This is a genomic window from Sphingomonas naasensis (assembly GCF_004792695.1).
In the GTDB taxonomy this organism is placed as follows: domain Bacteria; phylum Pseudomonadota; class Alphaproteobacteria; order Sphingomonadales; family Sphingomonadaceae; genus Sphingomonas; species Sphingomonas naasensis.
The window spans coordinates 1-112,908 of the sequence record NZ_SRXU01000003.1 but is presented as its reverse complement, the minus strand read 5'-3'; the positions used below and the strand labels follow the sequence as shown (position 1 = coordinate 112,908).

The 112,908-nt window shown below is 68.1% G+C and carries 106 protein-coding genes, 1 tRNA gene and 1 pseudogene (1 of these 108 only partly in view); 51 read left to right on the top strand and 57 right to left on the bottom strand.

The features are described from left to right. The 3 genes from E5A74_RS08585 to E5A74_RS08575 form a co-directional block, all read left to right on the top strand. Positions 1-1,737 carry the 3' portion of an NHL repeat-containing protein gene (locus E5A74_RS08585; protein ID WP_135983870.1) on the top strand. Its footprint begins 1,077 nt before the window's first position, so 1,737 of the gene's 2,814 nt are visible here — the last part of the coding sequence; its start codon lies off the left edge, out of view; the stop codon is at positions 1,735-1,737. A 5-nt stretch (positions 1,738-1,742) separates the two neighbouring features. Beyond that, on the top strand, positions 1,743-2,147 hold the full coding sequence (locus E5A74_RS08580; RefSeq protein ID WP_135983869.1) for a flagellar basal body protein: 405 nt from the start codon (positions 1,743-1,745) through the stop codon (positions 2,145-2,147). Between the two features lie 116 nt (positions 2,148-2,263). Then, positions 2,264-3,184, top strand: coding sequence for a hypothetical protein (locus tag E5A74_RS08575; RefSeq protein WP_135983868.1), 921 nt, complete (start codon positions 2,264-2,266; stop codon positions 3,182-3,184). A gap of 166 nt (positions 3,185-3,350) precedes the next feature. Here the strand turns inward: E5A74_RS08575 and E5A74_RS20885 are convergent, their stop codons facing one another. The 4 genes from E5A74_RS20885 to E5A74_RS08560 all read right to left on the bottom strand — a co-directional run bounded on the left by E5A74_RS20885 (position 3,351) and on the right by E5A74_RS08560 (position 5,459). Continuing rightward, the gene (locus E5A74_RS20885) at positions 3,351-3,524 is read right to left on the bottom strand and encodes a hypothetical protein (RefSeq protein WP_166745700.1); all 174 of its coding nucleotides are present in this window, start codon (positions 3,522-3,524) and stop codon (positions 3,351-3,353) included. A 119-nt stretch (positions 3,525-3,643) separates the two neighbouring features. Further along, positions 3,644-4,066 (bottom strand): flagellar protein FlgN, encoded by a 423-nt coding sequence (locus E5A74_RS08570; RefSeq protein WP_135983867.1) that lies wholly within the window; start codon positions 4,064-4,066, stop codon positions 3,644-3,646. Then, positions 4,066-4,356 carry a rod-binding protein gene (locus E5A74_RS08565; RefSeq protein WP_135983866.1) on the bottom strand — a complete coding sequence of 97 codons (291 nt, stop codon included), beginning with the start codon at positions 4,354-4,356 and terminating at the stop codon, positions 4,066-4,068. Before E5A74_RS08565 ends, E5A74_RS08570 begins: the two co-directional genes overlap by 1 nt. Continuing rightward, entirely contained in the window at positions 4,356-5,459 is a 1,104-nt protein-coding gene (locus E5A74_RS08560; protein ID WP_135983865.1) for a flagellar basal body P-ring protein FlgI, read from the bottom strand. The genes E5A74_RS08565 and E5A74_RS08560 overlap by 1 nt, the downstream gene beginning before the upstream one ends. An 83-nt stretch (positions 5,460-5,542) precedes the next feature. On the opposite strand from E5A74_RS08560, the gene E5A74_RS08555 reads away from it, so the two are divergent. Beyond that, positions 5,543-5,965, top strand: coding sequence for a flagellar assembly protein FliX (locus E5A74_RS08555; RefSeq protein ID WP_240699737.1), 423 nt, complete (start codon positions 5,543-5,545; stop codon positions 5,963-5,965). 110 nt (positions 5,966-6,075) lie between these two features. Here the strand turns inward: E5A74_RS08555 and katG are convergent, their stop codons facing one another. From katG to flgC, 7 genes are all read right to left on the bottom strand, one after another. Then, on the bottom strand, positions 6,076-8,283 hold the full coding sequence (katG, locus tag E5A74_RS08550) for a catalase/peroxidase HPI (RefSeq protein WP_135983864.1): 2,208 nt from the start codon (positions 8,281-8,283) through the stop codon (positions 6,076-6,078). A gap of 143 nt (positions 8,284-8,426) precedes the next feature. Then, on the bottom strand, positions 8,427-8,957 hold the full coding sequence (locus E5A74_RS08545) for a DUF6714 family protein (RefSeq protein ID WP_135983863.1): 531 nt from the start codon (positions 8,955-8,957) through the stop codon (positions 8,427-8,429). A 56-nt stretch (positions 8,958-9,013) separates the two neighbouring features. After that, positions 9,014-10,084, bottom strand: coding sequence for a flagellar biosynthesis protein FlhB (gene flhB, locus E5A74_RS08540; RefSeq protein WP_135983862.1), 1,071 nt, complete (start codon positions 10,082-10,084; stop codon positions 9,014-9,016). Continuing rightward, on the bottom strand, positions 10,084-10,842 hold the full coding sequence (fliR, locus tag E5A74_RS08535; protein WP_135983861.1) for a flagellar biosynthetic protein FliR: 759 nt from the start codon (positions 10,840-10,842) through the stop codon (positions 10,084-10,086). The genes flhB and fliR overlap by 1 nt, the downstream gene beginning before the upstream one ends. Next, complete coding sequence (locus tag E5A74_RS08530; protein ID WP_135983860.1) at positions 10,839-11,102, bottom strand: flagellar biosynthetic protein FliQ; 264 nt, start codon at positions 11,100-11,102, stop codon at positions 10,839-10,841. The genes fliR and E5A74_RS08530 overlap by 4 nt, the downstream gene beginning before the upstream one ends. Positions 11,103-11,105: 3 nt before the next feature. After that, positions 11,106-11,420, bottom strand: a complete 315-nt coding sequence (gene fliE, locus E5A74_RS08525) for a flagellar hook-basal body complex protein FliE (protein WP_135983859.1) — start codon at positions 11,418-11,420, stop codon at positions 11,106-11,108. Between the two features lie 12 nt (positions 11,421-11,432). Next, positions 11,433-11,840: a flagellar basal body rod protein FlgC gene (flgC, locus tag E5A74_RS08520; RefSeq protein WP_135983858.1), complete on the bottom strand. Its 408-nt coding sequence runs from the start codon at positions 11,838-11,840 to the stop codon at positions 11,433-11,435. Between the two features lie 172 nt (positions 11,841-12,012). On the opposite strand from flgC, the gene E5A74_RS08515 reads away from it, so the two are divergent. The 4 genes from E5A74_RS08515 to E5A74_RS08500 all read left to right on the top strand — a co-directional run bounded on the left by E5A74_RS08515 (position 12,013) and on the right by E5A74_RS08500 (position 14,232). After that, positions 12,013-12,249 (top strand): FliM/FliN family flagellar motor switch protein, encoded by a 237-nt coding sequence (locus tag E5A74_RS08515; RefSeq protein WP_135983857.1) that lies wholly within the window; start codon positions 12,013-12,015, stop codon positions 12,247-12,249. Next, the gene (locus tag E5A74_RS08510) at positions 12,249-12,815 is read left to right on the top strand and encodes a FliO/MopB family protein (RefSeq protein ID WP_135983856.1); all 567 of its coding nucleotides are present in this window, start codon (positions 12,249-12,251) and stop codon (positions 12,813-12,815) included. The genes E5A74_RS08515 and E5A74_RS08510 overlap by 1 nt, the downstream gene beginning before the upstream one ends. After that, a complete protein-coding gene (gene fliP, locus E5A74_RS08505; RefSeq protein ID WP_135983855.1) occupies positions 12,808-13,557 on the top strand; it encodes a flagellar type III secretion system pore protein FliP in 750 nt (249 codons plus the stop codon). Before E5A74_RS08510 ends, fliP begins: the two co-directional genes overlap by 8 nt. A gap of 300 nt (positions 13,558-13,857) precedes the next feature. Continuing rightward, entirely contained in the window at positions 13,858-14,232 is a 375-nt protein-coding gene (locus tag E5A74_RS08500; protein WP_135983854.1) for an endonuclease domain-containing protein, read from the top strand. Positions 14,233-14,314: 82 nt separating this feature from the next. Here the strand turns inward: E5A74_RS08500 and E5A74_RS08495 are convergent, their stop codons facing one another. From E5A74_RS08495 to E5A74_RS08425, 15 genes are all read right to left on the bottom strand, one after another. Continuing rightward, positions 14,315-14,938: a PilZ domain-containing protein gene (locus E5A74_RS08495; protein ID WP_135983853.1), complete on the bottom strand. Its 624-nt coding sequence runs from the start codon at positions 14,936-14,938 to the stop codon at positions 14,315-14,317. A 49-nt stretch (positions 14,939-14,987) separates the two neighbouring features. Next, complete coding sequence (locus E5A74_RS08490) at positions 14,988-15,425, bottom strand: hypothetical protein (RefSeq protein ID WP_135983852.1); 438 nt, start codon at positions 15,423-15,425, stop codon at positions 14,988-14,990. 8 nt (positions 15,426-15,433) lie between these two features. Beyond that, a complete protein-coding gene (locus tag E5A74_RS08485) occupies positions 15,434-16,279 on the bottom strand; it encodes a flagellar motor protein MotB (RefSeq protein ID WP_135983851.1) in 846 nt (281 codons plus the stop codon). Continuing rightward, positions 16,269-16,628 carry a hypothetical protein gene (locus E5A74_RS08480; protein ID WP_135983850.1) on the bottom strand — a complete coding sequence of 120 codons (360 nt, stop codon included), beginning with the start codon at positions 16,626-16,628 and terminating at the stop codon, positions 16,269-16,271. Before E5A74_RS08480 ends, E5A74_RS08485 begins: the two co-directional genes overlap by 11 nt. Further along, entirely contained in the window at positions 16,628-17,152 is a 525-nt protein-coding gene (locus E5A74_RS08475; RefSeq protein WP_135983849.1) for a chemotaxis protein CheD, read from the bottom strand. The genes E5A74_RS08480 and E5A74_RS08475 overlap by 1 nt, the downstream gene beginning before the upstream one ends. A gap of 1 nt (position 17,153) precedes the next feature. Next, the gene (locus tag E5A74_RS08470) at positions 17,154-17,543 is read right to left on the bottom strand and encodes a response regulator (RefSeq protein WP_206365812.1); all 390 of its coding nucleotides are present in this window, start codon (positions 17,541-17,543) and stop codon (positions 17,154-17,156) included. Beyond that, positions 17,543-18,577 carry a protein-glutamate methylesterase/protein-glutamine glutaminase gene (locus tag E5A74_RS08465; protein ID WP_135983848.1) on the bottom strand — a complete coding sequence of 345 codons (1,035 nt, stop codon included), beginning with the start codon at positions 18,575-18,577 and terminating at the stop codon, positions 17,543-17,545. Before E5A74_RS08465 ends, E5A74_RS08470 begins: the two co-directional genes overlap by 1 nt. Beyond that, positions 18,574-19,452, bottom strand: coding sequence for a CheR family methyltransferase (locus E5A74_RS08460; RefSeq protein WP_240699736.1), 879 nt, complete (start codon positions 19,450-19,452; stop codon positions 18,574-18,576). Before E5A74_RS08460 ends, E5A74_RS08465 begins: the two co-directional genes overlap by 4 nt. Beyond that, positions 19,449-19,943 (bottom strand): chemotaxis protein CheW, encoded by a 495-nt coding sequence (locus E5A74_RS08455; protein ID WP_135983847.1) that lies wholly within the window; start codon positions 19,941-19,943, stop codon positions 19,449-19,451. Before E5A74_RS08455 ends, E5A74_RS08460 begins: the two co-directional genes overlap by 4 nt. Further along, complete coding sequence (locus E5A74_RS08450) at positions 19,940-22,162, bottom strand: chemotaxis protein CheA (protein WP_135983846.1); 2,223 nt, start codon at positions 22,160-22,162, stop codon at positions 19,940-19,942. The genes E5A74_RS08455 and E5A74_RS08450 overlap by 4 nt, the downstream gene beginning before the upstream one ends. Next, on the bottom strand, positions 22,159-22,524 hold the full coding sequence (locus tag E5A74_RS08445; RefSeq protein ID WP_135983845.1) for a response regulator: 366 nt from the start codon (positions 22,522-22,524) through the stop codon (positions 22,159-22,161). Before E5A74_RS08445 ends, E5A74_RS08450 begins: the two co-directional genes overlap by 4 nt. Then, positions 22,521-22,838: an STAS domain-containing protein gene (locus E5A74_RS08440; RefSeq protein WP_135983844.1), complete on the bottom strand. Its 318-nt coding sequence runs from the start codon at positions 22,836-22,838 to the stop codon at positions 22,521-22,523. The genes E5A74_RS08445 and E5A74_RS08440 overlap by 4 nt, the downstream gene beginning before the upstream one ends. Continuing rightward, positions 22,813-23,697, bottom strand: a complete 885-nt coding sequence (gene motA, locus E5A74_RS08435) for a flagellar motor stator protein MotA (protein WP_135983843.1) — start codon at positions 23,695-23,697, stop codon at positions 22,813-22,815. Before motA ends, E5A74_RS08440 begins: the two co-directional genes overlap by 26 nt. Positions 23,698-23,776: 79 nt before the next feature. Next, on the bottom strand, positions 23,777-24,589 hold the full coding sequence (locus E5A74_RS08430) for a class I SAM-dependent methyltransferase (protein ID WP_135983842.1): 813 nt from the start codon (positions 24,587-24,589) through the stop codon (positions 23,777-23,779). After that, positions 24,586-27,000 (bottom strand): HAD family hydrolase, encoded by a 2,415-nt coding sequence (locus tag E5A74_RS08425; RefSeq protein ID WP_135983841.1) that lies wholly within the window; start codon positions 26,998-27,000, stop codon positions 24,586-24,588. Before E5A74_RS08425 ends, E5A74_RS08430 begins: the two co-directional genes overlap by 4 nt. Before the next feature lie 115 nt (positions 27,001-27,115). On the opposite strand from E5A74_RS08425, the gene flaF reads away from it, so the two are divergent. After that, complete coding sequence (flaF, locus tag E5A74_RS08420; RefSeq protein ID WP_135983840.1) at positions 27,116-27,475, top strand: flagellar biosynthesis regulator FlaF; 360 nt, start codon at positions 27,116-27,118, stop codon at positions 27,473-27,475. A 75-nt stretch (positions 27,476-27,550) separates the two neighbouring features. Here the strand turns inward: flaF and E5A74_RS08415 are convergent, their stop codons facing one another. Continuing rightward, the gene (locus E5A74_RS08415) at positions 27,551-28,234 is read right to left on the bottom strand and encodes a hypothetical protein (protein WP_135983839.1); all 684 of its coding nucleotides are present in this window, start codon (positions 28,232-28,234) and stop codon (positions 27,551-27,553) included. Positions 28,235-28,353: 119 nt separating this feature from the next. After that, entirely contained in the window at positions 28,354-30,225 is a 1,872-nt protein-coding gene (locus E5A74_RS08410; RefSeq protein WP_135983838.1) for a methyl-accepting chemotaxis protein, read from the bottom strand. Positions 30,226-30,493: 268 nt separating this feature from the next. Between E5A74_RS08410 and E5A74_RS08405 the strand changes: the two genes are divergently transcribed. Further along, a complete protein-coding gene (locus tag E5A74_RS08405) occupies positions 30,494-31,876 on the top strand; it encodes an alginate export family protein (RefSeq protein ID WP_166745699.1) in 1,383 nt (460 codons plus the stop codon). Positions 31,877-31,885: 9 nt separating this feature from the next. Here E5A74_RS08405 and E5A74_RS08400 read toward each other — a convergent pair whose 3' ends face one another. Both E5A74_RS08400 and E5A74_RS08395 read right to left on the bottom strand, forming a co-directional pair. Beyond that, positions 31,886-32,500 (bottom strand): response regulator transcription factor, encoded by a 615-nt coding sequence (locus E5A74_RS08400; protein WP_135983836.1) that lies wholly within the window; start codon positions 32,498-32,500, stop codon positions 31,886-31,888. A gap of 1 nt (position 32,501) precedes the next feature. After that, the gene (locus E5A74_RS08395; RefSeq protein WP_240699735.1) at positions 32,502-35,093 is read right to left on the bottom strand and encodes a PAS domain S-box protein; all 2,592 of its coding nucleotides are present in this window, start codon (positions 35,091-35,093) and stop codon (positions 32,502-32,504) included. 334 nt (positions 35,094-35,427) lie between these two features. Here E5A74_RS08395 and E5A74_RS08390 point away from each other — a divergent pair, with 334 nt between their 5' ends. From E5A74_RS08390 to E5A74_RS08380, 3 genes are all read left to right on the top strand, one after another. Continuing rightward, the gene (locus E5A74_RS08390) at positions 35,428-36,843 is read left to right on the top strand and encodes an amidohydrolase (RefSeq protein WP_135983835.1); all 1,416 of its coding nucleotides are present in this window, start codon (positions 35,428-35,430) and stop codon (positions 36,841-36,843) included. Then, entirely contained in the window at positions 36,843-38,150 is a 1,308-nt protein-coding gene (locus E5A74_RS08385; protein WP_135984346.1) for an amidohydrolase family protein, read from the top strand. The genes E5A74_RS08390 and E5A74_RS08385 overlap by 1 nt, the downstream gene beginning before the upstream one ends. A 79-nt stretch (positions 38,151-38,229) precedes the next feature. After that, positions 38,230-38,601 carry a hypothetical protein gene (locus E5A74_RS08380; RefSeq protein ID WP_135983834.1) on the top strand — a complete coding sequence of 124 codons (372 nt, stop codon included), beginning with the start codon at positions 38,230-38,232 and terminating at the stop codon, positions 38,599-38,601. Positions 38,602-38,663: 62 nt separating this feature from the next. Here the strand turns inward: E5A74_RS08380 and E5A74_RS08375 are convergent, their stop codons facing one another. Further along, positions 38,664-41,138: a PhoX family protein gene (locus E5A74_RS08375; protein WP_135983833.1), complete on the bottom strand. Its 2,475-nt coding sequence runs from the start codon at positions 41,136-41,138 to the stop codon at positions 38,664-38,666. 164 nt (positions 41,139-41,302) lie between these two features. Between E5A74_RS08375 and E5A74_RS08370 the strand changes: the two genes are divergently transcribed. Genes E5A74_RS08370 through E5A74_RS08360 form a run of 3 tightly spaced genes read left to right on the top strand, consistent with a single transcriptional unit; the run spans position 41,303 to position 42,725 of the window. Next, positions 41,303-41,857, top strand: a complete 555-nt coding sequence (locus tag E5A74_RS08370; protein ID WP_135983832.1) for a hypothetical protein — start codon at positions 41,303-41,305, stop codon at positions 41,855-41,857. Then, the gene (locus tag E5A74_RS08365; RefSeq protein WP_135983831.1) at positions 41,854-42,312 is read left to right on the top strand and encodes a hypothetical protein; all 459 of its coding nucleotides are present in this window, start codon (positions 41,854-41,856) and stop codon (positions 42,310-42,312) included. The genes E5A74_RS08370 and E5A74_RS08365 overlap by 4 nt, the downstream gene beginning before the upstream one ends. After that, positions 42,309-42,725, top strand: coding sequence for a hypothetical protein (locus E5A74_RS08360; protein ID WP_135983830.1), 417 nt, complete (start codon positions 42,309-42,311; stop codon positions 42,723-42,725). Before E5A74_RS08365 ends, E5A74_RS08360 begins: the two co-directional genes overlap by 4 nt. A gap of 73 nt (positions 42,726-42,798) precedes the next feature. Here E5A74_RS08360 and E5A74_RS08355 read toward each other — a convergent pair whose 3' ends face one another. From E5A74_RS08355 to gspG, 6 genes are all read right to left on the bottom strand, one after another. Further along, positions 42,799-43,134 carry a DUF2185 domain-containing protein gene (locus E5A74_RS08355; protein ID WP_206365783.1) on the bottom strand — a complete coding sequence of 112 codons (336 nt, stop codon included), beginning with the start codon at positions 43,132-43,134 and terminating at the stop codon, positions 42,799-42,801. A 96-nt stretch (positions 43,135-43,230) separates the two neighbouring features. Then, entirely contained in the window at positions 43,231-45,312 is a 2,082-nt protein-coding gene (gspD, locus tag E5A74_RS08350) for a type II secretion system secretin GspD (RefSeq protein ID WP_240699734.1), read from the bottom strand. Between the two features lie 10 nt (positions 45,313-45,322). Beyond that, positions 45,323-46,135: a type II secretion system protein N gene (locus E5A74_RS08345; RefSeq protein WP_135984341.1), complete on the bottom strand. Its 813-nt coding sequence runs from the start codon at positions 46,133-46,135 to the stop codon at positions 45,323-45,325. Continuing rightward, entirely contained in the window at positions 46,135-46,578 is a 444-nt protein-coding gene (gspI, locus tag E5A74_RS08340; RefSeq protein WP_135983829.1) for a type II secretion system minor pseudopilin GspI, read from the bottom strand. Before gspI ends, E5A74_RS08345 begins: the two co-directional genes overlap by 1 nt. A 5-nt stretch (positions 46,579-46,583) precedes the next feature. After that, a complete protein-coding gene (locus E5A74_RS08335) occupies positions 46,584-47,060 on the bottom strand; it encodes a prepilin-type N-terminal cleavage/methylation domain-containing protein (RefSeq protein WP_135983828.1) in 477 nt (158 codons plus the stop codon). Between the two features lie 4 nt (positions 47,061-47,064). After that, entirely contained in the window at positions 47,065-47,535 is a 471-nt protein-coding gene (gene gspG, locus E5A74_RS08330; RefSeq protein ID WP_240699733.1) for a type II secretion system major pseudopilin GspG, read from the bottom strand. 67 nt (positions 47,536-47,602) lie between these two features. Between gspG and gspL the strand changes: the two genes are divergently transcribed. The 4 genes from gspL (at position 47,603) to E5A74_RS08310 (ending at position 52,077) form a co-directional block, all read left to right on the top strand. Then, positions 47,603-48,691, top strand: a complete 1,089-nt coding sequence (gene gspL, locus E5A74_RS08325; protein WP_135983826.1) for a type II secretion system protein GspL — start codon at positions 47,603-47,605, stop codon at positions 48,689-48,691. Then, positions 48,688-49,185 (top strand): type II secretion system protein GspM, encoded by a 498-nt coding sequence (gspM, locus tag E5A74_RS08320; RefSeq protein WP_135983825.1) that lies wholly within the window; start codon positions 48,688-48,690, stop codon positions 49,183-49,185. Before gspL ends, gspM begins: the two co-directional genes overlap by 4 nt. Then, positions 49,182-50,669 (top strand): type II secretion system ATPase GspE, encoded by a 1,488-nt coding sequence (gene gspE, locus E5A74_RS08315; protein ID WP_240699732.1) that lies wholly within the window; start codon positions 49,182-49,184, stop codon positions 50,667-50,669. Before gspM ends, gspE begins: the two co-directional genes overlap by 4 nt. 181 nt (positions 50,670-50,850) lie before the next feature. Further along, complete coding sequence (locus E5A74_RS08310) at positions 50,851-52,077, top strand: type II secretion system F family protein (RefSeq protein WP_135983824.1); 1,227 nt, start codon at positions 50,851-50,853, stop codon at positions 52,075-52,077. A gap of 138 nt (positions 52,078-52,215) precedes the next feature. On the opposite strand, the gene E5A74_RS08305 is transcribed toward E5A74_RS08310, so the two are convergent. After that, entirely contained in the window at positions 52,216-52,908 is a 693-nt protein-coding gene (locus tag E5A74_RS08305) for a type II secretion system protein N (protein WP_240699731.1), read from the bottom strand. A gap of 23 nt (positions 52,909-52,931) precedes the next feature. Here E5A74_RS08305 and E5A74_RS08300 point away from each other — a divergent pair, with 23 nt between their 5' ends. From E5A74_RS08300 to E5A74_RS08290, 3 genes are read left to right on the top strand one after another with little or no spacing between them, the layout of a single operon-like run. After that, complete coding sequence (locus E5A74_RS08300; RefSeq protein WP_135983823.1) at positions 52,932-53,975, top strand: ABC transporter substrate-binding protein; 1,044 nt, start codon at positions 52,932-52,934, stop codon at positions 53,973-53,975. Continuing rightward, the gene (locus E5A74_RS08295) at positions 53,972-54,520 is read left to right on the top strand and encodes a PulJ/GspJ family protein (RefSeq protein ID WP_135983822.1); all 549 of its coding nucleotides are present in this window, start codon (positions 53,972-53,974) and stop codon (positions 54,518-54,520) included. Before E5A74_RS08300 ends, E5A74_RS08295 begins: the two co-directional genes overlap by 4 nt. Then, the gene (locus tag E5A74_RS08290; protein ID WP_240699730.1) at positions 54,517-55,395 is read left to right on the top strand and encodes a type II secretion system minor pseudopilin; all 879 of its coding nucleotides are present in this window, start codon (positions 54,517-54,519) and stop codon (positions 55,393-55,395) included. The genes E5A74_RS08295 and E5A74_RS08290 overlap by 4 nt, the downstream gene beginning before the upstream one ends. A gap of 30 nt (positions 55,396-55,425) precedes the next feature. On the opposite strand, the gene E5A74_RS08285 is transcribed toward E5A74_RS08290, so the two are convergent. The 3 genes from E5A74_RS08285 to E5A74_RS08275 form a co-directional block, all read right to left on the bottom strand. Then, positions 55,426-55,881 (bottom strand): hypothetical protein, encoded by a 456-nt coding sequence (locus E5A74_RS08285; protein ID WP_166745698.1) that lies wholly within the window; start codon positions 55,879-55,881, stop codon positions 55,426-55,428. A gap of 129 nt (positions 55,882-56,010) precedes the next feature. Further along, entirely contained in the window at positions 56,011-57,333 is a 1,323-nt protein-coding gene (locus tag E5A74_RS08280) for a sensor histidine kinase (protein ID WP_135983820.1), read from the bottom strand. Next, the gene (locus tag E5A74_RS08275; protein ID WP_135983819.1) at positions 57,323-58,714 is read right to left on the bottom strand and encodes a sigma-54-dependent transcriptional regulator; all 1,392 of its coding nucleotides are present in this window, start codon (positions 58,712-58,714) and stop codon (positions 57,323-57,325) included. Before E5A74_RS08275 ends, E5A74_RS08280 begins: the two co-directional genes overlap by 11 nt. Positions 58,715-58,895: 181 nt before the next feature. Between E5A74_RS08275 and E5A74_RS08270 the strand changes: the two genes are divergently transcribed. The 7 genes from E5A74_RS08270 to E5A74_RS08240 all read left to right on the top strand — a co-directional run bounded on the left by E5A74_RS08270 (position 58,896) and on the right by E5A74_RS08240 (position 69,170). Next, positions 58,896-59,192, top strand: coding sequence for a hypothetical protein (locus E5A74_RS08270; RefSeq protein ID WP_135983818.1), 297 nt, complete (start codon positions 58,896-58,898; stop codon positions 59,190-59,192). Positions 59,193-59,251: 59 nt separating this feature from the next. Beyond that, the gene (locus E5A74_RS08265) at positions 59,252-60,559 is read left to right on the top strand and encodes an efflux RND transporter periplasmic adaptor subunit (RefSeq protein WP_135983817.1); all 1,308 of its coding nucleotides are present in this window, start codon (positions 59,252-59,254) and stop codon (positions 60,557-60,559) included. Positions 60,560-60,580: 21 nt separating this feature from the next. Beyond that, positions 60,581-61,261, top strand: coding sequence for an ABC transporter ATP-binding protein (locus E5A74_RS08260; protein WP_135983816.1), 681 nt, complete (start codon positions 60,581-60,583; stop codon positions 61,259-61,261). Between the two features lie 114 nt (positions 61,262-61,375). After that, the gene (locus tag E5A74_RS08255; RefSeq protein WP_135983815.1) at positions 61,376-63,835 is read left to right on the top strand and encodes an ABC transporter permease; all 2,460 of its coding nucleotides are present in this window, start codon (positions 61,376-61,378) and stop codon (positions 63,833-63,835) included. A gap of 10 nt (positions 63,836-63,845) precedes the next feature. After that, positions 63,846-66,356, top strand: a complete 2,511-nt coding sequence (locus tag E5A74_RS08250) for an ABC transporter permease (RefSeq protein WP_135983814.1) — start codon at positions 63,846-63,848, stop codon at positions 66,354-66,356. A gap of 10 nt (positions 66,357-66,366) precedes the next feature. After that, entirely contained in the window at positions 66,367-68,868 is a 2,502-nt protein-coding gene (locus E5A74_RS08245; RefSeq protein ID WP_135983813.1) for an ABC transporter permease, read from the top strand. Between the two features lie 225 nt (positions 68,869-69,093). After that, a tRNA-Pro gene (locus E5A74_RS08240) sits at positions 69,094-69,170 on the top strand. Between the two features lie 70 nt (positions 69,171-69,240). On the opposite strand, the gene E5A74_RS08235 is transcribed toward E5A74_RS08240, so the two are convergent. Next, positions 69,241-70,539 (bottom strand): FAD-dependent oxidoreductase, encoded by a 1,299-nt coding sequence (locus tag E5A74_RS08235; RefSeq protein WP_135984333.1) that lies wholly within the window; start codon positions 70,537-70,539, stop codon positions 69,241-69,243. A gap of 94 nt (positions 70,540-70,633) precedes the next feature. Between E5A74_RS08235 and pnuC the strand changes: the two genes are divergently transcribed. Both pnuC and E5A74_RS08225 read left to right on the top strand, forming a co-directional pair. Then, positions 70,634-71,188: a nicotinamide riboside transporter PnuC gene (pnuC, locus tag E5A74_RS08230; protein WP_135983812.1), complete on the top strand. Its 555-nt coding sequence runs from the start codon at positions 70,634-70,636 to the stop codon at positions 71,186-71,188. Continuing rightward, positions 71,185-71,703, top strand: a complete 519-nt coding sequence (locus E5A74_RS08225; RefSeq protein WP_135983811.1) for an AAA family ATPase — start codon at positions 71,185-71,187, stop codon at positions 71,701-71,703. Before pnuC ends, E5A74_RS08225 begins: the two co-directional genes overlap by 4 nt. Here the strand turns inward: E5A74_RS08225 and E5A74_RS08220 are convergent. Together E5A74_RS08220 and E5A74_RS08215 are read right to left on the bottom strand one after the other, a co-directional pair. Next, complete coding sequence (locus tag E5A74_RS08220; RefSeq protein ID WP_135983810.1) at positions 71,700-73,232, bottom strand: methyl-accepting chemotaxis protein; 1,533 nt, start codon at positions 73,230-73,232, stop codon at positions 71,700-71,702. The genes E5A74_RS08225 and E5A74_RS08220 overlap by 4 nt on opposite strands. Beyond that, entirely contained in the window at positions 73,229-73,525 is a 297-nt protein-coding gene (locus tag E5A74_RS08215; protein WP_135983809.1) for a hypothetical protein, read from the bottom strand. Before E5A74_RS08215 ends, E5A74_RS08220 begins: the two co-directional genes overlap by 4 nt. Positions 73,526-73,635: 110 nt before the next feature. Between E5A74_RS08215 and lepA the strand changes: the two genes are divergently transcribed. Then, positions 73,636-75,429 (top strand): translation elongation factor 4, encoded by a 1,794-nt coding sequence (gene lepA, locus E5A74_RS08210; RefSeq protein WP_135983808.1) that lies wholly within the window; start codon positions 73,636-73,638, stop codon positions 75,427-75,429. 54 nt (positions 75,430-75,483) lie between these two features. Here lepA and E5A74_RS08205 read toward each other — a convergent pair whose 3' ends face one another. Continuing rightward, positions 75,484-75,648: a Flp family type IVb pilin gene (locus E5A74_RS08205; protein WP_135983807.1), complete on the bottom strand. Its 165-nt coding sequence runs from the start codon at positions 75,646-75,648 to the stop codon at positions 75,484-75,486. A gap of 412 nt (positions 75,649-76,060) precedes the next feature. Here E5A74_RS08205 and E5A74_RS08200 point away from each other — a divergent pair, with 412 nt between their 5' ends. After that, a complete protein-coding gene (locus E5A74_RS08200; protein WP_135983806.1) occupies positions 76,061-76,522 on the top strand; it encodes a hypothetical protein in 462 nt (153 codons plus the stop codon). Between the two features lie 43 nt (positions 76,523-76,565). Here the strand turns inward: E5A74_RS08200 and E5A74_RS08195 are convergent, their stop codons facing one another. The 3 genes from E5A74_RS08195 to dcm are packed head-to-tail and all read right to left on the bottom strand — an operon-like array spanning position 76,566 to position 79,502. Continuing rightward, positions 76,566-77,816 (bottom strand): type II restriction endonuclease, encoded by a 1,251-nt coding sequence (locus tag E5A74_RS08195; RefSeq protein ID WP_135983805.1) that lies wholly within the window; start codon positions 77,814-77,816, stop codon positions 76,566-76,568. Further along, entirely contained in the window at positions 77,816-78,268 is a 453-nt protein-coding gene (locus tag E5A74_RS08190; RefSeq protein ID WP_135983804.1) for a very short patch repair endonuclease, read from the bottom strand. The genes E5A74_RS08195 and E5A74_RS08190 overlap by 1 nt, the downstream gene beginning before the upstream one ends. Then, a complete protein-coding gene (dcm, locus tag E5A74_RS08185) occupies positions 78,261-79,502 on the bottom strand; it encodes a DNA (cytosine-5-)-methyltransferase (protein ID WP_135983803.1) in 1,242 nt (413 codons plus the stop codon). The genes E5A74_RS08190 and dcm overlap by 8 nt, the downstream gene beginning before the upstream one ends. A 229-nt stretch (positions 79,503-79,731) precedes the next feature. Between dcm and E5A74_RS08180 the strand changes: the two genes are divergently transcribed. Beyond that, a complete protein-coding gene (locus tag E5A74_RS08180) occupies positions 79,732-80,499 on the top strand; it encodes a DoxX family protein (RefSeq protein ID WP_166745697.1) in 768 nt (255 codons plus the stop codon). 6 nt (positions 80,500-80,505) lie between these two features. Here E5A74_RS08180 and E5A74_RS08175 read toward each other — a convergent pair whose 3' ends face one another. Next, positions 80,506-81,042: a hypothetical protein gene (locus E5A74_RS08175; protein ID WP_135983801.1), complete on the bottom strand. Its 537-nt coding sequence runs from the start codon at positions 81,040-81,042 to the stop codon at positions 80,506-80,508. A gap of 103 nt (positions 81,043-81,145) precedes the next feature. On the opposite strand from E5A74_RS08175, the gene E5A74_RS08170 reads away from it, so the two are divergent. The 5 genes from E5A74_RS08170 (at position 81,146) to E5A74_RS08150 (ending at position 86,833) form a co-directional block, all read left to right on the top strand. After that, on the top strand, positions 81,146-83,656 hold the full coding sequence (locus E5A74_RS08170; protein ID WP_135983800.1) for a DegT/DnrJ/EryC1/StrS family aminotransferase: 2,511 nt from the start codon (positions 81,146-81,148) through the stop codon (positions 83,654-83,656). Further along, positions 83,653-84,699: a glycosyltransferase family 2 protein gene (locus E5A74_RS08165; RefSeq protein WP_135983799.1), complete on the top strand. Its 1,047-nt coding sequence runs from the start codon at positions 83,653-83,655 to the stop codon at positions 84,697-84,699. The genes E5A74_RS08170 and E5A74_RS08165 overlap by 4 nt, the downstream gene beginning before the upstream one ends. Before the next feature lie 89 nt (positions 84,700-84,788). After that, positions 84,789-85,544 carry a molybdate ABC transporter substrate-binding protein gene (modA, locus tag E5A74_RS08160; RefSeq protein ID WP_240699752.1) on the top strand — a complete coding sequence of 252 codons (756 nt, stop codon included), beginning with the start codon at positions 84,789-84,791 and terminating at the stop codon, positions 85,542-85,544. Position 85,545: 1 nt separating this feature from the next. Next, complete coding sequence (gene modB / locus E5A74_RS08155) at positions 85,546-86,235, top strand: molybdate ABC transporter permease subunit (protein ID WP_135983797.1); 690 nt, start codon at positions 85,546-85,548, stop codon at positions 86,233-86,235. Next, positions 86,225-86,833, top strand: coding sequence for an ATP-binding cassette domain-containing protein (locus E5A74_RS08150; RefSeq protein ID WP_135983796.1), 609 nt, complete (start codon positions 86,225-86,227; stop codon positions 86,831-86,833). Before modB ends, E5A74_RS08150 begins: the two co-directional genes overlap by 11 nt. A gap of 92 nt (positions 86,834-86,925) precedes the next feature. Here the strand turns inward: E5A74_RS08150 and E5A74_RS08145 are convergent, their stop codons facing one another. Next, positions 86,926-87,789, bottom strand: coding sequence for a 2-dehydropantoate 2-reductase (locus tag E5A74_RS08145; RefSeq protein ID WP_135983795.1), 864 nt, complete (start codon positions 87,787-87,789; stop codon positions 86,926-86,928). Then, the gene (locus tag E5A74_RS08140) at positions 87,789-88,295 is read right to left on the bottom strand and encodes a DUF1993 domain-containing protein (RefSeq protein ID WP_135983794.1); all 507 of its coding nucleotides are present in this window, start codon (positions 88,293-88,295) and stop codon (positions 87,789-87,791) included. Before E5A74_RS08140 ends, E5A74_RS08145 begins: the two co-directional genes overlap by 1 nt. 149 nt (positions 88,296-88,444) lie before the next feature. On the opposite strand from E5A74_RS08140, the gene E5A74_RS08135 reads away from it, so the two are divergent. Next, a complete protein-coding gene (locus tag E5A74_RS08135; RefSeq protein ID WP_135983793.1) occupies positions 88,445-89,119 on the top strand; it encodes a hypothetical protein in 675 nt (224 codons plus the stop codon). A 204-nt stretch (positions 89,120-89,323) separates the two neighbouring features. On the opposite strand, the gene E5A74_RS08130 is transcribed toward E5A74_RS08135, so the two are convergent. Continuing rightward, positions 89,324-91,090 (bottom strand): methyl-accepting chemotaxis protein, encoded by a 1,767-nt coding sequence (locus E5A74_RS08130; RefSeq protein ID WP_135983792.1) that lies wholly within the window; start codon positions 91,088-91,090, stop codon positions 89,324-89,326. Between the two features lie 149 nt (positions 91,091-91,239). Here E5A74_RS08130 and E5A74_RS08125 point away from each other — a divergent pair, with 149 nt between their 5' ends. Then, on the top strand, positions 91,240-92,397 hold the full coding sequence (locus E5A74_RS08125; RefSeq protein WP_166745696.1) for a carbohydrate porin: 1,158 nt from the start codon (positions 91,240-91,242) through the stop codon (positions 92,395-92,397). A 13-nt stretch (positions 92,398-92,410) separates the two neighbouring features. Here the strand turns inward: E5A74_RS08125 and E5A74_RS08120 are convergent, their stop codons facing one another. Further along, positions 92,411-92,821, bottom strand: a complete 411-nt coding sequence (locus tag E5A74_RS08120; protein WP_135983791.1) for a hypothetical protein — start codon at positions 92,819-92,821, stop codon at positions 92,411-92,413. 180 nt (positions 92,822-93,001) lie between these two features. On the opposite strand from E5A74_RS08120, the gene E5A74_RS08115 reads away from it, so the two are divergent. Next, on the top strand, positions 93,002-93,499 hold the full coding sequence (locus E5A74_RS08115) for a hypothetical protein (protein ID WP_135983790.1): 498 nt from the start codon (positions 93,002-93,004) through the stop codon (positions 93,497-93,499). Between the two features lie 16 nt (positions 93,500-93,515). Here E5A74_RS08115 and E5A74_RS08110 read toward each other — a convergent pair whose 3' ends face one another. The 4 genes from E5A74_RS08110 to rpoB form a co-directional block, all read right to left on the bottom strand. Next, complete coding sequence (locus tag E5A74_RS08110; protein WP_135983789.1) at positions 93,516-94,205, bottom strand: hypothetical protein; 690 nt, start codon at positions 94,203-94,205, stop codon at positions 93,516-93,518. A gap of 84 nt (positions 94,206-94,289) precedes the next feature. Beyond that, complete coding sequence (locus E5A74_RS08105; protein ID WP_135983788.1) at positions 94,290-94,601, bottom strand: hypothetical protein; 312 nt, start codon at positions 94,599-94,601, stop codon at positions 94,290-94,292. A 285-nt stretch (positions 94,602-94,886) separates the two neighbouring features. Then, complete coding sequence (gene rpoC, locus E5A74_RS08100; protein WP_135983787.1) at positions 94,887-99,173, bottom strand: DNA-directed RNA polymerase subunit beta'; 4,287 nt, start codon at positions 99,171-99,173, stop codon at positions 94,887-94,889. An 84-nt stretch (positions 99,174-99,257) separates the two neighbouring features. Next, positions 99,258-103,412, bottom strand: a complete 4,155-nt coding sequence (gene rpoB, locus E5A74_RS08095; RefSeq protein ID WP_135983786.1) for a DNA-directed RNA polymerase subunit beta — start codon at positions 103,410-103,412, stop codon at positions 99,258-99,260. 392 nt (positions 103,413-103,804) lie between these two features. Between rpoB and E5A74_RS08090 the strand changes: the two genes are divergently transcribed. The 8 genes and pseudogenes from E5A74_RS08090 to E5A74_RS08055 all read left to right on the top strand — a co-directional run. Further along, positions 103,805-105,124, top strand: a complete 1,320-nt coding sequence (locus E5A74_RS08090) for a hypothetical protein (RefSeq protein WP_135983785.1) — start codon at positions 103,805-103,807, stop codon at positions 105,122-105,124. A 114-nt stretch (positions 105,125-105,238) separates the two neighbouring features. Continuing rightward, positions 105,239-107,164, top strand: a complete 1,926-nt coding sequence (locus E5A74_RS08085) for a CocE/NonD family hydrolase (protein WP_135983784.1) — start codon at positions 105,239-105,241, stop codon at positions 107,162-107,164. 56 nt (positions 107,165-107,220) lie between these two features. Next, positions 107,221-108,081 carry an energy transducer TonB gene (locus tag E5A74_RS08080; RefSeq protein ID WP_135983783.1) on the top strand — a complete coding sequence of 287 codons (861 nt, stop codon included), beginning with the start codon at positions 107,221-107,223 and terminating at the stop codon, positions 108,079-108,081. A 59-nt stretch (positions 108,082-108,140) separates the two neighbouring features. Next, the gene (locus E5A74_RS08075; RefSeq protein WP_168355590.1) at positions 108,141-109,328 is read left to right on the top strand and encodes a S41 family peptidase; all 1,188 of its coding nucleotides are present in this window, start codon (positions 108,141-108,143) and stop codon (positions 109,326-109,328) included. A gap of 62 nt (positions 109,329-109,390) precedes the next feature. Continuing rightward, positions 109,391-110,791 carry a M16 family metallopeptidase gene (locus E5A74_RS08070; RefSeq protein ID WP_135983781.1) on the top strand — a complete coding sequence of 467 codons (1,401 nt, stop codon included), beginning with the start codon at positions 109,391-109,393 and terminating at the stop codon, positions 110,789-110,791. Next, complete coding sequence (locus E5A74_RS08065) at positions 110,791-112,200, top strand: M16 family metallopeptidase (protein WP_135983780.1); 1,410 nt, start codon at positions 110,791-110,793, stop codon at positions 112,198-112,200. Before E5A74_RS08070 ends, E5A74_RS08065 begins: the two co-directional genes overlap by 1 nt. Positions 112,201-112,213: 13 nt before the next feature. Further along, the gene (locus tag E5A74_RS08060; protein WP_135983779.1) at positions 112,214-112,549 is read left to right on the top strand and encodes a hypothetical protein; all 336 of its coding nucleotides are present in this window, start codon (positions 112,214-112,216) and stop codon (positions 112,547-112,549) included. Positions 112,550-112,631: 82 nt separating this feature from the next. Next, positions 112,632-112,908, top strand: a pseudogene (locus E5A74_RS08055) (hypothetical protein); the annotation flags it as partial.

The following is a 112,908-nucleotide window of genomic DNA, read 5'->3' as shown; positions in this document are numbered from 1 at the left end:
ACCACCGACATGGACGGCAAGGTCAAGACCAACACGACCAAGACGAGCAATGTCTACGCCAATACCGACGCCGCCGCGGTCGCCACCGATGCGCAGGGCTATAGCTATGTCGTCGGCACCACCGCGGGCAATCTCGGCGCCAACCAGTCCGACGGCGACAACAACCTGTTCCTCACCAAGATGGACGGGGCAGGCAATGTCGTGTGGCAGCGCAGCCTCGGCGCCAGCGGCTCGTCGACCGGCGCTGCGGTGTCGATCGGTTCCGACGGCAGCATCGTCGTCGCGGGCACCGTCAACGGCAGCTTCAACGGCGCGACTTCGGTCGATGGCGACATGGTGGTCGCGAAATATGCCGCCAATGGCGACGAGAAATTCTCGACCGTGGTCCGTTCCGGCGGCACCGACGTCGCCAAGGCCGTGGCGGTCGGCGCCGATGGCTCGGTCTATGTCGGCGGGCGTGCCGCCACCGGGATCGGCGATGCCTTCGTCGCGCGGATCGATGCCAACGGCAAGATCGCCGAGCGGCGCACGATCGACAGCGGGGGCACCGATCAGATCAACGCGCTCGCCGTCGACGGCGACGGCAATCTGCTCGCGGTGGTCAGCCAGGACGGCAATGCCTCGGTTCGCAAGCTGAGCGGCACCTCGCTGGCGACCGATCTCGGCAGCATCAACCTCGGCGCGGCCGATGCCCGCGCGATCGCCGTGGCGGCGGACGGCACGATCGCCATCGGTGGCGCGACCAGCGCGGCACTGAGCGGCAGCCAGGTCAATGCCCGGAGCGGCGAGCGTGATGGGTTCGTCGCTCGCATCGATTCGAACCTGTCCGGATCGAGCGTAACCTATCTCGCCACTGCGGCGGACGATCAGGTCGACAGTGTCGCGTTCCTCGGCGGCGAGCTCTATGCCGGCGGCCGCACCACGGGCGACCTCGCCGCGCCCCGGCGCGGGCCGACTGACGGCTTCGTTGCGCGGATCGATGCCGGCACCGGCGCGATCGAGAACACCACCCAGTTCGGCCAGGCGCTGCTGCGCACCGAGCCGGTGCGCATCGCCGGCGATACCGGCGGTGCCAACGCGATCTCGGCACTCGGCTTCGGTCGCGGCACGATCAACGCGTCGGCGTCGGACAAGGTCACTACCCAGACCACGTTGCGCGCGGGCGACTATTTCTCGATCAAGGCCGATGACGGCGCGGTGCGCAAGGTGACGATCGCGGCGGGCGACACGCTCAAGACGATCGCGACCCGCATCCAGGGCATGATCGGTGCATCGAAGGGCACGGTCACCGCCACCGCGGTCGACGGCACGCAGAAATTGAGCATCACGATGAAGCCCGGGCACGAGCTCGAGCTGATCCCCGGCAACGCCGACACCGACGCGCTGGCCAAGCTGGGCATCGAGCCGCAGCGCATCGCGACGCAGGCGACGCTGTCGAGCAGCGCGCCCAAGGTCCGCCCGGGCGGCAATTTCGGCATGGACCTCAGCGAAGCGCTCAACCTCTCGACGCTCGACAACGCGAAGCTCGCGATGAAGAAGATCGAGGACGCGATCTCGATGACCCAGACCGCCTATCGCTCGCTCTTTTGGGACGACGCCAAGGCCCAGATGGTCGACGGCGTCAAGAACGCCGTGACCGGCACGCAATCAACCGCGCGCGAGAGCGCGCAGCTCGCCAATTATCAGGCGGCGCTGGACCGACTCAACTCGGGCGCCTCCACCAGCTACGGATTCTGATCGCCATGAACACGCCTCCGATCCTCGCCGGCATCCGCGACCGGATGCAGAACCTGTCCGAGCGCCAGCGCGTCGTCTCGCAGAACATCGCGAACAGCGAGACGCCGGGCTACAAGGCGCGCGACGTCGCCGAGCCCAATTTCGCCGCGCTGGTCGGCGGCAGCGGGATGATCGCGGCGCCGCAGGTGCAGCTCACCGACCGGATGAAGAGCCTCGGCGCGATCCAGCCGATCGGCGCCGGCGTGATCCTCGACAAGGACATCAGCGAGACCAAGCCCGACGGCAACAACGTCACGCTCGAAGACCAGCTGCTCAAGATGGGCGAGATCCAGGCCGATTTCACTGCGATGACCAGCCTGTATCGCAAGCAGATGTCGATGCTGAAGACCGCGGTGGGCGGCCGCGGCTGATAGCCCGGCTGCGGGCGTGGCCGGCGGTCGCCAGCGGGGCGCCAACGGTCCGCCGACATTGCGTGCGGCGTAAGACTCGCATAGAAACTGGACCTCACATAGGGGATCCATGTTGAATGCGACGGATTGCAAGCAATGCGTCGTTCATTCTCCTCGCGCTCGCGTCGTCGCAAGTCCTTGTCCGGGGCCGCGATGTATCGGCACAAGCCGGGCCTTCTATTCAGGCCGAAATAGTCACCGTTCCTGCCGAGTTCGTCCCGGCATCCGACAATCCAATGGACGCATATACAGCGTTTTTCGGGCAACTTCGGAAGCGCGCCGCGCGGGAGGTTGCCGATGGCAAATCGATTCCGCTCGCGGCGACGCTGCCATGGGGATCCAGATCCGAGAAGCTGTTGGTGGGCGCCATCACTCCCGGGCAGGCGGTTTTCTATATCGTTCCCGCCGGCCCTTATCGATCCGGGACACCCGTTCTCGCCCTGCTACCCAGGAATGTCGAAACGTGCAGGTTCGAAATAGTCTGGAGTGACCGTCCTTTCGACGGCGATCCCCGGAGCATGGATTGGGCGAGATCGTCCTTCCCCGGCCCGGACTGCGCGCCCTCCACCAAAGCCGCACAGGCACGAATAGCGGCCTGGAAAGCGGACAGTTCCCAATCGACATTTTCGGTGGTTGGCCGCGCGACGGCGCAGAAGCTGACGGCAACATTGGTGAAAGAGGTGCCGTCGATCGAGGCGCGGCCGGCGGGTTCCTTCGCGCGCCCGTTCGACTCTTATGGCGCGATGTCCACAATTGCTGGTCCGAGCGACGCGGTGATCAAAACGGTCCCGCTGCCTGATAGCGCAGGCATGTCGACCTTCGCGCTTTCAAGGCGCGGCCGCACATGGGTCAGTTTCAAGGACCGCGATCATCATTTTCAACAGTGTATCGTTGAAGGTCTCACCTGGAACGAACTCGCCACCCCGGGCGATCGAGGCCGGGTCGCGCAGGCGGCCCGTCTTTGTAGTGAAATGGAGGCCGCCGCCAAGCTTCGTTAGCCTGGCCGGCCTGCATGTCCAGCGCGTCGCGGTGTCGGCATGTCGCGAAAATCGTTGAGCCCATGGGCCCGCGCGATACGCATTCCGCACATCGGCAATGGCTGCGATCGGGCCGCCAAGGGATGCCGGGGTGTCGTCCGCCGCCGGCGCTACGGCGGCAAGAGGTTCAGACAGCGGCTTCGGGCGGGCCGGGGTCGAGATGCCAGCCGTGGAAATCCTTGACCATCGCCTTGCCGCAGCCGGTGCAATGGCTGCGCACGATCGGCCCGTCATACCAGGCGCGCCGCCTGTCCCGATGATGCAGTCCCAAGGCGCAGCGCGGCAGTTGCAGCAGGTTCATCGCCGGTCTCCGGAACCCGCAACGGGCCCCGGCGCCTAGCATAACCCACCTACGTGTTTTCACCTAACCGCAAAAAGATACCGTTTCACCGGCACCTGCACGGCAGGTTGCGGAGCGATCTACAGCCTGGCGTTGATCGAGATCGGGGCAGGGGCGTCCATGCCGCCGAGCCCGCCGCAGGCGCCATAGGTGCTGCTGCGGGTGCCGGTGAGGCGCTGCGCCTCGGCGGCGATCGCGCCCATCATCTCGACCGAAAGCTCGATCTGGCGCGACAGGATCTGCTGGTTGACCGCCGAGGCGTCGCGCAGATTGCGGCTGGCGTCGGAGAGCAGCGTGCGCGCTTCCTCGTCGAGCTTCTCGGCCCAATCGGGCGCTTCGCGCTTGAGCCGGGCGAAATCGGCCTCGATCCGGCCGGTGAGGCGTAGCTTGGCCGCGGCGATCTCGCCGAGCTCGGGGACATAGGCCTTGCGGGCGAGCTTCTCGCTCTCCTCTTCCATCAGGGCCGTGAGCGAAACCATCGCGTCGATGAGCTGAGCGGTCATTATTGTCCCTGCTGGAGCTTGAGGATCGAATCGAGCACCGACGGCGCGAGGCCGATGCCGCCGCGATTGGCGATCTCGGTGCCGAGCTTCTCGGCGAGCACGCCCTGGAACATCTCCTCGCCGGCGCCGCCGTTGAAATTGTCGCCCTTCTGGACGCTCTCGAGCATCATCTTGGTCATCTGGCCGAGGAACATCGCCTCGAATTCCTTCGCGGTCTCGGTGTTCTTCGGATTGACCGCGCGGACCGGGGTGCCGGCCGTGGTGGCGGAAAGGGGCGTGAGCTCGTTCATTACTGGACCTCGATCTCGGCCTGGAGCGCGCCGGCGCTCTTCACGGCCTGAAGGATGGTGATCAGGTCGCGCGGGGACACGCCGAGCGTGTTCAATCCGCTGACCAGCGATTGGAGCGAGGCGCCGCTGACCATCGCGAGATGCGCGCCATTGCCGTCGTCGACCTGCACCTGGGTGCGCGGGACGACGGTGGTCTGGCCGTTCGACAGCGGCTCGGGCTGCGAGACCTGCGGACGCTCGGAGACGGTGATCGTCAGGCCGCCCTGCGCGATCGCGACGGGGGTGATGCGGACATCGTTGTTCATCACCACGGTGCCCGAGGCTTCGTTGATCACCACGCGCGCGGGCTGATCGACGGTGATCTGGAGATCGCCGATGCGCGTGACGAGATCGATGACGTTGCCGACGAAATTGGCGGCGGGCGCGACCTGCACGGTGCCCGGATCGAGCACGGTGGCGCTGCCCGGATATTTGCCGTTGATCGCGCCGGCGATGCGATCGGCGGTGGCGAAATCGGGGTTCTTGAGCGCGAGCTTGAGGCTGTTCGCCGACTGGAGCGAATAGGGCACCTCGCGCTCGACGATCGCGCCGCCGGCGATCCGCGCCGACGTGGTGACGCCGCGGCTGACGCTCGCAGCCGCGCCCTGGCCCTTGAAGCCCGAGACCGCGACCGGGCCCTGCGCGACGGCGTAGATCTCGCCGTCGAGCGCGCGCAGCGACGAGGCGATCAGCGTGCCGCCCTGGAGGCTGGACGCATCGCCCAGCGCCGAGACCTGCACATCGATCCGCGAGCCCGAACGCGAGAAGGGCGGCATCGTCGCGGTGATCGAGACCGCCGCGACATTCTGGGTGCGCATATTGGTGCCGCGGATGTTGACGCCCATGCGCTCGAGCATCGCCTGCATCGATTCCTCGGTGAACGGCGCGTTGCGCATGCGATCGCCCGTGCCGGCGAGGCCGACGACGAGGCCGTACCCGACCAGCTGGTTCTCGCGAACATTCTCGACGTCGACGATGTCCTTGATCCGCGTCTGGGCCAGCGCATGGGGGCTGGCGATCAGCGCGAGGAGCATCAGCAGGAGCGGGGCGGCGAACCGGTGCATAAACCCTCGGGAAAAGTGGAAAATCCGCGGTAACTTTCTTATAGAGGGGTTAAGCCCAATGCGGGCCGCGAGGACCTGATTTCGTGCGTATCGACAACCTGACGCCGCTGATGGCACGCAGCCTGCTGGCCGCGTTGCCCAAGGCTGCGCCCGGCTTTCCGGTCGCCGAGGAAGAGGCCGTCGCCCGGCAGATGCCGGTGCCGATGCAGGGCACGGGGACGCATCAGCCGGTGCCGACGGTGGCGATGCTGGTGACGCTCGCCGCCGCCGATCCCGCGATCGAACGCCGCCGCAAGGAGGCGAAGGACGCCGAGCGCGGGCTCGATGCGCTCGACAAGCTCCACAAGGAGCTGGCGGCAGGCACGCCGAGCGTCGAGCGGCTGCAGGAAATCGTCGAATGGTCCGAGAATTTCGAGACGTCGGACGATCCGGTGCTCCAGTCGATCCTCTCCGACATCGAGCTGCGCGTCCGCGTCGAGCTCGCCAAGGTCGACGTTCAGGCTTGAGGTAAAGGAAAGCTGCCGCGACGCGCGTGCGCAGCGGCAGCCTTCGTCGTGGACGAAAAGCCTTTTCTCAAGCCGTCACCCCCGCGAAAGCGGGGGCGACGACATAGGGCTTACTTCACCAGATCGAAGCGATCGGCGTCCATCACCTTGGTCCACGCGGCGACGAAGTCGCGCACGAACTTCTTGCCGGCATCGTCCGAGGCATAGACTTCGGAGATCGCGCGGAGCTGCGAGTTGGAGCCGAACACCAGATCGGTGCGCGACGCGGTCCATTTCTTCTCGCCCGAGGCGCGATCGGTGCCGACGAACTCCTCGTCGCTGGACTCGGAGATCTGCTTCCACGCCGTATCCATGTCGAGGATGTTGACGAAGAAGTCGTTGGTCAGCTGGCCGAGCCGGTCGGTGAACTGGCCGTGCTTGCCCGCCTTGGCATGGCTCGCACCGAGCACGCGCAGCCCGCCGACGAGCACCGTCATCTCGGGCGCCGAGAGGTTGAGCAGCTGGGCGCGATCGACCAGCAGTTCCTCCGTCGGCACGTTGAACCGGACCCCGAGATAGTTGCGGAAGCCCTCGGCCCGCGGCTCGAGCGGGGCGAAGCTGTCGGCATCGGTCGCGTCCTGGCTGGCGTCGCCGCGGCCCGAGCTGAACGGCACGGTGAGGTCGTGGCCCGCGGCCTTCGCCGCCTGCTCGACGCCGAGATTGCCGCCGAGCACGATCAGATCGGCGATGCTGACCTTGCCGAAGCCGGCCTTGATGTCCTCGTACACGGCGAGGACCCTGGCCAGCTCGGCCGGCTCATTGGCCTCCCAGTCCTTTTGCGGAGCGAGGCGGATGCGCGCGCCGTTGGCGCCGCCGCGCTTGTCCGAATTGCGGAAGGTCGAGGCCGAGGCCCAGGCCGTCTTGACCAGCTGCTGGATGCTGAGCCCCGACGCGGCGATCTTGCCCTTGAGCGCGGCGACGTCCGCATCGCTCAGCTGCGTGCCGGCGGGGATCGGATCCTGCCAGATCAGATCTTCGGCGGGGACTTCCGGACCGAGATAGCGGGCCTTGGGCCCCATGTCGCGGTGCGTCAGCTTGAACCAGGCACGCGCGAAGGCGTCGGCGAAATAGGCCGGATCGGCGCGGAACTTCTCGAGGATCTTGCGATAGTCGGCATCGTCCTTGAACGCCTTGTCGGCGGTGGTCATCATCGTCGGGACCTTCTTGCCCGGCGTATGCGCGGCCGGGGCGAGGGTCTCCTCGGGATTGCCGACCGGCTGCCACTGCTTGGCGCCCGCGGGGCTCTTCACCAGCTCGTAGTCATGGTCGAGCAGCATGTCGAAATAGCTCATGTCCCACTTGGTCGGGGTCGGGGTCCAGGCGCCTTCGATGCCCGAAGTGATCGTGTGATCGCCCATGCCGCTCTCGTGCGTCGAGGCCCAGCCAAGGCCCATCTGGGCGATGTCGGCGGCCTCGGGCTCGCGGCCGACATGCTTGGCGTCACCGGCGCCATGCGCCTTGCCGAAGGTGTGGCCGCCGGCGGTGAGCGCGGCGGTCTCCTCGTCGTTCATCGCCATATTGGCGAAGGTCCGGCGCAGGTCGCGCGCCGAGCCCTTGGTGTCGGGCTTGCCGCCCGGGCCTTCGGGATTGACGTAGATCAGACCCATCTGGATCGCGGCGAGCGGCTCCTCGAGCGCCATGCCGGCTTCCTCGTCGATGCGGGTCTTGTTGTCGGCATGGCCGACCCATTGCTCCTCGGTGCCCCAATAGATGTCGCGCTCGGGCTCGAAGATATCCTCGCGGCCGCCGCCGAAGCCGAAGGTCGGGCCGCCCATCGATTCGATCGCGACATTGCCGGTGAGGATGAACAGATCGGCCCAACTGATTGCCGCGCCGTACTTCTTCTTGATCGGCCAGAGCAGGCGGCGGGCCTTGTCGAGATTGCCGTTGTCCGGCCACGAATTGAGCGGGGCGAAACGCTGCGAGCCCGAGGACGAGCCGCCGCGGCCGTCGCCGGTGCGATAGGTGCCCGCCGAATGCCACGCCATGCGGATGAAGAAGGGGCCGTAATGCCCGTAATCGGCCGGCCACCAAGGCTGGCTGTCGGTCATCAGCGCGGTCAGATCGGCCTTGAGCGCGGCGTAGTCGAGCGTCTTGAACGCCGCGCGATAGTCGAACGCGGGATCGTGCGGGTCGCACGAGACCCCGCCCTGGGTGAGGATCTCGAGGCTGAGCTGCTCGGGCCACCAATCGCGATTGGTGCGCCCCAGCAGGGTGCGAAGCGCGGCGGGCTCTTTCTGCGGGTCGCTGAGCGGGCTGCCGGTGGTCGGTGCGTCCATGGCTCGATTCCTTCCTGCGGTGGAGATTTGCCTGCAGGGTAGGTCCGGACGACGGATGGCAAAAACGATTAAAACCGCTCACCGCAAGCGCGAAAATAAATGACGCAGTGCAGCAAGGCGCGACGTTCGGGAGTGTTGGAGGTCTATTGTCCGATCGCCGCGCGCCCGTACCAATAGCACGTCAGCGCCTCTGAAATGCCCCGATCGACGCCAAGCGTATCGCGCCCGGCGCGCCACTCAAGATAATGGACGATTGCCATGGCCTGTAGCTGCGTCAGACCGCCCCATCTGGCATGCGCCGACTCCGTCCAGGTTGCGTCCTTGCGGGGCCAGATCTTCTGGTCATGCGACGTGCTTTCCAGACCGTGCACCAGCGTGTCCACGGGATCAACGCATCGAAGCGAACCGATCAGGTCGGCGACCAGATATGCGGGGATGTAGAAGCGGATCGCTTCGTCCGACAGGAAGCATAGCGCGGTGCCGAGGCCGTTGGGCGATGTGTCCAGCCATTCGGACCGGAGCTTCGTCCAGTCATCCTTGTCGGCGAAGTCAGTCTGCACAGCGCGCGGCTCGTCACCCGAGACGCTGTTCACGAGAAGCGGGAACCGGGCGGGTCGTATCGCCGGGAAGGCGTTTACGAGTTCGGCAATGATGGTATCGGTGATCGCAGTCACGCAGGCACCATGTCATATTCACTGGCGGGCTGCGATCCCTGTGACAGGCTCGTCGGTTACCGCTTCGCCTTGGCGATCTTCATGACATAGCTGATCACTTCGGCCACCGCGGCATAATGCTCGACGGGGATCGGGTGGTCGATCTCGGCCGAGGCGTAGAGCGCGCGGGCGAGCGGGCGGTTCTCGACCAGTGGGATGCCGTGCTCGCCGGCGATCTCGCGGATCTTGAGCGCGACATTGTCGACGCCCTTGGCGACCACCACCGGCGCGTTCATCGCGCCGTGATCATATTGCAGTGCGATCGCATAGTGGGTCGGGTTGGTGATGATCACGCTCGCCTTGGGGACGTTGGCCATCATCCGGCCCTTGGCGCGCTGCATCTGCAGTTGGCGGATCTTGCCCTTGATCTTGGGATCGCCCTCGCTCTGCTTATACTCGTCCTTGATCTCCTGCTTCGTCATCCGCATTTTTTTGAGGAAGGCGAAGCGCTGCCAGACGAAGTCGAACATCGCGAGCGCGCCGACGAGCAGCGCGATCGGCACGAGCATCGCCCAGACGATGTCGTTCGCGGCGGCGCCCATCGAGACCATGTCGGCGCCGACCAGCCGGTCGAGCGTTGCGGCGTGGGGCCACGCGACGTACGCGCCGATCCCGACGACGAGGCAGAGCTTGGCGAGCGTCTTGGCGAACTCGATCAGCGACTGCTTGCTGAACATGCGCGTGAAGCCGCTGACCGGATTGAGCTTGGACCATTTAGGCTTGATCCGGCTCGCCGAGAGCATCGGCCGGCCCTGGAGGAAGCCGCCGAGCAGGGCGAAGGCGAACAGCGCGCCGAGGATCGGGATCATCGCGGTGAAGATCGCGCCGAACAGCCCGGTGGCGAAATCCTGCGCGCCGGCGGGCTCCATGCGGAAATCGTCGGCGCTGCCCCACAGACGGACGAAGAGCGAGCCCATCAGCTGCAGGGTATAGGTGCCGAGCCCGCCCATCACGACGAGCGCCGCGACGAACATCGCGGCGTGCTTCATCTCGGGCGCCATCGGCACTTCGCCGCGTTCGCGAGCGTCCTCGAGCTTCTTGTCTGTTGGGGATTCTGTCTTGTCTTCCTGGTCCGTATCGCCCGACATCACCAGCCTCCCTGCATGGCGTCACCCATCTGGGTGGCGAACACGGTGAGCATGGTGCCGAGCGTGGCGGCGAACAGGCTGAGCCCGAGCAGCAGGTTGAGCGGCTGGGCGATGAAGAAGACCTGGATCGCCGGGGCGACGCGCGCCGACAGGCCGAGCGCGACGTTGAAGACGATGCCGTAAACGATCAGCGGCGCGGCGAGGCTGATGCCGAGCGTCATCGAGCGGCCGATCGCCGCGATCGCGAGCTGGGCGAAATCCTGCATCGGCGGGAGGCCGCCGATCGGGAAGCTCTGATAGCTGTGGATGATCGCGCCGAGCCACAGGTGATGGACCTGCATCCCCATGCACACGAGCGCGGCGGCGATGCCGACGAACTTGGAGAGAAGCGGAGCCTGGCCCGACTGGGCGGGATCGAAGATCACCGCCGAGGACAGGCCGATCTGGAGGCTGACGATCGAGCCGGCCATCGAGATCGCGAAGAACAGGATCTTGACGATCATCCCCATCGCGAGCCCGGTCATCAGCTCGGTGACGATCACCGCGGGAAGCACCGCGCCGTGCTGGAGCGCGACGCGCGCGGGCTCGCCGAGCGCGCCGTAGAGCGCCGCCGACAGTGCGAAGGCGATCATCAGCCGAATGCGGCCGGGGATCGAATCCTCGCCGAACACCGGCAGCAGCATCAGCACCGCGCCCACCCGGGCGAACACGATGAAGAATGCCGATACGGTCAGCTCGAGATCGGGCGGCAGAATCATCCGGTGATGATCAGATCGCTGATCTTGGCCATGAAGCCCGACAGCGCCTGCCCCATGGTGGGGAGCATCAGCAGGAACACCACGCCCATCGCGAGCAGCTTGGGAACGAAGGTGAGCGTGGTCTCCTGGATCTGCGTCAGCGCCTGCAACAGGCCGATGACGGTGCCGACGATGAGCGACGTAAGCAGCAGCGGGCCCACCACGGTGAGCACGAGCAGCAGCGCCGCCTCGGCAAGCTGGATGACCTCGCTCGGCGTCATGCGTCAGATCTGCATCCGCATGATGTCGGTATACGCGCTGACCACGCGATCGCGGACGGCGACCATCGTGTCGAGCGCGGTCTCGGCGGCGCCGATCGCAGTGACGACATCGATCAGATCGCCCTTGCCGGCAACCTGCATCGCCGAAGCGTGCTCGGCGGCGCGCATCTGGCCCGCGGTACCGGTGACGAGATCCTCGACCATCGAGCCGAAGCCGCCCGCGCCATCGGTCTTGCCGACCGAAGGCTTGCCGAGGGCGCTGCCGATCCCTGCGACCTTGCCATAGGCAGAGGCCGCATCAAGTGCTCCAATGGACATGGAATTTCCCTCTTACTTGAGAAGATCAATGGTGCGCATCGTCAGGCTCTTGGCGGCCTCGATGGCATTGAGATTGGCTTCGTAGCTGCGCTGCGCGGCCTTCATGTCTGCGGTCTCGACGAGGCCGTTGACGTTGGGCTTGAGCACATAGCCGTCCTTGTCGGCGGCCGGATGGCCCGGCTGATAGACGCGGGTGAAATCGGACTTGTCGTTCTCGATCCCCTGCACCTTGACGCCGGTGGCGCCGGTGGCGCGATCGACCTCGGCCTTGAAGCTCGCGACGCGGCGGCGATACGGATCGCCGCCCGGGGTCTGCGCGACCGAATCCTGGTTGGCCAGGTTTTCCGCGATCACGCGCATCCGCAGCGACTGGGCGCGAAGCCCCGAAGCCGAGACGCCGAGCGATGCCTTCAAGTCCATGTGGTCGAGCTCCAGTGCAGGCCGGACGGCCGTTTCCTCCATTGTAGGCAATTCTTGCCGGGGGCGGGTTCGGGAGGCGGAAAAAATGGTCCTAGGCAAAAATTGCCGGGTGATCCGCCGGGTGCCGCGAAAGCCTTCCTATAAGACAAGCAGAATAGTGAAGGCGCATCGCATGTCCGTACTCGACGAAATCATGATCGACATGTCGATCGTCCTCGGCTCGGCCGAGGTTCCGATCCGGCAGATGCTCAAGATGAGCCGCGGGGCGATGATCCCGCTCGATTGCGGCCAGGACGATCCCAGCCTGGTCTATGTGAACGGCGAGCTGGTGGCCAAGGGCCGCATCCTCGTCGACGGCGACCAGATGTCGCTCGAAGTCTCCGAACTCGTGAAGAAGCCGCGCAACTGATGGACATTCTCTCGATGATCCGCACGCTCGGTGCGCTGGGCGTCGTGCTGGGCATGCTCGCCGGCACGCTCTGGGCGGTGAAGCGCTACGACATCAAGCTGCCGGGCCGCGTCTCGGGCGGCGGGCGCAAGCGCGTCGAGCTGGTCGAGCGCCTCGCGGTCGACGCCAAGCGCTCGGTCGCGCTGATCCGTCGCGACGGCTGCGAGCATCTGATCCTGATCGGGCCCGAGGGCCATGTCACGCTCGAGACCGGGATCGCCGCGCCGCAGCCGGTCGCCGCTCCGGCGCCCGAGCAGGCCGCCCCGGCCGCCAATTTCCAGAACGACCTCGCCGCCTTCACCAGCAATTTCGGCAAGCTCGTCGATCTCTCGCGCGCGAAGATCGCCGCGGTGCGCGGCGCCAATGACGACGATGCCGAGAACGGCGACGACGAACCGACCGATCCGGCGGATGTCGACAGGACCGTGATCGATCTGCCCGCTTCCGCGCCGCGCAAGCGCACCCGCCGTCCGCGCGACACCAAGCGCTGGAACCGCGCCGCGGTGCGCGAGGCGCTCAATGCGTAAGTTCCTGATCGCGGCCGTGGCCGCGCTGGTGCTGCTGCCGGTGGCGGCGCATGCGCAGGCGGCCGGCGGCACCACCATCAACCTCGGCGGCGCCGGCGGCGCGGCGGGCGGGCAGCTCTCGGCCAAGGCGATCCAGCTGGTGCTGATGCTGACCGTGCTCAGCCTCGCGCCGGGCCTGCTGATGACGATCACCAGCTTCACCCGCATGGTCGTCGCGCTGTCGCTGCTGCGCACCGGCATCGGCGCGCCCGGCGTGCCGCCCAACCCGGTGATCATCAGCCTCGCGCTGTTCCTGAGCTTCTTCGTGATGGCGCCGACCTTCGAGAAGGCGTGGAGCCAGGGCGTCGACCCCTATACCAAGGGCCAGATCACCGAGGTTCAGGCGTTCGAGCGCACCGCCGAGCCGTTCCGCGTGTTCATGCTCAGCCAGGTGCGCGAAAGCGACCTCAAGCTGTTCGCCGATCTGTCGCAGAAGCAGATCCCGAGCCGCGCCGAGACGCCGCTGACCACGCTGGCGCCGGCGTTCATGATCTCCGAGCTGCGCCGCGCGTTCGAGATCGGCTTCCTGCTGCTGCTGCCGTTCCTCGTCATCGATCTCGCGGTCTCCGCGGTGCTGATGGCGATGGGCATGATGATGCTGCCGCCGCCGACGATATCCTTGCCGATGAAGATCATCTTCTTCGTGCTGGTCGACGGCTGGGCGCTGGTGGCGGGGTCGCTGGTGAAAAGCTTCGCGACCTAGCGGGGGTATCGAGATGCGATGCGAAAGGGCTCCGGGTGACCGGGGCCCTTTTCGTATGCTGCGGCGCGGAAGGCTAGGCGAAGGTGAGGCCAAGACGCGGTTTCCCGGGCGCGTGCTTCCGGCGATGTCAAGGAGCGGTGGCAAGGCCGACCGCCCGAGGCAAGCAGAGGAAATCCTACATTGCAAGGAGGCTTAGCCCTCTCCCGCCTGCGGGATAGGTGGTAGCGAGAGGGGCAATCCTCCATCCTCCCCCGCAAGGGGGAGGTGGCAGCCGAAGGCTGACGGAGGGGGAGGACGGCGATGCGCCTCGAAGGTACCCAGAGCGGCCGGCGCAACGCGAAGCGCCTACGTCGGGAAATGACGCCGCCGGAAGTAAAGCTGTGGCTTGCGCTTCGCAAGAACCCTTGCGGTCTGCGCTTTCGCAAGCAGCATCCTGCGGGTAGCTATATTCTCGATTTCTATTGCGCGCCAGCAAAGCTCGCGATCGAGGTGGATGGCGAAGCGCACGCACGCGGGGATCGTCCGGCCCGCGACGCGGGTCGCGATGCGTGGCTCGTTTCGCGAGGCGTGCGAGTGCTGCGTTATCCTGCCGGCGAAGTGATGACCAATCTCGAAGGCGTGACGATCGAAGTCGTGACGATTGCGGCGCGCCGACGGGAGATGTTCGCGAGCTGATCGCCGTCCTCCCCCTCCGTCACGCTGCGCGTGCCACCTCCCCCTTGCGGGGGAGGATCATTACTCCGCCCGCGCGATCCCGTCAGCTGTCGAGCTGGCAGTGTTCGAGCCAGGGGGCGAGGTCGTGGTAGGAGATCGGCTCGAGGAAGATCAGGCCGGCCTTGTCCTCGCGCGCCCAGCGGGTGGTGCAGCGGCGGGTGGGGAGGCCGGGGACCGAGAGGATGACCTCGGTGTCCTCGCGCGGGGGCTTGGGCAGGACGATGCGCGCACCGCTCTGCGAGATGTTCTCGAGCGTCACGTCGATATAGCGGCCGAAGCAGCTGATCCGCGCGGCGCATTCGACGTCGAAGCGCGGCGCGCGCGGGGCGGGGCCGCAGAAACGGTCGAGCCCGGCCTTGGCCTGGGCGAGGATATAGTCGACGTCGATTGGCTGGGCGAACTCGACGCCGGCGCGGCCCTCGCTGCTCCACACGACGCTGCCCTGCAGGCGATCGCCGCTGCGCAGCTCGACTGCGACCCAGCTGCCATAGCCGAGCGTGTGATGCGTCTCGAGCATCATGCCCGTCATCGAGATGTTGCGCACACGGCACAGCGTCTCGACCGCGCCGCGGCTGCGCAGCTTGCCGACGAGCAACGTGGTCACGGTGCGCGGGGCGCGATCGGCGATCACGCCGGGCGCGTCGGGATGGAGCGGCGTCAGGTGCATTGCTGTCCCTCCTGATCGAAGATGCGCACGGGCAGGGGTGTGAACCGGGTCATGCCGGATTGGCCTGGGTGACCGCGACCTTGCGCAGCACGCCGGCGCCGAACGCCTCGGGCGCGGCGGTCATCACGACCTTGCGGAAGGTCTCGAGATCGGGGATCAGCCCGTCGGGGCCCGCCGCCATCGGCGTGCGATAGGTGCGCATGTTGATCGCGTGGAGCAGCAGCGGCAGCCGCGCCTTGACGAACTCGGCCTTGTCGGCGGGAACTTCGAGCTGGATCGAGAACTGGGCATAGCCCGAGAGGCGGCCATCGGCGAAGACCAGCGGCGCGAGCACCTTGCCGCCATCGACGAAGCTCGGCTCCACCTCTTCGGCGTGTGCGGCCCCGGGCGCCTGCGGCCCGAGCAGCAGCACCGTCGCATAGGCCGCACCGCCGCCGAGCCCGAGGCCGGCGAGGAGAACGACAAGCAGGAACAGGATCTTCTTCATCGGGCGGCTCAGAACTTGAAGCTGGAATCGCTGGGGAGCGCCGAGGCTTCGGCCTTGACGACGATCGTGATGCGGCGGTTCTCGGGGCGATCGGGCTGGTCGGGATAGACCGGCTTGGTCGCGCCCATCGCGACGATCTCGGAGAAACGATCGGGCGTCATGCCCGAGGCGATCAGCACCGAGCGCGCGGCGAGCGCGCGTTCGCCCGAAAGGCGCCAATTGGCGTCGCTCTGGACGCCACCTGCGCCGTCGGTATGCCCTTCGATCGCGATCTGCGCGCCCGAGACGCCGAGCTTCGACGCGACCTTGGCGAGCATCGCGCGCGCATAGGGGTTGAGCTCGGCGGTGTTGGCGCGGAACATCGACTGCTGATCGGTGTCCATCAGCGTGATCCGCATGCCGTCGCGGCTCGGATCGATCTGGACGTTCTTCTTCTGCCCCGAATCCTGCGGCGAGGGATCGAGCGCGATCTGCAGCTCGGAGGCGAGCACGCGCATCGAGGCATCGGGGATGTTGGCGGTGCCGCCGCGCGACGCGCCGGCGACCGCCGCCTCGCTCGTCGGGGTGCCGTTGGCGTCGCTATTGTCCATCGCGTTCTTGCGCGAACGGCCGCCGGCGCCTTCGGTGGTGCCCTGCAGCGGCGTCTGCGGCGCGGCGTCGCCGAAGGTCGGCGAGAAATATTGGGCGAGCCCCTTGAGCCGCTCCTTGTCGGGATTGGAGATCAGCCAGAGCAGCATGAAGAAGGCCATCATCGCGGTCACGAAATCGGCGTACGCGACTTTCCACGCGCCGCCATGGTGACCCCCGGCGACCTTCTTGACCTTCTTGATGATGATCGGGCGTTCATTCGTCATCGGTGAAGCCTATCCATTTGCCCGACAGCGCGTCGCGCAGGCGCTCCTGGACCTCGGCGAGGCGGACATGGCTGATCGCGTTCAGCGAATCCTCGCCGCTGGCGACCCGCTCGAGCAGGTTGGCGCACTCGTCGGTGTGCTGGATGAGATAATCGAACGACTGCAGCTGCTCGATATGCGCCTGGGCGAACTGCTCGTCGGCGACGAGCGCTTCGGCCAGCTTCTCGAGCATGTCGCGCATCTCGCGCAGCTCGCCCGCGATCACGCTGTGCAGCGCGACTGCATAGGGGTCGTAGCCGGGAAGCGGCTCGATCGACAGCGGCTGGGCAGGCACAGGCAGGCACGACATCAGAACAGCTCCAGCTCTCCGCCGACGGGCGGCAGGGCGACGGGGACGGGCGGGCGCTCGGGGACATGATCCGCCACGCGGGTGCAGCGGCTCTTGCCTTCGTGCGGAAGGAATTCGACCTTGCGCGCCGAGGTGCCGCCGAGATCGCTGTGCGCGATCTCGATGCCTTCGTCCGCCATGAAGCGGCGCGCGAAGGTGGCGTTCGCGGTCCCGATACCGCCGAGCCCCGAGACGATGTTGCCGCCGCCATAGACGTGCGCGCGCAGCCGGTGGCGCATCGCGCCGCGGGCCATCATCCCGTTGATCAGCAATTCCATGGCGTGGACGCCGTAACGCTGCATGTCCCCCGCCGAGACGCGGTGATCCGCGCCGGGCTCGCCGAGGAGGAAGTGGTTCATCCCACCCACCTTGGCGACGGGGTCGTAGAGACATGCGGCGACGCAGCTGCCGAGCAGCGTCGACACGACGACGCCCGGCTCCACCACGATGGCGTTCTCGCCCTGGACGATCGAGACCCGGCGCATCCTAGGTCAGCTCGCCGAAGACGCGCTCGATCTTTTCCTTGAGCGCCGCGGGCGCGAAAGGCTTGACGACATAATTGTTGACGCCGAGCGCGGCGGCCTTCTGGACGATCTCCTTGTCGGCCGAGCCCGTCAACATGATGAAGACGGTCTTGCCGATCACGGGATCGCTGCGCACGGCCTCGAGGAACTGGAGGCCATCCATCTCGGGCATGTTGAAATCCGAGATCACCAGATGGACGCGATCGGTCTTGATCGACGACAGCGCCTCGGGCGCGCTCGCCTTGTCGCGGACATCCTTGAAGCCCAGATCCTGCAATGCGCGGCGGATCATCGCGCGCATAGAGGTCTGGTCGTCCACGACCATCACCTTGATTGCTGCAGCAGCAGGCATCAGACGCTCCCAACCTTCTCACGGCATGCCTTGAGGATCGCCTCAGGCATGGCAGACAAACCAACTTCCTTTTCGACCGCGCCGAGTTCCTTCGCCGCGCGGGGCATGCCCCACACCACGCAGGTCTCCTTGCTCTGGCCGAGGGTGCGGGCACCCGCGCGGCGCATTGCCAGCAGGCCTTCCGCACCGTCCTGACCCATGCCGGTCAGGATCGCACCGACCGCCGCGGCGCCGAGCGGCGCCACCGAGCGGAACAGCACGTCGACCGAGGGTCGATGACCGGTGACGAGATCTCCGGGACGCAGACGGATCCGTCCGGCGACGCCGCCGACCAGCTCCATGTGCATCTCCCCCCCAGGAGCAATATAGACGGTTCCCGGCTGGACCGTCGCACCTTCCGTAGCTTCCACGACCCGAACCTGCGATTCGGCGTCGAGACGCTGGGCGAAGCTGCGCGTGAAGCTCGCCGGCATGTGCTGGACGATCAGCACCGGCGGGCAATCCGCGGGCAATGCGGGGAGCAGCGAGAACAATGCCTCGACGCCACCGGTCGACGAGCCGATCGCGATCAGCTTGCCCGTGGCGCCGCCGGCGATGCTCGGCTGCTGGGGCAGGCGGGTCGGCCCGGCGCGGGCGATCGACCGCGCGGCGGTCTTGACCTTCTCGCAGAGCAGGGTCGCGTCGCGCTCGATGTCCTCCGGGGTGCCCGAGGGCTTGGTGACATAGTCGACCGCGCCGAGGCGCAGCGCCTCGATCGTGACCTCCGCGCCGCGCGCGGTGAGCGTCGAGCACATCACCACCGGCATCGGCCGGAGGCGCATGATGCGCTCGAGGAACGACAATCCGTCCATCCCCGGCATCTCGACGTCGAGCGTCAGCACGTCGGGGTTGAGCGTCTTGATCATGTCGCGCGCCGCGAAGGGCTCGGGCGCCATGCCGACGACCTCGATCTCGGGATCCGCCGAGAGCATGCGCTTGAGCGTGGCCCGCATCGATGCGCTGTCGTCGACGATAAGCGTACGTACCGGTCTCATCCCCGGGTCTCCGGCTTGGCGTAAATGGTGTGGCCGCACGACGTCATCCGGCTCGCCGCCGGGCCGATCAGGCGTTCGCTGTGGCCGATGTAGAGATGACCGCCGGGCGCCAGCTGGTTGACGAAGCGCTCCTCGAGCTCCTCCTTCGCGGGGTCCCCGAAATAGATCATCACGTTGCGGCAGAAGATCACGTCATACTGGGCCTTGAGCGGCCAGCGGTCGAACAGGTTGAGCACCCGCGCGGTGACGAGCTGGCGCGCCTCCTCGGCCATCACGAGACCGCCGGACGCCGGCCGCATCCACGTGCTGCGATAGGGCTCGGGCACTCCCGAGACGATATTGTCCGCGTAGAAGCCGCGCGCGACGGATTCGACCACGTGCGGCGCGATGTCGGTCGCCAGCAGGCGGACATCGGCGTTGCGCAGCCAGGTCGCCGATGTGCGATCGGGACCCAGCAGGCACATCGCGATCGTGTAGACCTCCTCGCCCGACGAGCAGCCCGCCGACCAGATCCGGATCGGACCCTGCTTGCGCTTGAGCACCGGCAGGACGTGCTGGCGGAAATGATCGAAGTGATGCGGCTCGCGGAAGAAATGCGTGTGGTTGGTGGTCAGCGCCACCACCATCGCGTGCCGCTCGCCGGCATCGGACTGAACCAGCGCGACATATTCCGAGAAGCGGCTGAGGCCATGCTCGCGCAGCCGACGCGCGAGGCGCGACTGGACCAGCGTGGTCTTGGCCGCGCTCAGCTCGATGCGCGCGTCGCTGTGCATGATCGCGGCGATCGCGGCGAAGTCGCGGGGCGAGAGCTCCGCATTCGCCGCCGCCATCGCGCTGCCGCCGGCGAGCGCCGCGGCGCCCCCGGCGGGGCTCACGCTGCCATGTCCAGATGCTTGGTCAGGCTCAGCGCCTCGAGATCGAGCAGCAGCACCATCGTGCCGTTCTCGTCGCGGGTGCCGTCCTTGGCGCGGGTGCTGATGCGCACCAGCCCGTCGATCACGCTCGACTCGATCGTCTCGACCTCGGGGGCCGGCTGGATCTCGCCGCGGGTGATGCCGACGATGTCGTTGACTTCGTCGACGAGGAAGCCCGCCTGCTTGCCCGAGATGCTGACGACGAGGATGCACGAGCGGGCATGCAGCACGCTCGGCTCCCAGCCCAGCCGCTCGGCGAGGCCGACGACGGGGATGACGTTGCCGCGCAGGTTGCTCACGCCCTTGATGAAGGTCGGAACGTTGGGCAGCGGGGTGGGCTCGTCCCATTCGCGGATCTCGATGAGCGCACCCATGTCGATCCCGAAGGTCTGCTTGCCGAGCGTGAAGGTGACGATCTTGCAGTCGCTCGCGGTTTCAGTCTTGGTGGTCATGCGGCCAGTCCTTTGGGGGTGTAGCGGTTGGTGGAGGCGACGAGCGCCTCGATGTCGAGGATGAGCGCGATCGAGCCGTCACCGAGGATGGTGGCGCCGCCGAGGCCGCGGATCGGGTGGAGATTCTGGTCGAGGCTCTTGATCACGACTTCGCGGCGGTCATCGATGGTATCGACGACGAGGCCGACCTTGCCGTGCTCGCTCTCGACGATCACGACCAGCGAATCCTCGACCTTGCGATCGTCGTTGAGGCCGAAGATCTCGGTCGCGCGCTTCACCGGGACATATTCGCCGCGCATGTCGATCACTTCGCTGTCGGGCGAGGTGCGCTTGACCTGGCCGGCCTCGGGCTGGACGGTCTCGAGCACATGCGCGAGCGGCAGCACGAAGCGTTGGTTGGCGAGGCGCACGATCATGCCGTCGAGGATCGCCAGCGTGAGCGGCAGGATCATCGTGAAGGTCGTGCCTTCGCCGGGGACCGAATGGATCTCGACGCGGCCGCCAAGGGCTTCCACGTTCGAGCGCACCACGTCCATGCCGACGCCGCGACCCGAGATGTTCGAGATCGTCTCGGCGGTCGAGAAGCCGGGAGCGCAGATCAGCTGATCGATTTCCTCGTTGGAGAGGACCGCATCGGCCGAGATGATGCCCTTTTCGATCGCCTTGGCCTTGACGCGCTCGCGATTGATGCCGCGGCCATTGTCCTGGACGCGAACGAAGATGCGGGCGCCCTTCTGCTCGGCCGAGAGCTTGATCGTGCCGGCGGGCGACTTGCCCGCGGCGATGCGCTCTTCGGTGCTTTCGAGGCCATGGTCTGCGGCGTTGCGGATCATGTGAGTCAGCGGATCGCCGATCTTCTCGATCACGCCCTTGTCGACTTCGGTCGTCTCGCCGACGGTCTCGAGCTCGATCGTCTTGCCGGTCTCGACCGAGAGGTCGCGCAGCATGCGCGGCACCCGACTGAAGGCCTGCTTGATCGGCTGCGCGCGCAGCGACATGACATTGTCCTGGATCTGGCGCGTCAGGCGCGCGAGTTCCGGGAGCTCGACGCGCTGGCGGTCGGCGGGCGACAGCCGGTCGGCGAGGATCGAGTTGCGGATCACCAGCTCGCCGACGAGGTTGAGCAGCAGATCGAGCTTCGACAGGTCGACGCGGATCGTCTGGGAGGCTTCGCTGGCGGGCTTCGGCGCCGCGGTCTCGGTCGGTGCAGGAGCCGGGGTCGGCGTCATCGGCGCGGCGGCGAGATCGGCGACGACCTGCTGGACCTGCGCGGTGAGGTCCTCGATCGTGGCGGTGACCGGCACGAACGGGATCAGGTCGATCTCGGGCGCCGCCGCGGCTTCGGGAGCCGGAGTGACTTCGATGACCGGCACCGGAATGAACGCCGGGGCAGGGGCCTCGACTTCGTTGCGGGTCACTTCGATGAGCGAATCCGGGGCGACGAAATCGAAACAGTCGTTGATGTCGCTCTGCGGGACGTCACCCGGCATGCTGAGCGTCCAGGTGAAATAGGCGTCCTCGGGATCGAGATCGCGCAGGCCCGGTACGTCCGACACGTCGACCGCCTCGATCGTCGCGCCGAGCGTCTCGAGCTCGCGGATGATCAGCAGCGGCTCGCCGGCATTGGCGAGCGCCGCGCGCGACGGCTTGAAGCGGATCGTCCAGCTCGCGGTCGAGGCCGCGGGCGCCGCGGGCGTGTCGAAATCGTCGAGCGAGAAGGCGACCGGCGTGAAGCCGAATTCGTCCTCGGCCGGCGCGGCGGGTGCCGCGGCGACGGGGGCGGGCGCCGGAGCCGGAGCCGGAGCAGCCGGCACCGCGGCGCCGTCGTCCGCGCCCTTGTCGGCGAGCACCTTTTCGAGCGCGGCGAGCGCGGCGGCGTCGTTCGGACGCGGCGCGAGGCCCTTGGCGGTCTCGACATGGTCCGAGAGCACGTCGAACGAGCTCAGCATGACCTTCACGACGCCCGGGGTCGGCGCGATCTTGCCGGCGCGCACTTCGTCGAGCACATTCTCGAACTTGTGCGCAAACGCGGTCAGATCGGCATGGCCGAACGCGCCGGCGCCGCCCTTGATCGAGTGGACCGCACGGAAAACGCCGGCGATCGTCTCGGCGGAGACGTCACCGGCCTGCATGGCCGAAAGGCCCTGCTCGGCGGTCGTGAGACCCTCAGTGCATTCTTCGAAGAAGATTGCCTGGATTTCGTCGAGTTCGTCGCTCACGGGCACACGCGGCGGATCGCCGCCCCCAGCTTGGTGGCTTCGAAGGGCTTGGTGATCCAGCCGGTGGCACCGGCCGAGCGGGCGCGCTGCTTCTTCTCGTCCGAGAATTCGGTCGAGAGGACGAGGATCGGGGTACCCTTGAACTGCGGCACGCCGCGGACCGCCTCGATCAGCTCGAAGCCGTCCATCTTGGGCATGTTGATGTCGGTGATCAGCAGGTCGGGCTTGACCTCGTGCATGCGCTCGAGACCATGCTCGCCGTCATTGGCGCTCTCGATGCGATAGCCCTGCGCGGTCAGCGACGTCTTGAGCAGCATGCGCATGCTCGCCGAGTCATCGACGGTAAGGATCAACTTGCTCACAGAACGTCTCCGGTTTCGAGTCCGATCGCGTCCGCCAGGCGGCAGCTGTTCACGCGATTGACAAAAGCTTGGCTGGGATTGGCGATGCGGAAGCCCTGGCCGTTTGCCCCAGCCTCGTTGCGCGCGGCGACGAGGAGCTGAAGCACGGCCTGGCCGACGCTCTCGACCTCCGACGCATCGACTTCGATGACATCATCGAGATCGGCGGCGAGGACGAGGCGGACGCGCAGGTCTTCCGCGGTGACGGTGGTGCCGTGCGCGGGCAGGCGCAGCGAGCGATCCTCCGCCTCAGGCAGTGGCAGGGTTGAGTCCATTTTTCGCCTCGTCGAGAGCAGTTTCGAGTTGCTGGAAGGTCGGCGCATAGGCCGACGGCGTCATGCGGCGCGCGATCTCGATCGCGACCTGAACCGGCTGGTTCTGGGCGTAGGCGACGATCGCGGTCTTCACGATGAAGAAGGGCTTCGCATCCTCCTCGATCGTCTCGAGCAGCTTCGCGGCGAGCGGGCCGACGAGGCAGTAGCTGAGCAGAATGCCGAGGAAGGTGCCGACGAGCGCGCCGCCGATCATCGCGCCGAGAATCTCGGTCGGCTGGTCGATCGAGCCCATCGTCTTGATGACGCCGAGAACCGCGGCGACGATCCCGACGGCGGGAAGGCCGTCGGCCATGATCTGCAGCGCGTGCTGCGGATGCGCCTCTTCGTGGTGATGCTTCTCGATATCCGCTTCCATCGCGGCCTCGAGCTGGTGCGGATCCTCGAAATTGACCGTCATCATGCGCAGATAGTCGCAGGTGAATTCGATCAGATGGTGGTCCTTGAGCAGCCGCGGATAGGGCTGGAAGAGCGAACTCTCCTCGGGATTGTCGAGATGCGGCTCGAGCGCGGTGGCGCCGCCCTTCTTGAAGGTCGACAGCACGCCGAACATCAGGGTGAGCAGGTCCTTATAGTCCTGCGCCTTCCACTTCCCGCCCTTGAACGAGCGCATCAGGCCCTTGCCGGCCTTCTTCACCGTCGACATCGAGTTCGACACGACGAATGCGCCGACCGACGCCCCGCCGATCGCCATGAGCTCGTGCGGCAACGCGTGCATGATGATCTCGAACTTGCCGCCCGAGATCATGAAGCTACCGAAGACGCAGCCGAGGATGATCAGGAAACCAACGCCGTTCAGCATGGTGCCGCTATTCTTTCTCTGGTGTTTCCAGAATTATAGGAAGGATTTGACGGGGCGCGTGCGCCGCGCCCCGAATTGTTCAGGCGGCCTGGCGATCCTGCCATTCGATCACCGCGAGATAGTTGCGCAGGCGGTTGAGCTCGAGCGACGCGATCAGCTTGTTGTCGTGATACGGGTGCACCAGCTGCGCCACATCGGCCGCCCAGGGCGCCGACGCGTCGAAGATGATGCCGAGGCCGAACACCGCCGGAACCATCGCCCAGGCGAGCGGACGCTCGTCGGTGCGCGCTTCCTCGAGGAAATCCTCGACCGCGGTGAGCACGCCGTTCTTCGGGCCGCCTTCGTGCAGCGCGACGGCGAACTGGCCGGCGCCGCGGAAGCCGCGATTGTTGATCACCCCGGCATGGCCGAGGGTGACGCCGGCCTCGAAGCTGTATTCGTGGCGATGCTCGACGGGAATGCGCTCGGGCGCATAGTAGAAGTCGCGTCGGCCGCAGGGCCAGCTGACATCGTGCATCAGTGCGAGCAACGGCTTGCCGTCGCGCTTTGCATTGGCGTCGGCGATGCGCAGCTCGTTGATCACGGTGTAATAATTGTGATCGCCGTCGATCACCCACGCGTCGATATCCTTGCACCCGGGCATCGCGTCGAGGCTGGCGGCGGCGACGTGGTTGACGCTCGGGCACTGGGCGACCCAGTCGAGAAACTCCTGCTTGGGGCAGGGATCGATGCTGGTCAGGCTGCCGCCGGTGACCTGCGCATAGGCGGCGAGCTGCTGCGACATGCCGCCGAACTCGGCGCCGACCTCGGCGAGATTCTTCGCGCCGGCGGCGTGCAGCGTGCCGAGCATGATGTCGGAGAATTCGGTCATCGAATGGATCAGGAGGGTCATGCGTTTGCTCCAAGAAGAAGGTTGGCGGCAGTCGGCGCGGGCTTGGCCTCGCGCTTCGCGATCGGACGGAAGACGACGGCGAGCATCATCTGGCGGTCGCCCTGCCGCGGTGGCGGGGGAACCATCATGAAGCTGTACTCGTCGGCGCAGTGGAACAGGTGCGGCGCGGCCTGGGTCATGCCTTCGAGCGAGGGCAGGCCCTCGATCTCGCGATTGTCGGCGACGACCTTGTCGCTGAGGAAGCGATCGACCGGCATGAACATCACGCTGTCGACCTGGACGAAGTCGAACAGCTGGCCGAACTGGATGCCGACCGAGAAGCGGCAATCGCCCACCGGGATCGGCGCGATGTAATAGCCGTCATGCGTCGGCGTCGCGGTGACGTTGCCGGTCGTGACGTCGCGCCCGTCCGCCAAGATCAGCGGCAGCGAGATCGTCTGGTCGATGAAGTCGACATATTTCAGCGAGAGCCCGAAGCGCTTGTGCGCGAGCAGGCTGAGCTTGAGCGCGAGGCCCTCGCCCTGCAGCTCGGCAGGGAGATACATGCGGTCGGCGCCCTTCATGTAGAACAGGCCGCGCTGGCGCAGACCCTTGCGCGCGATCTCGCTGTCGAACAGCGCGACGGTGTTGTCGACGCCGAGGTTCACGTCGTGCTCGAACTGGCCGAGCACCGCGAGCTCCTCCGCGAGCGGCATGTACATCAGCCGGCCCATCACCGCGGCGGCGCCGCGGCGCCACAGCGCGGCGTCGTTCACCGAGGCGGCGCGGATGGTGACGTCGGCCTGCGTCCGGGCGAAGCGGATCGCGCCGGCCTGGATCCGCTCGCGGACCTCGGACTGGCGCGACTTGATGCTGTTGCCCTTGCGGATCGACGCGCCATCGGCGGCATAATCGACCACCGAGCCCTGCGCGGCGGTGCAGAGCTGCTCGAGCACGGCGACGTTGGTGCACAGCGCCTCGAGCGTGTAGCCGTCATAATGGTCGTGGCCGATAAAGCCCTGCTTGTCGTAGCCGGCGCGGAACTGCTCGCGGAGCAGCAGGTAGCGGCCGGCGACGTGGACGCCGAAGCTGCGGACGAGCAGCGCCTCGATCTCGTTCTGGACCGAGCCGTTATAGCCGAGGTCGACCAGCATCAGCGTGTCGCCCGGCTGCGGATCGACGGTGCGGCGGACATGCGCGACCAGCCGATCGGCGAACGCAGTCGAGGTCTTGACGATGCGACGCAGGCGCGAGGGCGTGGTGATCGCTTTGGCGAACGCCGCGAAGCGGGTCTCGACATCGGCATGTGGCAGCTGCCGGATGATCGTCTCAATCTCGTCCTTCGGCAGCTGGAACTGCCTGGCGAGGACGGCGGGATCGGTTTCGGTTTCGAGCTCGAGATAGCGGCGCACCGCCTCGTCATCGAGGAACGATGCCGCGGTGGCGGTGAAGCGGCTGATTTCGAGCGCATGCCCGGGCTCGCCGCTGCGCGCCTGATACATCAGCTGCGGCAGATAGCCGTCGCGCATCAGGAAGACGTGATGGACCTTGCCGCCATGCTTCACTGCGAGCGCGGCGGACTCGTCGGCGAGCCAGCGGTCGAAGCCGTGGAGCACCGGGCCCAGTGTGGCGAAGCCGAACGCTTCGGCGGCATCGCCGATCACCGGCTCTTCGAGCGACAGCGCGGCGCGGTGCGGCTGGTGGGTGAGGGCGGTCTCTGCGGATAGCGGGTGCAGCATCGCGCCGACCGAGGCTTCGAGGCGCAGGCGCTGCTCGGTGCTTTCGATGAACTGCCGGAGATGCAGCGTGTGCACGCCGAACGGCGCGACGCCGCCGCAATCGGCGCGCTTATTGTCGCCGATGTGGAGGATCTCGTGCGGCGCGACCGCGAGCTCCTTGAGGACGTGCTCGTACAGGCCCTGGCTCTTGGCCATGCCGTAGCTGGCCGAGCAGAAGACGCGGTCGATCAGCCCGGCGACCTCCTCGCCCGCGGCGGCGGCGATCAGGCCGCGCAGCTGCGCAGGGTCCAGATAGGTGTCCGAGACGATGATGACCTCGAGCCCGCGCGCCTTCGCGGTGCGCATCAGCTCGACGGTGGGACGGAAGGCGAAGCAATGCGCCGCCTCGGCGTCGATCTCGTTGCGGACGCCCTGATCGTGCGTGTCGCTACTGCCATTGGGCAGCAGCTCGCGATAGATTTCCTCGATCGTGACCTCGCCGCGCTTCTCGCGCAGATCGGCGGCGGTGCGTGCGCGCGCCTCGGCCCATTGCCGCTGGGTCACCGTGGTCGCCGGCAGCGCACCGAACAGGTCCTTGGGCGCATGGGTATCACGCCACAGCAGCGTGTCGAAGCAGTCGAGCGAGAGCAGCTTGATGCCCGGACGGCCATCGAGTGCGCCCGGCAGCGCGTGCGGAAGAATGAAGTCGGCCAATGCAGTTTCCCTGGAAAATGCGCCCGCATCGGGTGGACGCATGATTCTTATAGGAAGAGCGAAGACCAGCTCGGCAAAATCTTCCTAGAATAGAGGTGTCTGCAAAGGAGCCCGCATGACTCTCACTGCCTACCAGACCGCCCGGAGCCGGGCGGAAACGCCGCGCGCCGCCGAATTCCGGCTGATGAGCGAGATTACCGGCGAGATGATGGATGCCGAAACCGCCGGCCTGAAGGGGGCGATGCTGATGCCGCCGCTTCACCGCAACCGCGAGATGTGGTCGACCTTCGCCACCGATTGCGGCGCGACCGGCAACGGCCTGCCCAACGAACTGCGCGCGCAGATCATCTCGCTCGGCCTGTGGGTCGAACGCTTCACCAGCGACGTCGTCGCCGGGCGCGAGTCGATCGGCGAGCTGATCTCGGTCAACCGCACGATCATGGAAGGACTGCGCGGCCAGCGTCTCGCGGCCTGAGCAGCTTCTTTCGGAAATCAAAAAGGGCGTCGCGGCCAGGCCGCGGCGCCCTTTTTCCTTGCGCGCCCGGCGGCGTTATTTCAGCCGCGCTGCCCGCACCCGCCGCAGCAGGGCGGCGGCATGTTCTGCCGACAGCCCGAGCAAATGGGCGATCTCCTCCACCGTGATATCGGGCCGCTCGCCGAGGAGATCCTCCACCGTCCATTGCAGGCTGCCCGCCATCGGATCCAGAAATCGCGGCGGGTTGCTCAGCGCCCGGCCGGTGGCGAGCACGTCTTCGTAGGTGAAGAAGCGCCGCGGCCATCTGCCGGCCCGCGCCTCGCTCGCCACCGTCTCGTCGATGCGATGGAGAAAGAATTCGTCATAGATCCGCTCGTCCTGCGCGATCAGCCAGAAGGTGGCGCAGCGGCTGCATCGCGAGAGGTGGAGCCACCATTTCTCCGGGCCGAAATCGACGATGCGCTCGAAGGATTCGAAGATCTTCTCGAAATGAAAATCGCCGCCCATCGGCGTTGCGGCGAGGTCGCGTAGCGTCGGGCATTCGCATTGCCGGAGCGGCGTCAGCAACGGGTCGAGCGACCGGCGCAATCGCCACAGCGCCTCGCGGTCCGCGTAATTTCCGCAGAGGAGGTCGAGATACAAATCCGCGCCGAGCTGCGCTTCGAGCCCGGGCTGGCTCGAAAACCACCGATCGAATTCGGGCCCGGCGAGATCGCACCGGGAAAATGCCCAAAACATGGCCAGCCCGGCGTCGTTCATTCGGCCAGTAGAGACGATCACGCGCGTCGGCGCCAGCCGCGGCCGCGGCCGGCGGAGCGCGAGATGAAAAAAGGGCGCCGCGGACTGGCCGCGACGCCCCTTCGGGTCGGTGAGGGTCGTTAGAACGACGCCCAGTCGTCCCCGCCGCTCGCCATCGCGGCGACGGGCAGCGCCTTGACCGGCGACACATAGCCGCCCGAGGCCTTGGCTGCGGGCTTGGCCGGCGTCGTGGCGCGGATCGGCACGGCGCGGGTGCCGCCGACGTTGAACTTCGACGCCTGCTCGCTGAGCGCAGCGACTTCGCTGGTCAGGTTGCGCGCGGCGGCCGAGGTCTCCTCGACCATCGCGGCGTTCTGCTGGGTCGACTGGTCCATCGTCCCGATCGCGACGCTGATCTGGGTGATCGCGGTCGACTGGGCATGGTTGTCGGTCGCCATCTGGGCGAGCAGGGTATGAACCTCGCCCACATCGCCCGAGATGTCGGCGAGCGCCGTATCGACCTTCTGGACCATCTCCACTGCCGAAACGATGTCGGTCTGGGTGGCGGTCAGCTGGTCGCGGGCGCGCGCGGCTTCCTCTTCGGAACGCATCGCCAGCGCCGAGACGAGGTCGGCGACGACCGCGAAGCCACGGCCGGCTTCACCGGCGCGACCGGCCTCGACCGCGGCATTCATCGCGAGAACGCGGGTCTGGAAGGCGATCTTGTCGAGGCCCTCGATGACCGAGTCGATGCCCTTGGCGCCGTCGGCGACGCGGCTCATCGCCTGCACCGCTTCGTCGGCGATGGTGCGGCCGCCCGAGACGGTCGCGATCGCACCGTCGGCGCGCTCGACCGTGCGGCCGGCAGCCTGGGCGGTCGCCTTGAGGCGGCCGTCCATCTGGGTGACCGCCGCCGAAGTCTCTTCGAGGCTGGCGGCATTGGCTTCGGTGCGGCGCGCGAGGTCCTCCGAGGCCTGGGCGATCTCGCCCGAGCCGGTGCGGATCGTCGCGGCGCTTTCCATCACCGTGCCGATCAGGCTGCGCAGCTCGGCGACGGCGGCGTTGAAGTTGACCTTGACCGACTCATAGGCGGGGGAGAAGGCTTCGTTGATCTCGCTGGTCAGATCGCCATGGGCGAGCTTGTCGAGATTGGCCTCGAGCGTCTGGACGACGCGCTGCTGCTCGGCATCGGCGATCTTCTTCGCCGCATCGGCCTTTTCCTTCTCGACCGCGGCTTCGCGGAAGACGAGGACGGCCTTGGCCATCGCGCCGATCTCGTCGCCGCGATCGGTGCCGGGAACCTCGGCGGCATTGTTGCCCTCGGCGAGGGTCTTCATCCGTGCCTGCAGATCGGCGATCGGCGTGGTGATGCCGAGCCGCGAGACGAGCAAGCCGATGCCGATCGCGATCGCGATTGCGATCGCGCTGATGATCAGCATCGTGGTCGAGGTGGCGTGCGCAGCGTCGGTGAGCGCGTTCGAGGTGTTCTGCGCGTTCGCCACGTCCTCGTTATTGGCCTTGGTCAGCTGCTCTGCGAGCGCGTCGAGCCTGGTGTCGAGTTCGGCAAGGACCTGGCGCGCTTCTTCGTTCTGGTCGCGCGAGCCATAGGCGATCGCCTGCTGGGCGCCCTTGTGGATCTCGTCGAACTTGCCGCGATAGGCTTCGACCTCGGCGGCCATGTCCGGGTTCATCTCCTTGATCTCGTCGAGCGTCTTGCCGACATTGGCATAGGAGGTGGCTTCGAGCTCGGCCGAGGCGCGACCCGCCGCCGAGCCGCCCGGATAGGCCATCACGCGATAGCTCGCGTACAGCATCTGGGTGCCGAAGCGGTTGACGCGGGCGAGCTTGGTGGTGCCCGGCAGCTGATGGTCGACCAGCTGCTCATAGGCCGAGTCCGCGCCGACGAGCGCGCGCGCGCCGTAAAAGGCGATGCTGAGCGTGATCAGGCCGAGCATGAGCAGCAGCCCGAGGATCTTCACGGGAATTTTGATGCGGGCGAGGAGGTCCGCCATGGAAAGCCTTTCTGTAGGACGCGCAGCAGCCTTCGCCGCCGCGATCTGGATTCCCGTATCTTATAGACGCGGCGACGCTGCGCCGTTCGTTGTGGCGCGACTGTGTGGCTAGGGATTTTTCCTTATGCGCGAGGCGCTTGTCCTGAGCGATGCCCCGGTTTTGGCCCGTCGCGGGCGGATTTGTTGCTGCTTGATTGCGGCTTTGCGACGAAGGGCGCGGCGCGCGCCTATAAAGAGGGATCAGTTCCTTCTTTTCCCGGAGCATGCCGTGATTTCGACCTTCCCCTCGCCCGCCCTGCGCGGTGCGCTCATCGGCCTGTGCGCGACAGCGGCGCTGCCCGCCCATGCGCAGTCCAGCGGGAAGGACGACAAGGGCGTCGTGTTCAGCATCGACGCCACCACGCGCGCCCGGGGCGAAGTGATCGACGGCCAGTTCCGCCCCGGCGTGCCCGCCGACGACGCCTTCGTCTCGTTCCGCACCACTGTTGCCGCCAAGGCCGAGCTCGGACCGATCGCGGTCGGCGGCGAGATCGTCGACGCGCGCGGCTATGGCCAGCGCGCCGGCTCCTCGGTGCGCACCAGCGAAGTCAATGCGCTCGAGCCGGTGCAGGCCTATGTCGCGTATCGCGCGTCGGACGCCTTCGCCAAGGGTGCTACCGCGACCGTCACCGGCGGCCGCTTCGCGCTCGACATCGGATCGAGCCGCCTCGTCAGCCGCACCGACTTTCCCAACACCGTCCAGTCCTATCTCGGCGGGATGATCGACTGGCGCAGCAAGGGCAAGGACCGGGTCGTGGCGTTCTGGTCGAAGCCCTTCTCGACGCTGCCCGATACCGTCGCCGATATCGAGGACAACAAGATCCAGCTCGATCGCGCCGGCGGCAATTTGACCTTCTTCGGCGCGAGCGCGATGGCGGCCAAGGCGTTCGGCAACATCAGCGCCGAAGCCTATGGCTATCGCCTTGCCGAGGACGACCGGACGACCCGCCTGACGCGCAACCGCCATCTCGTCACCGCGGGCCTGCGCCTGCGCCGTGCGCCGGCCAAGGGCGCGTTCGATTTCGAGGGCGAGGGCGCCTGGCAATGGGGGACGGCGCGCGCCACGACCGCGGCGAGCGACGTGCGCGATCTCGACGTTCGCGCCGGCTTCACCCATGTCGAGGCCGGCTGGACCGCGCCCAGGGGCTGGACGCCGCGTGTCTCGGCGATGTTCGACTATGGCTCGGGCGACGGCCGCGATGCCGGCAGCTATGGCCGGTTCGATTCGCTGTTCGGCGCGCGCCGCGCCGATTTCGGCCCGAACGGCCTTTATGGACCGGTCGGGCGCTCGAACCTGATCTCGCCCGGCGTGCGGCTCGAGGCCAAGCCTTCGAAGCGGCTCGATCTGATGGCGGCGGTGCGCGGCCTGTGGCTCGCCCAGGCGACCGACAGCTTCGCTTCGACCAGCGTGCGCGATCGCAACGGCGCGTCGGGCCGCCATGCCGGCACCCAGTTCGAGGCGCGGGCGCGCCGCTGGCTGGTGCCCGAGCGGCTGCGGCTCGAGGTCGGCGGCGCGTGGCTCGCCAAGGGGCGTTTCCTCGAAACCGCTCCGAATGCGCCCGCCACCGGCGACACGCATTATGGCTATGTGGACCTCGCCGCCAGCTTCTGAACCGGCGGCTCAGTTCTTGGGGAAGAGCCCTGCCGCGAAGGCGATGCGCAGGGCTTCCGACAGGCTGCGCACCTCGAGCTTTTCCATCAGATTGGCGCGGTAGATCTCTACCGTGCGCGGACTGATGTCGAGTTCATAAGCGATGATCTTGTTCGAGCGGCCCTCGATCAGGCCCTTGAGCACATCGGTCTCGCGCGGCGACAGCTTGGCGATCTTCGCCTCGGCGGCCTCGATCCGGCTGGCGGCCTCGTTATCCTCCTCGAGCCGGGCAAAGGCATTGTCGATCAGCTGGAGCAGCGTTTCGGCCTCGTAGGGCTTCTCGATGAAATCGAGCGCGCCGGCCTTCATCGCCTGCACCGCGAGCCCGACATTGCCCTGCCCGGTGAGCACGATGGGGACGAAGCGGCTGCCGCCGTCGAGCGCCTGCAGAACGTCGAGGCCGGTGGCCCCGGGCATATGGACGTCGAGCAGCAGCACACCTGGATCGAGTTCGCTGACGTCCTGGAGGAAGGCATCGCCCGACCGGAAACCGCGGACGATCAGATCTTGGCGTATCGACAGCAGGCTGTGGAGCGACGCGCGGACAGCATCGTCGTCATCCACGATATAGATTGTTCTGCTCATTCTATTCTGCACCCTCCTCTATGGCGGGCAGGGTGAAGCGGAAGCTTGCTCCTCCCTCGGGCCGGTTTTCCGCGCTCAACGTCCCACCATGCGCTTCGATGATACGCTTGCTGATCGAAAGTCCAATACCCATTCCGCCTCCGTTACCTTTCGTCGTGGTGAAGCGCGAGAATAGTTGCTCCAACACATGGGGAGGAATTCCGGGTCCAGAGTCGCTCACGACAATTTCGATCATCTGATCGCTCAATTTGTGTGAGGAAATGGTGATGTGGCGATCCTGCCGGCCGGACGTTCGCAAAGCCTCCATCGAGTTTCGAAGAAGATTAACCAAAACTTGCTGAACCTGTATGCGATCGGCAAACATATAGGGCGCTTCGGGATCGAGCTCGTAGCTCACCCGAATGTGGAACTGCCCCGTGCCGACGAGGATAAGTTCCGCAGCGTCCCGGATCGTCTGGTCTACTGACTCGGTACGCATCTCGACTTCGCCGCGTGCCATGAATGCTCGCATGCGGCGGATGATTTCGCCGGCGCGCTGGGTTTGTTCGGAGCCCATCCGCAGCAGTTCGACGATGCGCTCGGTGCCCTCTCCCTTCTCGATCAGCATGCGCGCGGCGGCGAGGAAGTTGGAGGTGGCGCTCAGCGGCTGGTTGAGCTCGTGCGCGAGATCGGCAGCGAGCTCGCTCATCGCGCTCTGGCGCGAGACGTGCGCGATCTCCGCGCTGAGCTCGCTCAGCCGCTCCTCGGTGGCGAGCTGCTCGGAAAGATTGCGGACGAAGATCGTCAGCAGCACCTGGCCATCGCTGCGGGCGGCGCCGGTGCGCACCTCGATCGGAAAACGGCGACCATCGGCCGCTTCGGCGGTCCCGGTGATGACCTCGCCGACGAGACCGCGTCCGGTCTTGAGGAAGTGATCGAGCGTCGACAAATGCAGCGCGCGCCGGTCCGCGGGGACGAGCATCGTCGCCGGGCGGCCGAGCACGTCGGCGGCGCGATAGCCCCACAAGGCCTCCGCGGCCGCGCTGAACTGCAGGATCGTGCTGTGCTGATCGATCACCACCATGGCGTCGGGCACGGTCTCGAGCACCGAGCGGAGCTGCGCCTCGCGCCGGCGCAGCGCCGCCTCGCGCTCCTCGCGCTCGGTGACGTCGAGGATCACGCCGACGGTGCGCAGCAAATTGCCTTCGCCGTCATAGAAAGCGCGCGCCGAGCCTTCGACCGTGCGCACCCCGCCTTGCGACTGGCGGAAGCGATAGCGATAGCTGAACTTGTCGGCACGATCGCGCACCGTTCGGGCGATCGTGTCGAGCACGCGCTGGACGTCCTCGGGCTCGACCTGATCGCGCCAGCCGTCGAAATCGGAGAGCGAGCCGGGGCGGACGCCGAGGCGCTGCTCGGTGCCGGGAGACCATTCGAGGGTGCCGCTCGGCACGTCCCATTCGAAGATGCCGAGCTCGTGCGCCGAGGTCGCCAGCGCGAGCCGTTCCTCGCTCACCTTCAGCGCCTCGATCGCCGCGACGCGCTGGGTGATGTCGGTGACATTGTGCAGGACGCTCGGCGCGCGGCCGAGGCTCTCGACCGTGCGGCTCTGCTCGAGCACCGAGATCTCGCGGCCGTCGCGGCAGATCTCGATCAGCTCGCGGCCATCCTCGAACCGGACGCCGTTGGCCGAATCGTCGATCGGGCAGCGGGCGCGGAGCAGCGCATATTTGTTCCGCCCGACCGCCTCGTCGACGCTCCAGCCGTAAAGCTGCTCGCAGCCGCGCGACCAATGGGTGATCTCGCCATCTGTGGTGGTGACGACGAGCGTGGTCTGGTCGAGCGCCTCGCTGAGCTCGGTCATCTCGGCCTGGCCGCGCGCGACGCGGACGACCGCCCACCACGCGATCAGCGCGACGATCAGGATGTTGAGCAACGTGACCAGCGCTTCGGTCTGGAGAGGCGGCAGCAACGCATTCGCGACGATGATCTGCTCGAGGACCGAGGGCAGGATCGGCAGGATCAGCGCCGCGGGCAGGAGCACGCGGATGATCCGCCATTCGCCGCTGGGGCCGGTCAACAGGCGGACCCAGAGCAGTTTGCTGTAGAGCATGAGGAAGGCGCCGGCGAGCAGCAGCGTCGATATCGCGGCGGGGATCGAGACCGAGAAGGTCCGCGTCGAGGCGCGGCCGGTGCCCGACAGAAGGATGAGGATCGCGGCCGCGCCGACCAGCGCCAGCGTGATCGTGGCGATCAGGCTGCCCGCGCCGCCCGAGAGCCATTTGCGCACCCCGGCGCCATAGCCGGCGAAGGTGAGCAGAAGGAAAGCGGTGCTCGAAATGGCGCCCGGCCTGCCCGGGTGCGGCCCTTGCTGGGTGGAGAGGAGATCCGCGAAAAGAATGCGGTCGATGCCGAGATCGTGGCCGGTCACCGTCTGGTAGAGCGCCGAAATCGCGACGAACAGCGGCACGAGCCAGAGCAGCGACGCGGCGATGTCACGATTCGCGATCGAGGCGAGAAAGCCGAGCGCGAGGCAGACATAGCCGATCGCGGTGATCGGCCAGATCGGCAAATCGTCGAGGCCGAACCCGCGCAGCGCAGGCACGTCGAGCACCCACCCCGAAAAAGCGAGGAGGCTGCACAATCCCGCCAGCGCGGCCAGCACTGTTGCGATGCTCTTCGCCGACGGCGGCTGCCGCCCAGCGAGCGCGCCTGAACTTTCACTCACTCGCAAATACCTGCCCCTGTACAGGGTTAAGCGAAGCAGACCTGCCTTAACACCGATCAAATCTTTGTGGAAAGCTCCGAACATCCACAGTGGGCCAGTATCGTTTCCTTAGAATTTTTCCATGGTATTTCAAATACCAAGCGGCCGCTTGCTAAATTTTCCGTTTGCCACGATCAAGGCTTTCGCGCCGCGAGCGCAACGAACAGGGAAGGAGTCGCGCTTGTTTCGACCGGTCTTGATCCTCGGCGCCGTGATCGCGCTGGCTGGGTGCACAGAGAGTGCCGGCAGGGCGCAGAGCAGTTCCTCCGAGCCCGCCAGCGCGGCGCCGGGCAGGGGCAAGGGCTATGCGCACGACCCGTTCCCGTCGACCTATCGCGCCTATCCGGGCACGCCGACGCTGCTCACCAACGTGACCATCTTCGATGGCGAGGGCGGGCGGATCGACAAGGGCTCGGTGCTGTTCCGCGACGGCAAGATCGTCGCGATCGGGCAGAATCTCGACGCTGGCGGCGCGACGGTGATCGACGGGCAGGGCAAATACGTCACGCCGGGGGTCATCGATATCCATAGCCATCTCGGCGACTATCCTTCGCCCGGCGTCGAGGCGCTGTCCGACGGCAACGAGATGACCGGACCGGTCACTGCCGAGGTCTGGGCCGAGCACAGCGTCTGGCCGCAGGATCCCGGCTTCTCGCGTGCGCTCACCAATGGCGGGGTGACGACGCTGCAGATCCTGCCCGGCTCGGCCAATCTGATGGGCGGCCGCTCGGTGACGGTGAAGAACGTCTATGCCCGCACGATGCAGGGGATGAAATTCCCCGGCGCGCCCTATGGGCTCAAAATGGCATGCGGCGAGAACCCCAAGCGCGTCTATGGCGCCAAGGGCCGCATGCCCTCGACCCGGATGGGCAATATCGCAGTCGACCGCGCGACCTGGGCCAAGGCAGTCGAATATAAGCGCCGGTGGGACAAATATGAGGACAAGGGCGGCGAGCCGCCCACGCGCGACCTTGCGATGGACACGCTGCGCGGCGTGCTCGAGGGCGAGATCCTCGTCCAGAACCATTGCTATCGCGCCGACGAGATGGCCGTGGTGATGGATATGGCCAAGGAGTTCGGTTATCACGTGACCGCGTTCCATCACGCCGTCGAGGCGTACAAGATCGCCGACCTGCTCAAGGCCAACAATGTCTGCGCCGCGGTCTGGGCCGATTGGTACGGCTTCAAGATGGAAGCCTATGACGCGGTCAACGAGAACCTCGCCATCCTCGAGAAGGAAGGCGCGTGCGCGATGATCCATTCGGACGACCAGAACGGCATCCAGCGCCTGAACCAGGAAGTCGCCAAGGCGCGCGCTTCGGGCATCAAGGCGGGCTTTGACATCTCCGAGGCGCAGGCGTGGCGCTGGCTCGCGATCAATCCGGCGCGGGCGCTGGGCATCGCCGACAAGACCGGCAGCCTCAAGCCGGGCAAGATGGCCGATGTCGTGCTGTGGAACGGCAATCCATTCAGCGTCTACACCCGCCCGCAAATGGTGTGGGTCGACGGCGCGCTGCTCTACGATGCGAACAATCCGAAGCTCAGGCCGGTATCGGACTTCGAGCTGGGCCAGCCGGGCGAGGGGGACGTGAAGTGATCAGGACGCTGCTTCTTGCCGCGAGCGCGACGCTCGCACTTGCCGTCCCCGCCGCGGCGCAGACCGTGGCGATCACCAACGCCAAAGTGGTGATCGGCGACGGCGCCGGACCGGTCGAAGGCGGCACCGTCGTGATCCGCGACGGCCGCGTGGTCGCCGCGGGTGCCGGCGTCGCCGCACCGGCGGGCGCGCGCGTCGTCGATGCCGGTGGACGCTGGGTCACCCCGGGCATCTTCGCGGGGTTCACCCGAATGGGGATCGTCGAGGTCGACGCGGTCGAAGGGACCAACGACACCTCGGCGGGAAGCTCGCCGTTCAACGCCGCGCTCGACGTCACGCCCGCGGTCAATCCGCGGAGCAGCCCGCTCGCGATCAACCGGCTCGAGGGAGTCACGCGCGCGGTGGTCGCTCCGGACAACAGCAAGGGCTCGCTCTTCGCCGGGCAGGGCGCGGTGATCGACCTCGGCGCCGATACCGGCGCGGTCGCGAGGCCGCGCGCCTTCCAGTTCATGGAATATGGCGAAGCGGGCGCCCGCGCGGCGGGCGGCAGCCGTGCCGCCGCCTATGCGATGCTCAAGAACGCGCTGTTCGAAGTGCGCGACTATATCCGCAGCCCGGCGAGCTTCGCCGATCGCGGCAAGGACGCGCTGCTCACCCGCGCCGACGCCGAGGCGTTGGTGCCGGTGGTGCAGGGGCGGATGCCGCTGCTCGTCCATGTCGAGCGGGCGTCGGACATCCAGACCGTGCTCGGGCTCAAGCGCGAGGTGCCGGGGCTGCGGATCGTGCTGGTCGGCGCCACCGAGGGCTGGACGGTGGCCCGCGAGATCGCCGCGGCGGGCGTGCCGGTGATCGCATCGGCGCTGGCCGATCTGCCCGAGAGCTTCGAGCAGCTCGCGGCGACGCAGTCGAACATCGGGCGGATGAAGGCCGCGGGCGTGCTCGTCGGGATCGGCACGATCAACCAGGACGAGGCGCGGCAGGCGCGCTGGGAGAAGCAGTTCGCCGGCAATCTGGTGGCGCTGCGCCGCGTGCCCGGTGCCGCCGGGCTCGAATGGGGCGAGGCCTTCGCGACGATCACCGCGCGCCCGGCCGAGGCGCTCGGGCTGGGTGACGAATATGGCTCGCTCAAACCGGGGCGGCGCGGCGACGTGGTCATCTGGGACGGCGATCCGCTCGAGATCGGCACTTCGGCGGTGACCGTGTTCATCGACGGCGTCGAGCAGCCGATGACCAGCCGCCAGACCCGGCTGCGCGAGCGCTATTGGGACCCTAAGGAAGGGCCGTTGCCCAAGGCCTATCAGCACTGATCCCGGTTGCGGAACCCGCATCGGGGATGCAGCATTGCGGTATCGCCGCAGGGTGCGGCCACGAACGGGAGAGACGCAGATGAGGATGCGCATTGTCCTGCCGGCGCTCGCGGCGCTGGCGCTCGCCGGCTGCGGCGAAGCCGGCCGCGGCGCCAACGAGGCGACCGCAGCCGACGCCGCCAATGCGGAAGCGAACGCGCTCGGCAACGCGGCGGCGGGCGACAACGCGCTGGCGGCGGTGCTCGCGATGAACGATCGTCAGCGCAACGTGGTCTTCATCCGCGCATTGCTCGATGCCGGGATCGACTGCCAGGCGGTGACCGGGTCCGAGCGGATGCCCGATCAGGACGGCAAGCCGATGTGGCGCGCCAGCTGCTCGGATCACAACATGCACATGATCAGCATCACCCCCGACGGCACCGCCAACATCGTCACGCGCACCGACCGCTGAAAAGAAAAGGGGAGGCGCCTCGCGGCGCCTCCCCAGTCGGGCCGAAGGGTAAGCCGGCGCTTCTAGAGGCCGACGACGCCGCCATCATCCTTGGTGATCACCACCACCGCCGAGCGCGGGCGCACGGTGGCGCCGGGCGTCGCAACGGTCTGGCTGTCGGGCCAGTGGCTGGTCGGCGCGGCGGGGGTGCCGCCTTCGCCGGGATGCTGGATGCCGACGAAGACCGTGCGGCCGTCCGGCGTGGTGTCGATGCCGGTGATCTCGCACTCGACTGGGCCGACGAGGAAGCGCTTGAGCGTCGCCGCGGTCGGCGCCGCGCCGACGCGCGTGGCCTGGGTGGCGGTGGCGCCGCCGGTGCCGGCGTTGGTGATCGTCCGCGCGCCGCCGTCGCCGACGGTGCCGGGCTGGGCGGCGAGCAGCATGCAGTTGGTGACGTCGGTATAGGCGCCGTCGTCGGTCTCGATCCACAGCAGCGGCTTGACCTGGCCGGCGGCATTGGTCGCGCGGCTGAAATAGAGGCCGTCAGGGCTCGAAAAGTCCTGATCGGCGGTCAGGCCGGAGACGTTGATGTTGGCCGCATCGAGATCCGCGCCCGCGCCGAACAGATAGATGTCCCAGTTGAAGGTCAGCGCCTCGGTGCTGTTGCCGGTCTCCTTCAGGCGGATGATGTGGCCGTTCGGATTGCCGAACGAGGCGGTCTGCGCCGCGCCGAACGGATCGTTGTAATGGCGCGGATTGGCGGCGTCGGTGCCGTTCAGCGGGCGGCCGGCAGCGTTGTTGTTGGTGAGGGTGAGGTAGACCTCGCCGGTCACCGGATTGACCGCGGTCCATTCGGGGCGATCCATCGGCGTGGCGCCGACCACGTCGGCGGCGAGGCGGGCATTGACCAGCACATCGGCCTGATCGGTGAAGGGATAGGGCGCCGCGGTGCTGGTGATGCCGTTCTGGCCGAATACCAGCGGCAGCCAGCTGCCGGTGCCGTCGGCGTTGAACTTCGCGACATAGAGCGTGCCGGTGTCGAGATATTTGTCGCCGGTCGCGAGGCGGTTGGTCGCGGTCGCATCGGCTGCCGCCCACGCCGTCGCCGAGACGAACTTGTAGAGATACTCGCGGCGCGAATCGTCGCCCATGTACCAGGCCGGCTTCTTGCCGACGACGAACGCGCCCGGCCAGCAGCCCTCATGACCGAGGCGGCCGAGCGCGGTACGCTTCTTCGGAGTCGAGGTCGGCGCATAGGGATCGATCTCGACGATCCAGCCGAACTGGTTGGGCTCGTTGCGCCAATCGGTGGTCGCGCTGCCGCCGGCGGTGGCGCGTGCGTCCCAGCGACGGAAGGTGGTGTTGGTGCCGGTTGCCGGAGTGACGGTCGACCAGCCGAAATTGCCGGTGCCGCTGGTCACGCCATAGCGGCCGAGCGCGGTGACTTCCTTGGCGGTGCGTTCGGCATTGTCGCCGCTGCGGCGGAAATAGCCCGCCCAATTCTCTTCGCAGGTCAGCGCGCTGCCCCACGGCGTGGTGCCGTTGGCGCAGTTGTTGATCGTGCCGCGGCCGTCGGTGCCGGCGGTCGAGAAGGGAGTCTTGAGCAGATCCGAACCGCGCGCCGGGCCGCTGAAGGTGGTCGGCGTGTTCGGGGTGATGCGGCGGTTGAGGCTGGAATTCTGCACCACGCTCCACGCGCGGTTGGCGTCCTCGACGGCTTCGGTGACGCTGACGCCGTGATTCTCGATCTCCTTGAGCGCCTCGGCTTCGGGCCGGACGCCGCCGACGTTCGTCGCGCCGGCCGGGTGGAGATATTGCTGGTTGATGTTCTCGTGGTTCTGGACGAGCAGGCCGCGGGTCGAACTGGTCTCGTCGCGCGCAGTGCCGGTCGCGGCGAGGCCGTACCAGTAGAGCGCGTCGCCATGATCGCCGATGCGCTGGGCGAAATTGGTGTCGGTGCCGTCATTCTTGTACGCGGCGACGCCCGCGGCGATCGGATCGCCGGTCCGGTTGATCACCTGCACCTTGTAGCCCGCGGGCACGGTGACGATGTCGAGCTTGTTCTTGGCGACCGCGGTGAAGCCCAGCGCCGCGGGATTGACGGTGACTGTGGTGGTAGCGGTGGCGGTCGAGGTGCCGGTCGCGGCGGCGAACTGGAAGGTCAGCACCGTCGCGGCGGTGACGCTGGGCGCGAGGAAGCTGGCGGTGTTGCCGCCGGCGCCGGTGAGGGTGACGGCGGGGCCGCCGGTCTGGGTCCAGGAGACTGCGGTTGCGCCGGTGGCGGTGCCATTGAGCGTGACCACGCGCCCGGCATTGGTCGTCGCGGCGCCGCCGGCGTTGACCGTGGGGGCGGGATCGGTTGCGACGCCGGCGCTCGAATCGCACGCGGCGAGCATCGAGCCGCCGAGCGTCGCGGCGACGATCGCGGAGCCGCCGCGCAGCGTCTGGCGGCGCGAGAGACGCTGGTCCGCCAGTTCGTTGAGCGAGACGGCGTCGGTGCGATTGGTATCGGTATCGCCATCGGTATAGCCGAAGGCCGTGGGCGTCAGGTCGGTCATGGAAATCCCCCAGGCATCCAGGGTCGGTGCGACCCGGTCACACATTGCCTTTGAAAGGGCGGCTTTACGGTGTGATGGAACGGTGGTTGCGGGACGATGACTCTTTGCGGACGCGATTGTGACGCTTTGCCCTGCGCGGCGGTAGCGGCTAATCGGCGAGCAGGATGCATGTCGGCAAACCCGATCCCGAACTCCCGGCCGATGCCGAGCCGAGCCTCGTGCAGCGCCTTGTCGCGCTGGGCCGGCGGCGGCGCGTCGCGAGCGATGTCGCCGACGCCGGTGCGGGCTGGCCGCGACACCGCGTCGCGACTGCGGTTGCGCTGCTGATCGCCGCGGGACCGCTGCTGACGATCGGCGGGGCGCGGCTGATCGCGGGGCGCGAGCGCGCCGCTGCCGAGCGGCTCGAGACCGAGCTGGCGCCGCGCATCGCCGCGGCGCAGGCCGCACGCGACGCGCGGGCGCAAATGGCCGGGGTGCTGCAACGCGCGACGCTGGGCGCGACGATCGAGGCGCTCGCGCAGGCGCTGCCCGCGGACGCGACGCTGGTCCGTGCGGAAAGAGACGCGCAGGGGCAGCTCACGCTCGAGATCGCCGCGCCCGATCCCGACAAGCTCCGCGCGGCTTTGCGCCGCATCCCGGCCTTCGCCCGGCTTCGCGATACGCGCCAGCGCCAGGCGGACGGGCAGATGGTCGTCCTGCTCGAGGGAGAGGCGGGATGAGGCCGTCGCCACTCGTGCCGGGGATCGGGGCCGGGCTGGTAATGCTGCTCGTGACCGCGCCCTTGACCGGCGATGCGCTCGGCGATCTCGCCGGCGCGCGCGAACGGCGGGCGCAGATCGCGCGCGAGGCGACGGCACCCGCGCAGGCGATCCCCATCGTCGAAAAGGCGAGCCGGCTCGACGCGCCCGATGCGGCGGCGGCGCGCGCGATGATGATGGCGCGCATCCAGCGGCTCGCCAGGGCCGGCGGCGTGCTCGTCGAGGAGACCAGCGCGGCGGAGGCGCCGGACGGGCTGGCGGCACTGCGGATACGCGTCTCCGGCGCGGAAAAGGCCGTGGTGGCGCTCGCCGACGCGTTCGAGCGCGAGCAGCCGCTGATGCGCCTGCGGAGCTGGCGGATCGAGCCCGTGGCCGGCGGCGTGCGGCTCACCGGCGACGCGGTGGCGGTGCAATGAGCGCGCGGCACGACCGGATCGCCGTGGGGCTGGCGGGCGGCTTCGCGGTGCTGATGCCGCTGTTCCTGCTGGTCGCGGGGAAAGCCGGGCAGCCTGCGGTGCAGGAGGAGAAGGCGCCGACGCCGCTGGTCGCGCGGCAGGCGCCGCCGCTGGTCGCAGCGTTCGAGCGGCCCTTGTTCGCGAAGCCTGCCGAGGCCGATGCGGCGGCGCCGGGCGATGCCCCTGCGCTGATCGGGATCGTCGGCCGGCTCGGTCAGGATGCGGTGGCGCTGGTGCGCACCGCCGACGGCACGACGCGCGCGCTGCAGATCGGCGAGAGCGTCGACGGCTGGCAGCTCGCCAGCCTCGCGATCGACGCGGCCTATTTCACCCGCGGCGCGCAGCGCGTCCGCGTGCCGCTGCCGGTGGGCTAGGCTGTGAACTTACAAATGTCCGCTTGCCGGAAGGGGCGTGGATGACGGAGATCGGGTGGTTAGCTGCCGTTCGCTATTCGCCATCACCGAGTAATCGAAATGTTTCTCCGGTTCGCTCGAAGCGGCTGCCAATGGCTGCATCGAGAAACGAAAAAATGTCGGGATCGTAGTTCACGAGTGTATTTACGTCGTAGACGCCGTGCCGTTGGCTATTCGACATATAGCCCGCGTCCTCGTCACCGGCGAAAAATCGCCAACCGCTATCCAGTTCGTTGTGCGGTTCCTCGCGATACATATATCCGACCCGCTTGCCCTCAACGACGATGCGATCGGTTGAGAGACACCCTCCGCGTCCCAGTGCGATGGGAGCGATCTGCTCGGGCTTCAACTTGAATATCTTCGCGAGCAAGTTCGCCTCCATGGATTCTTTGCGACAGCCTACAGGCGGCGCCTCAATGTCCGCAATCGGGGCGGAAGCGGACCGGCAGCCTGGCGCGCCTGCGCCCTAGTAGATCCCGTCGATCTCGACGGTCAGCCGCGGCTTGGGCGGGGCGAGCAACAGGCTCGAGCGGCGGGTGTTGGCGAGCTCGTCCGAGCGCAGCCGCGCGTATTTGTCCTTGGCCGCGGCGGCCGCATCGGCGGGGTCGCGCAGGATCGTCGGCTTGAGGAAGATGAACAGCGTGCGCTTCTGGCGCGTCTCGCGGCGGCTCTTGAACAGCTCGCCGACGATCGGGATGTCGCCGAGAATCGGCACCTGCTGGCGTGAGTCCTGCCGGTCGTCGGTGATCAGCCCGCCGAGCACGATCGTCTGGCCGTTGTCGGCGAGGACGGTGGTGGTGATCGCGCGGCGATTGGTGACGAGGTCGGACGCGGCCTGGGTCTGCGCCTCGGCGATCGACGAGGCCTCCTGGTTCACCTGCAGCCGGATCGTGTCGCCCGCATTGATCCGCGGCAGCACGCGCAAGGTGATGCCCACGTCCTTGCGCTCGATGGTCGTATACGGGTTCACCGAAGTCGAATCGGTGAGCACCGAGCCGGTGACGAAGGGCACGTTCTGGCCCGAGACGAACTCGCCCGCGACATTGTCGAGCACGGTGATCTGCGGAGTCGAGAGCAGATTGGCGCGCGTCGAGGTGCCGAGCGCCTGGACGAGGATCGAGAAGTCGTCGCCGATCCGGACATTGCCGGTCAGCCCGTTGCTGATCAGCGCGCCCGCGGGGACGTTGAGCGCCTTGAGGATCGTGCCGAGCGAGGTGCCCGCCTGATCGAACGAGGTGCCGACACCCTGCGGCTGGAGCGCCGCGCCGCTGGTGCCGAGCTGGATGCCCAGCGCCTCGGCATCGTCGCCGGTGATCTCGGCGATCGCCGCCTCGATCAGCACCTGCGGGCGGCGCACGTCGAGATCGGTGATCAGCGGCTCGATCGAGGCGATCGCGGTCGGCGTGCCGCGCACCACCACCGCGTTGAGCTCGGGGGCGGGCTGGACGGTGAGCTCGGGAGTCGAGAAGCCCTGCGGGGTCTGGTTCTGCTGGCTCTGCAGGCCTTGCGACTGGCTCGCCGCCGCGGCGGCGTTCGCGGCCTGCATCGCATTGCCGAGCCCGGCGCTGGTGGAGGCGGCGCTGTTAGGCAGCGAGGAGAGGTTCTGCGATCCCGCGCTGAGGCGCGCGAACGGGTTGCTGTTCGATCCCGACAGGCTGCGCGCGACCGGGTTGTCGGCGCTCTCGCCCTGGCCGAGGACGCCGCGGAGCACTTCGGTCACGGTCTCGGCATCGGCATAGTTCAGGCGGAACATGCGCGTGATCGGAGTCGCGCCGCCGGGCTGATCGAGCGAGGCGGCGATCTTGCGCGCCTCGGCCACCGCCGCGGGGGTGCCGCGGATGATCACCGTGTTGCTGCGCGGATCGGCGGCGACGCGCGCGCCGGTGCCGCCCTGCTGATCGCCGAGCACGGTCTGGAGCGACTGGGCGACGTCGGCGGCGTTGCCGTTGCGCAGCGTGATCGTCGCGAAGGTCGCGCCGCCGCCACCGTCTAGCTGGCGGGCGATCGCCTCGACCCGGCGGACATTGTCGGCATAGTCGGTGATCACGATCGCGTTGGGGCTGGTCAGCGGCTCGACGCTGCCGAAGGTGGCGACGAGCGGGCGAACCACCCGGGCGACATCGGCAGCGGGGACGTTGGCGAGGCGGACCATCCGCGTCACCAGCTCCTGCCCGCCCGCGGCCCGATTGGGCACGCCGCCGTCGCGGACGGCGTTGGCGGCGGGGACGATGCGCCACGCCCGGCCTGACCTTACCGCCGAAAAGCCGTTGGCGCGGAGCACCGACTGGAACAATTCCCAGACTCCCGAAGGCGATAGCGGCGTTGCCGAGGTGACGGTGACGATGCCTTTCACCGCGGGATCGAGGATCAGCGTGCGTCCGGTGATCCGCGAGATCTGATCGGCGACGTCGGCGATCTCGACTCCGCGCATGTTGATCACGATGTCGCCGGGCTGGGCCTGCGGATCGGCGGCGGTCTGCGCGACGGCGATACTGTCGAGCGCGATGCCGGCGAGCGCGAGGGCGGCGAGAGTGGAGCGAATGTTCACGGGGTTCTCATTAGCGGAGCGGAACGGTTAGCGTGAGCCGCTTCCCGTCGCGCAGGATCTGGATCTGGGCGGTGCCGCTCGCCTGCGCCGAGGCGAAGGCGGCACTGGCGGCGGCGGAATCGCTGAGCGAGGTGCCGTTGACCGACTGGATGACGTCGCCGGCGACCATGCCGGGCGGGCCATTGTCACCGATGCGATAGCCGCCGCTGACCGGAGTCGCGTCGAAGCGCTGGAGCAGGCCGGCGGTGGCGGCCGCGGGCGGCGCGGCGGGCGGCGGCGGGGCGCCGGGCCCGGGCGTGGGGACGCCGGGCTGGGGAGTGACTGCGGCCTGCGTCGCCTGATTCTGCGCGGCCTGGCGCTGCTCGGGCGACAGCGTCGGATCGGGGAAGGCGAGGAACTCGCTGCGCCCGCCGACCGAGAGGATCACGCGATCGCGCAGGATCGACTGGATCGTCGCGCCGCTGACCACGTCACCGACATGGAACGATGCCGTGGTCGCGCCGCTCACCGAAATGAAGGCGGTCGAGAGCGAGGCCGGAGTCGCCGCGATCACGCCCTTGAGTTCGAGCGGGAGGCTGGTCGGCTGCCCGGCCGCGTTCTCGGCGGATTTGCCGAACGGCGCGAGCGCGAGCGCGGGCGCGATATCGGGCGCCACCGCGGGGCCGCTGCGCCCCGACGGCACGGTGATCGCCCCGGTGCCGGCATGGCCGGCGAGCCGCCAGGTCAGCCCGGCGAGCGCGATCGCCACCGACAGCACGACGAGGCCCGTGACGATGTCGAGCGCCGTGCGCGCCTGGCGCGGCGTGAGAGCGAGGGAGGACATCATCCCCTGCGTCCGTCGACGAAGCCGTCGAGCGATGCAAGGGGCGTGGTCTCCCGCGCGGCGAACACCTTGATGCGGATGCGCTGGATCTCGGGATCATCGGTGCCGCTGCGCGCGACGGCGACGCGCCATTGCTCACCGAGCATCTCGATCTGATCGGCATCGGCGGTGGGGGCTTTCGCCTCGAGCTCGGCGAGCCGATTCTCGGCGACCCACATCGCCGCGGTGCGCCGCTCGACGCCGCGGGTCGAATCGATGTGCGATTCGACCGTGCGCATCAGCCCGACGGTGGCGATGGCGAGAACGGCGAGCGCGACGAGCGCCTCGATGAGCGAGAAGCCTTGCTCGCCGGCCCCAGCGCTCCTGCGAAAGCAGGAGCCCGGGGCGGCAAGCGGGTCGCCCGCGACTCTGGGCTCCTGCTTTCGCAGGAGCACGGAACGCATCCGGATCATACCTTGGGCGCCGGGAGGGCGCGGGCGGTGAGGCCGTCATAGCTGACCAGCCAGCGCTGCCGGCCGCTCTCGACAACCGCCGACATCGGGCGGCCCGAGCCATCGACGCCGAGGATCACCGGCGGGCGCACGCTCAGCGTGACGACCATGCCGCCGGGGAGCTGGTGAAAGCCGAGCGCGTCGTCGGTGCGGGCGATCAGCTTGCCGTCTCCCCCGATCGTCGCGAAGCCATAGCCGTGCTTTTCGGCAGTAAAGGCGATCACGCGATCGCCGAGCATCGCATCGTCGGCCGCGGCCTGGAGCCGGGTGGCGAGGCGGCGCGCCTCGGTCTCGACGCTCGGCGCACGCGTGACGCTGCCGATGCCGAGCGTCACCGCGCCGGCCATCACCGCGATGACGACGAGCACGATCATCATCTCGAGCAGGGTGAACCCCGCCTCGCGATCGATGCCGGCGCGTGTCACCCCCCGCATCGGTTCAGCCCTTGCCGTCGATATCGGCGTCGACGCCTTCGCCACCCGGCTTGCCGTCGCGGCCGAGCGAGCGAATCGTGAAGCTCGCCCCGTCCGACTGATATTCATAGGGCTTCTGCCACGCATCGAGCGCCGGCGCCGAGAGATAGCCGCCCGTCGCCCAGCTTCCCGGCACCGGCGCGGCGGTGGGCTTCTCGACGAGCGCCTTCAGCCCCTGCTCGCTGGTGGGATAATTGCCGTTGTCGAGACGGTACATCTTCAGCGCGGCGTTGATGCTGGTGATGTTCGATTTGGTGGTCGTCGCCCGCGCTTCGTCGGGACGGCCCATCACGTTGACGGTGACCAGCCCCGCGATCACCGCGATGATGACCAGCACGATCATCATCTCGAGCAGCGTGAAGCCTTCTTCGCCCGGCCGGGCCGTACGGCGCTTGCTTGTGCGGGCAAGCGGTGCGATGTCACTAAACTGTTTCAAAACTATGCGCATCCCCGGGCCCATGCGTCCTTCCCATGAAGCAAATGTGACAGCCACTCCCGACGCCATGGGCGCGCCAGATACGGACGGACCACCCGCTGCCGGTGTCTGGACGCTGGCGGGCGATCGGCTGATCATAGCCGAGCGGGGAGGCCCTGCAACCGTGCTCGTGCCGACCGAACAGGTGCGCCTGCTCATCGTCGATCTGCCGTTGGCGAATCGCGCGAAGCGGCTCGCGGCGCTGCCCTTCGCGGTCGAGGACCAGATCGCCGAGCCGATCGAGAGCGTCCATCTCGCATTGGGCGCCGAGATCGCCCCGAAACGCTATCTGGTCGGCGTGGTGCGGCACGAGGTGATGGCGGCATGGGTCGATACTGCCGAGATGGCCGGGCTGGGCCATGCCGCGATGGTGCCCGACGCGCTCGCGCTGCCGCGGCCGGCGGAGGGCGAATGGGCGGTCGAACTTGGCACCGACCGCGCGATCGTCCGCACCGGCGAGGGCGGCGGATTCGCGGCGCCGCCGGCGATGCTGCAGGCGATGTGGCAGGCCGCGACCAGCCCGGCGGTGCGGTCCTATGGCGCGCCGCTGCCTACCGAGATGGCGGCGGGGGGATCGACGATCGCCCCCGCGGCGCTGTCCGAACGGTTGCTCGCGCCCGCGCTCGATTTGCGACAGGGGCTTTACGCCCGCCGCCGCGCGGCATTGCCCAATGTCTGGCGCAGGCTCGGCTGGATCGTCGCGATCGGCGCCGCGGCGCATATCGGGATCGCCGCCGCCGACACGCTGATGCTGCGGCGGATCGCCGACAGCCGCGAGGCCGATGCGCGCGCCGCGGCGGCGATCGCCGCGCCGGGCGCCAATCTGAGCGGCGATCTCGCCGCCAGCGTGACCGATCTGCTGCCGAGCGGGACCGGTACGCCGCCCGACAATTTTCTGCCGCTGCTGACGCGGATATCGGGTGCGCTCGGGCCGCTCGCCGGATCGCTCACCGTGCGCGCGATCAACTATCAGGCCAATGCGCTGACGATGGAGGTGGACGGCACCGATCCCGGGCTGGTCGGGCGCATCGAGGCGGCGCTGCGCGCGGCGCGGGTGCCGGGAAGCGTTACCCGCTCGCCCGACGGCAGCATCCGCATTACGGCGAGCAACGCATGAGAATCCTGATCACTCGCCTGCCCGCGCTCGACGCCGCGCTGATTCGCTTCGACAATTGGTGGAGCGGGCTCAGCAAGCGCGAGCAATGGCTCGTCGGCGTGCTCGGCGGACTGCTGGGGCTGGTGGTGCTCGTCTATGGCGTGGTCAAGCCGCTCCAGGCCGCGCGCGCCGACGCGATCGCCGATATCCGCACCTATGAGACGCTCACCGCGCGGATCCGTGCCGCGGGGACGCTGACCAGCACGAAGCCGGCGCGGCGGGAGGGCCCACCGGCGCAAATACTGAGCGGCTCGGCCACCACCTTCGGGCTCGTCGCGGCGCCCGAGGCGATTCCGGGCGGAACGCGCGTCACGCTGGCCGATGCCAGCTATGATTCGCTGATGGCGTGGCTCGCCGATCTGGGCGCGACGAGCGACCTGCGCGTGCGGCGCGTCTGGATCCGGAAGCGTCCGACGCCCGGCCGCGTCTCGGCCAGCGTGGATTTCGGCGCGTGAGCGAGACGCTGATCCTCGTCGACGACGTGCCCGCGACGCTGCCGTACAGCTTCGCGCGCAAGAACGGCGTGCTGCTCCGTCCCGGCGCGGCGGGCATCGAATGCCTGCATCGCGGCGATGTGCGCCTCGACGCGCTGCTCGAGGTGCAGCGCGTCGCCCCGGGCGCCAGCTATGTCGCGGTGAGCGACGAGGCATTCGATGCGGCGCTGAGCGGGCTCTACAGCGGCAGCGCCGGCGCGGCGGCGGACTTCGATCTCGGCGACATGGATCTCGCCGCGCTCGCCGACAGCGCCGCCTCTGTCGACGACCTGCTCGACACGCGCGACGACGCCCCGGTGATCCGGCTGATCAACGCGCTGCTGCTCGAGGCGGTCAAGGAAGGCGCATCGGACGTGCATATCGAGACGCAGGAGAAGCGGCTCGTGGCGCGCTTCCGCGTCGACGGGGTGCTGCGCGACATGATCGAGCCGCCGCGCGCGCTGGCGCCGCTGCTGGTCAGCCGCATCAAGGTGATGGCCAAGCTCGACATCGCCGAGCGCCGCGTGCCGCAGGACGGGCGCGTGACACTGCGCATCGGCGGGCACGACGTCGATGCGCGTGTCTCGACGATCCCGACCCAGCATGGCGAGCGGGTGGTGATGCGCCTGCTCGAGAAGGGCTCGCTGCGGCTCGACATGGAAGTGCTCGGGATGAGCCAGCGCGACCGCGACGTGTTCAACCGGCTGCTCGAGCGGCCGCACGGCATGCTGCTCGTCACCGGACCCACCGGCTCGGGCAAGACCACGACGCTCTACTCCGCGCTGAGCCGTCTCAACGACCGCAAGCGCAACATCATGACGGTCGAGGATCCGATCGAATATGAGCTGCCGGGGATCGGCCAGACGCAGGTCAATCCGCGCACCGACATGACGTTTGCGCGCGGGCTTCGCGCGATCCTGCGGCAGGACCCCGACGTGATCATGGTCGGCGAGATTCGCGATCAGGAGACCGCGCAGGTCGCCGTGCGCTCGGCGATGACCGGGCATTTCGTGCTCTCGACCTTGCACACCAACAGCGCGATCGGATCGGTGACCCGGCTGATCGACATGGGGGTCGAGCGTTATCTGCTCGCGCCGATGCTGGTCGGGCTGGCGGCGCAGCGGCTGGTGCGCAAGCTCTGCCCGAGCTGCCGGCGCGAGGACGTCGCGCGCGAGGCCGATGCGATCCTGCTCGCCGGCGCGATCCGGCCGGGCGAGACGCTGTGGCGCGCCGAGGGCTGCGCCGATTGCCATGACGAAGGCTATCGCGGCCGCGCCGGGCTGTACGAAGTCGTCGCGGTCGACGATCGGCTGCAGAAGATGATCCATGACGGGGTCTCGGAGGCCGAGCTCGAGGCGCAGGCGCGGCGCGACAATCCGAGCCTGCTCGACGATGGCATCGCCAAGGTGCGCAGCGGAGTGACGACCGTGGAGGAAGTCGCCCGCGTGGTGAGGGACGAGGCGTGATCGAGGGCCCCCAATTCCTCCCCGAGCTTTGCTCGGGGAGGGGGACCAGCGAAGCTGGTGGAGGGGCCGCCGCGTCAGCGGCGGTGTCGCTATCGGCAAACGAGTCCCGCGCCTGCGGCGCGGCCCCTCCACCGTCCTTCGGACGGTCCCCCTCCCCGAGACAAGCTCGGGGAGGAATTTAGTGCCCGCTTATTCCTACCGTGCCGCCGACCGTACCGGCGCGAGCAAGAAGGGCATCATCGAGGCCTCTTCTCCGGCCGCGGCGCGCGCGCTGCTGCGCGAGCAGGCGCTGTTGCCGCTGTCGGTCGAGGCCGCGGGCGAGGGGGCGCGGTCTTTCGGCAGCATCCCGCTGCCGTCGCTGCGCCGGCCGGGGATCTCGGGCAAGGCTCTCGCCACGGTGACGCGCCAGATCGCGACTCTCGCCGGATCGGACATCGCGATCGAGGAGGCACTGCGCCTCGTCGCGGCGCAGGGGGAGCAGCCGCAGGTCAGCTCGGTGCTGCTCGACGTGCGCGGCGCGATCCTCGACGGGCGCAGTTTCGCCGCGGCGCTCGCCCGGCATCCGGGGGCGTTCCCCGAATTCTACCGCGCCTCGGTCGCCGCGGGCGAGGCATCGGGGCGGTTGCCCGATGTGCTCAACCCCCTCGCCGAGTTCGTCGAGAACCGCCAGTCGAACGGCCAGAAGCTCCAGCTCGCCTTGCTCTACCCGGCGCTGCTCGCGCTCGTGTCGGTCGGCATGATGGTACTGCTGATGGTCTATGTCGTGCCCGACATCGTCCGGGTGTTCGTGTCGCGCGGCGCCGATCTGCCGCTGCTCACCCGGATGATGATCGCGATCAGCTGGTTCCTGCAGAATTTCGGGCTGTATCTGCTGCTCGCGCTGGCGGTGGGAGCGTTGCTGTGGCTGCGCTGGCTGCGCGTGCCGGCGAACCGGCTGCGGATGCACCGGATGTTCACCGAGCGCCGCCCGTTCCGCCGCTTCAGCCGCCAGCTCAACGCGGCGCGCTTCGCCGGCAGCCTCGCGACGCTGGTTGGGAGCGCGGTGCCGCTGGTCGAGGCGCTCCACGCCGCAGCGGCGGTGACGCCGAATCGCTGGGTGCAGGAAAAGGCGCTCGGCGTGGCGCAGCGCGTCCGCGAGGGGATCAGCCTGCGCGCGGCGATGCAGGAGGCAGGGGTGTTCCCGACGATGCTGATCGCGATCGTCGCGAGCGGCGAGACGAGCGGGCGGCTCGCGCCCGCGCTGGGGCGCGCGGCGCACGAGCTCGAACGCGAGCTCGATGCGCTGGTGACGACGCTGGTGGCGCTGGTCGAGCCGCTGGTGCTGCTGGTGATGGGCGGGCTGGTGCTGCTGATGGTGCTGGCGATCCTGCTGCCGATCATCAATTTGAACAATCTGGTGACGCTCTAAATCTCCTCCCTCGCGCAGCGGGGGAGGGGGACCACGAAGTGGTGGAGGGGGCCTCCCCACAGGCGACGTCGCTTGGAGAAATGCCCCCTCCGTCGCCTTCGGCGCCACCTCCCCCGCTTCGCGAGGGAGGAGAGGGGTTTACATCACCCCCTGAATCCGCGCGCCCGCCGGCAGGCCGAGGAACGGCATCATCGTCGCGCCCTCGGGAGTGACCGAGATGTCGACCGTGCCGCCCTCGGCGAGCTCGAGCGTCACCAAGGTCCGGCGGCGTTGCGCCATCGGGGCGATGCGGACCACCGTGCGATTGCCGATATGCTCGGCGGTGACGATCAGGGCGGGAAGCGGCGAGGCCGCGCCGCCGCGCCTGGGGCGGCAGCTGCCGGGATCGGTGGCGATGTTGCCGCTCAGCATGCGATCGCCGCCGCCAATCGCGATCCGCTCCATCTCGACCTGCATGACGAGATCGCAGGTGAAGGGAAGATTGGGCTGGAGCGCCTCGAGCAGGCTCGCGTCGGCGCTGCCACTGACCTTGTCGAGCACGGTGCGCCCGCCGAGATGCGCGAGCAGCCGCCCGCCGAGATCGGTATCGGGGCCGTTCGCCTTCCAGTCGGCGGCATAGGCAAGGCTGGTCAGCGAGCGCAGCGGCGCCATCTGCCATTCGAACCTGGCACCGCCGGCGACGCCGACCTCGCCGTTCCACACCGTCCCAGCGACGCCGGTGCGCCACGGCCGGTTCTTGAACACTACGCTCGCCGGCAGGGTTACCAGCAAGGCGAGCAGATAGGCCCCTATGCCGATCGCGGCGAAGACGATAATACGCCGGCGTGCCACACCCCCCATATCCGGAGTCGGCGATGGACCGGCGGTCCCTGCTGCGGTTGCTGCAATCAGGCCTGGTCGCGTCAGCGGCATCGGTCGTGCTTCCCTCGCATGCATTCGCCACAGCCGAGAAGAAGGACAAGCGCCCGATCGCCCTGCTGGTGCCGCTCACCGGTCCGCGAGCGCGGCTGGGCATTAGCATGCGGCAGGCGGCGTTGCTCGCGGAAAACAGCCAATATGTGCTGAGCTTCGACACCGGCGGCACCGCGGCCGGCGCGGCCGCCGCGGCCGGGCAGGCGCTGCGCCGCAAGCCCGCGCTGATCCTCGGCCCGCTGACCGCCGCGGAAGTGCCGGCGGTGAGCAGCAGCGTCGCGGGGCGGGTGCCGATCATCGCGTTCAGCAACGACGCGGTGCTGCGCGCGCCGGGGACGTGGATCTTCGGAATCACCGCGCGGCAAGTGACCAGCGCGATCCTGCGCTACGCCCGCTCGCGCGGGATCAAGAGCGTCGCGGTGATCGACGACGGCAGCCCGTGGAGCGCGGCGGCATCGCTCGCCGCCGGGCAGCTCGAAGGCGAGCTCGGCGTGCGGGTGCGCGTGCTCGAGGTCAAGGCCGGCCAGCCGCTCCCCGCGGCGGGCGACGCGCCCGACGGACTGTTGCTCCCGGGCAGCGGCGAGGCGGTGCTCGCGGCGGCGCGCAACCTCAAGGACAGCGGCATCCAGCTGCTCGGCACGCTGCAGGGGATCGACAACCGTCCGCAGGCGCTCGAAGCGCTCGACGGCGCGTGGATCGCGAGCCCCGATCCGGCGGCGTTCGGCACTTTCGCGAGCGAGTTCGCCGCGCGCAACGGCGGCGAGGCGGGTGCGATCACCGCGCTCGCTTATGACGCGGCGGGCATCGCCAACGCGCTGCGTGCGGCGAACAATCTCAACGCCGAAGGCCTGCTCGACGGCAAGGGCTTCAGCTGCGTGACCGGGCCGGTGCGCTTCCGCACCGACGGATCGGTCGCGCGCGACTTCGCGATCCTGCTTGCCCGGCCGCAGGGCTATGAACCGGTGGCGGTGAGCTCGGGATCGTGAAGAGAAGCCCCGAAGCCGGCGAGGCCGGCTTCACGCTGATCGAGCTGATGATCTCGCTCGGGCTGTTCGCGCTGATCGCGGTGGCCGGGCTCGCGCTGGTCGAGGGGATCATCAACGTCCAGGGACGGACCGAGAAACGGCTCGACCGGCTTGCCGATCTCCAGCGGACGATGTTCGTCGTGTCGAGCGATGTCGAGCAGATTGCGAGCGGGCCGATCTCGGGCGGCGGCGCGGTGCTTTCCTTCACGCGCGCCGCGCCGGGCATGGGCGGCATCGCGGTGCCGCTGCGCTACGGCGTCGCCGGCGGCGCGCTGGTGCGCACGATCGGGCCCGCGCCGCAGCTCGTGCTCGCCGGGGTGACCAATGTCCGCTGGCGCTTCTGGGACGGGGTGTGGGTCGACCGCTGGCCGATCGACGAGGCGGGCAAGGATCGCTGGCCGCGGGCTGTGGCGCTCGAGATGCAGGTGCAGGGACCCGGTGGCACGCCGGGATCGCTGCGCCGGGTGATCGCGCTGCCGGCTCGGCCCGAGGAGGAAAAGCAGTGAGCCCGCGGCGCGACGAAGAGGGGATGATCCTCGTCAACGTGCTGATGTTCGTGGCGATCGCCGCGGGGCTGGTGCTGCTGATGATCAACCGCGAGGAGATCGCGCTCGATCGCGGGCTGCGCACCCGCGAGGCGGCGCGCGCGCTCGCTGTGGTGCGCGGCGGCGAGCTCTCGGCGCTGGTCGCGCTGCGCCGCGACGGCGAGCAGGCGCCCGAGGTCGATCATGTCGGTGAGCCTTGGGCCAAGCTCTCCGAAAACGGCGCGCCGATCGAGGGCGGCAGCTTCGACCTCGCGATCGCCGACGCCGAGGGGCGCTTCAACATCAATTCGGTGCGCAAGGGCGAGGTCGCCGCGACGATCCTGTTCCAGGCGATCGGCAACGAAGTGGGGCTCACTTCCGAGCAGGTCGTCGCCGCGATCGAATATGTCCGGCTGCGCGGGCCGGTCACCGATTTGCGGCCGTTGCGGCTGGCCGGGATCGAGCCCAGGGTCGCCGATCGGCTCGAGCGGCTGGTGACGGCGCTGCCGGGGGCCACGACGCTCAATCTCAACGCCGCGAGCGAGGAGATGCTCGCGGTGCTGTTCCGCGATGCGGTGATCGCAGAGCGGCTGGTCGCGGTGCGGACGCGGCAGGGCTATCTCACCGCGAAGGATCTGGCCGACCAGAGCGTCTCGCTACCCTGGGGCGCGAGCTTCCGCTCGAACACCTTCTGGGTGCGCACCCGCGCGACGATCGGCGGAACCAGCCAGCAGGCCGCGACGCTGATCCAGCGGCGGCGGTTGCCCGACGGCAGCGTCGACGCGGTGCCGGTCGAGCGCTGGCGCAACGCCGCGGTGCCGCCGGGCGCGCCGGGATTGCCAGAGTCGAAGCGATAAGGCGGCGTTTGTCGGGAGTGACCGGCCAGTCTATTGTTCGACGAGGGGCTCGGGTTTCGAGGATTGCCCCATTGCCCTCGATTTATCCTCGAAGTGGGACCGCAGGGCTTGACCCAGCGCCGCCTCGGCCAGCGCCGTCAGCGGCCCTTTGAACTCGACTTCGAAAGTCCTGGCGGGCCGGTGCTGTCCGTCGATTTCGGGCGCTAGCCGGCCCTCCATCTGGAGGTGAACGCTATCGTTCGTCACGCTGATGGCGACGTCGAGCGCGACGATGGTCTGACTGCCTGCGCCGTCGTCGATCGCCGGCCTGCCGCGGAGTTGCGTCATCGTGCCGAGGTCCGTGCCCTCGAAATGATAATGGGCTGCCCCACGCTCGATGCCCTTCAGGAAGTGGTGGGCGGGGAAGTCGATCTCGAGATGTGCCCCGACCGGATAGATCCCGCTCGATCGGCTGTCGGGACGATGGAAGCTCAACCTGTCGCTCATCAACGTGGTGAAAGCGCCCCTGTACGAAAGGCCGGGGCTTTCAGGGATGCGGATTTCCACGTTCAGTATCGGTATCGACATATGGCGCCTCGAAACGGTTGTGGCCTGCTCTTCTCGTTCGGCGACCGGTTACAGTACGATCCGGAACAGCGCGCCGCCGCCCGCCGCATCGCTGACGTCGATCGCGCCGCCATGGGCGATGACGATCTGGCGGGCGAGGTTGAGGCCGACGCCGGTGCCGGTGGGGCGGGTGGTGAAGAAGGGCAGGAACACGTCCTGCCGCAGGCTCTCGGGCACGCCCGGGCCATTGTCCTCGACTTCGATCACGGTGCCCTGACCATCGCCGCGCAGGCGCAGCGCGAGCCGCGGCCCCTCGGTCGCTTGCATCGCCTGGCCGGCATTCTGCATCAGGTTGATCACCACTTGCGCGAGCAGGTCCGGATCGGCGTCGAGCGCGAGCTGGGCGGGGGAGACCTCCACCGCCAGCGCCACCTCGGGCATCCTCGCCGCGAAGATGCGCGCGAGCTCGTCGGCCCATGGGCGCGCGGCGAAGCTCTGGCGCTTGAGGTGCGGAGTCTGCGCCACCGCGCGATAGGCCTCGATGAAGTTGCTCAGCCCCTGCGCGCGGCGGGCGAGCGTCTCGACCGCGATACGGGCATCGCCGACGCGCGGATCGGCGGACAGATCGGGATCGCCGAGCAGATCCGCGGCGGTGGCGGCGAGCGAGGTGACCGGAGTGAGCGAGTTGAGGATCTCATGGGTCAGCACGCGGACGAGATCGGTCTGCGCGGCCATCTCGACCGCGTCGAGCGTGCCCTGGATCGGCTGGACGCTGATCGCGCGGGTACGCTGCCCTAGCCGCTCGAGCGTCGCCGCGCGGACGAGCATGCGCTGCGGGCGGCTGGCGATATTGAGAATCAATAGCTCTTCACCTTGCGAGGCGTTCGCAAGACGCCGTGCGAAGGTGGCGCCATAGACTGCGAAATCCTCCGCCAAGGTGCCGTGCTCGCTGGTGAAGAGGCGGCGCGCGGACTTGTTGGCGAGCGTGACATGTCCCTCGGCATCGACGATGAGCACTGCGACCGGCATGTCGTCGACCAGCGCGTCGAGATAGCGCAGCTCGCCGGCGATGCGGTCCTGCCCGGCGCGGAAACGGGCCAGCGCCTCGTTGAGCGCGCCGCCGAGCTCGTCGAAGCCGGCGCCGCCCTGCGCGTCGAACTGGAGCGCGGTATCGCCGAACTTGAGCGCCTCGAGGAAGCGCGCGACGGTGCGGTTGGTGCGGGTGACGTGGCGCCACAGCCCGGCGAAGGTGGCGGCGGCGATCGCCACCGCGACGATCCGCGCGGCGCCGAGGCCGGGGGTGACGAAGGCGGCGACGCAGGCCAGCAGCACCGCGACCAGCGCGACGATCCACGCGACCAGCGCGACCGTGAAGCGCTGATTAAAGACCATGTTTCTCCATGCGCCGATAGAGCGCGGCACGCGACAGGCCGAGCTCGTGCGCGGCGAGCGAGATATTGTAGCCGTGCTTCCTGAGCGCTTCCTCGACCAGCCGGCGCTCGACGCGCTCGAGGTTGAGATCGTCGGCGGCACGCGGCGCGACGACCGCCGAGGGGGCGATGCGCGGCGTCGAGACCAGCGCGAAATCCTCGGGCTCGAGCGGCACGTCGCGGGCTAGGATCACCGCACGCTCGAGCGCGTGGCGCAGCGCGCGGACATTGCCCGGCCAATCATGGTTGAGCAAAGCCGCGCGCGCGGCCGCGCTGAGCTGCGGATGCGGCCGGCCATAGCGTTTGGCATAGTGATCGAGATAATGGTCGATCAGCTCGGGCACGTCCTCGAGCCGATCGCGCAGCGGCGGCAGGTCGATCTCGACGGTGTTGAGCCGGAACAGCAGATCCTGGCGGAAATGGCTCTCGTCGCGCAATTTCTCAGGCGGCAAATTGGTCGCCGCGATGACGCGGATGTTGACCGGCACCGGCCTGTTGGCGCCGACCGGGGTAACCTGGCGCTGCTCGAGCACGGTGAGCAGCTTGGGCTGCAGGCGGAGCGGCAGATTGCCGATCTCGTCGAGGAACAGCGTGCCGCCATCGGCAGCCTGGATGCGGCCGACGCGATCGGTGCGCGCATCGGTGAAGGCGCCCTTCACATGGCCGAACAGCTCGGAATCGATCAGATCCTCCGAGACCGCGCCGAGATCGACGGTGAGCATCACCTGATCGGCACGCAGCGACTGGCGGTGGAGCTCGCGCGCGACCAGCTCCTTGCCGGTGCCGTTCTCGCCGAGGACGAGGACGTTGGCGTCGGTCGGCGCCGCGCGGGCGATCAGCGAATGGACTCGCGCCATCTCGGGCGAGCCGCCGAGCAACGCGGTGCCCGCAACGACGGCGGCGGGCCGGGCGGGGGCGCTGCCGCCGGCGACCGCGGCCTTGCGCGAGCGGCGCAGCGAAGCCGCGGTGCGCACCGAGGCGAGCAGCTTTTCGTTCGACCACGGCTTGGAGACGAAATCGGTCGCGCCGCGCTTCATCGCGGCGACGGCGATCTGCACCCCGGCATGCGCGGTGATCATCACCACCACCAGCTCGGGATCGATGCCGAGCAGCTTCTCGAGCCAGGCAAGGCCCTCGGCCGCGTCGGTGGCGCCGCGCGCGAAATTGGCGTCGAGCAGCACCACGTCGGGCGCGCGCGCCTCGACCAGAGGCAGTGCCTCGTCGGGGCTGCGCACCGTCGCGACGTCCTTGAACAGCCGTCGCAGCAGCAGCCGCGACGCCATCAATATGTCGTCGTCGTCGTCGATGACGACGCAGTAATCGAACTCTGGCCCGCTCCCCATGCCGTTACTCCCGTACAGCGGCTGTGCGATTCCGGACAATCAAAATGCGTGCCAAGGGTCCGCTACTTTTCTTCAAAACCGTCATCCCCGCGAAAGCGGGGACCCATCTCCTGGAAGCGCCTCAGGGAATTGCCGTCGTAATCGAGGCACTTGCGGGAGATGGGTCCCCGCTTTCGGGGGGATGACGAAAGAGGTTTGGCACGAGTCCTGCTCAACAATCCTGCACAAGCAGGAAGCGGGGATCACGGCCGTGTCTGGGAAGCCATCCGGAAAATTGGTGCGAAATGCCGTGCTGCTGGGCGCGCTCGCCTCCGCGGCGATGGCGTTTTCGGGCAAGCCGCAGGCCGTGTTCGACCTGACGGTGCGCGCGCATGGCGGCCATGCGCTGCTCAGCATCGGCTTCGCTTCGATCAGCCTCGCGTTCGATTTCGGACACGAGTGTTCGAAATCGAACGCTTGTGCGGGGGCGCTGCTGTGATCAGTCTCGCGTCGCGCCTCTGCGCCGCGCCTTGGCACGGGGGTTGCTAGACGATGTTCATGGGTGTCGTACGGATGCAGAAAGAAGCGGGAGACCGCCCGGTCACCGGGAGCGGGATGGACCAGGTCGTCGAGACGCGGAAGCTCTCGGCCAAGGTCAAGGCCGCGATCGGCGGGGCAGTGGTGCTGGTCGCGGCGTTGCTGTTCTGGTGGTTCGCGCCCTCGGGCTCGAGCCAGACGGTGGGCGCAGATCATGTCACCGTCTCTTCGGTGACTCGCGGCACCTTCGACGATTTCATTCCGCTGCGCGCGCGGGTTACGCCCTTGCTCACCGTCTATATCGACGCGGTCGAAGGCGGTCGGGTCGAGAAGATGCTGGTCGAGGACGGCGCGACCGTCGCGCAGGGCCAGCCGATCGCGGTGCTCTCCAACGCCGAGCTCCAGCTCTCGACGCTGGCGCGCCAGACCGAGGTCGAGCAGCAGATCAACAACATGCGCAGCCAGGAGCTGTCGCTCGCCCAGACGCGGCTCTCCAACGAGCGTGCGGTGCTCGCCGCCGAGACGGTCTACGACAAGGCGCGCCGCCAGTACGAACGCGAGAAGCCGCTCGCCGCCAAGGGCTTCGTCTCGACCAGGCAGTTCGCCGATACCGAGGCCGATTACGAATTGAGCCAGCGCAACCTCGCCGCGCTCAAGCGCAGCCAGGCCACCGATGCGCGGCTCCAGACCAGCCAGCTCTCGCAGCAGCAGGCCGCCGCGCAGTCGATGCAGTCGGGGCTCGCGATCGCGCGGGCCAATCTCGACGCGCTCCAGCTGCGTGCGCCGGTCGCCGGCCAGCTTTCGGGCTTCTCGGTGCAGGTCGGCCAGTCGCTGCAGCGCGGCGAGCGGGTGGGGCAGATCGACAGCCCCGGCCGCAACAAGCTGATCGCCGGGGTCGACGAATTCTATCTCGGCCGCGTCCAGCTCCAGCAAAAGGCGAGCCTCGATTTCGGCGGCAAGCAATATGCGGCGCGTGTCACGAAGATCTATCCGCAGGTGCAGAACGGTCAGTTCCAGGTCGATCTGCAGTTCCTCGGCGCCGAGCCCGCCAACATCCAGCGCGGCCAGACGATGCAGGCGCGGCTGACGCTGGGCGACCCGACCCCGGCGCTGCTCGTCCCCAACGGCGCCTTCTACAACGAGACCGGCGGCAACTGGATCTTCGTGGTGACCCCCGACGGCAAGAGCGCGGTCAAGCGCAACGTCCGGCTGGGCCGCCGCAACGCCGAATATATCGAAGTGCTCGAAGGGCTCGAGCCGGGCGAGAAGGTGCTGACCTCGCCGTACACCGGCTACACCGACAAGACGCGCCTGGACCTGTCCAAATAATTCCAGAGGAAGGGATTTTTCATGCTGACGATGCGCGAACTCTCCAAGGTCTACCGTACCGACACGGTGCAGACGACCGCGCTCGACGCGATCGATCTCGACATCGCCGAGGGCGAGTTCGTCGCGATCATGGGACCGTCGGGCTGCGGCAAATCGACTTTGCTCAACATGATCGGCATGCTCGATAGCCCCTCGTCGGGCAGCTATGTCTTCAACGGGCAGGAAGTTGCGGGGCTCAGCGAAAGCAAGCTCGCCGACGTCCGCAAGGAAAATATCGGCTTCATCTTCCAGAGCTTCAATCTGGTCGACGAGCTGAGCGTGCGCGACAATGTCGAGCTGGCGCTGCTCTACCACAATGTCCCCGCCGCCGAGCGCAAGCGCCGGGTCGACGAAGTGATGGACAAGGTCGGCATCGCGCACCGCGCCAAGCACCGGCCGAGCCAGCTCTCTGGAGGCCAGCAGCAGCGTGTCGCCGTCGCGCGCGCGCTCGTCGCCAGCCCGAAGCTGATCCTCGCCGACGAGCCGACCGGCAATCTCGACACGCATCACGGCGAAGAGGTGATGCGCATGCTCCAGACGCTCAACGGCGAAGGCTCGACGATCGTGATGGTCACCCACTCGCCGGCGCATGCCGATTATGCCGGGCGGATCGTGTCTATGCTCGACGGCCGCATCCTGCAGGAGCGCCGCCGGGCGGCATGAAGAGGTCTCCCTCTCCCCCGCTTCCGGGGAGAGGGCCGGGAGAGGGGTCGTGGCCGCCCTCGCGCCACGCCTCTCTCCCTCCCCATGGGGAGGGGAGCAGCAAGGGGATGCCGAATGTGGCGTAACTATCTGAGGATCGCGTTGACGCTGCTGGCGCGCAACCGCGTCTATGCCGCGATCAACATCGGCGGGCTGGCGCTGGGGCTCGCCGGCTGCCTGCTGATCTTCAATTATGTGCGCTACGAAAGCAGCTATGACAGCTGGCTGCCCGACAGCGGGCGCATCTATCAGGTCCAGACGAAGTTCAATTTGCCTGGCCAGCCCGCGCGCAACGTCCAGATGAGCCCGTTCATCGTCTATGAGAAGCTGCCCGGCGGCTTCGCGCAGGTCGAGGCCGTGACGTCGCTCGCGCCCGGCAAGACCGTCACCGAGCGCGACGGCCAGCCGGTCTTCATCGACGTGGGCACGGTCGACGCCAATTTCTTCGATGTGCTCGGTCTGCCGTTCGCACAGGGATCGGCGGGGACTGCGCTCCCCGACACCAATTCGATCGTGCTCACCGAGCGCGAGGCGATCCGCCATTTCGGCACCGCCGATGCGCTGGGCAAGCAGCTCAGCCTCGGCGCCGGGCCCGGGAAGCGCGACTATCGCGTCACCGGCGTGCTGCGCAATCTGCCGCGCAACACCAGTCTGAAGCTGAGCCTGCTCTTCCGCCGCGACTTGGCCGCGATCCCGCCCGAGCAGCGCGGTTGGGGCAATTTCGACCAGCAGCATTACGTCAAGCTGCGCCGCGGCGCCGATGCCGCTGCGATCAATGCCGGGCTCCCGGCATGGGAGAAGCGCAACATTCCCGACGCGGTCATCGACGGCAAGCCGGCGACCATGTCGGACGCCGTCGATCTCAAGCTCGTGCCGCTGGCCGGCGTCCATCTCGGCGCCACCCAGGACGGCGGGCTCGCGCCCGGCGGCGATCCGCGCGCGCTCGCCACCTTCGCGGTGGTGGCCCTGCTGACGCTCGCCATGGCAGTGATGAACTTCGTCAACCTGTCGACCGCGCGCGCGACGCAGCGCGCCCGCGAAGTGGCGCTGCGGAAAGTGCTCGGCGCCTCGCGCGGCCAGCTGATCGTCCAGTTCCTCGGCGAAAGCCTCGTGATGGCGGCGATTGCGATGCTGCTCGCATTGGCCGTGGTCGAGCTCGCCACGCCGTGGATCAGCGCCGCGATCGGCGCCGACATCCGCATCGCCTATCTCGGTCCCGCCGGGATGCTGCTGCCCGCCGCGGCGCTGTTCCTTGTGACCGGGCTGCTCGGCGGGCTCTATCCGGCCTTCTATCTCAGCCGTTTCCGCCCGGCCGAGGTGCTGCGCGCCAACAAATCCTCGGTCGAGACGCCGGGCAACGGCCGTTTCCGCACCGCGCTGGTGATGCTCCAGTTCGCGATCGCGATCGGGCTGATCGCCTCGACCTGGGTGATCTTCTCGCAGACGCGCTATGTCGAGACGGTCGACCCCGGCTATCGTCGCGACGGGCTGATCCAGATCGTCAATGCGTGGCGCTTCGCCAAGGGCGGCGAGTATGACGCCGCCCATGCGGCGATGCTCGCCATCCCGGGCATCACCGGTACGACGCGCACATCGCTTCCACTGGCTTCCGATACGCGGCCGGTGTGGCTGGTGAAGCCCCCCGGCGCTGAGGAATACCAATCGCTCAGCTATTATGGCGTCGACGCCGAATATCTTCAGACGGCGGGCATCGACCTGCTCGCTGGCCGCGGGTTCGACGATCGCATCGCGCTCGATCGGGTTCCGGCGGGTGACGATCAGGCGCGGGCCGTGCGGGGAGTAAACGTCGTGATCAACCGCGCCGCGGCGCGCAAGCTCGGCTTCCGCACCCCGCAAGCGGCGATTGGGCAGACCGTGCGGGCGATGCGCGGCGGCCCTCTGGTCCCCTCGGTGATCGTTGGCGTCGTCGAGGACATGCGCTTTCGCAGCGCGCGCGAGGCCATTGAACCCGCCTTCTATGCCGTCGATCCGGACGCAACCGAAGTGGTGCTGGTCCGTTTCGCCGGCGCACGGCCTGGCGAAGTGATGGCGGCGCTCAACAAGGTGTGGCGCAAGTTCGAGCCCGAGATCCCGTTCGAGGCGCGCTTCGTCGACGATATCGCGCACGAGCTCTACGCGGCCGATCGCGCCCGCGGCATGCTCTTCGCCGGCTTCTCGGCGCTCGCAGTGCTGATCGGCTGTCTCGGGCTCTACAGCCTCGCCGCGTTCGCGACCGAGCGGCGGACCAGGGAGATCGGTATCCGCAAGGTGCTCGGCGCCAAGGTGCGTGACATCGTCCAGCTACTGGTCTGGCAATTCAGCCGGCCGGTGGTGCTCGCCAACCTCATCGCGTGGCCGGTGGCGTGGTGGGCGATGCGCGAATGGCTCAACGGCTTCGACATCCGCATCGCGCTGACGCCGACGCCCTTCGCGCTGGCCGGGCTGCTCGCGCTCGCCATCGCGATTGCCACCGTCGCCGGCCAGTCGCTGCGGGTCGCCCGCACCAATCCCATCCACGCGCTTCGCTACGAGTAGGAACCGGACGATGTGGCGCAATTATCTGGTGGTCGGCCTCCGCGCTCTGGCGAAGAACAAGACCTATGCTTTCATCAATATCGTCGGCCTGACCGTCGGCCTCGCCGCGTGCCTGCTGATCCTGCTCTATGTCCGCTACGAGCGCAGCTATGACGGCTGGCTCGCCAATGCCGACCGGGTCTACCAGCTCCAGACCTATATCTCGGCGAGCGGCCGCGGCGGCGAGCAGAAGGATCTGCAGCTGAGCGCGATCGCCGCCGGGCGGGCGCTCAGGAAGGACTTCCCGCAGATCGAGAAGGTGGTGTGGATGCGCTCCTTCTCGCCGATCGTGATCCAGAACGGCGATCCGCAGCAGGTGCCGACGCTGCGGATGGTCGACAGCAATCTGTTCGAGGTGTTCGACTTGCCCTTCGTGCGCGGCAGCGCCGCGACGGCGTTGCCGGATTCGCATTCGGTCGCGCTCAGCGAGAGCGAGGCGAAGCGCCGCTTCGGCGACGTCGATCCGATTGGCAAGACGCTGACCATCGTCGATAACACCGGCGACGTCGATTATCGCGTCACCGCGGTGTTTCGGGACATCCCGCGCAACAGCAGCATCTCCGCCGACATGATCGCGCGGTTCGCGCTCGAGACCCAGTTCGCCGACCGGATGCAGCAGGTGACCCGCTTCGGCAGCCAGCAGGGCTGGAATTTCGTCAAGCTGAGCGCGGGCAGCGACGCCGCCGCGATCAATGGCCAGCTCGCCGCGTGGGAAAAGCGCAACATTCCCGACGAAGTGACCAATGGCGAACGCACCAACCCCGGCGACGACATGGATTTCGCGCTGGTCAACATCCGCGACGTCCATCTCGGCAAGGCGCAGATGTTCGGGCTCACTCCGGGCAACGACAACGGCACCGTCGCCACCTTCGCGGTGATCGCGCTGCTCGTGCTCGGGATGGCGTCGATCAACTTCACCAATCTCGCCACCGCGCGGGCATCGCAGCGGGCGCGCGAAGTGGCGCTCCGGAAAGTGCTCGGGGCGACGCGCGGCCAGCTGATCGCGCAGTTCCTCACCGAATCGATCCTGCTCGCGCTGATCGCGATGCTGATCGGACTGGCGCTGGTCGAGCTGCTGCTGCCCGTGTTCAACGGCTTTCTCGAGACCTCGATCACGATGCGCTATTGGGGCCGCGACAGCGTCTGGCTGCCGATCCTCGGACTGGTGCTGCTCGTCGGCGCCGCGGGCGGGCTCTATCCGGCGCTCTATCTCTCCCGCTTCCAGCCCGCGAAGATCCTCAAGGCGAACAAGTCCTCGGCCGATACGGCGGGATCGGGCCGGTTGCGCAGCTTCCTCGTCGTCGCGCAGTTCGCGATCTCGATCGGACTGATCGTCTGCACCGCAGTGATCTATGCGCAGACCCGTTTCGCCCAGACGCTCGATGCCGGCTATCAGCGCGAGGGGCTGTTGCAGGTCACCAATCTCGACTTCCGCGGCGCGACGCAGGCGCAGTCGCAACAGCTGGTCGAGCGTATCCGCCGCGTCCCCGGGGTGCAGGCCGCGGCGCGCACCCAGATCGGGGTCTCGCCCGACGGCAATTCGACCGCGGACTTCTTCCTGCCCGGTGCCACCAGCTCGGTCGCGCTCGGCGCTTACGGAATCGAGACCGGTTTCTTCGAGGCGATGGGGATGCGGCTGCTCGCCGGGCGCTTCTTCTCGGACCAGCAAGGCAAGGACGACGCCACGACGCCGTTTCCGGTTCAGCTCGAGGCCGAGCGGGCGCTGGTCGCGCGCGGGATCAACATCGTGATCAGCGAATCCGCGGCGAAGCGCCTCGGCTTCCGCACCCCGCAGGAGGCGATCGGCAAGACCGTGCGCGGCACGCTCACCGTGCCCGAGGCCGGGCTGGTGCCGGGCACGATCGTCGGCGTCGTCTCGGATGCGCGCTTCCGCTCGTTGCGCGAGCCGATCCAGCCGACTGTCTATGTGATGCAAAAGGTCGGCTTCGCGCAGGTCGCGGTCCGCTTTGCCGGGGTACGGCCGGCCGAGATCCGCGAGCGCGTCGAGGCGGTGTGGCGCCAGACCGTGCCGCTGGTGCCGTTCGGCGCCGATTTCGCCGACGATCTGGTGCGCAAGCAATATCGTCAGGAGCTGGCGCGCGGCGCACTGTTCGCGTCCTTTTCGATCCTGACGGTGGCGATCGGCTGCCTCGGCCTGTTCGGGCTCGCCGCCTTCACCACCGAGCGGCGGACCAAGGAGATCGGCATCCGCAAGGTGCTTGGCGCGCGCACCAACGACATCGTCCGGCTGCTCGTCTGGCAGTTCAGCCGGCCGGTGCTGATCGCCAATCTGATCGCCTGGCCGATCGCATGGTGGGTGATGCGCGACTGGCTGAACGGCTTCGACACGCGGATCGCGCTGACGCCGGTTCCCTTCGCCGTCGCCGGGCTGCTCGCGATGCTCATCGCGGTCGCCACCGTCGCCGGCCAGTCGCTGCGGGTCGCCCGCACCAATCCCATCCACGCGCTTCGCTACGAGTAGGAACCAGACCATGTGGCGCAACTATGTGACCGTCGGCCTGCGGGCCCTGGGCAAGAACAAGGTCTATGCCTTCATCAACATCTTCGGCCTGTCGCTCGGCATCGCCGTGTGCCTGCTGATCCTGACCTTCGTGCGCTACGAGTTCAGCTATGACAGCTGGATGCCCGGCGCCGAGCGCGCCTATCAGCTGCAGGATTTCTACAAGCCGACCGAGCGCGGCGGCGAGGAAATGAAGCTGCAGGTGTCGAGCATCGCCTCGGGCGAGGCGCTGGTGAAGGACTTCCCGCAGATCGAGAAGAAGGTCTATCTGACCACCGCGCCGATGGTCGTGCTGCAGAACGGCCAGCCGAGCACGCCCGAGCGCGGACTGCTCGCCGACGGCAACATCTTCGAGGTCCTCCAGGTGCCCTTCGTTCGCGGCGACCGCGAGACCGCGCTCGACGATCTCCACAGCGTGGCGCTCAGCGAGAGCGAGGCGAAGAAATATTTCGGCAACGCCAATCCGGTCGGCAAGACGCTGACCATCTCCTATGGCGAGAAGCGCGAAGACTTCCGCGTCACCGGGGTGTTCGAAGACCTTCCCAAGAACAGCCATCTGCGCATGTCGATGGTCGCCCGCTTCGAGCCGCACGAATTCTTCCAGCCGAGCGAATTCACCTCGTGGAACAACCAGAACGGCTTCATCTATCTGAAGCTGCGCGAGGGCGCGAACGTCAAGGACATCATGGATCAGCTCCCCGCCTGGGAGAAGCGCAACATCCCCGATGACACCGGCGACGGCCCGAAGAGCAATCCGGGCGACTATCAGGACTGGCGCCTGACCAATGTCCGCGACGTCCATCTCGGCGAGGCGCAGCATGCCGCAATCACCACGGGCAGCGACAAGCAGACGATGATTACTTTCGTCGTCGTCGCGCTGATGATCCTCGGCATGGCCTGCGTAAACTTCACCAATCTCGCCACCGCACGCGCCTCGCAGCGCGCCCGCGAAGTGGCGCTGCGCAAGGTGCTGGGCGCGACGCGGCGCCAGCTGATCATCCAGTTCCTCGGCGAATCGATCCTCGTTGCCGGCATCGCGATGCTGGTCGGCCTGGCGATGGCCGAGCTGGCGCTGCCGCTGCTCAACAACTTCCTCGATGCCTCGATGGAGATTCATTATCTCGGCGGCGCCGGCATCCTGTTGCCGGTGCTGGTGCTCGCGCTGATCGTCGGGCTCGCCGGCGGCGTCTATCCGGCGATCTATCTGTCGCGCTTTCAGCCGGCGCGCGTGCTCAAGGCCAACAAATCGTCGGCCGATGCCGAAGGCAATGGCCGGCTGCGCAACCTGCTCGTCGTCGCGCAGTTCGCCGTGTCGATCGGGCTGATCATCTGCACCGCGATCGTCTATTCGCAGACGATCTACGCGCGGACGATGGACGCGGGCTACAAGCGCGAGGGCCTGTTCCAGGTCTATAATCTGCGCGATCCGCAGGCCGACAAGGTCGCGAAGACGCTCGAGGAGGAAGTCGGCAAGATCCCCGGCGTCACGGCGGTGGGGCGGACCACGATCGCCGTCAATCCGGGCAACAACTCGATGACCAGCGCCAAGCGGCCGGGCCAGACGACGCCGACCCAGCTCGGCACCTATGGCATGGACCCGGGCGTGGTCGACGCGCTGGGCATGCGGCTGCTCGCGGGACGCGGCTTCTCCGAATCGATCCCGACCGACGACAGCTGGACGCCGACGCCGACCGATCTGGCGGCGGAGAAGGCGCTGGTCGCGCGCGGCACCAATCTGATCCTGTCGGAATCGGCGGCGAAACGGCTCGGCTTCGCCAGCGCGCAGGACGCGGTGGGCAAGCCGATCCTCGCGGGCTTCACCTCGGACGAAGTCGGCGGCTATGTCCCTGCGACGATCGTCGGGGTGGTCAGCGACGTGCGCTATCGCTCGATCCGCCAGCCGCTCCAGCCGATCATGTATTTCTATCAGCGGCAGGGCTATAATCAGCTGCTCGTCCGCTTCACCGGCGATCCGCAGCAGATCCGCGCGCAGGTCGAGGCGATCTGGAAGCGGCTGGTGCCCGAGACGCCGTTCCAGGGGCGCTTCGTCACCGACATCGTCAAGACGCTGTACCAGGCCGACGAGACGCGCGCGCAGCTGTTCGGGATGTTCGCGATCCTCGCGGTGGTGATCGGCTGCCTCGGGCTGTTCGGGCTCGCCGCCTTCACCGCCGAGCGCCGTACCAAGGAGATCGGCATCCGCAAGGTGCTCGGTGCGCGTACCCGCGACATCGTCCGGCTGCTGGTGTGGCAGTTCAGTCGGCCGGTGCTGATCGCCAATCTGATCGCCTGGCCGATCGCATGGTGGGTGATGCGCGACTGGCTCAACCAGTTCGACATCCGTATCGCCCTGACTCCGACGCCGTTCGTGATCGCCGGTGCGCTCGCGCTCGGGATCGCGGTCGCCACCATCGTCGCGCACGCCTTCCGCGTGGCGCGCACCAACCCGGTCTATGCCTTGCGCTACGAGTAGGCGCGTCAGTTCAGGGCAAAGCCGGGGCGGGCGAGGGGCGATCCCTCGCCCGCTTCGTTTGCGGTGCCGGGAGAAGCCGCAAAAGGGGGCCGCGGTTCGCAGCCATGCTCCGCCGATGGGCGGCGCCGGGGCCTGGCGACCTTGTCCGCAATAAACATGCCCCGCCGCGATTTTGGGCTTGATAGAGTTGCTTCCGCCGAGTAGGCGCTCCCCCTCGCAATGTGTCGGGGCGTGGCGCAGTCTGGTAGCGCACTGGTCTCGGGGTCCAGGGGTCGTAGGTTCGAATCCTATCGCCCCGACCATTGCGGAGAATCTGACATCCCAGTCGAATGACCCTGAGCGTGCGGCGCGTTGCCGCGCGCCGAGGGCGGGTCAGCTTTTCGCGGCACCCAGCATCGCGTCGATGCTGGTGAATTTCTCGCGCGGCGATCCGGTGCGCGCGGCGGCGATCTCGGCGGTGTCGATCTTCTGCCAGTCGCGGAAGGTGACGAGGTCGACCCCGCGACCGGTGAGCAGCGAATCGAGGCCCGCGCGGCCGGGCTTGCCGCTACCGTCGCCGATGTCCGCGGCGATCTTCTCGGCGATCGCGAAACCGTCGGGGCGATTGGTGCCGATCGTCCCCGTCGGCCCGCGTCGCGCCCAGCCGACGGCATAGAGGCCGGGGCGCACGCGGCCTTCGTCATTGGCGAAGCGGCCGGCGCGATCGTCATAGGGCACGCCTTCGATCGGCGGGGTGCGATAGCCGATGCAGCTGACCACGAGGCTGGCAGGGATCGTATAGCGCTCGCCGGTGCCGTGCGCGCTGCCGTCCATGCCGAGCGCGGTCCGCTCGATCACGACGCGTTCGACCTTGCCATCGCCTTCGATCGCGACCGGCATCGCGAAGAAGTCGAAGACGACGCGGATCGGCTTGTCGCCGGGCCCGGCCGCGGCAAAGGCGCGCAGATGGTTGATCGACTTGCGCTGACCGGGCTCGAGGATCGCATCGTCCTCGACCGGCGGCAGATCGCTGCGATCGACCACCGGCGCGGCGCGGGCGAGCTCGCCCAGCTCGCCGAGCTCCTTGGGAGTCATCGCGATCTGGTGCGGCCCGCGCCGGCCGAGCAGCGTGATCGTGTCGACCGTCGAGGCTTTGAGCGTGGCGAGGGCGTGGCCGACGATGTCCGAGCCGGCGAACTCGTCTTCGCGCTTGGCGAGAATCCGCGCCACATCGAGCGCGACATTGCCGTTGCCGATCACCACCGCCGGGCCGTTCAGCGGCGGGGCGAGATCGGCATAATCGGGATGGCCGTTGTACCAGCCGACGAACGCGGCCGATCCGACCACGCCGGGCAGGGTCGCGCCGGGGATGTCGAGCGGCCGGTCGTGCGGCGCGCCGGTGGCGAGGACGACCGCGTCGTACAAGTCGAGCAGCTCGTCGATCGCCACGTCCTTGCCGATCGTGACGTTGCCGACGAAGCGGACATTGTCGGTGAGCGCGACCGCCTCGTAACGGCGCGAGACGCCCTTGATCGACTGGTGATCGGGGGCGACGCCGGTGCGGATGAGCCCGAAAGGGACGGGGAGGCGATCGATGATGTCGACCCGCACTTCCTCGCCGAAGGTCTTCTGGCAGGCCTCGGCAGTATAATAGCCTGCAGGTCCCGAACCGATCACCGCGATGTGACGCACGCCCATCCCCTCGCATTTTGGGACAGGGTAGCGTGACAATTCCGCAGGGCAACCCACTCGACCCCCATGCAATGTTGCTGCTACGCAACGACCCGTGAGCCCGATCGAAGCCACCGCGACCCTGTTCGGGCTGATCAACGTGACGCTGGTGGTCCGGCGGAGCATGTGGAACTACCCGTTCGCGCTCGCCATGGTGTCGCTCTACGCGTGGATTTTCTTTCGCGAGAAGCTCTACAGTGACGCGCTGCTCCAGCTCTTTTTCTTCGTGGTGAACCTCTATGGCTGGTGGAACTGGGCACGCGCGCGCGCCGACACCGGCGAGGTCCGGGTCGAGAATCTCGACAATGTTGCACGGCTTTGCTGGCTGGCGGGCGTGGCCGTTGCCGCGCTGGCATGGGGCGGGCTGATGAATCGCTATACCGACGCCGCCTTCCCGTGGTGGGACGGGAGCATCGCGATGGCCAGCGTCGCCGCGCAGATCCTCCAGTCGCGCCGCAATTGGGAAAGCTGGCTATTGTGGATTGCGGTCGATATCGCCGCGGTGCCCCTGTTCGCCGTCAAGGGGCTCTGGCTCACCGCCGGGCTCTATATCGTTTTCCTCGCCCTGTCCGTCTGGGGCCTGATTCAGTGGACCAAAGCCAAAGCATGATCCCGCGTACCATCTGCCTCCACGGACCCGAGAGCGTGGGCAAGACCACGATCGCGCGGCGGCTCGCCGAGCATTTCGGCGGCGAGCTGCTCGACGAATATGGCCGCGACTATGCCGAGACGCATGGGATCATGTTCACGATGCGCGACCTGATCGAGATCGCGCAGAACCACGACGCCGGCGCGAAGATGCTGCTCGCCGAGGGCGCCGATCCGCTGATCCTCGATACCGATCCGCTGATGACCGCGGTGTGGGCCGACATGCTGTTCGGCAAGCGCGATCCGTGGTTCGACGCGTGGCAGGGCACCGCCGACTTCTATCTGCTGTTCGACATCGACTTGCCCTGGGTCGCCGACGGCACGCGCATCTTCGGCACGCCGGCGCTGCGCCAGCGCTTCTTCGATCTGTCCAAAGCCGAGCTCGAGCGGCGCGGGGTGCGCTGGGCGCTGATCTCGGGAGAGGGCGAGGCGCGCTTCGAGGCGGCGCTCGCGGCGATCGCGGCGGCGGGGCGTTAGGCCGCGCGCAGATCGCCGAGCAGCCGCTCCATATTCTCGCCGAGCGCGCGGGCGCGGTCGTCGAGCAGCCGGGCCAATTCGGAAGCATGCGCGGCGAGATCGCGATTCTGGTCGACCGCGTCGCCGATGATGCGGCTGCGCGCGTCGGTATCGCGGACATCGGCCATCACCGCGTCGATCGCGCGGGCGATCGATTCGATCGCAAGGCGCTGCTCGTCGACCGCGGCGGACACCGCCTGCGCCGAGCCGCTCGCCGCGCCCATGCTCGACGTGGTGCCCGAGACGATCTCGCCAAAAGTGCGCGCGGCGGCGGCGATCAGATCGAGCTTCTCGGCGATCTGCCCGGTCGCCGAGGCGGTGCGCGCCGCCATCTGCTTCATCTCGTGTGCGACCACGCCGAAGCCGAGGCCGGATTCGCCGCTGCGCGCCGCCTCGATCGTGGCGTTGAGCGCGAGCAGATTGCTCTGCGCGGCGATCTCCGAGACGAGATCGAGGATGCTGCGAGCGCCGTCGATCTGACGGGTTAGCTCAAGCATCCGCGGTTCGAGGGCCTGGACGGTCTCGCTGGTCTCGTTGACGAGCGTGTTGGCGCGTTCGGCATTGTCGCCGGCGGCGTGCGCGGCATGGCCGAGCTGCGCCGCCGCCGCGGAGACCAGCGCGGCGTTGCCCAGCGATTTGTCGCTGGCGGCGCGCAGATTGCCATATTCGGAGGAGAGCCGGCGGGCGATGCCGTCGAGCGCGCTTTCCTGGCCGGAGAGCGTCGTCGCGGCCGCGCGCAGCTCGGAGGTGAGCGTGCCGACGCGCTGCTCGATATCGGCCGAGATCGCGGCGCGGCGGCCGCTCAATGATTCGGAGAGCGCGCGTTCGGCCGCCTGACGCTCGTGCAGCCGTTGCTCGCTCAGCGCTTGGGCGGCGCGGAGGTCGAGGAGCGCGGTCTGCGCTTCCTGGCGCGCGGCCTCGGCCTCGCGTCGCGCGGCGTCGGCGGTCTCGCGGACCTTGTGGCTGCGCAGGACGAGATGGCGGATGCGCTCGGTGGTGAAGATCAGGATACCCGCCTCGCCGGCGACCAGCCCGCCGTGCAGCAGCACCCGGCCGAGCGATCCCGAGCCGGGAAACACCCATTCGGGCAGCCCGAACGAGAAAAGCAGGTGATGCGTCGCGGTCAGCGCGGTGAAGACGATGATCGGCCGCCAGTCGCAGAGCAGCAGCAGCATCGACATGCTGACGAAGAAATACATGTGCAGGTCCATCTGCCACGGGCGGCCTGCGGCCAGTGCGACGAACAAGGCGGGGAAGATCGATGCCGCGACGCCCAGCGCGCAGCGCGCAGCCGCGTCGTGGCGACCGCGGTAGAGATTGAAGCTCGGCACGACCAGCACCGCGAGCCCTGCGATCATCGCGGTGACGAGGTTGGCGCTGCCGAAGGCGAGAGCGGCCGGCGGCAGCATCAGCCAGTTGAGCCAGAGCAGGGCGAGCAGCACGCGCGCGCCGCCGGTGCGGAAGGGGGCGAAGATCGCGTCGTGGTTCATCGTTCGGCTCCGCACGCGGCGGGCGGGGCGGCGACGATCAGCGTGGCGTGGCGCAACGCGGCGCCGGCCAGCGTGCCCGCGCTGCCCTGCACGACCAGCGAGCCCGGCAGCGGTCCGGGTCCGACGATCCGCGCGCCGGCGACGGTGGCCCAGACGGCGAGGCTATCGGCGCCCTGGCCGGCCAACGGCATCAGCAGCATCTGCCCCTCGGCAGGCGGCGCGAAGTCGATCGCGCCGAGCGCAACGGCAGCGGCGAGCAATTGTACGGGCAATCCAGAGGCCAAGCGCGACATCGGGATCGCCTTGCCGTCTTCGTGGTGAAGATCGCGTTAAGCGCGGTCCCCGCACTTGCCGCGCGGACCCTCTTCGCATCGCGGGCCGCCCCTGCTAGGGCCGCGCGATCATGGCCACCGAACTTTCCAAGATCCGCAACTTCTCGATCATCGCGCATATCGACCACGGCAAGTCGACTCTCGCCGATCGCCTGATCCAGCGTACCGGCGGACTCTCCGAGCGCGAGATGTCGAGCCAGGTGCTCGACAATATGGACATCGAGAAGGAGCGCGGGATCACGATCAAGGCGCAGACCGTGCGCCTCGACTGGAAGGGGCACGTCCTCAACCTGATGGACACGCCGGGTCACGTCGACTTCGCCTATGAAGTCAGCCGCAGCCTCGCCGCGTGCGAAGGCGCGCTGCTCGTCGTCGACGCGGCGCAGGGCGTCGAGGCGCAGACGCTCGCCAACGTCTACCAGTCGATCGAGCATGATCACGAGATCATCCCGGTGATCAACAAGATCGACTTGCCCTCGGCCGAGCCCGAGAAGGTGCGCAACGAGATCGAGGAGATCATCGGACTCGATGCCTCGAACGCGGTGCTCGCCAGCGCCAAGTCGGGGATCGGCATCGACGAGATCCTCGACGCGATCGTCGAGCGCATCCCCGCGCCGAAGGGCGACCCCGACGCGCCGCTCAAGGCGATGCTCGTCGACAGCTGGTACGATCCGTATCTCGGCGTCGTCATCCTCGTCCGGGTGATCGACGGCACGATCCGCAAGGGCCAGCAGATCAAGTTCATGGCCGCGGGCACCACCCACCTGATCGACCGGGTCGGCGCCTTCCGCCCCAAGATCGAGCAGCTGCCCGATCTCGGCCCGGGCGAGATCGGCTTCATCACCGCACAGATCAAGGAAGTCGCGCAGGCCCGGGTCGGCGACACACTGACCGACGCCAAGCGCCCGACGCCCGAGCCGCTCCCGGGCTTCAAGGAAGTCCAGCCGGTGGTGTTCTGCGGCCTCTTCCCGGTCGACGCCGCCGATTTCGAGAAGCTGCGCGAAAGCATCTCCAAGCTACGGCTCAACGACGCCAGTTTCTCGTTCGAGATGGAGACCAGCGCCGCATTGGGCTTCGGCTTCCGCTGCGGCTTCCTCGGGCTGCTCCACCTCGAGATCATCCAGGAGCGGCTGAGCCGCGAATATGATCTCGACCTGATCACCACCGCGCCCTCGGTGGTGTACCGGATCAAGCTCACCCATGGTGGCGGCGAGATCGAACTGCACAATCCGGCCGACATGCCCGATCCCACGAGGATCGAGGAGATCGAGGAGCCGTGGATCCAGGCGGTGATCTATGTGCCCGACGAATATCTCGGCTCGATCCTCAAGCTGTGCCAGGACCGGCGCGGTATCCAGAAGAACCTGACCTATGTCGGTGGCCGGGCGCAGGCGACCTACGAACTGCCGCTCAACGAGGTGGTGTTCGACTTTTACGACCGGCTCAAGTCGCTCTCGAAGGGCTATGCCAGCTTCGACTACGAGCAGATCGGCCACCGCGCGGGCGATCTGGTGAAGATGGGCATTCTGGTCAACGAAGAGCCGGTGGACGCGCTGAGCATGATCGTCCACCGCGCGACCGCCGAAGTGCGCGGACGCGGCATGGTCGAGCGGCTCAAGGAGCTGATCCCGCGGCATCTGTTCAAGATCCCGATCCAGGCGGCGATCGGCGGCAAGGTCATCGCCCGCGAGACGATCAGCGCGATGCGCAAGGACGTCACCGCGAAATGCTATGGCGGCGACGCCACCCGCAAGCGCAAGCTGCTCGAGAAGCAGAAGAAGGGCAAGGCGAAGATGCGCGAGTATGGCTCGGTGCAGATCCCGCAGGAAGCCTTCATCGCGGCGCTCAGGATGGGCGAGGAATAGCGCCGGCCCGGTAGCCTTGCCCGGCGGCGTCCCGCGCCACCCCGGCCGCCGCGGTCAGACCCCGCCCATCGCGTTGGTCGCGGTGGTGAAGATGTTGGCGAGGTTCAGACCGAGCGCCTGGAACGCCATGATGCAGGCGACCGCGATCAGCGCGGCGATCAGGCCATATTCGATCGCAGTGGCGGCCTTCTCGTCGCGGATCAGATCATGGTGGCGCATGGTTTCGGTTCCCTCTCTGGCCGCCGGGATGTCGAGGGAAGCGGGTTGCCGAAGGGTTAAGCCGCGGGCGGCGGCCGAGGGCATGCGACCAGCCACGCCCCCGCGGCGACGGATGTAGGCATTTTCGCGGCTTCGAACGCCCCCGAAAGTTGGATTCGGACGGGCTAGAGTCGCAAGAGTCGCGATAGAACGACTCTCCCGTTGCGTCGCGGCGCAAGATTGTTGCGCGGAGCCTGTAGGACGATCTCGACGGGTTCAAAGAGCGCGGGGCACCGGCGAGGCTGGCACGGCAAATCCTACATTGCCAGCGGCGGCGGGCAGCTGCGGCGAGGCGGGGGCATGCGCCGATTTTAAGGAATCCGGTGCAGTATGTTCCAGGGGCCGGGAGGCGGCCGCGCCATGGGAGAGCAGGATGTGCAGGTTTCCGGGGCCGTTCGACCCCGCCTATGTGAAGCACGCTTGCGTCGTGGCGATCGGCCGCGTGGAGACCTATGCGATCGTCCGAGATCAGGCGGCGCGTGACAGGCTGCTCGGCGAACCCGGGCTCACCGAGGAAATGCGCGCGCCTTACGCGGATGCGAACAAGACGCTGGGCTTCGACCATGCGCGCCTCGACATCCGCATCGAGGAAGTGCTGCTCGGCGAGGCGCCGCCCCTTCTGGCGGCGGAATGGCAGAACTCCACCTTCGCGCTGCCGACGACGATGAGCCGCGCGCCGCTTCTGATCGCCGCGATCGCCGTGCCCGGCAGCCCGGCCTCCGCGACTCCGCGGCTTCGTATCCTCCAGCAGCCCTGCAGACCCGCATTCCTGCTCCCGGTCGCCGGCGACGACGCGCGCGCGGTGCGCGCAGTGCTGGCGGGTCGGGGCGGCTGACCGATCTCGTCGGGGGCCGGGGGCGGCGAAACTTTCTCTTCCGCTATCTCCCACCCGTGTTCGAGAGTGCGCCGGCCGCCCCCTGCCGCGCCCTGACCAGCGCGAGGAAGCCGGCCAGATCGATCAGCCAGCCCTGCTGCGCCGGGCGATAGGTGGCGTGGAGGCGGGTGGGGACGACCAGCTGAAGGTGCTTGGCCCGCATCTCGTGGGTCTGGTGCTCCGAAATGCCGGGCTCGAGCGTGAGCAGATGCTTGTCGGCGATGCGATCGGCCTCGGACAGGACCTGCCGCCAGCGATCCTTGGCGGTCGACTTGGCGCCGAGCATGGTGAGCCGCTCCGGCGGGAAGCCGGGATCGCGATACTGCATCGGGCCGGGGAAGAGGAAATCGGGCCTGGCCCGGTTCTCGGTCGCGGCGCCGCGGCGATGCTGGATGCCATGCGCGACGAAGATCGCCTCGAGATGGTTCTCCAGCGCCTGCCCGGCGCGCGCCTTGCGGCGGTTCTGAACGCTGAGCGAGAAGGAGAGGAAGCCGTCGACATCGGCACCGTCCGGCGTGACGAAGCCGCCGGCGATACGTTCCGCGACGATCCGGCGTTCCAGGCGGCGGAACAGCTGCTCCTCGCGGTCCATCCATGCGACGAGCGCATGATCGGGATCGTCGCGCGCGGAGATGTCCCGCAGGGATGCGCGGGCGAGGTCCGAAAGCACGCGCGTCGTCGGGAACGTCAGGCCGAACGGCTCGATCAGTGCATCCAGCGCGCCGGCGTCGGGCTCCTCGGGGGCGATGCCGAGCTCGTCGAGGATGTAGCGCGCGACGAAATCCAGCTCGGCGTCGTTCGCGTCGGCGATCGGCTGGAAGGTAAAGGCGAACATCGGTTGCTCGTGCAGGCCGAACAGCCAGAGGAGCTGGTTCTGCACCGTGCTTTCGGCCGGGGTGACGATCGCGAGCAGCGAACCGTCGCGGCACAGCGCGATGAACAATGCGTCATCAACCTGCATCCGCTCGGTGACGGCGTTGGTCGAGTAATAGAGATGGTATTCGGGCGCGCGCGGCTTGTTCTTGCGGACGTTCGACCAGCTCATAAAGCCGTCCTCGGCCATGGCGTCCTGCTCGCCGGACAGCCGAAGGAAACGGGTCGGGATGCCCTTACGGTCGTCGTCGCCGAGGAGGTGCCGTAGCGGCTTGCTGCCCTGGAATTCGTGCTGGTTCGATTTTTCGGAGATCGTCTCGACAAGCGTGAGCCGCTTGACCGCCACGCCGGTGAACAGATCGGAGAGGAATCCCCTCCGCATCAAATGCCCCTGACTTCGAGCCGCGGCAAATCGGACGGGATCCAGTCGGCGAGTTGCTCCAGCACCTCTTCGATCGGAAGCCGGGTCCGCCCCTTGAGCGCGCATTCCCAGACCAGCGCATAGCGCCAATCGGTCTTCAGCAGCGCCGCCTCGGCCTTGGCATCGACTTCCTGGTTGCGGGCGATCTTGGCGCGCCAGAAGTCCTCGCGGGTCGTGGGCCATTTGAACAGATGGCAATCATGGCCGTGCCAGAAACAGCCATGCGCGAAGATCACCGCGCGGTGGCGCGGCAGGACGATGTCGGGCTTGCCGGGCAACGCACTGTCGTGGAGGCGGAAGCGGAAGCCGCGAGCGTGCAGGCCTTTGCGGAGGAGCAGCTCGGGGTTGGTGTTCTTGCCCTTGATCCCCGCCATCATCCGGCTGCGGACCGCAGCCGAGACAATATCAGCCATGCGCGAAGACCGGCTCGCGATCGGGGCGCGTCACGACGACCGGCGCGGCCTGTTGCGCGGCGGGGCGGGCGAGGGCAGTGGCGAGGTGCGGCTTGATCGCCTCGGCGAGGAATTCGACCACCGGCACCACCACGGCATTGCCGAACTGGCGATAGGCCTGGGTGTCCGACACCGGGATGTGCCAGCGCCGATCGCCGCGATCGAAGCCCATCAGCCGCGCGCATTCGAGCGGGGTCAGGCGGCGCGGACGCTTGCCGGGCTGATCGATCAGGATCTCCGAACCGTCCTTGTAATAGCGCGCCGAGAGCGTGCGGGCGACGTCATTCGGGCCGAACAGGCTGTAGCCGAAGCCGTTGCCCTTCGATGCGTGCTTGGCCTTATATGCCTGGAGATATTCCCAGAGCCGCGGCGTGAGCGTGTATTTGGGATCGACCTCGTCGTGCGGCTGGAGGATGCTGCCGAGCTTCGGGCGATCGGCCGGCAGCGCGAGCGCCGCGAGGTTGAAATCGGTCTTCTCACGGAAGCCGACGATGAAGATCCGCTCGCGCTTCTGCGGCACCCACGGCTCCGAGCTGATCACCCGCGTCTGGACGTGATAGCCGAGCTCGTTCTCGAGCACGTTGACGATCGTCGCGAAGGTGCGGCCCTTGTCGTGCCGCTCGAGATTCTTGACGTTCTCGAGCACGAACGCCGCGGGGCGATGATGCGCGATGATCTGCGCGGTGTCGAAGAACAGGGTGCCCTGCGTGTCGCAGAGAAAGCCGTGCGGGCGGCCGAGTGCGTTCTTCTTGGAGACGCCGGCGATCGAGAAGGGCTGGCAGGGGAAGCCGCCGAGCAGCACGTCGTGCTCGGGGATCAGCGCCGGATCCTCGGCAAAGGGGCGGATATCGCCGCCGAGCGGGTGATTGTCGCGGAAATTGCGCGAATAGGTCTCCTGCGCCTTGGCGTCCCATTCGGAGGTGAACACGCAGTGGCCGCCGATCGCCTGAAAGCCGATGCGCAGCCCGCCGATCCCGGCGAACAAGTCGATGAAGCGGAACGCGGCGTCGTTGGACGCGGCGGGGGTGAGCTTCGCGATCATCTCGAGCGTGCGATAGATCGGCGCCTTGGGCTCGATCTCGCCGCGTTCCCAACGATAGACGGTGCTGGGCGAGCAATCGAGCTCGACCGCCAGCTCCTCGACGCTCATCCCGGTCCGCTGCCTGAGTTCGGAGAAACTGAGCGGACCCTGCATCGAAACACCTCTGGGACAATTTCTCGCATTTTGACCGAGCGATTCCCGGCGCGCAAGAACAAAAGGTGTCCGTTCGTCGATTAGCTGTGGATGAAGCGTGGCGCCAATCGCGGCGCGATCAGGCGAGCGGGGACGACGCTCGCCCGCAGAAATGCGACGCCGGGGCGCAGCTATCGGGCAGGATGCGCGGACACCGTTAAGAGTCGGCGCGACTAAAGGGGAGGGCCGGATGCGCGCAGACGCCGTCAATCGCCACGCGCTCGCTTATGGCGCGGGGGCGATCGGGATGGGGGCGGTGGGCCTCGCCTTTGCCGACTTCGCGCTGCAATGGCAGCCGGTGCCGCCGGCGCTCGCCGGCAACGCGCCGCTGGCGGTGGCGAGCGCGCTGGTGCTGATCGCGGGCGGCGCGCTGGTGGTGGTGCGGCGGACGGCGTTTTGGGGCGCGGCGCTGCTCGCGGCGTGGTTCGGCCTGTGGGTGGTCGCGCTGCATCTGCCGCGGGTGCTGGCGGCGCCGACGGGCGCGCTGGTCGGCGCGCTGCTCGGACCGGCCGAGATCGGCACGATGAGCGCGGCGGGCGCGCAGCTGGCGCTGGTTTCGCGCGGCGGGGCGGCGGGCTGGCTGCGGGCGGCGCCGCGCATCGTCTTCGGGCTGTGCGCGCTGATCTTCGGGCTCAGCCATTTCGTCTATGCCGATTTCACCGCGGCGATGGTGCCCGGCTGGATCCCGGGCAAGCTGTTCTGGGCGTGGGCGACCGGGGCGGGGCATGTCGCGGCGGGGCTGGCGCTGGTGGGCGGGATACGAGTGCGGCTGGCGGCGACCCTGCTCGCGGCGATGACCGGCAGCTTCGTGCTGCTGGTCCATGCGCCGCGGATCGTGGCGGACCCGGCGAGCCAGCTCGAATGGACGATGGGCTGCGCGGCGTGGCTGATCGCCGGCTCGGCATGGGTAATGCGCACCGCAGGCGGTGCAGGGGCAATGCGCACCGCGGGGCGCTGAGGCCGGTCAGGCGATCTCCGCGCGCAACGCCGCCATGCGGGCGTCGATCGGGTCGAGCCGGCGCTGATCTTCGGGCGTGAACAGCGGCAGCACGTCCATCCCCGGCTCCCAATAGGCATCGGTGATATCGCCGCGCTGCGCGACCAGCGCGATATATTCGCGCACCGCGGCGCTATCGCCGTCGGGCGCCATGATGTTGCGGCGGAAGGTGGCGGGATCATAGGGCGCGTCGGGATCGGGCAGGAACAGCACGCGCGGCGGATCGCCGGCCTGCGGGGTGACGTCGAGCAGCGCGCCGTCGGGGCCGCGCCAGACCGCGTGGTGCTCGGCCTCGAACCAGCGGCCCGGCCAGCGCCAGATCGCCCAGCCATAGACCGCCTCGCCGCCCTGCGCCTGCGCACAGGCGACGCTGTTGTCGAAGCAATAGGCCGGTTTCGATGCGGGCGCGGGGCGGACGGGGACGTAAACCGGAACCTCGGGAGAGATGGTCGCGCAAAAGGCCAGCGTGGCCGAATCGATCTGTTCTGGTGGACCGAGGATCATCGTCCCGGGCTAGCTGCCGCGCGGCGCCGCGTCCATGCGATGGCTTTACGAAATCGAAGGTTCGCAGCGGCTAGGCTCTGCCGGATTCAATCTGGAGAGAGTTATGGATCGGCTGCCGCTGATCGCGCCGCGCCCCCCCAAGCTGAGCCTGATGGCCGAGGCGCTGGCCGAGATCGAGGCGCGTGGCGTCTATTCGAACGGCGGGCCGGTGGTGCGCGGATTCGAGGCTGCGGCGACGGCGCAGCTGTTCGCGGGCGAGGGCGATTGCCTTGCGGTGGGCAATGCCACGCTGGGGCTGATGCTGGCGATCCGCCATGCCGCGGGCCCGCGCGCGGGCAAGGGCAATTTCGCGCTGATCCCGGGCTTCACCTTCGCCGCGACCGCGCATGCCGCCGAATGGGCGGGGCTGACCCCGCTGCTGTGCGACATCGACCCCGAGGATTGGGCGGCGAGCGCCGCGGCCGAGGCGCGGGCGTTCGAGAAATATGGCGACCGGATCGCGGCGGTGGTGCCCTATGCCACCTTCGGCGCGGGGATCGATCTGGCACGCTACCGCGATTATGCCGCGCGCGGCGTGGGGGTGGTGATCGACGCCGCCGCCTCGCTCGGCGCGCGCGATGCCGAGGGGCGCCAGTTCGGCGCGGGCGAACCGTTCGCGGTGGTCTATTCGATGCACGCGACCAAGGTGTTCGCGACCGCCGAGGGCGGGCTGGTCCATTCGGGCGACGCGGAATTGATCGCGGCGATGCGCCGGATGAGCAATTTCGGCTTTGCCGGCGGGCGCTCGGCCGAGGGCCCCGGGTTCAACGCCAAGCTGCCCGAAGTGCTGGGCCTGGTGGCGCGCGCCAGGCTCGACGAGATCGAGGGCGTCGCGGCGCACCGGATGCGGCTCGACGCGGTCTATCGCAAGGCGCTGGGCGGGTTTGCGGCGGAGAAGGGATTCGAGTTTCAGGCATTGCGCGGATCGCGGCCGGCGCTGCAATTCCAGTCGCTGCTGCTGCCGCGCGCCTTTGCCGGGCACCGCGCCGCGATCATCGCGATGCTGGGCGAGCAGGGGATCGGCGCGGCGCACTATTTCAGCCCGCATCTGGGCGAGCAGCCCTGGTTCCGCGCCCACGGCGTGAGCGAGCCGCTGCCGGTGTGCGACGATATCGGCGCGCGGGTGCTGTCGCTGCCGGTGACCGACGCGATGAGCGAGGCCGATGTCGAGCGGGTCTGCGCGGCGCTGATCGACGCGTGCGCGGCATCGGGACTCAAGGGGCTGGCCGGGGCCGAACGGCGCGGCGCGCATGTCCATGCCGCGCTGCTCGTCGGCGGCGGGCCGGCGGGGACCGCGCTGCTCACCGCGGCGAGCAAGAGCGACGCGCTGGTGCGGCTCGCCGGGGCGGGGCTGGCGGTGGTCGAGCGCGACGCGGTGCTCGGGCGCGGCGAGATCGGCACCTATGCGATCACTTCGGACAGCACGGCGGAGACTTTCCTGACCGCGGTCAAGGGCAACGGCCATGACGGGATCGCGGCGCTGGAGGGGCATAGCGCGGGGCAGGAAGTGGCGATGCATGTCGGCAAGCTTGGCGTGCCGCTGGCGCGGACGACGCCGTTCCTCGAGGCGACCGGCGCCGAGCTCGCGGCGATCGTCGCGGGGCGCGGCGGCATCGTGGCGACGCGGAGCGAGGTGGTCGAGGCGCGGCGGACCGCCGACGGCGTCTGGGCGGCGCAAGTGATCAACCGGGTCACCGGCGAAGTGCGGGTGATGCGCGCGGCGAAGCTGGTGATCGCGACCGGCGGCTATCAGACCCGCGCCAATGTCGAGGCCGAGCAGGTCGCCGGCACGGCGCTGGGCGCGCTGGCCGGCGAGCGGCTGATGACCGGGGACGAATTCCTGCGGATCGGCGGGCTCGATGCGCTTCGCGAGCGCATCGCCGGCAAGCCCGCGCCGAAGATCGCGATCATCGGCGGATCGACCAGCGCGCTCGCCGCGGCGGCGCTGATCCTCAAGGCCGCGCCGGCGCTGGCGCTGGGGGCGGAGGCGCTGGCGCTCCACCATCGCCGGCCGCTGCGGCCCTTCTACCGTTCGGCCGAGGAAGCGCACGCCGACGGCTTCACCGATTTCAGCGCGCAGGACATCTGCCCGGTGAGCGGGTTCGTCTATCGCCTCGCCGGCTTCCGGCTCGAGGCGCGCGAGCTGGTGCTGCGGATGCTCGGCGTGGGCGGGCGCGCGCCCGATCCGCGGATGGCGCTGCGCCGGATCGGCGACCGCGACGATGCCGCGACGCGCGGCGAGATCGCCGGCGCCGACGTGGTGATCGGCGCGCTCGGCTATCGCCCGCGTGCGCTGCCGCTGTTCGATGTCGACGGCAGCCGGATCGCGCTCGCGGCCGATGCGACGGGCCGGCCGCGGCTGGTCGACCAGCAATGCCGGGTGATCGACGCCGAGGGGCGGCCGGTGCCGGGGGTGTTCGGCATCGGGCTCGCCTCGGGCCATGTCCCCGACGGCAAATTGGGCGGCGAGGCGAGCTTCAGCGGCAAGGCCAATGGCCTGTGGCTGTGGCAGAACGATATCGGCCAGATGATCGTCGATCAGTTGCTCGACACGCCCGCGCAGGCCGTCGCATGACCCGGGCGCCCACGGTATCGGTGATCATGGCGGTCTATGAAGGCGCGACGCTGCTGCCCGAGACGCTCGCCAGCCTGCAGGCCCAGACGCTGACCGACTGGGAGCTGATCGCCGTCGACGATTGCTCGCAGGACGACAGCGTCGCCGTGCTCGAGCGGCTCGGCGATCCGCGGGTGCGGGTGATCCGCTCAGCCGCCAATGGCGGGCCGGTTGTGGCGCGCAACCGCGCCTTTGCCGAGGCGCGCGGGCGCTATGTGGCGGGGCTCGACCAGGACGATATCAGCCTGCCCGAACGCTTCGTGCGGCAAGTGGCGCATCTCGAGGCCCATCCCGAGGTCGCGCTGGTAAGCTGCGCGACCGATTTCCTGATCGAGGGCCGGCGGCTGCCGGGCAATTGGCCGCGCCCGCTGACGCCGGAGCTGATCGACTGGCTGATGCTGGTGCAGAACCCGATCGCGTGGTCGTCGGTGATGTTCCGCGCCGATGCCGCGCGCCGGCTGGATCCGTTCGAGCGGCCCGAGATGCGCTATGTCGAGGATTTCGACCTGTATCAGCGGTTGCGGCCGCACGGCCGGATCGACCAGATCGACGAGGTGCTGATGCTCTACCGCTGCCACGCCGGCGGCGCCTCGCACGTCTATAACGGCACGATGCGCGCGCATGCCGAGCTGCTGCTGCGCGAGCGCCATGCCGCGCTGCTCGGCGCCGCGGCGCCCGACATCGCCGGGCTGCTGGTGCGGCACGTGATGGCGCGCGCGCCGGTGGGCGATGTCGACACGCTCAACCGGCTGTTCGCCGGGATCGGCGTGCTGCGCGCGGGCTTCGCTGCAGCGAACCCCGAAGTGGATCTGGCCGCGATCGATCGCGAGATCTCGCAATTGTGGTGGCGCGTCTGCCGCGCGAGCGTGCGCTCGGGCGATCTGCTGCTGCACCGGACGCTGGGCAGCCAGCCGCTGCCGCTGGGGCAGGCGGCGGATCTGCTCGCGAGCCAGATGATCGGCGGGATGCGCAAGATGAAGCGCGGGCTGACCGGACGGGGTTGAAGCCGGCGCGCGGGGGGAGAAGCGCCCCCGCCTTTGCCACCGCCACTCTTGCCCTCGGCGTCGACCGTGCGTCATAGCTGCCGGCGATGATGAACCGGCGCTCTCTTCTGATCGGGTTCGGCGCCGCGGCGCTGGGTGGGCGGCAGGCCCTTGCGGCGCAGCGCGGGCCGCTGGTGCTGGCCGCGGCGAGCCTGCAGGAATCGATGAACGCGGCGGCCGATGCGTGGGCGCGGCTCGGCCATGCCCGGCCGGTGCTGTCGTTCGCGGCCTCCTCGGCGCTGGCGCGGCAGATCGCGGCGGGGGCGGCGGCGGACCTGTTCGTCTCGGCCGACGAGCCGTGGATGGACGATGTCGAGCGCCGCGGGATGATCGTGGCGGGGAGCCGCGCCAATCTCGTCGGCAACCGGCTGGTGGTGGTGCAGCCGGCGAGCGCGCCAGCGGCCGCGGCGAAGCTGCCGCTCGGGCGATTGCTGGCGAACGGCCGGGTGGCGTTGGCCGATCCGGCATCGGTGCCCGCCGGGCGCTATGCCCAGGCATCGCTGACCCGGCTGGGGGTGTGGCAGAGCGTCGCGCCGCGGGTGGTGCGCGGCGAGAATGTCCGCGCGGCGCTGGCGCTGGTCGAGCGCGGCGCGGCCGAATGGGGCGTGGTCTATGCCACCGATGCCCGCGCCTCGCGGCTGGTGCGCGCGGTGCGGCTGCTGCCGGCGAACAGCCATCCGCCGATCCGCTATCCGCTGGCGCGGCTGCGCGCGGCGACCAGCTCCGATGCGGAGGGATTCCGGCGCTTCCTACTCTCGGGCGCGGGCAAGGCGATCTTCGCGCGGTTCGGGTTCATGGCGCCTTGAGATGCTGACCCCGGAGGAATGGGGGATCGTCGCCCTGTCGCTCAAGGTCGGCGGAGTGGCGGTGGCGGCGAGCCTGCCGCCGGCGTTCGCGCTGGCCTGGCTGCTCGCGCGCGGACGGTTTCCGGGCAAGGTGCTGCTCGACGCGCTGGTCCATCTCCCGCTGGTGGTGCCGCCGGTGGTGACCGGCTGGCTGCTGCTGCTCGCCTTCGCGCCGGCGGGTCCGATCGGGGCGTGGCTGCAGGACTGGTTCGGGGTGAGCGTGCTGTTCCGCTGGACCGGCGCGGCGATCGCGGCGGGGGTGATGGCGCTGCCGCTGATGGTGCGCGCGATCCGGCTTTCGATCGAGGGCGTCGACCGGCGGCTCGAACAGGCGGCGCGGACGCTCGGCGCGGGGCGCTGGCGGAGCTTTCGGACGGTGACGCTGCCGCTCAGCCTGCCGGGCGTGATCGCCGGGGTGGTGCTCGGCTTCGCGCGGGCGCTGGGCGAGTTCGGCGCGACGATCACCTTCGTGTCGAACGTTCCGGGCGAGACGGGCACGCTGCCGCTGGCGATCTATGCGGCGCTGCAGACTCCCGGCGGCGAGGCGCTGGTGCTGCGGCTGGCGGGGATATCGGTGCTGCTCTCGCTGGTGGCGCTGATCGCGTCCGAGCTGATCGCGCGGCGCGCGGGGCGGGGGCTGCATGTCCTTTGACGTCGATGTCGGGCTGCGGCGGGGCGACGCGGCGATCGCCTGCCGGATCGAAGGCGACGGGCTGACGGTGCTGTTCGGCCCCTCGGGGGCGGGCAAGACCAGCGTGCTCAACATGGTGGCCGGGCTGATCTCCCCCGATTTCGGGCATGTCCGGGTCGGCGGCGAGACGCTGTTCGACGCGGCGACCGGGCTCGACCTGCCGCCCGAGCGGCGGCGCGCGGGCTATGTCTTCCAGGAAGCGCGGCTGTTTCCGCACAAGCGCGTGCGGGCGAACCTGCTCTATGGCTGGCGGCACGGGGCGGGCGCGGTCGATGTCGACGAGACGATCGCGCTGCTCGGGCTCGCGGCGCTGCTCGATCGCTGGCCGCGGACGCTGTCGGGCGGCGAGGCGCGGCGCGTGGCGATCGGGCGGGCGCTGCTCTCGAACCCGCGCTTCCTGCTGCTCGACGAGCCCTTGTCGTCGCTCGACCGCGCGCGGCGCGAGGAGATCATGGCGCTGATCGAGCGGCTGCGCGACGCGCTGGGACTGCCGATCCTGCTGGTGACGCACGACCGCGACGAGGCGGAACGGCTGGGCAAAAGGATCGTGGAGATCTGACCTCGTGCTCCTGCGAAAGCCAGGAGCCCGGAGTCGTGAGTGACGTCGCTTGTAACCCTGGGCTCCTGCTTCCGCAGGAGCACTGACATGATCTAGACCGCGCTCGCCGCGAGCAGCGCGGCGCAGGCCTGGTTGAGCGGGGTCGCGATGCCGTGCTTCGCGCCGAGCCGGACGATCACGCCGTTGCGCGCGTCGAGCTCCATCGGGCGGCCGGCGACGAAATCGGCGTGGAGCGAATTGACCGATTGCGGATGCGCCTTGCGGGTCCATTCGACGACCTGATCGGCGAGCTTGTCGGCCAGCGTCGCGCCCTCGGCGCGGCCGACCGCGATGCATTCGCGGACGAGACCGCGCATCACCTCGGCGACGCCTTCGTCGTTCGCCACCTCAGCAGGGCGGCGGGTGATCGCGCTGACGATGCCGGCGCAGTTGATCGCGAGCTTGCGCCATGCCGCGGTGATGAAATCCGGGGTGGTCTGCGCGGCGATCACCGTGTCGGCGAACAGCGCGACGAAGGCGTCGCCGATTGCGCCCTCGGGGACATGGATCGTGCCGTCGCGGCGCTGGACGATGCGGCCGGGGGCGGTGCGCTCGGCGGGAAGATCGATGATCACCGGCAGCGTGCGCGGCTGCGGGACCATCGGGAAGCGCTCGCGCTGCTCGACGCCGTTCTGGATGACGGCGAGGCGCGTGCCCGCGTCCATCAGCCCGGGCAGCCATGCGGCGGCGGCGGCGCAGTCATAGGCCTTGGTGGTGGCGAGCACCCAATCGACCGGCGTCGCCGTCGCGGGATCGGTGAGGATCGCCGGCGCGGCGCGGATCGTGCCGCCGGGCGTCTCGATCTCGAGATCGGCGAGCGGGCTGCGCGCGCAGACGGTGACCTGGTGATCCTGCGCGAGCCACGCGGCGAGCGTGCCGCCGATCGCGCCCGCGCCGATGACCGCGACCCGCGCCATCAGATGCCGCCCAGATAGTCCATCTTGCCGAGCGGCACGCCCTTGTGACGCAGGATGCCGTAGGCAGTGGTGGCGTGGAAATAGAAATTGGGCAGCGCGAAGCCGAGCAGATAGCCGCGGCCCTTGAACTGGAAGCTGCGCGACGGAGTCTTCAACTCGACATCGGCATCCTCGCGGCCGTCGATGCTCTCGCGCGGCACCGAATTGAGGAAATCGACGGTGGCGGCGATGCGCGCCTGGAGTTCGTCGAAGCTCGCCTCGGTATCGGGCATCGCGGGGGCCTCGATCCCGGCGAGACGCGCGGCGGCGAACTTGGCGGCGTCGCTGGCGCGCTGGATCTGCGACGTGAGCGGCGCCATGTCGTCGTAGAGCCGCGCGGTGAGCAGATCGTCATGCGCGATGCCATTCGCATCGGCATGCGCGCGCGCCTTTTCGAGGAACGCGGCCATCGCCTTGAAGCCGCGCAGGAAGACGGGGACCGTGAGGTCGTAGAGCTCGGTTGCCATGCGCGCGGGAATAGGGCGGCCGGGGCAGCTTGACCAGCGTCGTGACGCCTGTCGATCGCGGCGCGCCGTTCGCGGCCCGCAAACTTGCGGTTCCCGGGGGAGGCGGAATAGGCATCGGGCCGGCAACGCGAAGCGCAAGGCAAATCCCGATGAGCCCACGACCCCGTCCCGCATCCCGCGATGGCGCCACGGGCATCCGCCAGTTTCTGGACCGCGAGCGACAGCGCGACTGGATCGACGGCAGGATCGCGCTGGACGACGCCGAAACGCGCGGCGACTCGATCGAGCAAAGGTTCAAATATGCCGCCCGGGTCGAGAAGCTGCTGCGGCGCCCGCACGCGCAGGAGGCGCTGGCTATCCTGCGCGCCTATGCCGAAACCTGCCTGCCGATGCCGCGCCGGACCGAGCGGGACTACTGGTCGGTCTCCTGCCTGCCCTCGACTTCGGACAAGCCGCTGGTGCGCGTCAATGCGAGCTGGATGGAGCTGTTCACGCTCTATGCCGATGCCGAGGGCCTCCGCGCGCGGTTCATCGTCCATCTCTCCGACTTCACCACCGACGGCGTGGTCGCGCAGGACCGGCTGGACGACACGTTTCTCGAGAGCTGCGTCGAGAATCCGGAGGACGTCGGCTGGTTCTTTCCGCGCGGGGCGGACATTTTCGGCGTCAAGGTGCGCGGCGCCGCCTCGATCCGCCGCTTCCTCGCCTCGGACCGTGCTTGCCGCGCGATCCGGCGCTTCAACCTGACGCACATGAACCGCGGCCGGAATGCCTATCAGGCGAGCCATTGCTATGGCGTGGCGGACTATATGCTGGATGATTGAGGGCTCAGCTACCGTCATCCCGGAAGCCAATTTTCTCCAAATCTCTGATTTGGTCAGAAAATTGCGCTGTCCGGGATCCACCGTGAGGCGTCTTCCCGGTGGAGAGGTGGATCCCGGACAGTAAGGCTTTCCAAGGAAAACCTTGGCGGTTTTCCGGGAAAGCCTAACTTCCGGGATGACGAATTTGGCTTAGTGCGCCCGGACCTAGTGCAGCGTGAGGGCGGGGGCGGGGGCGGGGCGCGAGGACGCGACCGGGGCGGGCGCCCCGCCGTCGATGCGGAACTGCGCCGCCTCGCTGCTGAGCCGCTCGACCTCGCCGAGCAGGTTGCGCGCCGCCGCCGAGGTCTCCTCGACCATCGCGGCGTTCTGCTGGGTGGCGCGATCCATCGTCGCGACCGCCTCGTTGATCTCGCCGACCGCGGTGGCCTGCACCTTGTTCTCGCCGGCCATCTGGGCGAGCAGGCCGTGGACGGTATCGACCGCGCCGGCGATGCGCACCAGCGCCTGATCGACCTCGCCGACCATCGCCGCGGCGACGCCGACTTCGGCCTGGGTGACGCCGAGTTGCTCGCGGGCGCGCTTGGCCTCTTCCTCGGCGCGCATCGCGAGCGCGCTGACGAGATCGGCGACGACCGCGAAGCCGCGGCCCGCCTCGCCGGCGCGGCCGGCCTCGACCGCCGCGTTCATCGCGAGGACGCGGGTCTGGAAGGCGATCTTGTCGAGGCCTTCGATGACGCCGTCGATGCCCTGCGCGCTCTCCGAGACGCGCTCCATCGCGGTGGTGGCGCGGCCGGCGATGCCGCGGCCGTCATTGACCACCGCCATCGCCTCGTCGGCGCTGCCGACGGTGCGGCCGGCGGCGGCGGCGACCGCGCGGAGGCGATCGTCGAGCACGGTCACCGAGCCGGCGGTCTCGCCGAGGCTGGCGGCGTTGGTCTCGGTGCGACGCGCGAGATCTTCCGAAGCCTGGGCGATCTCGGCGGCGCCGGTGCGGATGTTGGCGGCGCTGGCGGTGACCGTGCCGATCAGCTCGCGCAGGCTGCGCAGCGCTTCGTCGAAGCTGCGCTTGATCCCGGCGAAGGGACCGGTGAGATCGGCCTCGATCGTCGCGGTGAGATCGCCGAGCGCGAGCTGATCGAGCCCCTTGCCGATGCTGTCGACGATCATTCTGGTCTGGGCCTGCTTGGCGGCCTCGGCGGCGTCGAGCTGGCCGCGGAAGGATTCCATCGCCTTGGCCATGTCGCCGAGCTCGTCGGCACGATCGGTGAAGGGGATCGCGACCTTGAGGTTGCCGGTGCCGAGCTCGCGCATCGTCTCGGCGAGCTGGAGCAGCGGACGGATCAGCAGCCGACGGCCGGCGAGCGTGAGCATCGCGGTGGCGGCGATCGCGGCGAAGAGCGTGAGGACGAGCACGCCGATCGCGATCCAGCCGAAGCGCTCGGCCGAGGCGCCGACTTCGCCGGCATGCTTCTCGATCGCATCCGAGGCGTCGCTCATCGCGGTCTCGAGCGCGCGGAACTGGGTGAAGAATTCGGGGAGCCCCGCCTGTGCCGCGGCCGGGTTGGTGCCGGCGAGATCGACGATGTGCTTCGCCGCGGTGGCATAGGCCTCGACCGGCTTTGCGAGCTTGCCCGTCGCGGACGAGACGTCTTCCGATCCGGTATAGGCGGCGTCGGTGGCGATCGCTTCCTTGAGCGTGCCGAGATGATCCTCGAGGTCCTTGACGACGTCGCCGCGCGCGATGCCGCTGCGCGGATCGGCGGCCTGCAGCGCGGCGAGCGCGTCGCTGCGGATCGCGTCGTGCATCATGTCCGCTTCCATATGGTTGCGGAGCAGCTTCGCGGCCTCGACCTGGGTCTGGAGCGCGCCGCTCTGCTGCCACGCGGCCCAGATGCCGGTGACGCCGCAAAAGGCGACGAGACCGAGCATGATCGCTGCGGCGGAATTGGCGGACTTGTTGAGCGACGTCATTCGCGGCCTCTCCTGAAGACCGCGCCCCATCGGCCGACCCGATATCTGCGCGATCATTGGATTACGAAGCTAATTATAGGCCCGAAACCGCATGTCCGGTTTGTGTCAGCCTATAATTGGGTGGGGATCAGCATTGGAAAGGCGCAAACATGCGGATCCCCGCGCTCGGATTCTCGACTCTTCTTCTCTCGTGCGCGGTGATTGCGCCGGCGCAAGCGCAGGACGGCGTCGACCTCGGCGCGGCCTATGTGATGGACGTGGTCGGCGTGGCGGCAGGCGATCGCCCGGCCAGGGTCTATTGGCTCGACAATCTCGACGTCACCGCCGATCTCGCGCTCGACAAGCTGGTCGGCTGGAACGGCGCGACGATGCATGTCGACGTGCTCGCCAATATGGGTGGCATGCCCAACGACCGCGCCGGCACGCTGCAGGGCGTCGACAATATCGAGGTGGCCAGCCATCGGCTTCGACTGTTCGAGGCGTGGATCGAGCAGAAGATCGGCGAGCGCACCACGGTCCGCGCCGGGCTCTATGATCTCAACAGCGAATTCTACAGCAACGACGCCGCGGGCCTGCTGATCGCGCCCGCCTTCGGCGTCGGCTCGGAGATCGCGGCGACGGGGCCCAACGGCCCGTCGATCTTCCCCTCGACCGCGCTGGCGGTGCGGATCGACCACAAGCTGGGCGGCGACGGCTTCGTCCGCGCCGCGGTGCTCAACGCCACCGCGCGCACGCTCGGCGATCCCGGCGGCGTCAACCTGACCTTCGACGACGGCGCGCTGCTGATCGCCGAGGGCGGCATTGCGGGCGCGGGCGGCAAGATCGCCGTCGGCGCGTGGGGCTATACGCTGCATCAGGACGACATCTTCGCAGTCGATGGCGCGGGCGATCCGATCCAGCGGCACGCGCGCGGCGCCTATATCGTCGCCGAGAAGCCGTTCAACGATCCCGAGGGCGCGCATCCGGTGGCCGGCTTCGTCCGCGCCGGCGTGTCCGACGGCAAGACCACGCCGTTCAAGGGCGGCTGGCAGGCGGGCGTGCTCGTCGCGAAGCTGTGGGCCGGCCGCGACGACAGCCAGCTGTCGTTCGGGGTCAACCAGGCGTGGCTGTCCGAGGGCTATCGCAACGTGCTGCGCGGGGACGGGGTGCACAGCGCCGCCGCCGAGAGCGCGGTCGAGCTGACCTATTCGGACAAGATCGGCCCGGTGACGCTCCAGCCCGACCTCCAGCTGGTGTTCGACGCCGGCGGCGACGCCGAGGCGAAGCCGGTGGTGGTCGGCGGCTTGCGCGCCTCGATCGAATTCTGAGCGACGCCGCGCCTCAGCGCTTCGGCGGCATCCCGTTGATCCAGTCGGGCGGGTTCTGATTGCGCGCGCGGAACTGCGCGGCGGTCATCCGCAGGCGCAGCTGGCCTTTGTCGACATAGGCCTCGCGGCCATAGATGCGGCGGAGCAGCTGGAGCGGGGCGAGCACGAAGAAGGTCTCGTTGGGACCACAGCTGCTCTGCCCGTAGAGATGCGCAACCTCGGCCACGCGCGCGCCGTCCGACGACAGGACGGGCATGCCCTGGACGAGGCCCGACACGCCCTCGGCCGGCGCGGGGGCCTTTGCCGGGGCTTTTGCGGGGGCCTTTGCGCCGGCAGCGGGAGCGGCAGGCGCGCGGGCGGTCTGCTGGGCCAGCGCCGGCGATGCCAGCACGAGCGCGGCGGCCACGGCGATGTTCAGTTTCATGCGGATCTCCTCGGGCCCTTGCGGGGCACAGGCGAAACCAGCGCGTCGCGCGCCGCCTCGCCACGGCTTTGAGACCAGCATTGCCGAGCGCGCGACCGGACCGGCGGGCGGGCGATGCATCCGGCTGGCTTCCACGGTCGTTGCACAGCGGTTAGAGCAGGGTCAAACCGGAGATCCGTGATGTTCGTTCTCGCCCTCGCGCTCCTCGCGCAAGATACCGAAAAGGTCGAAGGCTGGACCATCGCGAGCGATGTCCGGAAGGACGAATGCGTCCTCTCGGCGCGGCTGGTGAGCGGCGGCGACGTCAGCTTCCACTGGCGGCCGCGCAAGCGCGCCGGGGTGATGCTGTTCCGCGCGCCCGAGTTCCGCTCGATCGAGCAGGGCAAGGCCTACAAGATCGATGTCGGGTTCCAGAAGGGCGGAAAGCTCGACATGGGCTGGGGGAAGAAATCCGCGACGGGCAATGTCAGCCCCGACGGGACGCGCGGCTTCCTGATCGGCTTCAGCGGCGACGAGATCCTCGACGACCTCGCCGCGAGCACCAAGCTGGGCTTCTGGTACAAGGACAAGCTGGTCGGCGCGGTGCCGCTGAACGGATCGGGCAAAGCCGTCGCGGCGGTGCGGCGATGCGGCGCGGCGCTGCTGAAGCAGGGGTCTCCCGACCCGTTCGAAGAATAGGGGCGGACGCCCGGCGTCAGCGCCCGCCGCCGCCGTTGAGCGCCTGAACCCGCAAGCGGGGAAAGACCTCCTCGAGCGGCTTGGTGTCGGGCAGCACATAGACATAGCCGCCGCGCCGCCGGAACAGCGGCTGCACGCTCTTGCTGTAGAATGCCGAGGGCACGTTGATGCAGCCGAAGGTGATCCGGTTGTCCTCCGAGGTCGGCGAGAGCATCCGCTGGCGGCGACGCTCCTTCTTGCTCGCCGCGCCCGGGGGGATCGGATGGAGCGCGACCGAAGTCGCGTAATCGACCCAGAGCACCTTTTGCTTGCCCGCGGCGAGGCCGTATTTCGCGAGGAAGCGCCCGGCCGGGGTGGTCTTCTCGGCGGGGCCGATCTCGGCAAGATCCTTGCTGCCGACCCCGGGGGTGGCGTCGTCGCCCGCCGCCACGCCGATCAGCACCGGCACCTCGCCGAGCGCCTTGCCCTTGGCATCGAACAGGAAGAGCGACGCGTTCAGCTTGTCGATGATGATATAGGGCCGCGCGCCATTGTCGCCCGAGGCGGCGACCCAATCGGCGACGCGCATCGCGGCCTCGGAGGGGCCCGGCGCCGCTTCGGTGTCGCTGGTCGCTTGCCGCGGCGGGGTGCGCAGGGGCGCGCCCGGGCGGTCGTCTGCCGGGGCAGTCAGCACAAGTCCGGCGAGCGCCAGAAAAGCTTCGATCATCGGTTGCGGCACTCGCAAGCAAACGGTCGTCGCACGAAGCGACGACCGCCATGGGATATCAAGGTTCGATCAGGGCGTGGCGCGTCAATTGCGCGGCCGCTTGCGCGGGGCCTGCTCCTGCGCGGTCAGGCGCTGGTCGATCGAATCGACGCGGCCGTTGAGCTGATCGAGGCGCTGACCATTGTTCTGTGCCTGCTGCGAGGCGGCCTGCGCCTCTGCCAGCGCGGACTTGGCCGTGTTGTCGGTCTCCTGCAGCTTCACCTCGAGCGCGTCGACGCGCTGGCTGACCGGTGCAATCTGCTCGCGAACATATTTCTCGGTGGCGCAGCCTCCGAGACCCATGGCGCCCGCCAGAACCACGACGGCGGGTGCGACCCTCTTTACGATGTGCGACATTGTTTTGTCTTTCAATGGTTAACCAACCGCAACAACCTAGGTCGAGCGCGCGGGTTCCAACAAATCGATTACGTTCGGGCGTGCCTCGGGCTGGCTGAGTCGAGCGCGAGACATCCGTAATATCCCGTAGATCGGGCGCGGGGCCGGGCACATGCGCCTCTTTATGCGTCGTTTTCCGTCAGGCCGCCGCGGGCGCGACGCCCCGTTCGCCCAAAGAAAAAGCCGCCGTCCGGGCGTCCGGACGGCGGCTTTTCTTTGTCAGCGCCTGCGCGGCTGGACGAAGGCTTATTCGCCTTCGTTCAGATACTCGCCTGCGTCGGCGTCGGTGCCGTGGCCCGAGGGGACCACGCTCGCCAGCGCGTCATCGCCGGTGCCGCCGCTGTCGCGGACCGAGCGGGCGTTCTCCGCCGCGCGCAGCTCCTCGGCCGATTCCGGCGCGATCAGCGAGGCTTCGTTCATGCGGCGCTGGGCCACACGAAGCGCCGCGTCACGCGACGAGGCAGCGACGCGCAGGCGGTTCATGCCCGCGCCGGTGCCCGCCGGGATCAGACGACCGACGATCACGTTCTCCTTGAGGCCGAGCAGGGTATCCTGCTTGCCCTGGACCGCCGCCTCGGTGAGGACGCGGGTGGTCTCCTGGAACGACGCCGCCGAGATGAAGCTGCGGGTCTGCAGCGACGCCTTGGTGATGCCGAGCAGGATCGGCTTGCCCTGCGCGGGCTGCTGGCCCGGCTCGAGCTTGGCGTTCTGCTCGTCCATCTCGTCGCGGTCGAGCTGCTCGCCCACGAGGAGCGTGGTGTCGCCGGACTCGATGATCTCGACCTTCTGCAGCATCTGGCGAACGATCACCTCGATGTGCTTGTCGTTGATCTTCACGCCCTGCAGTCGATAGACTTCCTGGATCTCCGACACGAGATATTCCGCGAGCGGCTCGATGCCGAGCACCTCGAGAATGTCGTGCGGATCGGGCGAGCCGCCGATCAGGTTGTCGCCACGCTTGACGTAGTCGCCTTCCTGAACGTCGATCACCTTCGACTTCGGAACCAGATACTCCACGACCTCGCCGCCGTCCTCGGGCTGGATGCCGATCTTGCGCTTGGCCTTGTAGTCCTTGCCGAACACGACGCGGCCCGAGACCTTGGCGATGATCGCGTTCTCCTTGGGCTTGCGCGCCTCGAACAGCTCGGCGACGCGCGGCAGACCGCCGGTGATGTCGCGGGTCTTGGCGGACTCGCGGCTGACACGGGCGAGAACGTCACCGGCCTGGACCTGCGCGCCATCCTCGACCGAGAGCACTGCGCCGGCGGCGAGCATGTAACGACCGGCCTCCTCGGCGCTTTCGCCGGTGAGGGTCAGGCGCGGACGCAGATCCTCCTTCTTGGCGGAGACGCCGCGGTTCTCGGTGATGACGCGCTGGGCGATGCCCGTCGCTTCGTCGACCTGCTCCGACATCGTCTTGCCGTCGATGACGTCGACATATTTCACGATGCCGGGGTTCTCGGTGATCACCGGCATGGTGAACGGATCCCACTCCGCCATGCGGTCGCCCGCCGAGACGATGTGGCCGTCATCCATCAGCACGTACGCGCCGTAGGGGATGCGGTGCACCGCGAGCTCGCGGCCGTCCATGTCGACGATCGCGATTTCGCCCGAGCGGCTGAGCACCACGCGGCGACCACGCTGGTCGACGATGATGCGCAGATCGCGATACTCGATCGTGCCGTCGACCGGCGCCTCGAGGTTCGACTGCTCGTTGAGCTGCGCCGCGCCGCCGATGTGGAAGGTCCGCATCGTCAGCTGGGTGCCCGGCTCGCCGATCGACTGCGCCGCGATGACGCCGACCGCTTCACCGATGTTTACCGGGGTACCGCGGGCGAGGTCGCGCCCGTAGCACTTGCCGCAAACGCCGATGCGCGCTTCGCAGACCAGCGGCGAGCGGATCTTCATCCCCTGGATGCCGATCGCCTCGATCTGCGCGATCATCGCCTCGTCGAGCAGCGTGCCCGACGGGATGACGACCTCGTTGGTCTTGGCGTCGACCACGTCTTCCGCGGTCGTGCGACCGAGGATGCGCTCGCCGAGCGACGCGATGGTCGAGCCGCCCTGGACGATCGCGCGCATCTCGAGCGCACGCTCGGTACCGCAATCCTCCTCCATGACGACGCAGTCCTGCGACACGTCGACGAGGCGGCGGGTGAGGTAGCCCGAGTTGGCGGTCTTCAGCGCGGTGTCCGCGAGGCCCTTGCGGGCGCCGTGGGTCGAGTTGAAGTACTCAAGGACGGTCAGGCCTTCCTTGAAGTTCGAGATGATCGGCGTCTCGATGATCTCGCCCGACGGCTTGGCCATCAGGCCGCGCATGCCGGCGAGCTGCTTGATCTGGGCCTGCGAACCGCGGGCACCTGAGTGGGCCATCATGTAGATCGAGTTGATCGGCTTCTCACGGCCGGTCTCCTCGTCGCGCTTCACCGCCTTGATCTCGTCCATCATGGCCGCCGCCACCTGATCGCCGCAACGGCTCCAGGCGTCGATCACCTTGTTGTACTTCTCCTGCTGCGTGATCAGGCCGTCCTGATACTGCTGCTCGTAATCCTTCACGAGCGCGCGGGTCTCGTCGACCAGGCCTTCCTTAGCGTCCGGAATGATCATGTCGTCCTTGCCGAACGAGATGCCGGCGCGGAACGCGTGGCGGAAGCCGAGCGCCATGATCGCGTCGGCGAACAGCACGGTCTCCTTCTGGCCGGTGTGGCGATAGACCTCGTCGATCACATCGCCGACGTCCTTCTTGGTGAGGAGGCGGTTGACGGTCTCGAACGGCACCTTGTGCGACTTCGGCAGGCACTCGCCGAGCAGCATGCGGCCCGGGGTGGTCTCGTAGCGCTTGAGGTACTGCTCGCCCTGCTCGTCGGTCTGCGGCACGCGGCTGGTGATCTTCGAGTGCAGCGTGACGGCACCGGCGTTGAGCGCCTGGTGGACTTCCGACATGTCGCCGAGCAGCATGCCTTCGCCCGGCTCGCCGGTCTTCTCCATCGAGAGATAGTAGAGACCGAGAACCATGTCCTGCGACGGCACGATGATCGGCTTGCCGTTCGCGGGCGACAGGATGTTGTTGGTCGACATCATCAGGACGCGCGCTTCCAGCTGGGCCTCGAGGCTCAGCGGGACGTGCACGGCCATCTGGTCACCGTCGAAGTCGGCGTTGAACGCCGAGCAGACCAGCGGGTGAAGCTGGATCGCCTTGCCTTCGATCAGCACCGGCTCGAACGCCTGGATGCCCAGACGGTGGAGCGTCGGCGCGCGGTTGAGGAGGACCGGGTGCTCGCGAATGACTTCGTCGAGGATGTCCCAGACTTCCTTGCGCTCCTTCTCGACCCACTTCTTGGCCTGCTTCAGGGTCATCGAGAGACCCTTGGCGTCGAGGCGGGCGTAGATGAACGGCTTGAACAGCTCGAGCGCCATCTTCTTCGGCAGGCCGCACTGGTGCAGCTTGAGCTCCGGACCGGTCACGATGACCGAACGGCCCGAATAGTCGACGCGCTTGCCGAGCAGGTTCTGACGGAAGCGGCCCTGCTTGCCCTTGAGCATGTCGGACAGCGACTTGAGCGGACGCTTGTTCGCACCGGTGATGGTGCGGCCGCGGCGGCCGTTGTCGAACAGGGCGTCGACGGCTTCCTGGAGCATGCGCTTCTCGTTGCGGACGATGATGTCCGGCGCGCGCAGCTCCATCAGCCGCTTGAGGCGGTTGTTGCGGTTGATCACGCGGCGATACAGATCGTTGAGATCCGAAGTCGCGAAGCGGCCGCCGTCGAGCGGCACCAGCGGGCGCAGTTCGGGCGGGATGACCGGAACGACGTCGAGGATCATCCACTCGGGGCGGTTGCCCGAATCGATGAAGCTCTCGACGACCTTGAGGCGCTTGATGATCTTCTTGGGCTTGAGCTCCGACTTGGTGGTCGCGAGCTCCTCGAGCAGCTCCTTGCGCTCGCCCTCGAGATCGAGGTCCATCAGCATCTGCTTGACGGCCTCGGCGCCGATGCCGGCCGAGAAGGCGTCCTCGCCATATTCGTCCTGCGCGTCGAGCAGCTCGTCCTCGGTGAGGAGCTGATACTTTTCGAGCGGGGTCAGGCCCGGCTCGATGACGATGTAGGATTCGAAGTACAGCACGCGCTCGAGCTGCTTGAGCTGCATGTCGAGCAGCAGGCCGATGCGCGACGGCAGCGACTTGAGGAACCAGATGTGCGCGACCGGGGCGGCGAGCTCGATATGGCCCATGCGCTCGCGGCGGACCTTCGAGACGGTGACCTCGACGCCGCACTTCTCGCAGACGATGCCCTTGTACTTCATGCGCTTGTACTTGCCGCACAGGCACTCATAGTCCTTGATCGGACCGAAGATGCGCGCGCAGAACAGGCCGTCACGCTCGGGCTTGAACGTGCGATAGTTGATCGTCTCGGGCTTCTTGATCTCGCCGAACGACCACGAACGGATGCGGTCAGGCGACGCGATGCCGATCTGGATCTGGTCGAAGGTCTCCGGCTTGGCGACCGGGTTCGCGAAGTTGGTCAGTTCGTTCATTTCTTTTTCCCTCAGGAGGGTAAATTCGTCGGGCGGGGCAGGGAGGGAGCAGCGGTTTCGTAAACCGCCGCTCCCGGGTTCCCGCTATTCCGCCGCCTCGGCCAGGTCGCTGCCGTCCTCGACTTCGTCGACGCTCTTGAGCTCGACGTTGAGGCCGAGCGAACGCATTTCCTTGACGAGCACGTTGAAGCTCTCGGGAATGCCGGCCTCGAAGGTGTCGTCGCCCTTGACGATCGCTTCGTAGACCTTGGTGCGGCCGACCACGTCGTCGGACTTCACCGTCAGCATTTCCTGCAGCGTGTAGGCAGCGCCGTACGCCTGCAGGGCCCAGACCTCCATTTCACCGAAGCGCTGGCCGCCGAACTGGGCCTTGCCGCCCAGCGGCTGCTGGGTGACGAGGCTGTACGGCCCGATCGAACGCGCGTGGATCTTGTCGTCCACGAGGTGGTGCAGCTTGAGCATGTAGATGATGCCCACGGTGACCTTGCGGTCGAACGCGTCGCCGGTGCGGCCGTCGAACAGCGTCGACTGGCCCGAGGTGTCGAGCCCCGCGAGCGACAGCATGTCGGAGACATCCGCCTCGCGCGCGCCGTCGAACACCGGAGTCGCCATCGGCACGCCCGGCTTCAGGTTGGTCGCCAGCTCGACGATCTGGTCGGCGTTGCGCGCCTCGATCTCGGCAAGATAATGCTCGCCATAGACCGTCTTGAGGCGATCCTTGACCGCGTCGGGCATCTGCCCGCCGGTGGCCTCGGGGTTCTCCTCGCGCCATGCTTCGAGCGCATGGCCGATCTGCTGGCCGAGCTGACGCGCGGCCCAGCCGAGATGGGTCTCGAAGATCTGCCCGACGTTCATGCGCGACGGCACGCCCAGCGGGTTGAGCACGAGATCGACCGGGGTGCCGTCCGCGAGGAACGGCATGTCTTCCTGCGGCAGGATCCGCGAGATGACGCCCTTGTTGCCGTGACGGCCGGCCATCTTGTCGCCCGGCTGCAGCTTGCGCTTCACCGCGACGAAGACCTTGACCATCTTGAGCACGCCCGGCGGCAGTTCGTCACCGCGCTCGAGCTTCTCGCGGCGGTCCTCGAACTTGTCCTTGATGCGCTTCACGGCCTCGTCATACTGGCCCTTGACCGCCTCGAGATTGCCCTGGACGGCGTCGTCCTGCACCGAGAACTTCCACCATTCGTGACGATCGACGCTGTCGAGCAGGTCGGCGTCGATGGTGGCGCCCTTCTTGAGGCCCTTCGGCGTCGCCGTCGCGACCTGGCCGATGAGCATCTCCTTCAGGCGCGACCAGGTCGCACGGTTGAGGATGTTGCGCTCGTCGTCCGAGTCCTTCTTGAGGCGCTCGATCTCCTCGCGCTCGATCGCCAGCGCGCGCTCGTCCTTGTCGATGCCATGGCGATTGAAGACGCGAACGTCGACGATCGTGCCGGCAACGCCCGGGGGCAGGCGCAGCGAGGTGTCGCGCACGTCCGAGGCCTTTTCGCCGAAGATGGCGCGAAGGAGCTTCTCTTCCGGCGTCATCGGGCTCTCGCCCTTGGGCGTGATCTTGCCGACGAGGATGTCGCCCGGCTCGACCTCTGCACCGATGTAGACGATGCCTGCCTCGTCGAGGTTGCGCAGGGCTTCCTCGCCGACGTTCGGGATGTCGCGGGTGATGTCCTCCGGCCCGAGCTTGGTGTCGCGGGCCATCACTTCGAACTCGTCGATATGGATCGACGTGAACACGTCGTCCTTCACGATCCGCTCGCTGATGAGGATCGAGTCCTCATAGTTGTAGCCGTTCCACGGCATGAACGCGACGAGCGCGTTGCGGCCGAGCGCGAGCTCGCCGAACTCGGTCGACGGGCCGTCGGCGATGATGTCGCCGGCGTTGACCACGTCGCCCACCTTCACCAGCGGACGCTGGTTGATGCAGGTCGACTGGTTCGAGCGCTGGAACTTCATCAGCGTGTAGATGTCGACGCCGCTCTGGGTGGCTTCGACATCGCCCGAGGCGCGGATGACGATACGGGTCGCGTCGACCTGGTCGACCACGCCCGAACGGCGCGCGCCGATCGCGGCGCCCGAGTCACGCGCGACGGTCTCTTCCATGCCGGTGCCGACGAAGGGTGCTTCGGCCTTCACCAGCGGCACGGCCTGACGCTGCATGTTCGAGCCCATCAGCGCGCGGTTGGCGTCGTCGTTCTCGAGGAACGGGATCAGCGACGCGGCGACCGAGACGAGCTGCTTGGGGCTGACGTCCATCAGCGTCACCGTCTCGGGCAGCGCCATCAGGAATTCGCCGGCCTGGCGGGCCGAGATCAGCTCCTCGGTGAAGCGGTTGTCGCCATCGACCTCGGCCGAAGCCTGCGCGATCGTGTGCTTGGCCTCTTCCATCGCCGACAGATAGACGACCTCGTTGGTCACCTTGCCGTCGTTGACCTTGCGGTAGGGCGTCTCGATGAAGCCGTACTTGTTGACGCGCGAGAACGACGCCAGCGAGTTGATCAGACCGATGTTCGGGCCTTCCGGCGTCTCGATCGGGCAGATGCGGCCATAGTGCGTCGGGTGAACGTCGCGGACTTCGAAGCCGGCGCGCTCACGGGTGAGACCGCCCGGCCCGAGCGCCGAGACGCGACGCTTGTGCGTCACTTCGGAAAGCGGGTTGGTCTGGTCCATGAACTGCGAGAGCTGCGACGAGCCGAAGAACTCGCGAACCGCGGCAACCGCCGGCTTCGCGTTGATCAGATCGTTCGGCATCACGGTCGACACGTCGACCGAGCTCATGCGCTCCTTCACGGCGCGCTCCATGCGGAGCAGGCCGACGCGGTACTGGTTCTCGAGCAGCTCGCCCACCGAACGGACGCGACGGTTGCCGAGATTGTCGATGTCGTCGACTTCGCCCTTGCCGTCCTTGAGGTCGACGAGTGTCTTGACCACCGCGAGGATGTCCTCGGTGCGCAGCGTCGTGACGGTGTCCTCGGCGTCGAGATCGAGGCGCATGTTGAGCTTGACGCGGCCGACGGCCGAGAGGTCGTAGCGCTCCGGATCGAAGAACAGGCCGGCGAACAGCGATTCCGCCGTCTCGAGCGTCGGCGGCTCGCCGGGGCGCATGACGCGGTAGATGTCCGAAAGGGCCTGCTCGCGCTCCTCGGCCTTGTCGACCTTGAGCGTGTTGCGGATCCACGGACCCGTCGAGATGTGATCGATGTCGAGCAGCTCGATGCGCTCGATGCCCGCCTTGTCGAGCTTCTCGAGATTCTCGGCCGAGACTTCGTCGCCGGCCTCGATGTAGATCTCGCCGGTCTTCTCGTTGATCAGGTCATAGGCGCTGTAGCGGCCGAAGATCTCCTCGGTCGGGATGAGCAGCGTCTCGAGACCGTCCTTGGCGGCCTTGTTCGCGGCGCGCGGGCTGATCTTCTGCCCGGCGGCGAACACGACCTCGCCCGACTTGGCGTCGACGATGTCGAACATCGGCTTGGCGCCGCGCCAGTTCTCGGGCGCGAACGGGATCTGCCAGCCGTTCGGACCGCGCAGGAAGGTCACGCGGTTGTAGAAATAGTTGAGGATCTCCTCGCTGTTCAGCCCGAGGGCATAGAGCAGCGACGTCACCGGCAGCTTGCGCTTGCGGTCGATACGGACGTTGACGATGTCCTTCGCGTCGAACTCGAAGTCGAGCCACGAGCCGCGATACGGGATCACGCGCGCCGCGAAGAGATACTTGCCCGAGGCATGGGTCTTGCCGCGGTCATGGTCGAACAGCACGCCCGGCGAACGGTGCATCTGCGAGACGATGACGCGCTCGGTGCCGTTGATGAAGAAGGTGCCGTTCTCGGTCATGAGCGGCATGTCGCCCATGTAGACGTCCTGCTCCTTGATATCAAGGACCGAACGGGCTTCCGTATCGGGATCCACCTCGAACACGATCAGGCGCAGCGTGACGCGCATCGGCGCCGCATAGGTGATGCCGCGCTGACGGCATTCCTCGACGTCGAACTTGGGGGGCTCGAGCTCGTAGTTGACGAAGTCGAGCTCGGCGGTGCCGGCGAAGTCGCGGATCGGGAACACCGAGCGCAGCGTCTTCTCGAGGCCCGAGACATAGCCGATCGAGGGATCCGAGCGGAGGAACTGTTCGTAGGATTCGCGCTGAACCTCGATCAGGTTCGGCATCTGCACCACTTCGTGGATGTCGCCGAACACCTTGCGGATGCGGCGCTTCAGGGTGCCGCCCTCGATTGCTTTGGTAGCCATGGGTGTTTTGTGCCTCGTCAGCCGTAGTTTTGCCCTGCCGGAGCGGGGCGTAAATTCGGTGCCCCTGTTCCGGGGCCGGGACGTGCGGGAAGACGCGAAAAGGCCGCACGACTCCCTTTCGGGTTTCGGCAGCTTTCGGCGTCCTGTTGATCCCACAACCCCAATTCGACCGATGCACTGCGCGACGGTGCATCATTTCCCGGTGCTGTGGTGTGGGAGCGATATAGGGCGAAGGTTGCACCCTGTCAAAGGGCGTGGAACTTTTTTGCTCGCCGGAAGTGTCCGATTTCTGCCGCTGAACCTTGAATTAACGGGGTAATTCGTCGCGGATTGGCAACGGATGGGCGCACGCCGCGCGGCGCGATCCGGGTTCCATTCATTTAACCTTCGTTATGACGAAATCATCCAACCCCCTTCGCCCCCGCGTCGCGCTGTTGATCGGCGCCGCGTTCCTCGCAACCCCCGCGATCGCGCAGGACGCGCCCGCCGCGCAGACGGTCACCCCGCCGCCAATCCTGACGACGCCGGCACCCGCGCCTGCGGCGCCGGCGGCGCGCCCGATCCAGATGGAGCCGTCGACGCCGATCGTCCAGCCGGCACCGCCGCCGGGCCCGCGCCCCGGCACCGAAGTGACGACGAGCAGCGAGCGGGCAACCACCACGCGCACGACGCGCGCCGCCGAGCCGCGCCAGGCGACGCGCACCACCACGCGCACCACGACCAGCACCGCGACGCGCCAGCCCGCGCCGGCTCCGGCGGCAGCGCCTGCGGCGCCGGTTGCCCAGACCCCCACGGCGGCCGTCGAGCCCGCCGCGCCGCCTGTAGTGACACCGGCGCCCGAAGCTGCGGCGCCCGCGCCAGCCGCCGAGACGACGACGCAACAGACCGAGACCAGCACGGGCGGCCTTGCCTGGCCGTGGCTGCTCGGTGGGCTGCTGCTCATCCTCGCAGGCGCGACTGCGCTGCTGCTGATGCGCCGCCGCCGCGAGCCGGAATATGTCGACGAGACGGTCTATGATACCGAGACGCCGCGCGCCTATGAGACGCCGATCGCGGCCGAGCCGATCGTCGCGCCGCGTCGCGAGCCCGAGCTGGCGCCCTATGTCGCCGCTGCTGCGGCGATGCCGGTGGTTGCCGCTGCGCCCGAGACGGTCGAGGAGGCGCGCACCGAGGCCGAGCTCGCCGAGCCCGAGCGCGAGGATCTCGCGGGCGTGACCGATGCGCCTGCGCCGGTCTCGAACCGCCCGTGGCTCGAGTTCGGCCTGCGTCCGGTTCGCGCCGGCACCAGCGAGGAAGAGGCGCTGGTCGATGTCGAGCTGACCGTCGGCAATGCCGGCGACGTGCCCGCCCGCGACGTGCGCATCTCGGCCTTCATGCTCGCCGACGCCGAGTCGAGCGAGATGGAAGGTCTGCTCACCGGCCGCACCGGCGACACCGCGGTTCCCCCGGTGACGATCGCGCCGGGCGACGGCACCCGCATCGACGCGCATCTCGCGGTGCCCAAGGGCGAGATGGGCCGGGTGTTCAATCCCGTCGTCGTCGCCGAGGCGCGCTACACGCTTCCCGATGGCCGTGAGGGCCGCACGTCGGCGGCGTTCAAGATCGGCCGCACCAGCCCGGTGATGGACGGCGTCGGCCCGATCGGCGCGACCCGGCCGCACATGGTCGACGATGTCGAGGCGGAATTGCTGGGGACTCCCGAGCACGCCTGATCCGGACAAATCGAGGAAACAGGAGCCTGCCCTTACCATTGGTGGGGGCGGGCTCTTCCTTTTGATGCGGCTTTGGACGTATCGGTCTGGCTCCCCAGGGAGATACGGACCAAAATGAAAAAGTCGTTCGTCGCACTTCTGGCCGCCACGGCGCTGATCCCCGCGGCCCAGGCCCAAACCACCCAGCCTTCGGACTTCAACGACATCCCCGCCAAGTTCGAGCCGCCGGCCCAGCCTTCGGACTTCATCAAGCGCGAAGTGATGATCCCGATGCGCGACGGCGTGAAGCTCTACACCGTCATCGTCATCCCCAAGGGCGCGAAGAACGCGCCGATCCTGTTCACCCGCACCCCCTACAACGCCAATGGCCGCGTCCGGCGCACCGAGAGCACGACGATGCTCAACGCGCTGCCCGAAGGCGACGAGGTGTTCGTCCGTGACGGCTATATCCGCGTGTTCCAGGACATTCGCGGCAAGTATCGCTCGGAAGGCGACTATGTGATCACCCGCCCGCCGGTCGGGCCGCTCAACCCGACCAAGGTCGACCACACCACCGACGCGTGGGACTCGATCGACTGGATGGTCAAGAACATCCCCGAGTCGAACGGCAAGGTCGGTATGCTCGGCTCGAGCTATGAGGGCTTCACCGTCGTCATGGCGCTGCTCAATCCGCACCCGGCGCTCAAAGTGGCGGCGCCCGAGAGTCCGATGATCGACGGCTGGATGGGCGACGACTGGTTCCACCACGGCGCCTTCCGCCTCGCCAATATCGGTTGGATCGGCGCGCAGACCGGCTACAAGGGCGACGGCAAGGCGCCCAACCGGCCCGATTGGGACGATTACGACACCTTCCGCCGCGTCGGCTCGGCCGGCGATTGGGCGAAGCAGTTCGGCTACGACCAGCTGCCGATGTGGAACAAGATGAGCCAGCACGTCGCCTATGACGCCTTCTGGCAGGGCCAGGCGCTCGACAAGCTGCTCGCGAAGAACCCTTCGAACGTGCCGACGCTGTGGGAGCAGGGCATCTGGGATCACGAGGACATGTATGGCGCGATCCACGCCTTCGAGGAGCTGCAGAAGACCCCGCAGGGCGACAAGAATTTCCTGCTGATGGGGCCGTGGCGCCATTCGGGCTTCAACTATAACGGCTCGAAGCTCGGCGTGCTCGAGTTCGAGGGCGACACTGCGCTGCAGGCGCGCCGCGACATCCTGCTGCCGTTCTTCAATGCCTATCTCAAGGACGGCGCGCCGGCCTTCACGCCGGCCAAGGCGAGCTTCTACAATACCGGCGAGAACCGCTGGGATTATCTCAACAAATGGCCGCTCGCCTGCGAGACCGGCTGCGATGCGAAGCTGACGCCGATCTATCTGCGGTCGGCCGAGGGGCTCGGTTTCGACAAGCCGGGGCAGGGATCGGACAGCTATGTCTCGGATCCGGCCAAGCCGGTTCCGCATCTGCCGCGCCCGGTCAACTTCCAGGACGGCCGCTGGTCGACCTATCTCGTCACCGACCAGCGCTTCGTCGACGGCCGCACCGACGTGATGACCTATGTCACCGAGCCGCTGACCGGGCCGGTTCGCGTCTCGGGCGCGCCGCTGGCGGACCTGTTCGCGAAGACCACGGGCACCGACGGCGATTTCGTGGTCAAGGTGATCGACGTTTATCCCGACGAGGTCGCGACCAAAAAGGAAATGGGCGGGTTCCAGCTGCCGATCGCGATGGACATCTTCCGCGGCCGCTATCGCAACAGCTTCGCGAAGCCCGAGCCGATCCCGGCGAACAAGGTGCAGGAATACAAGTTCCGCCTGCCGACGGTGAACCATGTCTTCCAGCCGGGCCATCGGATCATGGTCCAGGTCCAGTCGAGCCTGTTCCCGGTCTATGACCGCAACCCGCAGAAATATGTCGACAACATCTTCTTCGCCAAGCCTTCCGATTATCAGAAGGCGACGGTGACGCTGATGTATGGCGGGGCGCAATCGAGCAGCGTGCTGCTGCCGGTGGTGCCGCTCGACCAGAGCGCGGCCAAAGCGCGCTAGCCGGGGCACGAGGCGGGCGGCAGGGGCTGCCGCCCGCCCATATTTTGGGGGGAACCATGACGAAATGGATCTGGGCGCTTCTGGCGCTCGCGGTATCGGGTACCGCAGCGGCGAAGGACCGCGAGCCCGAAGTGCTGACCTTGTCGAGCAAATGGATCGCGCGCTACGAGACCGACGCCTGCAATCTGGTGGCGCAGTTCGGCACCGGCGACAGAGCGATGATCGCGATGCTCACACGCTATCAGCCGGGCGACGATTTCGATCTGACGCTGATCGGCAAGCAAGTGCGCTATCCCGAGGCGTCGGTGGACGCCAAGGTCGATTTCGGGATCCAGGCCGACGCGCGGCGCTCGGTGATGCTCGGCAACATGGGCGAGCGGCCGGCGATGTTCTTCAAGTCGCTCCGGCTCGACGGATGGCAATGGAAGGAAAACCAGCTGCCGCCGCGCGTGACGCCCGAGCAGGAGAAAGGCGTCGTCGGGGTCACCGTCAGCATCGCAGCCAAGACGCCATTGCGGCTCGTCACCAAATCCGGCCTCGCCAAGCCGATGGCGGCGCTGCGGACCTGCATGGACGATCTGATCAAGAGCTGGGGCTATGATCCCGCGGAGCAGGCGGCGCTGAGCAAGCCGGCCATGCCTCTGTCACCGCCGCCGAGCTGGTTTCACAGCGACGACTATCCGCTTTCGGCAATGCGCGGCGGGCATAACGGCCATGTCCAGTTCCGGCTCGACATCGATCCGACGGGGAAGATCGCCGGTTGCCACGTGCTGGCGCGCACCAACCCGGACGATTTCGCCGATCTGACCTGCAAGCTGATCCAGAAGCGCGGCGGCTTCAGCCCCGCGCTCGACGCGGCGGGCAAGCCGGTACGCTCCTACTTCATCAAGGCGGTGCGCTTCATGATCGGAGGTTGACGCCGCGCCTCGGGCGGTTACCGTATTGCATAGGTAATACAGCGGTGCGGATGCGCAGGGTGATCAAAGCGGCGCTGGGACTGGTGGTGCTCGCGGTGGCCGGCGCGGCACTGTGGGACGTCGCGACGTTCGACCGCGCGGGCTGGCGGAGCGACTATGCATTGCTCAGGCATGCCACCGCGCAGCGCTACGCCAATCTCGACTGGGTGCGCGAGCATCGCAAGCTCGACCTCGCCAGGCTCGATCGCGAGACGCAGGCCGCGCTCGACCGGGCGTGGTCGCGGGTGCAGGCCTATCGCGCGCTGAGCGCGTTCGTGGCGGCGTTCGACGACCCGCATTTCACGCTGGCGCGCGCCGACGGGCCGGCGCCGACGCCGGCTTCGATCGTCGCGGGACCGGCGCCCGCGCGGCGGTTCGCGAGCTGCGCCTCGGCGGGATATGCCGACGACCGCAGCGGCTTCGCGCCGGGCTGGGCGAAGGTCACCGATTGGCGACCGATCGGTGGCGGCGATGCCGACTTCCCGATCGCCATGATCGGCGACACGGGCGTGCTGCGGATCGACTCGTTCGACGTCGCGCGCTTTCGCACCGCGTGCGAGCGCGTGGTGCGTGCCGGGATGGACGAGGATGCGTTGCGCGCGGCGACGCAGGGCATGCTCAACCGCGAGCTCGCCGGCGCGCTGGCGCGATTGCGGGCGGCAGGGGCGCGGCTGCTGCTGGTCGATGTCAGTGGCAATGGCGGCGGCGGCGAATGGGTCGACGAGGTGGTCGCGCTGATGACCCCGCGCCGGCTGACCCGCGCCGCGCCGCTGATCGCCGATCCGCCGTGCGATCGCAGCGGGATCTGGGAGGGCCGGCCCGATTGCCGCGTGCTTCCGGCTGCGGGGCCCCGCGCGGAGATCGCCGGAAAGGGCGCGTGGCGCGGACCCATCGCGATCTATGCCGACAGGGGCAGCGCCTCGGCGACCGAGGATTTCACCGCATGGCTGCGCCAGAACAAGGTGGCGATCCTGATCGGCGAGAAGACGCTTGGGGCGGGCTGCGGCTATGTGAATGGCGGCGGCCGCCTGCGGCTGGCGCACGCCGGGCTCGACATCCGCATGCCCAATTGCGCGCGCTTCCTCGACGACGGCACCAACGAGATCGAGGGGCAGGCGCCCGACATCCCGATCGCCGCCAATGACGACACCAGCTGGGCGCGCGCGATGGACGCGGCAATCCGCCAGACACGCAGCGCCGCAAGATAAGCGCCTTTCGCGTGGTGTGGCGGTGAGCTAATCCGGTACGACTCACCCGAGGGGAGATTCGAATGAACAAGTGGCGCATCGCGCTGGCCCTTGCGGCCGCCGCGGTTCCGGCGGCGGCGTTCGCCCAGCCGGCACGGCCCGCGGCCGACAAGCTGCATGTCGACATGCAGTATTTCACGCTGCCCAATGGCCTGAAGGTCGTGCTGGCGAAGGATCAGATCGCCCCGACGGTGACGATCGCGACCTATTACGGGATCGGCTTCCGGGTCGAGCCGAGGGACCGCACCGGCTTCGCGCATCTGTTCGAGCATCTGATGTTTCAGGGATCGAAGCACGCGCCCAAGGGCGTGTTCGACCAGACCGTGACCAATTCGGGCGGGATCAACAACGGCTCGACCCGCTTCGACTTCACCAATTACTACGAGGTGCTGCCGTCGAGCGCGCTCGAGCGGATGCTGTGGCTCGAGGCCGATCGCATGGCCAATCCGGTGATCGACCAGACCGTGCTCGAGAACCAGCAGGGCGTGGTCGGCAACGAGGTCAAGGTCAACGTGCTCAACCAGCCCTACAGCACCTGGCCGTGGATCGACCTGCCGATGCTGGCCAACACCAACTGGTACAACAGCCATAATTTCTACGGTGATCTCAAGGAGATCGAGGCGGCGACCGTGCCCGACGCGAAGGGCTTCTCCGAGGCCTTCTACCGCCCGAGCAACGCCGTGCTCGTGATCGCCGGCGACATCGACTATGCGGCGACGCGGGCGATGGTGGAGAAATATTTCGGCGGAATCGCGAAGAAGCCCGCGGTGGTCCAGCCCGACATCTCCGAGCCGCGCCAGACCGCCGAGAAGTTCAGGAGCCGGGTCGACGCGCTCGCGCCCAAGCCGGGCTATGCGGCGGGCTATCACGTCCCCGATCGCGGCACCCCCGAATGGTACGCGATGGGGCTGATCGACCAGATCCTGCTCCAGGGCGACGATAGCCGGCTCTATCGCAAGATCGTCCAGGAAGAGGGCATCGCCGGCGAGATCGGCGGCGGCATCAACGCCGATCTGGGCGACATGTTCGACTATCGCGGGCCGATGCTGTGGAGCTTCAGCTTCACGCATGATCCGACGCACAGCCGCGAGCAGATCACCAAAGCGGTCGACGAAGTGATCGAGGGCATCCGCAGCAAGCCGGTGACCGCGGCCGAGCTCGAGCGCGCGCGCACCAAGATGCGCTCGTCGCTCTACGGCACGATCGACAGCGGCGGGCGGATCGGGTTGATCAACCTGCTCGCGGTCCACGCGCTGTTCGACAATGATCCGCAGGCGATCAACCGGATCGAGGAAGGCTTCGCCAAGGTGACGCCGGCGCTGATCCAGAAGACCGCGCAGGAATATCTGCGCTCCACCAATCGCTCGATCTACGTCATCGAACCCGGCGCCGCCAAGGCTGCCGGCGCACAAGGAGGCAAGTGATGCGGCGCACGCTCATCGCGATCTCGCTGGCGCTCGCCGCCGCCGCTCCCGCGCTCGCGCAGGATTTTCCGCCGCCGCCGCCGGTCGGTGAGCCCAAGCCGTTCAAGCTCCCCGCGACCGAGACCTTCACGCTGGCCAATGGCATGCAGGTCACGCTGGTCCCCTATGGCGTCGCGCCCAAGGCCGTGGTGTCGCTGCGCGTCCGCGCGGGCAATGCCGTCGAGGGCGGGCAGACGTGGCTCGCCGATCTGACCGCCGAGATGCTCAAGGAAGGGGCGGGGGGTCGTTCCTCGGCCGATCTCGCCACTGCGGCGGCAGGCATGGGCGGCGACCTCAGCGTCGGCGCGGGGCTGCAGACCACGCAGATCAGCACCAATGTCCTGTCCGAGCACGCCCCCGCCGCGATCGCGCTGATCGGCGACGTCGTGATGCGCCCGACACTGCCGGCGAGCGAGCTCGCGCGGATCAAGGCAAACCTCGCGCGCCAGCTCTCGGTGGCATTGTCGCAGCCGGGCACGCTTGCCGATGCAGCGCTGTCGCGGACGGTCTATGGCGCCGACCATCCCTATGGCCGGACGATCCCGAGCGCAGCGCAGCTCGCGGCCTATACGATCGACGATGTGAAGCGCTTCCATGCCAGCCAGTTCGGCGCGAAGCGCGCGCATCTCTACATCGCCGGCAAGTTCGACGCGGCGGCGGTCAAGGCCGCGGTCGAAAAGACGTTTGGCGGCTGGGCGGCAGGCCCTGCGCCAGCGAAGCTTGCCGCGCCGCACCAGGCGGGGCCGCGGGTAATCCTGGTCGACCGGCCCGATGCGCCGCAGACCACGTTGCGCCTGTCGTTCGACGCCGCGCTTGCCGGCACCGACGCCGACATCCCGCAGCGCGTGACCAACTCGCTGCTCGGCGGCGCGTTCAGCTCGCGCATCACCACCAATATCCGCGAGACCAAGGGCTATACCTATTCGCCGGGATCGGGCGTCGGCTTCAATCCGGACGATGCGCTGTGGACCTTCGAGGCCGATGTGACCACCAACGTCACCGGCGCGGCGCTGACCGAGGTGTTCAAGGAAATCCGCCGGATGCAGACCGAGCCGGCGCCGATCGAGGAATCGAAGGGTATCCGCACCTATATGGCGGGGCTGTTCGCGATCCAGAACTCGACCTCGCCGGCCTTGGTCAACACGCTGGCGACGCGCGACATGCTCGGGCTGCCCGGCGACTGGACCGACCGCTATGTGCCCGCGGTGCTCGCGGTCGATCCGGCGGCGATGATGGCCTCGGCCAAGGCGAGCTACCCGATCGACAAGCTGACGCTGATCGTGGTCGGCGATCTCAAGACGGTCGAGCCGCAGCTCAAGGCACTGCCCGAGCTGGCCAATCTGCCGTTCCAGCGCGTGACGGTTCCCTGACGCGGAGTTCAGCATGGCGGTGACCGGCGATCTTCAGCCGCTGCTGGTGCTGTTCGTCTTCGTTCCCAGCCTTTTGGCCGGAGCGATATGCGCGGGGCTGGTGACGGTGATGGCGCGGTTCACCCGGCTCGATGCCGGCCGGGCCCAAAGCTTCGTCGCGACGTGCTGGTGGGTGCTGTTGTCCGCCGGCCTGTGGATCGGTTGCGATTGGTTGATGCAGACGGGAAAGGCCGACAATGGCGCGTCTTTCGCCGCGATCCTCTTGTGGATCTTCGTGGTGCTGCCGGCACCGATCCTGGGGGCGTGGATCCTGCGCCTGCGCCCGGCGCGGGGCGGCGGGCAGGGGTGAATTCGCTTCCCCTGCGACGGGCTGCCGCTAAAACACGCCGCGTGCAGCTGAAATTCACGTTGGAGGCGCTAAAGCCACGGTGGTGAATCGCGGGAGGTATCGGATCGGCGGGCTGTGCGGCATCGCCGCGGCGGCTTTGGCTGCGGGCGCGGGCGTGCCCGCCGCCGTGGCGCAGCAATCGACCGCGCCGGCTCCCGCGCCGACGCCGACGCCGTCCGGCCGGCTGCCGAACGTGATGTATCTGCCCAACACCTCGTTGGGTGGCACGCCGACACCGGTGCCCGCGCCGCCGCCGACCGTGACGGTTGCCCCGGTGGCGACGCCGACCCCTGCGCCGACGCGCGCCGCGGCGCCGCGCT

Coding starts and splice junctions, on each gene's coding strand:
- E5A74_RS08125 (WP_166745696.1), top strand. CDS start 91,240: ATGCGGATCCCCGCGCTCGGATTCTCGACTCTTCTTCTCTCGTGCGCG.
- E5A74_RS08380 (WP_135983834.1), top strand. CDS start 38,230: ATGAGGATGCGCATTGTCCTGCCGGCGCTCGCGGCGCTGGCGCTCGCC.
- E5A74_RS08220 (WP_135983810.1), bottom strand. CDS start 73,232: ATGAACCACGACGCGATCTTCGCCCCCTTCCGCACCGGCGGCGCGCGC.
- E5A74_RS08470 (WP_206365812.1), bottom strand. CDS start 17,543: ATGCCTGCTGCTGCAGCAATCAAGGTGATGGTCGTGGACGACCAGACC.
- E5A74_RS08455 (WP_135983847.1), bottom strand. CDS start 19,943: ATGACCACCAAGACTGAAACCGCGAGCGACTGCAAGATCGTCACCTTC.
- E5A74_RS08510 (WP_135983856.1), top strand. CDS start 12,249: ATGGACATTCTCTCGATGATCCGCACGCTCGGTGCGCTGGGCGTCGTG.
- E5A74_RS08375 (WP_135983833.1), bottom strand. CDS start 41,138: ATGACCGACCTGACGCCCACGGCCTTCGGCTATACCGATGGCGATACC.
- E5A74_RS08255 (WP_135983815.1), top strand. CDS start 61,376: ATGTGGCGTAACTATCTGAGGATCGCGTTGACGCTGCTGGCGCGCAAC.
- E5A74_RS08515 (WP_135983857.1), top strand. CDS start 12,013: ATGTCCGTACTCGACGAAATCATGATCGACATGTCGATCGTCCTCGGC.
- E5A74_RS08475 (WP_135983849.1), bottom strand. CDS start 17,152: ATGCGCCGGGTCTCGATCGTCCAGGGCGAGAACGCCATCGTGGTGGAG.
- fliR (WP_135983861.1), bottom strand. CDS start 10,842: ATGATTCTGCCGCCCGATCTCGAGCTGACCGTATCGGCATTCTTCATC.
- E5A74_RS08440 (WP_135983844.1), bottom strand. CDS start 22,838: ATGGACTCAACCCTGCCACTGCCTGAGGCGGAGGATCGCTCGCTGCGC.
- E5A74_RS08225 (WP_135983811.1), top strand. CDS start 71,185: ATGATCCCGCGTACCATCTGCCTCCACGGACCCGAGAGCGTGGGCAAG.
- E5A74_RS08400 (WP_135983836.1), bottom strand. CDS start 32,500: ATGAGCAGAACAATCTATATCGTGGATGACGACGATGCTGTCCGCGCG.
- E5A74_RS08215 (WP_135983809.1), bottom strand. CDS start 73,525: ATGTCGCGCTTGGCCTCTGGATTGCCCGTACAATTGCTCGCCGCTGCC.
- E5A74_RS08495 (WP_135983853.1), bottom strand. CDS start 14,938: ATGCACCTGACGCCGCTCCATCCCGACGCGCCCGGCGTGATCGCCGAT.
- lepA (WP_135983808.1), top strand. CDS start 73,636: ATGGCCACCGAACTTTCCAAGATCCGCAACTTCTCGATCATCGCGCAT.
- dcm (WP_135983803.1), bottom strand. CDS start 79,502: ATGCAGGGTCCGCTCAGTTTCTCCGAACTCAGGCAGCGGACCGGGATG.
- E5A74_RS08105 (WP_135983788.1), bottom strand. CDS start 94,601: ATGTCGCACATCGTAAAGAGGGTCGCACCCGCCGTCGTGGTTCTGGCG.
- E5A74_RS08465 (WP_135983848.1), bottom strand. CDS start 18,577: ATGAGACCGGTACGTACGCTTATCGTCGACGACAGCGCATCGATGCGG.
- E5A74_RS08285 (WP_166745698.1), bottom strand. CDS start 55,881: ATGAGCGACAGGTTGAGCTTCCATCGTCCCGACAGCCGATCGAGCGGG.
- E5A74_RS08250 (WP_135983814.1), top strand. CDS start 63,846: ATGTGGCGCAATTATCTGGTGGTCGGCCTCCGCGCTCTGGCGAAGAAC.
- E5A74_RS08135 (WP_135983793.1), top strand. CDS start 88,445: ATGAGCCCACGACCCCGTCCCGCATCCCGCGATGGCGCCACGGGCATC.
- E5A74_RS08140 (WP_135983794.1), bottom strand. CDS start 88,295: ATGGCAACCGAGCTCTACGACCTCACGGTCCCCGTCTTCCTGCGCGGC.
- fliP (WP_135983855.1), top strand. CDS start 12,808: ATGCGTAAGTTCCTGATCGCGGCCGTGGCCGCGCTGGTGCTGCTGCCG.
- E5A74_RS08575 (WP_135983868.1), top strand. CDS start 2,264: ATGCGACGGATTGCAAGCAATGCGTCGTTCATTCTCCTCGCGCTCGCG.
- E5A74_RS08335 (WP_135983828.1), bottom strand. CDS start 47,060: ATGCGGGGGGTGACACGCGCCGGCATCGATCGCGAGGCGGGGTTCACC.
- modA (WP_240699752.1), top strand. CDS start 84,789: ATGAACCGGCGCTCTCTTCTGATCGGGTTCGGCGCCGCGGCGCTGGGT.
- E5A74_RS08580 (WP_135983869.1), top strand. CDS start 1,743: ATGAACACGCCTCCGATCCTCGCCGGCATCCGCGACCGGATGCAGAAC.
- E5A74_RS08570 (WP_135983867.1), bottom strand. CDS start 4,066: ATGACCGCTCAGCTCATCGACGCGATGGTTTCGCTCACGGCCCTGATG.
- E5A74_RS08200 (WP_135983806.1), top strand. CDS start 76,061: ATGTGCAGGTTTCCGGGGCCGTTCGACCCCGCCTATGTGAAGCACGCT.
- E5A74_RS08270 (WP_135983818.1), top strand. CDS start 58,896: ATGACGAAAGAGGTTTGGCACGAGTCCTGCTCAACAATCCTGCACAAG.
- E5A74_RS08110 (WP_135983789.1), bottom strand. CDS start 94,205: ATGATCGAAGCTTTTCTGGCGCTCGCCGGACTTGTGCTGACTGCCCCG.
- motA (WP_135983843.1), bottom strand. CDS start 23,697: ATGCTGAACGGCGTTGGTTTCCTGATCATCCTCGGCTGCGTCTTCGGT.
- E5A74_RS08195 (WP_135983805.1), bottom strand. CDS start 77,816: ATGCGGAGGGGATTCCTCTCCGATCTGTTCACCGGCGTGGCGGTCAAG.
- E5A74_RS08280 (WP_135983820.1), bottom strand. CDS start 57,333: ATGGTCTTTAATCAGCGCTTCACGGTCGCGCTGGTCGCGTGGATCGTC.
- E5A74_RS08360 (WP_135983830.1), top strand. CDS start 42,309: ATGAGCGCGCGGCACGACCGGATCGCCGTGGGGCTGGCGGGCGGCTTC.
- E5A74_RS08265 (WP_135983817.1), top strand. CDS start 59,252: ATGGGTGTCGTACGGATGCAGAAAGAAGCGGGAGACCGCCCGGTCACC.
- E5A74_RS08415 (WP_135983839.1), bottom strand. CDS start 28,234: ATGAACGACGCCGGGCTGGCCATGTTTTGGGCATTTTCCCGGTGCGAT.
- E5A74_RS08370 (WP_135983832.1), top strand. CDS start 41,303: ATGCATGTCGGCAAACCCGATCCCGAACTCCCGGCCGATGCCGAGCCG.
- flhB (WP_135983862.1), bottom strand. CDS start 10,084: ATGTCGGGCGATACGGACCAGGAAGACAAGACAGAATCCCCAACAGAC.
- E5A74_RS08165 (WP_135983799.1), top strand. CDS start 83,653: ATGACCCGGGCGCCCACGGTATCGGTGATCATGGCGGTCTATGAAGGC.
- E5A74_RS08175 (WP_135983801.1), bottom strand. CDS start 81,042: ATGATCCTCGGTCCACCAGAACAGATCGATTCGGCCACGCTGGCCTTT.
- E5A74_RS08430 (WP_135983842.1), bottom strand. CDS start 24,589: ATGACCCTCCTGATCCATTCGATGACCGAATTCTCCGACATCATGCTC.
- modB (WP_135983797.1), top strand. CDS start 85,546: ATGCTGACCCCGGAGGAATGGGGGATCGTCGCCCTGTCGCTCAAGGTC.
- E5A74_RS08530 (WP_135983860.1), bottom strand. CDS start 11,102: ATGACGCCGAGCGAGGTCATCCAGCTTGCCGAGGCGGCGCTGCTGCTC.
- E5A74_RS08560 (WP_135983865.1), bottom strand. CDS start 5,459: ATGCACCGGTTCGCCGCCCCGCTCCTGCTGATGCTCCTCGCGCTGATC.
- rpoB (WP_135983786.1), bottom strand. CDS start 103,412: ATGGCTACCAAAGCAATCGAGGGCGGCACCCTGAAGCGCCGCATCCGC.
- E5A74_RS08145 (WP_135983795.1), bottom strand. CDS start 87,789: ATGGCGCGGGTCGCGGTCATCGGCGCGGGCGCGATCGGCGGCACGCTC.
- E5A74_RS08345 (WP_135984341.1), bottom strand. CDS start 46,135: ATGTCCTCCCTCGCTCTCACGCCGCGCCAGGCGCGCACGGCGCTCGAC.
- gspL (WP_135983826.1), top strand. CDS start 47,603: ATGGGCGCGCCAGATACGGACGGACCACCCGCTGCCGGTGTCTGGACG.
- gspM (WP_135983825.1), top strand. CDS start 48,688: ATGAGAATCCTGATCACTCGCCTGCCCGCGCTCGACGCCGCGCTGATT.
- E5A74_RS08260 (WP_135983816.1), top strand. CDS start 60,581: ATGCTGACGATGCGCGAACTCTCCAAGGTCTACCGTACCGACACGGTG.
- E5A74_RS08180 (WP_166745697.1), top strand. CDS start 79,732: ATGCGCGCAGACGCCGTCAATCGCCACGCGCTCGCTTATGGCGCGGGG.
- E5A74_RS08410 (WP_135983838.1), bottom strand. CDS start 30,225: ATGGCGGACCTCCTCGCCCGCATCAAAATTCCCGTGAAGATCCTCGGG.
- gspI (WP_135983829.1), bottom strand. CDS start 46,578: ATGCGTTCCGTGCTCCTGCGAAAGCAGGAGCCCAGAGTCGCGGGCGAC.
- E5A74_RS08565 (WP_135983866.1), bottom strand. CDS start 4,356: ATGAACGAGCTCACGCCCCTTTCCGCCACCACGGCCGGCACCCCGGTC.
- E5A74_RS08080 (WP_135983783.1), top strand. CDS start 107,221: ATGACGAAATGGATCTGGGCGCTTCTGGCGCTCGCGGTATCGGGTACC.
- flgC (WP_135983858.1), bottom strand. CDS start 11,840: ATGGACTTGAAGGCATCGCTCGGCGTCTCGGCTTCGGGGCTTCGCGCC.
- E5A74_RS08085 (WP_135983784.1), top strand. CDS start 105,239: ATGAAAAAGTCGTTCGTCGCACTTCTGGCCGCCACGGCGCTGATCCCC.
- E5A74_RS08365 (WP_135983831.1), top strand. CDS start 41,854: ATGAGGCCGTCGCCACTCGTGCCGGGGATCGGGGCCGGGCTGGTAATG.
- E5A74_RS08070 (WP_135983781.1), top strand. CDS start 109,391: ATGAACAAGTGGCGCATCGCGCTGGCCCTTGCGGCCGCCGCGGTTCCG.
- E5A74_RS08300 (WP_135983823.1), top strand. CDS start 52,932: ATGGACCGGCGGTCCCTGCTGCGGTTGCTGCAATCAGGCCTGGTCGCG.
- katG (WP_135983864.1), bottom strand. CDS start 8,283: ATGGACGCACCGACCACCGGCAGCCCGCTCAGCGACCCGCAGAAAGAG.
- flaF (WP_135983840.1), top strand. CDS start 27,116: ATGACTCTCACTGCCTACCAGACCGCCCGGAGCCGGGCGGAAACGCCG.
- E5A74_RS08190 (WP_135983804.1), bottom strand. CDS start 78,268: ATGGCTGATATTGTCTCGGCTGCGGTCCGCAGCCGGATGATGGCGGGG.
- E5A74_RS20885 (WP_166745700.1), bottom strand. CDS start 3,524: ATGAACCTGCTGCAACTGCCGCGCTGCGCCTTGGGACTGCATCATCGG.
- E5A74_RS08480 (WP_135983850.1), bottom strand. CDS start 16,628: ATGTCGTGCCTGCCTGTGCCTGCCCAGCCGCTGTCGATCGAGCCGCTT.
- E5A74_RS08245 (WP_135983813.1), top strand. CDS start 66,367: ATGTGGCGCAACTATGTGACCGTCGGCCTGCGGGCCCTGGGCAAGAAC.
- fliE (WP_135983859.1), bottom strand. CDS start 11,420: ATGTCCATTGGAGCACTTGATGCGGCCTCTGCCTATGGCAAGGTCGCA.
- E5A74_RS08170 (WP_135983800.1), top strand. CDS start 81,146: ATGGATCGGCTGCCGCTGATCGCGCCGCGCCCCCCCAAGCTGAGCCTG.
- E5A74_RS08115 (WP_135983790.1), top strand. CDS start 93,002: ATGTTCGTTCTCGCCCTCGCGCTCCTCGCGCAAGATACCGAAAAGGTC.
- rpoC (WP_135983787.1), bottom strand. CDS start 99,173: ATGAACGAACTGACCAACTTCGCGAACCCGGTCGCCAAGCCGGAGACC.
- E5A74_RS08205 (WP_135983807.1), bottom strand. CDS start 75,648: ATGCGCCACCATGATCTGATCCGCGACGAGAAGGCCGCCACTGCGATC.
- E5A74_RS08065 (WP_135983780.1), top strand. CDS start 110,791: ATGCGGCGCACGCTCATCGCGATCTCGCTGGCGCTCGCCGCCGCCGCT.
- E5A74_RS08500 (WP_135983854.1), top strand. CDS start 13,858: ATGCGCCTCGAAGGTACCCAGAGCGGCCGGCGCAACGCGAAGCGCCTA.
- E5A74_RS08150 (WP_135983796.1), top strand. CDS start 86,225: ATGTCCTTTGACGTCGATGTCGGGCTGCGGCGGGGCGACGCGGCGATC.
- E5A74_RS08060 (WP_135983779.1), top strand. CDS start 112,214: ATGGCGGTGACCGGCGATCTTCAGCCGCTGCTGGTGCTGTTCGTCTTC.
- E5A74_RS08490 (WP_135983852.1), bottom strand. CDS start 15,425: ATGAAGAAGATCCTGTTCCTGCTTGTCGTTCTCCTCGCCGGCCTCGGG.
- E5A74_RS08090 (WP_135983785.1), top strand. CDS start 103,805: ATGACGAAATCATCCAACCCCCTTCGCCCCCGCGTCGCGCTGTTGATC.
- E5A74_RS08120 (WP_135983791.1), bottom strand. CDS start 92,821: ATGAAACTGAACATCGCCGTGGCCGCCGCGCTCGTGCTGGCATCGCCG.
- E5A74_RS08485 (WP_135983851.1), bottom strand. CDS start 16,279: ATGACGAATGAACGCCCGATCATCATCAAGAAGGTCAAGAAGGTCGCC.
- E5A74_RS08275 (WP_135983819.1), bottom strand. CDS start 58,714: ATGGGGAGCGGGCCAGAGTTCGATTACTGCGTCGTCATCGACGACGAC.
- E5A74_RS08130 (WP_135983792.1), bottom strand. CDS start 91,090: ATGACGTCGCTCAACAAGTCCGCCAATTCCGCCGCAGCGATCATGCTC.